The 115,343-nt window shown below is 39.3% G+C and carries 106 protein-coding genes (2 of these 106 running past the window's edge); 51 read left to right on the top strand and 55 right to left on the bottom strand.

All coding sequences use genetic code 11. From position 1 onward, the window contains the following. The 4 genes from ACHWSC_RS02455 to ACHWSC_RS02470 all read right to left on the bottom strand — a co-directional run. Nucleotides 1-845, bottom strand: the 5' portion of a protein-coding gene (locus ACHWSC_RS02455) for a c-type cytochrome domain-containing protein (RefSeq protein WP_394675688.1). The gene continues 568 nt to the left of window position 1, outside the view; 845 of the gene's 1,413 nt are visible here — the first part of the coding sequence; it begins with the start codon at nucleotides 843-845; its stop codon lies off the left edge, out of view. Beyond that, nucleotides 842-1,714, bottom strand: a complete 873-nt coding sequence (locus ACHWSC_RS02460; RefSeq protein ID WP_394675689.1) for a sugar phosphate isomerase/epimerase family protein — start codon at nucleotides 1,712-1,714, stop codon at nucleotides 842-844. The genes ACHWSC_RS02455 and ACHWSC_RS02460 overlap by 4 nt, the downstream gene beginning before the upstream one ends. A 4-nt stretch (nucleotides 1,715-1,718) precedes the next feature. Then, complete coding sequence (locus ACHWSC_RS02465) at nucleotides 1,719-3,218, bottom strand: DUF1501 domain-containing protein (protein WP_394675690.1); 1,500 nt, start codon at nucleotides 3,216-3,218, stop codon at nucleotides 1,719-1,721. A 175-nt stretch (nucleotides 3,219-3,393) separates the two neighbouring features. Continuing rightward, on the bottom strand, nucleotides 3,394-6,150 hold the full coding sequence (locus tag ACHWSC_RS02470; RefSeq protein WP_394675691.1) for a DUF1553 domain-containing protein: 2,757 nt from the start codon (nucleotides 6,148-6,150) through the stop codon (nucleotides 3,394-3,396). 518 nt (nucleotides 6,151-6,668) lie between these two features. On the opposite strand from ACHWSC_RS02470, the gene ACHWSC_RS02475 reads away from it, so the two are divergent. After that, nucleotides 6,669-8,906: a glycosyl hydrolase family 95 catalytic domain-containing protein gene (locus ACHWSC_RS02475; protein WP_394675692.1), complete on the top strand. Its 2,238-nt coding sequence runs from the start codon at nucleotides 6,669-6,671 to the stop codon at nucleotides 8,904-8,906. Nucleotides 8,907-8,993: 87 nt separating this feature from the next. Here ACHWSC_RS02475 and ACHWSC_RS02480 read toward each other — a convergent pair whose 3' ends face one another. Continuing rightward, nucleotides 8,994-9,629: an NAD(P)H-dependent oxidoreductase gene (locus ACHWSC_RS02480; protein WP_394675693.1), complete on the bottom strand. Its 636-nt coding sequence runs from the start codon at nucleotides 9,627-9,629 to the stop codon at nucleotides 8,994-8,996. Between the two features lie 336 nt (nucleotides 9,630-9,965). Here ACHWSC_RS02480 and map point away from each other — a divergent pair, with 336 nt between their 5' ends. Both map and ACHWSC_RS02490 read left to right on the top strand, forming a co-directional pair. Continuing rightward, complete coding sequence (gene map, locus ACHWSC_RS02485) at nucleotides 9,966-10,727, top strand: type I methionyl aminopeptidase (RefSeq protein WP_088162047.1); 762 nt, start codon at nucleotides 9,966-9,968, stop codon at nucleotides 10,725-10,727. A 579-nt stretch (nucleotides 10,728-11,306) separates the two neighbouring features. After that, complete coding sequence (locus ACHWSC_RS02490) at nucleotides 11,307-12,161, top strand: helix-turn-helix domain-containing protein (protein WP_394675694.1); 855 nt, start codon at nucleotides 11,307-11,309, stop codon at nucleotides 12,159-12,161. A gap of 82 nt (nucleotides 12,162-12,243) precedes the next feature. Here the strand turns inward: ACHWSC_RS02490 and ACHWSC_RS02495 are convergent, their stop codons facing one another. Continuing rightward, entirely contained in the window at nucleotides 12,244-12,798 is a 555-nt protein-coding gene (locus ACHWSC_RS02495; RefSeq protein ID WP_120332764.1) for a cysteine hydrolase family protein, read from the bottom strand. A gap of 221 nt (nucleotides 12,799-13,019) precedes the next feature. Between ACHWSC_RS02495 and ACHWSC_RS02500 the strand changes: the two genes are divergently transcribed. Continuing rightward, nucleotides 13,020-13,805, top strand: coding sequence for an alpha/beta fold hydrolase (locus tag ACHWSC_RS02500; RefSeq protein WP_394675695.1), 786 nt, complete (start codon nucleotides 13,020-13,022; stop codon nucleotides 13,803-13,805). Between the two features lie 75 nt (nucleotides 13,806-13,880). Here ACHWSC_RS02500 and ACHWSC_RS02505 read toward each other — a convergent pair whose 3' ends face one another. From ACHWSC_RS02505 to ACHWSC_RS02530, 6 genes are all read right to left on the bottom strand, one after another. Beyond that, on the bottom strand, nucleotides 13,881-15,179 hold the full coding sequence (locus tag ACHWSC_RS02505; protein WP_394675696.1) for a cryptochrome/photolyase family protein: 1,299 nt from the start codon (nucleotides 15,177-15,179) through the stop codon (nucleotides 13,881-13,883). Nucleotides 15,180-15,338: 159 nt separating this feature from the next. Next, nucleotides 15,339-16,394, bottom strand: a complete 1,056-nt coding sequence (locus ACHWSC_RS02510; protein ID WP_394675697.1) for an NAD(P)-dependent alcohol dehydrogenase — start codon at nucleotides 16,392-16,394, stop codon at nucleotides 15,339-15,341. Between the two features lie 242 nt (nucleotides 16,395-16,636). Then, a complete protein-coding gene (locus ACHWSC_RS02515; protein WP_046674596.1) occupies nucleotides 16,637-16,867 on the bottom strand; it encodes a hypothetical protein in 231 nt (76 codons plus the stop codon). 7 nt (nucleotides 16,868-16,874) lie between these two features. Further along, nucleotides 16,875-17,168 (bottom strand): hypothetical protein, encoded by a 294-nt coding sequence (locus ACHWSC_RS02520; RefSeq protein WP_075993199.1) that lies wholly within the window; start codon nucleotides 17,166-17,168, stop codon nucleotides 16,875-16,877. Between the two features lie 153 nt (nucleotides 17,169-17,321). Continuing rightward, the gene (locus ACHWSC_RS02525; protein ID WP_394675698.1) at nucleotides 17,322-17,909 is read right to left on the bottom strand and encodes a TetR/AcrR family transcriptional regulator; all 588 of its coding nucleotides are present in this window, start codon (nucleotides 17,907-17,909) and stop codon (nucleotides 17,322-17,324) included. Nucleotides 17,910-18,157: 248 nt separating this feature from the next. Further along, entirely contained in the window at nucleotides 18,158-18,961 is an 804-nt protein-coding gene (locus ACHWSC_RS02530) for a helix-turn-helix transcriptional regulator (protein WP_394675699.1), read from the bottom strand. 95 nt (nucleotides 18,962-19,056) lie between these two features. Here ACHWSC_RS02530 and ACHWSC_RS02535 point away from each other — a divergent pair, with 95 nt between their 5' ends. Further along, a complete protein-coding gene (locus ACHWSC_RS02535) occupies nucleotides 19,057-20,112 on the top strand; it encodes an SDR family oxidoreductase (protein WP_394675700.1) in 1,056 nt (351 codons plus the stop codon). A gap of 140 nt (nucleotides 20,113-20,252) precedes the next feature. Beyond that, the gene (locus tag ACHWSC_RS02540) at nucleotides 20,253-20,936 is read left to right on the top strand and encodes a dihydrodipicolinate reductase C-terminal domain-containing protein (RefSeq protein WP_394675701.1); all 684 of its coding nucleotides are present in this window, start codon (nucleotides 20,253-20,255) and stop codon (nucleotides 20,934-20,936) included. A gap of 740 nt (nucleotides 20,937-21,676) precedes the next feature. On the opposite strand, the gene ACHWSC_RS02545 is transcribed toward ACHWSC_RS02540, so the two are convergent. Together ACHWSC_RS02545 and ACHWSC_RS02550 are read right to left on the bottom strand one after the other, a co-directional pair. Beyond that, the gene (locus ACHWSC_RS02545) at nucleotides 21,677-22,816 is read right to left on the bottom strand and encodes an acyltransferase (protein WP_088162057.1); all 1,140 of its coding nucleotides are present in this window, start codon (nucleotides 22,814-22,816) and stop codon (nucleotides 21,677-21,679) included. Nucleotides 22,817-22,921: 105 nt separating this feature from the next. Next, a complete protein-coding gene (locus tag ACHWSC_RS02550; RefSeq protein ID WP_394675702.1) occupies nucleotides 22,922-23,719 on the bottom strand; it encodes a hypothetical protein in 798 nt (265 codons plus the stop codon). 328 nt (nucleotides 23,720-24,047) lie between these two features. On the opposite strand from ACHWSC_RS02550, the gene ACHWSC_RS02555 reads away from it, so the two are divergent. After that, nucleotides 24,048-25,247 (top strand): transglutaminase family protein, encoded by a 1,200-nt coding sequence (locus ACHWSC_RS02555; RefSeq protein WP_394675703.1) that lies wholly within the window; start codon nucleotides 24,048-24,050, stop codon nucleotides 25,245-25,247. Nucleotides 25,248-25,322: 75 nt separating this feature from the next. Beyond that, the gene (locus ACHWSC_RS02560; protein WP_394675704.1) at nucleotides 25,323-25,775 is read left to right on the top strand and encodes a DUF1569 domain-containing protein; all 453 of its coding nucleotides are present in this window, start codon (nucleotides 25,323-25,325) and stop codon (nucleotides 25,773-25,775) included. A gap of 60 nt (nucleotides 25,776-25,835) precedes the next feature. Here the strand turns inward: ACHWSC_RS02560 and ACHWSC_RS02565 are convergent, their stop codons facing one another. Further along, the gene (locus ACHWSC_RS02565; protein ID WP_394675705.1) at nucleotides 25,836-26,282 is read right to left on the bottom strand and encodes a GNAT family N-acetyltransferase; all 447 of its coding nucleotides are present in this window, start codon (nucleotides 26,280-26,282) and stop codon (nucleotides 25,836-25,838) included. A 247-nt stretch (nucleotides 26,283-26,529) separates the two neighbouring features. Between ACHWSC_RS02565 and ACHWSC_RS02570 the strand changes: the two genes are divergently transcribed. Further along, complete coding sequence (locus tag ACHWSC_RS02570) at nucleotides 26,530-27,075, top strand: hypothetical protein (protein ID WP_394675706.1); 546 nt, start codon at nucleotides 26,530-26,532, stop codon at nucleotides 27,073-27,075. A gap of 110 nt (nucleotides 27,076-27,185) precedes the next feature. On the opposite strand, the gene ACHWSC_RS02575 is transcribed toward ACHWSC_RS02570, so the two are convergent. Further along, nucleotides 27,186-27,389 (bottom strand): hypothetical protein, encoded by a 204-nt coding sequence (locus ACHWSC_RS02575; RefSeq protein WP_147420839.1) that lies wholly within the window; start codon nucleotides 27,387-27,389, stop codon nucleotides 27,186-27,188. A 287-nt stretch (nucleotides 27,390-27,676) separates the two neighbouring features. Between ACHWSC_RS02575 and ACHWSC_RS02580 the strand changes: the two genes are divergently transcribed. Continuing rightward, nucleotides 27,677-27,877: a YqaE/Pmp3 family membrane protein gene (locus ACHWSC_RS02580; protein ID WP_075994862.1), complete on the top strand. Its 201-nt coding sequence runs from the start codon at nucleotides 27,677-27,679 to the stop codon at nucleotides 27,875-27,877. A gap of 34 nt (nucleotides 27,878-27,911) precedes the next feature. Here the strand turns inward: ACHWSC_RS02580 and ACHWSC_RS02585 are convergent, their stop codons facing one another. Continuing rightward, on the bottom strand, nucleotides 27,912-28,697 hold the full coding sequence (locus ACHWSC_RS02585) for an alpha/beta fold hydrolase (RefSeq protein WP_205400986.1): 786 nt from the start codon (nucleotides 28,695-28,697) through the stop codon (nucleotides 27,912-27,914). Nucleotides 28,698-28,742: 45 nt separating this feature from the next. Continuing rightward, nucleotides 28,743-29,177: an SRPBCC domain-containing protein gene (locus ACHWSC_RS02590; RefSeq protein ID WP_394675707.1), complete on the bottom strand. Its 435-nt coding sequence runs from the start codon at nucleotides 29,175-29,177 to the stop codon at nucleotides 28,743-28,745. Between the two features lie 304 nt (nucleotides 29,178-29,481). Between ACHWSC_RS02590 and ACHWSC_RS02595 the strand changes: the two genes are divergently transcribed. After that, nucleotides 29,482-29,931, top strand: a complete 450-nt coding sequence (locus tag ACHWSC_RS02595) for a hypothetical protein (RefSeq protein WP_145327082.1) — start codon at nucleotides 29,482-29,484, stop codon at nucleotides 29,929-29,931. A gap of 1 nt (nucleotide 29,932) precedes the next feature. Here ACHWSC_RS02595 and ACHWSC_RS02600 read toward each other — a convergent pair whose 3' ends face one another. The 6 genes from ACHWSC_RS02600 to ACHWSC_RS02625 form a co-directional block, all read right to left on the bottom strand. Beyond that, nucleotides 29,933-30,379 (bottom strand): hypothetical protein, encoded by a 447-nt coding sequence (locus ACHWSC_RS02600; RefSeq protein WP_088162066.1) that lies wholly within the window; start codon nucleotides 30,377-30,379, stop codon nucleotides 29,933-29,935. A 114-nt stretch (nucleotides 30,380-30,493) separates the two neighbouring features. Beyond that, complete coding sequence (locus tag ACHWSC_RS02605; protein WP_394675708.1) at nucleotides 30,494-31,696, bottom strand: hypothetical protein; 1,203 nt, start codon at nucleotides 31,694-31,696, stop codon at nucleotides 30,494-30,496. A gap of 210 nt (nucleotides 31,697-31,906) precedes the next feature. Continuing rightward, nucleotides 31,907-32,401, bottom strand: a complete 495-nt coding sequence (locus ACHWSC_RS02610; RefSeq protein WP_088162068.1) for a hypothetical protein — start codon at nucleotides 32,399-32,401, stop codon at nucleotides 31,907-31,909. 21 nt (nucleotides 32,402-32,422) lie between these two features. Beyond that, nucleotides 32,423-32,590, bottom strand: coding sequence for a hypothetical protein (locus tag ACHWSC_RS02615; protein WP_394675709.1), 168 nt, complete (start codon nucleotides 32,588-32,590; stop codon nucleotides 32,423-32,425). 10 nt (nucleotides 32,591-32,600) lie between these two features. Then, nucleotides 32,601-33,359, bottom strand: a complete 759-nt coding sequence (locus ACHWSC_RS02620) for a DUF1266 domain-containing protein (RefSeq protein ID WP_088162069.1) — start codon at nucleotides 33,357-33,359, stop codon at nucleotides 32,601-32,603. A gap of 33 nt (nucleotides 33,360-33,392) precedes the next feature. Beyond that, nucleotides 33,393-34,040, bottom strand: a complete 648-nt coding sequence (locus ACHWSC_RS02625; RefSeq protein ID WP_088162070.1) for a hypothetical protein — start codon at nucleotides 34,038-34,040, stop codon at nucleotides 33,393-33,395. Between the two features lie 224 nt (nucleotides 34,041-34,264). Here ACHWSC_RS02625 and ACHWSC_RS02630 point away from each other — a divergent pair, with 224 nt between their 5' ends. The 4 genes from ACHWSC_RS02630 (at nucleotide 34,265) to ACHWSC_RS02645 (ending at nucleotide 37,142) form a co-directional block, all read left to right on the top strand. Beyond that, a complete protein-coding gene (locus tag ACHWSC_RS02630; protein WP_088162071.1) occupies nucleotides 34,265-34,789 on the top strand; it encodes a Crp/Fnr family transcriptional regulator in 525 nt (174 codons plus the stop codon). A 51-nt stretch (nucleotides 34,790-34,840) separates the two neighbouring features. Continuing rightward, complete coding sequence (locus ACHWSC_RS02635; protein WP_394675710.1) at nucleotides 34,841-35,398, top strand: DinB family protein; 558 nt, start codon at nucleotides 34,841-34,843, stop codon at nucleotides 35,396-35,398. 168 nt (nucleotides 35,399-35,566) lie between these two features. Further along, on the top strand, nucleotides 35,567-36,193 hold the full coding sequence (locus ACHWSC_RS02640; RefSeq protein WP_394675711.1) for a hypothetical protein: 627 nt from the start codon (nucleotides 35,567-35,569) through the stop codon (nucleotides 36,191-36,193). A gap of 40 nt (nucleotides 36,194-36,233) precedes the next feature. Continuing rightward, nucleotides 36,234-37,142: an alpha/beta fold hydrolase gene (locus ACHWSC_RS02645; protein ID WP_201667884.1), complete on the top strand. Its 909-nt coding sequence runs from the start codon at nucleotides 36,234-36,236 to the stop codon at nucleotides 37,140-37,142. 161 nt (nucleotides 37,143-37,303) lie between these two features. Here ACHWSC_RS02645 and arsC read toward each other — a convergent pair whose 3' ends face one another. Then, nucleotides 37,304-37,654, bottom strand: a complete 351-nt coding sequence (arsC, locus tag ACHWSC_RS02650) for an arsenate reductase (glutaredoxin) (protein WP_394675712.1) — start codon at nucleotides 37,652-37,654, stop codon at nucleotides 37,304-37,306. Between the two features lie 183 nt (nucleotides 37,655-37,837). Between arsC and ACHWSC_RS02655 the strand changes: the two genes are divergently transcribed. Beyond that, entirely contained in the window at nucleotides 37,838-38,746 is a 909-nt protein-coding gene (locus ACHWSC_RS02655; RefSeq protein ID WP_394675713.1) for a helix-turn-helix domain-containing protein, read from the top strand. An 82-nt stretch (nucleotides 38,747-38,828) separates the two neighbouring features. Then, nucleotides 38,829-39,830, top strand: a complete 1,002-nt coding sequence (locus ACHWSC_RS02660) for an aldo/keto reductase (protein WP_394675714.1) — start codon at nucleotides 38,829-38,831, stop codon at nucleotides 39,828-39,830. Nucleotides 39,831-39,958: 128 nt separating this feature from the next. On the opposite strand, the gene ACHWSC_RS02665 is transcribed toward ACHWSC_RS02660, so the two are convergent. The 9 genes from ACHWSC_RS02665 to ACHWSC_RS02705 form a co-directional block, all read right to left on the bottom strand. Further along, nucleotides 39,959-41,695: an ATP-binding protein gene (locus ACHWSC_RS02665; protein WP_075993223.1), complete on the bottom strand. Its 1,737-nt coding sequence runs from the start codon at nucleotides 41,693-41,695 to the stop codon at nucleotides 39,959-39,961. Between the two features lie 24 nt (nucleotides 41,696-41,719). Then, the gene (locus ACHWSC_RS02670) at nucleotides 41,720-42,841 is read right to left on the bottom strand and encodes a histidine kinase (protein ID WP_075993224.1); all 1,122 of its coding nucleotides are present in this window, start codon (nucleotides 42,839-42,841) and stop codon (nucleotides 41,720-41,722) included. A 62-nt stretch (nucleotides 42,842-42,903) separates the two neighbouring features. Beyond that, the gene (locus tag ACHWSC_RS02675) at nucleotides 42,904-43,989 is read right to left on the bottom strand and encodes a porin (protein ID WP_394675715.1); all 1,086 of its coding nucleotides are present in this window, start codon (nucleotides 43,987-43,989) and stop codon (nucleotides 42,904-42,906) included. Between the two features lie 47 nt (nucleotides 43,990-44,036). After that, nucleotides 44,037-44,603 carry a K(+)-transporting ATPase subunit C gene (locus tag ACHWSC_RS02680; RefSeq protein WP_201667878.1) on the bottom strand — a complete coding sequence of 189 codons (567 nt, stop codon included), beginning with the start codon at nucleotides 44,601-44,603 and terminating at the stop codon, nucleotides 44,037-44,039. 25 nt (nucleotides 44,604-44,628) lie between these two features. Continuing rightward, nucleotides 44,629-46,638, bottom strand: a complete 2,010-nt coding sequence (gene kdpB / locus ACHWSC_RS02685; protein WP_394675716.1) for a potassium-transporting ATPase subunit KdpB — start codon at nucleotides 46,636-46,638, stop codon at nucleotides 44,629-44,631. A 25-nt stretch (nucleotides 46,639-46,663) separates the two neighbouring features. Then, the gene (gene kdpA, locus ACHWSC_RS02690; RefSeq protein ID WP_394675717.1) at nucleotides 46,664-48,349 is read right to left on the bottom strand and encodes a potassium-transporting ATPase subunit KdpA; all 1,686 of its coding nucleotides are present in this window, start codon (nucleotides 48,347-48,349) and stop codon (nucleotides 46,664-46,666) included. A gap of 141 nt (nucleotides 48,350-48,490) precedes the next feature. Beyond that, nucleotides 48,491-48,568: a potassium-transporting ATPase subunit F gene (locus ACHWSC_RS02695; RefSeq protein ID WP_075994865.1), complete on the bottom strand. Its 78-nt coding sequence runs from the start codon at nucleotides 48,566-48,568 to the stop codon at nucleotides 48,491-48,493. Next, a complete protein-coding gene (locus tag ACHWSC_RS02700; RefSeq protein WP_394675718.1) occupies nucleotides 48,569-48,946 on the bottom strand; it encodes a hypothetical protein in 378 nt (125 codons plus the stop codon). Between the two features lie 27 nt (nucleotides 48,947-48,973). After that, nucleotides 48,974-49,096 carry a hypothetical protein gene (locus ACHWSC_RS02705; protein WP_257786997.1) on the bottom strand — a complete coding sequence of 41 codons (123 nt, stop codon included), beginning with the start codon at nucleotides 49,094-49,096 and terminating at the stop codon, nucleotides 48,974-48,976. Nucleotides 49,097-49,778: 682 nt separating this feature from the next. Between ACHWSC_RS02705 and ACHWSC_RS02710 the strand changes: the two genes are divergently transcribed. From ACHWSC_RS02710 to ACHWSC_RS02720, 3 genes are all read left to right on the top strand, one after another. Continuing rightward, entirely contained in the window at nucleotides 49,779-50,510 is a 732-nt protein-coding gene (locus tag ACHWSC_RS02710; RefSeq protein WP_394675719.1) for a DUF1080 domain-containing protein, read from the top strand. A gap of 382 nt (nucleotides 50,511-50,892) precedes the next feature. Then, complete coding sequence (locus tag ACHWSC_RS02715; RefSeq protein WP_088162082.1) at nucleotides 50,893-51,453, top strand: hypothetical protein; 561 nt, start codon at nucleotides 50,893-50,895, stop codon at nucleotides 51,451-51,453. 54 nt (nucleotides 51,454-51,507) lie between these two features. Beyond that, complete coding sequence (locus ACHWSC_RS02720) at nucleotides 51,508-51,969, top strand: hypothetical protein (RefSeq protein WP_394675720.1); 462 nt, start codon at nucleotides 51,508-51,510, stop codon at nucleotides 51,967-51,969. A gap of 76 nt (nucleotides 51,970-52,045) precedes the next feature. Here ACHWSC_RS02720 and ACHWSC_RS02725 read toward each other — a convergent pair whose 3' ends face one another. The 4 genes from ACHWSC_RS02725 to ACHWSC_RS02740 all read right to left on the bottom strand — a co-directional run bounded on the left by ACHWSC_RS02725 (nucleotide 52,046) and on the right by ACHWSC_RS02740 (nucleotide 54,191). Further along, nucleotides 52,046-52,516 carry a hypothetical protein gene (locus ACHWSC_RS02725; RefSeq protein ID WP_075993232.1) on the bottom strand — a complete coding sequence of 157 codons (471 nt, stop codon included), beginning with the start codon at nucleotides 52,514-52,516 and terminating at the stop codon, nucleotides 52,046-52,048. Between the two features lie 161 nt (nucleotides 52,517-52,677). Beyond that, nucleotides 52,678-52,995 carry a multidrug efflux SMR transporter gene (locus ACHWSC_RS02730; protein ID WP_075993233.1) on the bottom strand — a complete coding sequence of 106 codons (318 nt, stop codon included), beginning with the start codon at nucleotides 52,993-52,995 and terminating at the stop codon, nucleotides 52,678-52,680. A 78-nt stretch (nucleotides 52,996-53,073) separates the two neighbouring features. Continuing rightward, nucleotides 53,074-53,631, bottom strand: coding sequence for a Crp/Fnr family transcriptional regulator (locus ACHWSC_RS02735; protein WP_088162085.1), 558 nt, complete (start codon nucleotides 53,629-53,631; stop codon nucleotides 53,074-53,076). A 17-nt stretch (nucleotides 53,632-53,648) separates the two neighbouring features. Further along, nucleotides 53,649-54,191: a DUF4269 domain-containing protein gene (locus tag ACHWSC_RS02740; protein ID WP_394675721.1), complete on the bottom strand. Its 543-nt coding sequence runs from the start codon at nucleotides 54,189-54,191 to the stop codon at nucleotides 53,649-53,651. A gap of 123 nt (nucleotides 54,192-54,314) precedes the next feature. Between ACHWSC_RS02740 and ACHWSC_RS02745 the strand changes: the two genes are divergently transcribed. The 3 genes from ACHWSC_RS02745 (at nucleotide 54,315) to ACHWSC_RS02755 (ending at nucleotide 59,147) form a co-directional block, all read left to right on the top strand. Then, nucleotides 54,315-54,683 (top strand): DUF1801 domain-containing protein, encoded by a 369-nt coding sequence (locus tag ACHWSC_RS02745; protein ID WP_394675722.1) that lies wholly within the window; start codon nucleotides 54,315-54,317, stop codon nucleotides 54,681-54,683. Nucleotides 54,684-54,872: 189 nt separating this feature from the next. Continuing rightward, nucleotides 54,873-58,139: a carboxypeptidase regulatory-like domain-containing protein gene (locus ACHWSC_RS02750; RefSeq protein ID WP_394675723.1), complete on the top strand. Its 3,267-nt coding sequence runs from the start codon at nucleotides 54,873-54,875 to the stop codon at nucleotides 58,137-58,139. Between the two features lie 63 nt (nucleotides 58,140-58,202). Next, nucleotides 58,203-59,147 carry an MBL fold metallo-hydrolase gene (locus ACHWSC_RS02755; RefSeq protein ID WP_394675724.1) on the top strand — a complete coding sequence of 315 codons (945 nt, stop codon included), beginning with the start codon at nucleotides 58,203-58,205 and terminating at the stop codon, nucleotides 59,145-59,147. Nucleotides 59,148-59,188: 41 nt separating this feature from the next. Here ACHWSC_RS02755 and ACHWSC_RS02760 read toward each other — a convergent pair whose 3' ends face one another. Then, on the bottom strand, nucleotides 59,189-59,788 hold the full coding sequence (locus ACHWSC_RS02760) for a nitroreductase family protein (RefSeq protein ID WP_394675725.1): 600 nt from the start codon (nucleotides 59,786-59,788) through the stop codon (nucleotides 59,189-59,191). Nucleotides 59,789-59,930: 142 nt separating this feature from the next. Here ACHWSC_RS02760 and ACHWSC_RS02765 point away from each other — a divergent pair, with 142 nt between their 5' ends. Together ACHWSC_RS02765 and ACHWSC_RS02770 are read left to right on the top strand one after the other, a co-directional pair. Further along, nucleotides 59,931-60,227 carry a winged helix-turn-helix transcriptional regulator gene (locus tag ACHWSC_RS02765; protein ID WP_394675726.1) on the top strand — a complete coding sequence of 99 codons (297 nt, stop codon included), beginning with the start codon at nucleotides 59,931-59,933 and terminating at the stop codon, nucleotides 60,225-60,227. 34 nt (nucleotides 60,228-60,261) lie between these two features. Further along, the gene (locus ACHWSC_RS02770) at nucleotides 60,262-60,786 is read left to right on the top strand and encodes a Crp/Fnr family transcriptional regulator (RefSeq protein ID WP_394675727.1); all 525 of its coding nucleotides are present in this window, start codon (nucleotides 60,262-60,264) and stop codon (nucleotides 60,784-60,786) included. Between the two features lie 124 nt (nucleotides 60,787-60,910). Here ACHWSC_RS02770 and ACHWSC_RS02775 read toward each other — a convergent pair whose 3' ends face one another. Further along, nucleotides 60,911-61,819: an NAD(P)/FAD-dependent oxidoreductase gene (locus ACHWSC_RS02775; protein WP_394675728.1), complete on the bottom strand. Its 909-nt coding sequence runs from the start codon at nucleotides 61,817-61,819 to the stop codon at nucleotides 60,911-60,913. Nucleotides 61,820-61,829: 10 nt separating this feature from the next. Then, nucleotides 61,830-62,438 (bottom strand): class I SAM-dependent methyltransferase, encoded by a 609-nt coding sequence (locus ACHWSC_RS02780; protein ID WP_394675729.1) that lies wholly within the window; start codon nucleotides 62,436-62,438, stop codon nucleotides 61,830-61,832. 266 nt (nucleotides 62,439-62,704) lie between these two features. Here ACHWSC_RS02780 and ACHWSC_RS02785 point away from each other — a divergent pair, with 266 nt between their 5' ends. Continuing rightward, nucleotides 62,705-63,367, top strand: a complete 663-nt coding sequence (locus tag ACHWSC_RS02785; protein ID WP_075993244.1) for a DUF1349 domain-containing protein — start codon at nucleotides 62,705-62,707, stop codon at nucleotides 63,365-63,367. Nucleotides 63,368-63,418: 51 nt separating this feature from the next. Here ACHWSC_RS02785 and ACHWSC_RS02790 read toward each other — a convergent pair whose 3' ends face one another. From ACHWSC_RS02790 to ACHWSC_RS02805, 4 genes are all read right to left on the bottom strand, one after another. Continuing rightward, complete coding sequence (locus tag ACHWSC_RS02790; RefSeq protein ID WP_088162096.1) at nucleotides 63,419-64,198, bottom strand: helix-turn-helix transcriptional regulator; 780 nt, start codon at nucleotides 64,196-64,198, stop codon at nucleotides 63,419-63,421. 31 nt (nucleotides 64,199-64,229) lie between these two features. Next, the gene (locus ACHWSC_RS02795; protein WP_394675730.1) at nucleotides 64,230-66,785 is read right to left on the bottom strand and encodes a BamA/TamA family outer membrane protein; all 2,556 of its coding nucleotides are present in this window, start codon (nucleotides 66,783-66,785) and stop codon (nucleotides 64,230-64,232) included. 90 nt (nucleotides 66,786-66,875) lie between these two features. Further along, entirely contained in the window at nucleotides 66,876-67,301 is a 426-nt protein-coding gene (locus ACHWSC_RS02800) for a GNAT family N-acetyltransferase (protein ID WP_394675731.1), read from the bottom strand. A 55-nt stretch (nucleotides 67,302-67,356) separates the two neighbouring features. Then, nucleotides 67,357-67,812 (bottom strand): DUF1572 family protein, encoded by a 456-nt coding sequence (locus tag ACHWSC_RS02805; protein ID WP_307185797.1) that lies wholly within the window; start codon nucleotides 67,810-67,812, stop codon nucleotides 67,357-67,359. A 149-nt stretch (nucleotides 67,813-67,961) separates the two neighbouring features. Between ACHWSC_RS02805 and ACHWSC_RS02810 the strand changes: the two genes are divergently transcribed. The 14 genes from ACHWSC_RS02810 (at nucleotide 67,962) to ACHWSC_RS02875 (ending at nucleotide 87,120) form a co-directional block, all read left to right on the top strand. Further along, nucleotides 67,962-68,237 carry a hypothetical protein gene (locus tag ACHWSC_RS02810; RefSeq protein ID WP_313182351.1) on the top strand — a complete coding sequence of 92 codons (276 nt, stop codon included), beginning with the start codon at nucleotides 67,962-67,964 and terminating at the stop codon, nucleotides 68,235-68,237. A 76-nt stretch (nucleotides 68,238-68,313) separates the two neighbouring features. Next, complete coding sequence (locus tag ACHWSC_RS02815; protein WP_394675732.1) at nucleotides 68,314-69,627, top strand: ATP-binding protein; 1,314 nt, start codon at nucleotides 68,314-68,316, stop codon at nucleotides 69,625-69,627. Between the two features lie 90 nt (nucleotides 69,628-69,717). Further along, a complete protein-coding gene (locus ACHWSC_RS02820) occupies nucleotides 69,718-70,317 on the top strand; it encodes a TetR/AcrR family transcriptional regulator (protein ID WP_046674552.1) in 600 nt (199 codons plus the stop codon). Between the two features lie 78 nt (nucleotides 70,318-70,395). Continuing rightward, nucleotides 70,396-71,598 carry an efflux RND transporter periplasmic adaptor subunit gene (locus ACHWSC_RS02825; protein WP_075993251.1) on the top strand — a complete coding sequence of 401 codons (1,203 nt, stop codon included), beginning with the start codon at nucleotides 70,396-70,398 and terminating at the stop codon, nucleotides 71,596-71,598. Between the two features lie 14 nt (nucleotides 71,599-71,612). Continuing rightward, a complete protein-coding gene (locus ACHWSC_RS02830) occupies nucleotides 71,613-74,801 on the top strand; it encodes an efflux RND transporter permease subunit (protein WP_394675733.1) in 3,189 nt (1,062 codons plus the stop codon). Between the two features lie 6 nt (nucleotides 74,802-74,807). Beyond that, nucleotides 74,808-76,253, top strand: a complete 1,446-nt coding sequence (locus ACHWSC_RS02835; RefSeq protein WP_182984105.1) for an efflux transporter outer membrane subunit — start codon at nucleotides 74,808-74,810, stop codon at nucleotides 76,251-76,253. A 288-nt stretch (nucleotides 76,254-76,541) separates the two neighbouring features. After that, a complete protein-coding gene (locus ACHWSC_RS02840) occupies nucleotides 76,542-77,024 on the top strand; it encodes a DUF4822 domain-containing protein (protein ID WP_394675734.1) in 483 nt (160 codons plus the stop codon). Nucleotides 77,025-77,410: 386 nt separating this feature from the next. Then, nucleotides 77,411-78,514: a sensor histidine kinase gene (locus ACHWSC_RS02845; protein ID WP_120332714.1), complete on the top strand. Its 1,104-nt coding sequence runs from the start codon at nucleotides 77,411-77,413 to the stop codon at nucleotides 78,512-78,514. Further along, nucleotides 78,514-79,275: a LytTR family DNA-binding domain-containing protein gene (locus tag ACHWSC_RS02850; RefSeq protein ID WP_120332713.1), complete on the top strand. Its 762-nt coding sequence runs from the start codon at nucleotides 78,514-78,516 to the stop codon at nucleotides 79,273-79,275. The genes ACHWSC_RS02845 and ACHWSC_RS02850 overlap by 1 nt, the downstream gene beginning before the upstream one ends. A gap of 242 nt (nucleotides 79,276-79,517) precedes the next feature. After that, nucleotides 79,518-80,636, top strand: a complete 1,119-nt coding sequence (locus ACHWSC_RS02855; protein WP_120332712.1) for an efflux RND transporter periplasmic adaptor subunit — start codon at nucleotides 79,518-79,520, stop codon at nucleotides 80,634-80,636. A gap of 122 nt (nucleotides 80,637-80,758) precedes the next feature. Further along, nucleotides 80,759-83,920 (top strand): efflux RND transporter permease subunit, encoded by a 3,162-nt coding sequence (locus ACHWSC_RS02860; protein ID WP_088162108.1) that lies wholly within the window; start codon nucleotides 80,759-80,761, stop codon nucleotides 83,918-83,920. A gap of 1 nt (nucleotide 83,921) precedes the next feature. Next, nucleotides 83,922-85,358, top strand: a complete 1,437-nt coding sequence (locus ACHWSC_RS02865; RefSeq protein ID WP_120332711.1) for an efflux transporter outer membrane subunit — start codon at nucleotides 83,922-83,924, stop codon at nucleotides 85,356-85,358. 291 nt (nucleotides 85,359-85,649) lie between these two features. Further along, nucleotides 85,650-86,519 carry a DMT family transporter gene (locus tag ACHWSC_RS02870; RefSeq protein WP_394675735.1) on the top strand — a complete coding sequence of 290 codons (870 nt, stop codon included), beginning with the start codon at nucleotides 85,650-85,652 and terminating at the stop codon, nucleotides 86,517-86,519. A 235-nt stretch (nucleotides 86,520-86,754) separates the two neighbouring features. Continuing rightward, on the top strand, nucleotides 86,755-87,120 hold the full coding sequence (locus ACHWSC_RS02875) for a VOC family protein (RefSeq protein ID WP_120332710.1): 366 nt from the start codon (nucleotides 86,755-86,757) through the stop codon (nucleotides 87,118-87,120). Nucleotides 87,121-87,192: 72 nt separating this feature from the next. Here ACHWSC_RS02875 and ACHWSC_RS02880 read toward each other — a convergent pair whose 3' ends face one another. From ACHWSC_RS02880 to ACHWSC_RS02890, 3 genes are all read right to left on the bottom strand, one after another. Continuing rightward, nucleotides 87,193-88,419: a DEAD/DEAH box helicase gene (locus tag ACHWSC_RS02880; protein WP_046674542.1), complete on the bottom strand. Its 1,227-nt coding sequence runs from the start codon at nucleotides 88,417-88,419 to the stop codon at nucleotides 87,193-87,195. A 201-nt stretch (nucleotides 88,420-88,620) separates the two neighbouring features. Continuing rightward, a complete protein-coding gene (gene nhaA / locus ACHWSC_RS02885; protein WP_394675736.1) occupies nucleotides 88,621-89,808 on the bottom strand; it encodes a Na+/H+ antiporter NhaA in 1,188 nt (395 codons plus the stop codon). Between the two features lie 561 nt (nucleotides 89,809-90,369). Next, nucleotides 90,370-91,350 carry a hypothetical protein gene (locus ACHWSC_RS02890; protein ID WP_394675737.1) on the bottom strand — a complete coding sequence of 327 codons (981 nt, stop codon included), beginning with the start codon at nucleotides 91,348-91,350 and terminating at the stop codon, nucleotides 90,370-90,372. A gap of 272 nt (nucleotides 91,351-91,622) precedes the next feature. Between ACHWSC_RS02890 and ACHWSC_RS02895 the strand changes: the two genes are divergently transcribed. After that, the gene (locus tag ACHWSC_RS02895; RefSeq protein ID WP_394675738.1) at nucleotides 91,623-93,248 is read left to right on the top strand and encodes an ABC-F family ATP-binding cassette domain-containing protein; all 1,626 of its coding nucleotides are present in this window, start codon (nucleotides 91,623-91,625) and stop codon (nucleotides 93,246-93,248) included. 129 nt (nucleotides 93,249-93,377) lie between these two features. Here the strand turns inward: ACHWSC_RS02895 and ACHWSC_RS02900 are convergent, their stop codons facing one another. Further along, nucleotides 93,378-94,364: an endonuclease/exonuclease/phosphatase family protein gene (locus ACHWSC_RS02900; protein ID WP_394675739.1), complete on the bottom strand. Its 987-nt coding sequence runs from the start codon at nucleotides 94,362-94,364 to the stop codon at nucleotides 93,378-93,380. 203 nt (nucleotides 94,365-94,567) lie between these two features. Here ACHWSC_RS02900 and ACHWSC_RS02905 point away from each other — a divergent pair, with 203 nt between their 5' ends. From ACHWSC_RS02905 to ACHWSC_RS02915, 3 genes are read left to right on the top strand one after another with little or no spacing between them, the layout of a single operon-like run. After that, nucleotides 94,568-95,743: a glycosyltransferase family 1 protein gene (locus ACHWSC_RS02905; RefSeq protein ID WP_120332706.1), complete on the top strand. Its 1,176-nt coding sequence runs from the start codon at nucleotides 94,568-94,570 to the stop codon at nucleotides 95,741-95,743. Further along, nucleotides 95,731-96,732, top strand: a complete 1,002-nt coding sequence (locus ACHWSC_RS02910) for a lysylphosphatidylglycerol synthase transmembrane domain-containing protein (RefSeq protein WP_120332705.1) — start codon at nucleotides 95,731-95,733, stop codon at nucleotides 96,730-96,732. The genes ACHWSC_RS02905 and ACHWSC_RS02910 overlap by 13 nt, the downstream gene beginning before the upstream one ends. 49 nt (nucleotides 96,733-96,781) lie before the next feature. Beyond that, complete coding sequence (locus tag ACHWSC_RS02915; RefSeq protein ID WP_394675740.1) at nucleotides 96,782-97,873, top strand: glycosyltransferase family 4 protein; 1,092 nt, start codon at nucleotides 96,782-96,784, stop codon at nucleotides 97,871-97,873. 70 nt (nucleotides 97,874-97,943) lie between these two features. Here the strand turns inward: ACHWSC_RS02915 and ACHWSC_RS02920 are convergent, their stop codons facing one another. From ACHWSC_RS02920 to holA, 6 genes are all read right to left on the bottom strand, one after another. Continuing rightward, on the bottom strand, nucleotides 97,944-99,173 hold the full coding sequence (locus ACHWSC_RS02920) for a sterol desaturase family protein (RefSeq protein ID WP_220699564.1): 1,230 nt from the start codon (nucleotides 99,171-99,173) through the stop codon (nucleotides 97,944-97,946). Nucleotides 99,174-99,513: 340 nt separating this feature from the next. Continuing rightward, nucleotides 99,514-101,097, bottom strand: a complete 1,584-nt coding sequence (locus ACHWSC_RS02925; protein ID WP_120332704.1) for an MDR family MFS transporter — start codon at nucleotides 101,095-101,097, stop codon at nucleotides 99,514-99,516. Between the two features lie 2 nt (nucleotides 101,098-101,099). After that, complete coding sequence (locus tag ACHWSC_RS02930) at nucleotides 101,100-102,203, bottom strand: HlyD family secretion protein (RefSeq protein WP_088162118.1); 1,104 nt, start codon at nucleotides 102,201-102,203, stop codon at nucleotides 101,100-101,102. A gap of 14 nt (nucleotides 102,204-102,217) precedes the next feature. Next, on the bottom strand, nucleotides 102,218-103,528 hold the full coding sequence (locus tag ACHWSC_RS02935) for a TolC family protein (RefSeq protein WP_120332703.1): 1,311 nt from the start codon (nucleotides 103,526-103,528) through the stop codon (nucleotides 102,218-102,220). Continuing rightward, a complete protein-coding gene (locus ACHWSC_RS02940; protein ID WP_075993267.1) occupies nucleotides 103,518-104,135 on the bottom strand; it encodes a TetR/AcrR family transcriptional regulator in 618 nt (205 codons plus the stop codon). Before ACHWSC_RS02940 ends, ACHWSC_RS02935 begins: the two co-directional genes overlap by 11 nt. A gap of 170 nt (nucleotides 104,136-104,305) precedes the next feature. Then, nucleotides 104,306-105,313 (bottom strand): DNA polymerase III subunit delta, encoded by a 1,008-nt coding sequence (gene holA / locus ACHWSC_RS02945; RefSeq protein ID WP_394675741.1) that lies wholly within the window; start codon nucleotides 105,311-105,313, stop codon nucleotides 104,306-104,308. Nucleotides 105,314-105,724: 411 nt separating this feature from the next. On the opposite strand from holA, the gene ACHWSC_RS02950 reads away from it, so the two are divergent. The 7 genes from ACHWSC_RS02950 to ACHWSC_RS02980 all read left to right on the top strand — a co-directional run. After that, nucleotides 105,725-106,186, top strand: coding sequence for a type I restriction enzyme HsdR N-terminal domain-containing protein (locus tag ACHWSC_RS02950; protein ID WP_394675742.1), 462 nt, complete (start codon nucleotides 105,725-105,727; stop codon nucleotides 106,184-106,186). Nucleotides 106,187-106,355: 169 nt separating this feature from the next. Continuing rightward, on the top strand, nucleotides 106,356-107,057 hold the full coding sequence (gene clpP / locus ACHWSC_RS02955; protein WP_046674530.1) for an ATP-dependent Clp endopeptidase proteolytic subunit ClpP: 702 nt from the start codon (nucleotides 106,356-106,358) through the stop codon (nucleotides 107,055-107,057). 2 nt (nucleotides 107,058-107,059) lie between these two features. Then, nucleotides 107,060-108,310, top strand: a complete 1,251-nt coding sequence (gene clpX, locus ACHWSC_RS02960; protein ID WP_070565518.1) for an ATP-dependent Clp protease ATP-binding subunit ClpX — start codon at nucleotides 107,060-107,062, stop codon at nucleotides 108,308-108,310. Nucleotides 108,311-108,434: 124 nt separating this feature from the next. After that, a complete protein-coding gene (locus ACHWSC_RS02965) occupies nucleotides 108,435-109,268 on the top strand; it encodes an AMP nucleosidase (protein ID WP_120332702.1) in 834 nt (277 codons plus the stop codon). A gap of 243 nt (nucleotides 109,269-109,511) precedes the next feature. Next, a complete protein-coding gene (locus tag ACHWSC_RS02970) occupies nucleotides 109,512-110,675 on the top strand; it encodes an efflux RND transporter periplasmic adaptor subunit (RefSeq protein WP_232475553.1) in 1,164 nt (387 codons plus the stop codon). A gap of 77 nt (nucleotides 110,676-110,752) precedes the next feature. Further along, nucleotides 110,753-113,905 carry an efflux RND transporter permease subunit gene (locus tag ACHWSC_RS02975; protein ID WP_394675743.1) on the top strand — a complete coding sequence of 1,051 codons (3,153 nt, stop codon included), beginning with the start codon at nucleotides 110,753-110,755 and terminating at the stop codon, nucleotides 113,903-113,905. After that, on the top strand, nucleotides 113,905-115,343 hold the 5' portion of the coding sequence (locus ACHWSC_RS02980) for an efflux transporter outer membrane subunit (protein ID WP_394675744.1). It continues 28 nt past the right edge of the window; only the first 1,439 of its 1,467 coding nucleotides appear in the window; the start codon lies at nucleotides 113,905-113,907; its stop codon lies beyond the right edge, outside the window. The genes ACHWSC_RS02975 and ACHWSC_RS02980 overlap by 1 nt, the downstream gene beginning before the upstream one ends.

Raw genomic sequence — 115,343 nt, forward strand, 5'->3', positions numbered from 1 at the left:
AACAAATGAGCTATTTCCTCCGTTTGTGGTATTTCATGCACTTTTTTATCAAAATTGGCTCCTTGATCAATCCACCAGGCAATCAGTTTTATCTGATCAGCGGTTATCGGTGTACGACCTTTAGGGGGCATACGTTTCTTATGTCCCTCGGGCAACACCAACCGGGCATATAATTCACTCTTTTTCGAATCATTTGCATTTAGTACTGTGCCGTTCTCTCCTCCTTTTAACAAATTCTCTTTTGTATCCAATGCCAGCCCCCCTTCCTGCTTTCTTTGCCCGTGGCAACTTTGACAACGCTGTTTTAGAATAGGTTGAATAATTCCCTTATAGGTTTCTGCTTCCTGCGCATTTTGAACGATAAGAACCTCCTCTTTATCTTCTTCCGCTTTAAACAGCTTTTTAAGTGCTACTGGCATAGCTTCCACAAAGTAACCCTTTCCATGTGTCAGTGTTCCACCGTAGTGTCCAGTCACCCCAATTAAGAGCACCAGGATGAAAAAAAGCCAAAAGCGAAATGCACCAGGAGATTCTTTACGATAAAGAAACCAAAGCAATAAACTACTGATAGCCACGGCAATTCCCAGCCATTTGTGATAGCTCAGGACATCCTCCTCATAACCTCCATTTCGTGAAAGCAGATAACCCGATAAAGCAGCTACTAGAGCAGCGATAGTCCCTAGGAATAAGGAGAGCTTAATAGCAGGCAAATACATATCACCGCCTTTAAACTGAGTCCTAATTGCCATAACAAAAGCCAACAATAATATGCCGATCGGTAAATGGACCAAAAGCGGGTGAAATCGTCCCAAAAAGCCCAATAATTCATCAAAGAAAACTATCATTCTTTATATCTGTCTTTGAGTAAATGCAACATATAAACATTGATTGACCATTGATCGGCCACCGGTTGTTGTGTAAATGGTAATGTGGGTAAATAACCCGCTGGACCAAACTCGGTCGTTATGGTCAATAACTTCACCCCATTTTCCTTGTGCTTAGCAACAACTTTATCCCACCAGGTCAAATGTTGTGCAACGATACTCTTCCATTCAGGAGCCGCGGGGTCATTGACTTGTGGTCCTTCAGGGTGCCCAATTCGTGCATGAATGTGCTCCGTTCTGGAAAGTGCTTTTGTTACAGCCTCGGGCTGATCAGAAAGCATTGATTCGTGCACATTGCACCAATGCGAGATATCCAATGCAAGTTGTAAGGTCGGAATCTTCTCTAAATATTCTTTTGTCACATGAGCTGCAAAACTAAATCTTCCGCGATGAGTCTCATGATAAACGGGGATGTGGTGCTTATTTTTAGCAGCATCGGCAAGCTCAATCAATGTTTTATTCTGCTCAAACGAGTAATAATCCTTACCTGTATGGCAATTGATATAATCGGGTTTCAGCTGTGCTGCTTCATCCAAATTACGCTTAAAACTTTGTTTATATTCCTCGTAAGTTCCGCCTGATCCGCCTGAAAGCAATCCTAAACTCAATCCATATTTATGTAATGCATCGATCATCTCCTTGCGCTCATTTGGGCTACCGGGTAACCAGGATTCAACACCATCGTAACCAGCATTTTTCACCCGGAGACAGAACGTATCCCAGGAATCGCTATTTCCCCAATTGGTGCAATAATATTTGATGTGTAACTGCTGGGCAGTCATGGATAGAAAACTGCTCATAAATAAAATTAATACTAGAAGTTGTTTCATATTTTTAAATTATAGCTTGAATAAGTTCACCCTCCACATCTGTCAATCGGAATGGCCTTCCTTGAAAATCGTATGTAAATTTCTCATGATCAAAACCCAAAAGGTGGAGCATGGTCGCATGGACATCGTGTACAGAACTGCGCCCTTCTACCCCGGCGAACCCGATATCATCGGTTTGACCGTAACTTATGCCATTACGAACTCCCCCGCCTGCCATCCAGATGGTATAGGCGTCGGTATGATGATCGCGTCCCAGGAATGGCATATCGCTGTTGTCCCTATTTTCCTGCATCGGTGTACGTCCAAATTCCCCTCCCCACACAACTAATGTTTCTTCCAGCAAACCACGTTGTTTTAGATCCATAATCAATGCGGTCATTGGTCGATCAATCTCCCGGCATTTATTTTTAAAGCCAAGATCAATCGAATCTGCGGGATTTGTACCGTGACTGTCCCAACCCCAATCAAATAACTGAACGAATCGTACCCCTTGTTCTACGAGTTTCCGAGCCAAGAGGCAATTATTGGCAAACGATTCTTTACCCGGCTCAGTTCCATACAATTCGTGAATATAAGCAGGTTCATTATTGATGTCCATCACTTCAGGAACTGCAACCTGCATTTTATAAGCCATCTCATATTGTGCAATCCGCGACAAGGTTTCTGGATCTTTAAAGGTATCGTATTCTGTTTTGTTGACGTTATTTATGGCATCAATCAAATCACGCTTCATATCCCTTCCCATCCCTTCAGGATCGGCAATATATAATACGGGATCACCCTTTGAACGACATTGAACGCCCTGGTATACCGATGGCAAAAATCCACTTCCCCAGACACTTTTTCCTGCATCCGGTGTTTTACCTCCCGATGTTAACACAACAAATCCGGGTAAATTGCTATTTTCAGATCCCAGACCATACGTTACCCATGAACCAATGCTTGGCCGGCCGAGACGGGCACTTCCCGTATGCATAAACAATTGCGCTGGACCGTGATTGAACTGATCGGTATGCACGGCCTTCAGAAAACTCACTTCATCAACAACTTTACTAAAGTGAGGCAAATGATCTGATACCCAAGCCCCACTTGCTCCATATTGTTTAAAAGTAGCCTGTGGCCCCAACATTTTTGGAATTCCACGAATAAAGGCAAATTTCTTTCCCGCGAGCAAGGATTCCGGACAAGGTTGATTATGTAATTTCTGCAATGCAGGCTTGTAATCAAATAACTCCAATTGCGACGGAGCGCCGGCCATATGCAGATAAATTACACTTTTAGCCTTACCAGGAAAATGAGGAGGCCTGGGTACCAGCGGATTGAGTGCATTCAGTTCCAACTTTTCTGCTGATTTTGATTGTCCCCATCCATTACAACTCGTCAACAAACTCCCCAAAGCAATACCTCCGATACCTGCCACACAATCCTTTAGAAAATGTCTTCTTGTGACAGCCTGCAATTCAAATTGTTGCGCTTCTTTTATTAGCTTATTTAGATCTTTCATCTGACTATCATTACATATGAACGGGCTGTTTCGCTAATTTTTTAGTCCGCAGCTTTAGCTCATTTCGGTTTATATTCTTATTATTTTATAGGCCTTACCCTTCTTATCAAAAAACTTCGTTTTCATACGAGAGCCCTTATTCAGAAGTTTCAGTCCATATTTATTATTTCATTATTTATGATTTCGTTAAAAACTCGTCCAGATTCAGCACTGCATTGGCAACAAGCATGTAGGCAGCTTTTGAAGGCAGGACCTTTACATTGCTTTTTGCTAAATCTTCATTCAAAAATTTGGCTGCCGAATCAGGCTTTTTGCTGAAATCAATCAACGCTTTTTGATAAAGATGTTCCAGCTCTTTGAGTTTCTTTTCATCGGCATCCTTCAACATTGCACGTTTATAACCGACACGGATACCATTTCTAAGGTTTCCATTTCCCTCCTTTTCCATAATAGCCCCCAGATGTTTAGCCGCTTCGAGGTAAACAGGATCGTTTAATGTAGCGAGCGCTTGCAGCGGTGTATTGGTACGGATACGGTCGACCAAACAAACCTCCCTACTCGAAGCATCAAAAGAAACAAAGGAAGGGTAAGGACTCGTACGCTTTAGAAACGTATATATGCCCCTTCGGTATTGATCTTCTCCAGCACTTTTCACCCAGGACTCACCGCTATATACAGTCATCCATACCCCATCCGGTTGGTATGGCATTACACTTGGTCCATACATTTTATTGCTGAGCAATCCACTTACGGCTAAGGCCTGATCACGAATCTGTTCGGCAGATAATCTAAAGCGAGGTCCCCTTGCCAAATAATAATTCTGTGGATCCTTTTCAAAATTGGAATTGTTCAAGCTAGAGGACTGCTTGTAAGTTCCGGATAATACCATCTCGCGGATCAATTTTTTAACGCTCCACTTTTTGGTATTCATCAGATCTAGGGCAAGATAATCTAGTAATTCTCGGTGAATCGGCGGAATACTCTGTGTGCCCATATCTCCCAATGGTTCAACAAGCCCCCGACCAAATAGTTGAGCCCATACGCGATTAACTAAAGTTCGCGCTGTCAATGGGTTTTCCTTGCTGACAATCCACTGCGCAAACCCCAAACGATTGCGTTGAGCCCCCTTCGGGAAACTATTCAGTGATGCCGGAACTGTAGGCTGCACTTCCGCACCTAGCGACAGGCGGTTACCACGTATAAATACGTTTGTCTTACGATGCATGTCTTTGGGATTTTCAATCATGATTGGTACTCCCTCAGGTTGCATGTTGACCAACTGGAGAAAAGTCTTTTGAAAATTCATATTATCCAGTGACTTTTCATGTGGAAAGTTCTCGCGAAATGCAAACCATTCAATCATGCAGATCGGCTGTCCATGAGCGACAGATGGATTCTTGAAAACCAAATATAAGTCATGTACACCACGAGTCGCACTTATGGGAGACTGAATAACCTGTCTTCCATTCGTACTCGGCAAATCAATAACGGCAAGTATTGGCCCGCTAGGTTTGTCCAAATGAATTTCCAATTTTCCACCTACCGCACCTGTCCAGAAATTCATGAAGAATTGCTGTTTATTATCCAGGTTTATTGCCCTTAATCGAGCCGATCCTCCAGTTCGCACCCCCAACCATTTCGTATCATAAAGCGCACCATCTACTATTCGGTCACTGTAATGGGCATGGACTTTGGGCTCAAGGGTGTGAAGGAATAGATCTGTTGATTTTACCAAGCTTGCATTTCCTGTCGTCGACAACCACCTCTTTATACTGTCAATTCGCTTTTCATCCTGTGCAGTATAAAAACGCAGTTTAGGATGATCACCTTGGGTATCTTCATCTCTGGTGTTGTTAAAAAAAGCTAACGATTTATAATACTCTTCAAATTTAAACGGATCATAAGTATGACTATGACATTGCACGCATTCGAAGGTTGTACTCAACCATACTTGATAAGTTGTATTTAAACGATCCAAAACCGCAGCCATCCGAAATTCCTCGCTATCGGTCCCGCCTTCATCATTATTCATGGTATTGCGATGGAAGGCGGTTGCGATAAGCTGATCCTTGGTTGGCTCCGGCAGCAAATCCCCGGCAAGCTGTTCAATCGTAAATTCATCATAAGGCATGTCCTTGTTTAAGGCCTTGATGACCCAGTCCCGATAAGTCCATATCGTGCGCGAACCATCCTTTTCGTAGCCCTTCGTATCGGCATATCGTGCCATGTCCAACCACCAACTCGCCCACTTTTCGCCATATTTCTGAGAAGCCAGCAGACTGTCTACCCGCCGGGTATAAGCATCATCACGCTGGTCTGCTTCAAAGGCTTGAATCTCTGCCAACGAGGGTGGGATACCAACTAGATCCAAATACACTCTTCGGAGCAACAATGCTTTATCGGCTTCATCTGCAAAGGACAATTTCTTTTCCTTCATCTTGTCCAAAACAAAAAAATCAATCGTATTGTTCACCCCTCTGGGCTTTACACCAAATATACTGAGCAACGAAAAAGGTTTAGGGACCTCCGTTTCCTTAGGTGTTGTATAGGCCCAATGCTCTCCCCACTTAGCTCCTTCATCGATCCATCTTTTGAGTATATCAATTTCATCGTCATTCAGTTTAGGGGCATTGTAAGGCATACGCAATTCAGGATCATCGGAAATCAGTCTCTTTACCAGTTCACTGTGTTCGCCATCGCCACGAATAATTGCTGATTTGCCTGACTCGGCTTTGGCGAATGCCTCATTTTCAAAAAGAAAACTTAAACCACCATTTTTTTTAACCCCGCCATGGCACGTGATACAATGTTTATTCAATATCGGTTTAACATCAGCGCTAAAATCAACTGGCTCTTTTTTTCCAAAAGTCAAAATGCTTGTACCAATAAGCACAAGCGCCAATAATATTAGCACCAAAATCTTTTTTTTCATAGCCTTGGGATATATCTATTCTGTATTATTTTAGGTTTATGCACTAAACGAAATGAATAATGATTGTTTTCTTCGTTAAGTGGAGTCGAAACTATTCCATAAATGTGCTCGTTTCGAGTAGGATAAAATTAGAGAACAACACTGGATTATACTAAAACTAGATTAACAGAAACATAAACAATATTACCCCTTGCCCTTGCGAGATTTTCTGGACACTATAGTTCCACCTGCTCAAAAGGTTGATTTAAGACAACATAACGTACTTTCCTTGGTTAAACTGCAGACAATAAAACAACACTTTTGCGACATATTTATTCGAATCAAAAAGTATAACAATTTCGATACGAATTAACTTCTTTAGTTTTCTGCACTGCATACAATCACCGCTAAATCTGCTGTTAAAGTGGTTTTAACAGGCTCAAGGCCATCGCTTAGATAAAATAGTATGCAAAAAAGTAACAATAGTGTCAGTATCTCCCCTTCCAGAGTTTTAAATTTACAAGCTAACCCTTTCAATTATGAAATATCTTTATTTAATACTATTCTGTTCGTTCACAGTGTTCTCTTTCGGTCAACCGACACCGGGCAACAACCTCCATTTCGATCAGTTGGCTTTGCGGTGGGATGAAGCCATTCCGTTGGGAAATGGTCAATTGGGTGCACTGATTTGGAAAAAAGATAATACGATTCGATTTTCACTTGATCGCGCAGATCTATGGGATGAAAGAAAGGCCTTTGCAATAGAAAACCACAATTTCAATTGGGTCCAACAACAAATAAAAAACAACAGTTATGGCATTGTACAAGAGTGGGGAGACGCTCCTTACGATAGATCCCCCTATCCCACCAAGCTTCCAGCAGCGTCGCTATTTTTTGACTTAGCGAAATTTGGCCCTGTCGTTTCGAACGTACTTGACCTGGAACAGGCCACCAATATTCTTAAATTCAAAGATGGTCGGATATTAAGAACCTTCATACACGCCTATAAACCCTTTGGCTATTTTGAAATTACAGGAAACAATGTGAGTGAACTTGTCCCTCAATTAATTCCCCATCAATATGAAAATAGCGCAAACAAAGATGAAAACAAAAGCGTTGTTGAAGGTCAAGATTTAGCAAGATTAGGATATAAGCAAGGAAATATAACCAGAACCAGCAATTACGAAGTGCTGCACCAAAAAACTTATGACAATCATTTTTTTGAAGTTGTATTAAGATGGGAAAAAATATCAGCTAAAAAACTGATTGGATATTGGACAATCGTCAACGATCAAAGGGCAAGCCCTTCTAAACTTTCCCTCAAAAAATACACCGAAGAAAAAACAAGCCATTTGCACTGGTGGTCAAACTATTGGTCCAAATCAAGTATAACTATTCCTGAAAAAAATCTTGAAAGGCAATATTATCTTGATATGTACAAGCTCGGTGCTGTCGCAAGAGAAGGCGCTCCAGCAATTACGCTCCAGGCCGTCTGGACGGCAGATAATGGTGGCCTCCCCCCTTGGAAAGGAGACTTTCACAATGACCTTAACACCCAATTGAGCTATTGGCCAGCCTATTCGGGGAATAGATTAGCCGAAGCGAAAAGCTATACAGATTGGCTCTGGAAGATCCGCAAAAAAAACCGCGACTTTACAAAGCAATATTTCGGTGTCGATGGGCTGAATGTACCCGGTGTCCTTACTTTAAATGGAGACCCTATGGGTGGATGGATTCAGTATTCTCTTTCTCCTACAATTGGTGCATGGGCGGCCCAACATTTTTATTGGCAATGGAAATATAGTATGGATAAAACCTTTCTAAGAGAACAAGCCTATCCCTATATCATTGCGTCTGCGACTTACCTTAAGAATATAACCACATTAAAAAATGGACTCCGTTACCTGCCTTTGAGCAGCAGTCCCGAATACAACGACAACAGTGTATCAGCATGGTTTGACAATTGGACCAATTTCGACCTTAGCTTAGCGCATTTTCTTTTCCAGGCTGCTACTGAGGTGAGCACAGCCATGGGAAAACCGCAAGAAGCGCAGGCTTGGTTAAAATGTAAGACCCAACTACCTCATTATGCGACGGATGAAACCGGGCTACAAGTTGCTGTAAATCTTCCAATGAAACATTCCCATCGGCATATGTCTCCCTATATGGCAATTTATCCATTGGATTTATTAGACATCAATAATCCGCAGGAAAAAGAGCTCATCGAAAGTTCCCTAGATCATATTGAAAAACTGGGTACCCGTGCGTGGGTCGGTTATTCCTTTGCATGGATGGCTTGTTTGCACGCGCGGGCTAAACAGGGAAAGGAAGCCGTCATCAATCTTCAAAAATTTGCACAGAACTTTTGTTCTACCAATTCCTTTCATCTGAACGGGGACCAAAAAGGTGGGCAATATTCAGACTTTACGTATCGACCATTTACGTTGGAAGGTAACTTTGCTTTTGCACAAGGAATACACGAATTGCTCATTCAGAGCAAGAATAACTATGTAGAAATTTTCCCAGCCTTACCTGCTGAATGGGCAACAGCATCTTTCAAAAATTTAAGAACGATGGGCGGATTTATCGTGAGCGCTGAAAAAAAAGGAGATAAAATCGTTACGCTGAAAATAACTGCGACCGAAGATGGTACCTTTCGAATTTTTGAACCCAATACGCTCATGTATGTCAGTACGAAAAAGACCTTACAGAAAGATAACACCATACAATATGTCAAACTAAAAAAGGGGCAAACAGTAAACTTATGTAGTCTATAAAGGCGGTCCCTGGGTAAGTTGGAGGCAACTATAAAAAAAGCGTTTCAACCAAGTGTTGAAACGCTCTTTTTAATACTGTTCTGCAATTTATGCGAGTTCAATCAAAAATTCCTCTTTCGGAAGTCTAAATTTTTTCAGCTTCAGCAACCAATCTTGTTCTTCCATCCGATAGCCTAAAGGAAGCATAATTGCACTCTTCAATCCCAGTTTATCTAAACCAAGAAGTTCATCCAATTCGGCATTTGAAAAACCCTCCATAGGAGTTGCATCAACGCCTAATTCTGCAGCCTGAGCAATTGCCAGACCAAAAGCAATATAGGCTTGTTTAGCCGCATGGGCTGCTTGTTGCTCACCGGATAGGCTCGATAACTGTGCTTTCAATCTATTTTTATACTCGTCAGTGGTGTCTAAAGGTAAACCTCTCAACGCATTCATCTTGTCGAAGGTATTATCAATACGTTCGTCCGTATAGCTATCCCATCCTGCGAAGACCAATAAATGTGAGCTATCAGCAACAATTTGTTGCCCCCAAGCCACAGGTACAATTTTTTCTTTTAATTCCTGATTCGTAATCACAATCACACGGAACTGTTGAAGTCCAGACGAGCTCGGAGCCATACGTGCTGCCTCCAAAATCTTATCCAAATCTTCCTGAGCGACCTTTTTTGTAGGGTCGTATTTTTTTGTAGCATAACGCCATGCTAGGGTATCTAATAAAGCCATTTTATTTTAATTTAAATGATCAATAGCAACATCATAAAGTTATGTAAAGATACATAAAAAAATAAATGTCTAAACATCAAAACAACGGACTAAAACAATAAAAACTAGGACAAAAACACATTGCTTTTCGGCATTTGTTACTAGACTTTTAACGCCCAAATACAGTATATTTACTTGTAATCGCAAGCAAATGTCTATTTTATTCAATTTTATTAAGACCTTTGTACTGGTTTATATCCGATTAAAACAAAATGACCTTCAATCATTTGTTCCCGGTAGTTATAAATAACAAAATAAAAAACAGAGCTCACCTGCTCCACAATAAAAACATCAGCGATGTCTATAACGAATGAAACAGAGCTAACAGGCATACAAAAAGCGAGCGATGCCGTTGCCATCACCTTAAAAGCTATGATAGCACATGCTCAAGTGGGTATGTCCACGAAAGAGCTTGACGAATATGGAGCCGAAATATTAAAAAGCATGGGTGCGAATTCTGCTCCCGCTCTTACCTATGGTTTCCCGGGCTACACCTGTATTAGTATAAACAACGAGTTTTGCCATGGAATACCTACTGCAGAAAGACTATTGCAAGAAGGTGATTTGATCAATATCGATGTATCTGCCGAACTGGATGGGTATTGGGCCGATAATGGTTGTTCCTTTGTCATAGGAAAGGACATATTTCAACACGAAAAATTAGTAAAAGCATCAAAAGAAATTCTTCAAAAAGCAATCAATAATATTCGTGGTGGTGTGAAAATAGCCGATATTGGGCATCTAATAGAAACTGAAGCGAAAAAAAGAGGCTATAAAGTCATCAAGAATCTTGGCGGACATGGTGTAGGAAAAAGTCTGCACGAGGAACCCGATGAATTGCTTAACTATAAAAATCGCTTCGACCAACGAAGATTTCGAAAGAATACCGTCGTTGCTATTGAAACCTTTATTTCAACAACCTCCACATACGCAACCGAACTCAACGACGGCTGGACAATGGTTGGGGACAAAGGTGGATTCATGGCCCAACATGAACATACAATTCTCATTACCGATGGTGCTCCTGTTATATTAACGGCACAGAATGCAATTTACTAAGCAGGAATAAGAAGACACCTATAGGTCTTTTCGAACAAGCTATTGAAAGCTATCGAAAAGACCTATTTTCTTTAAAACAAGACCTCAAGCTTGCGGTGGCGTACATAGTCCCTTCATCTCAAAACTAGAGGTTGCTTAAAAAATTAAGGGGCCTCTCATAACGAGAAAACCCCCAAATAATATATTTTTATGGCTAAATAATTTTTGTCAATACCAAAGACTAATCTTACTGGATAAATGGCTACAGCAGTAAAAGTAGCGTATTCTTCCCAACAAAAAAGTGATGAAAATCACTTTTACCAAAAATTTTATTCCCATTTTCAAAATTCAGCTTCTCTCATAACATCCCCTCCCACTCATCTATTCTCCATGAACTGTTTTGATTACTGTTTTGATTACTGTTTTGAAAAATACCAAATAACAGAAAACCTTTTTACCATTCAAACACTTCGCCTCCAATCTTTATTCCCTGCTTAGTTGCGGCAATGAACATGAGGCTAAAACGGTACGATAATATTTGTATTTAGGCTGGTGTAACGTATAAAGTTTAGTATTTTTGGTTCATTAAAGTAATCTAGATTGAGAACAATAAAATTCCATAAGGGTGAATGCGGCGTTGAATTTTTGTTGAATGTCCTCAATGAAAAAGAAACGGATTATACACATCAAGATACTTACCATAAAGATTTTTTTGAAATTCTATTTTTCAAAAAAGCCAAAGGCAGATTGATATTGGGGCAAGAGATCCTCTCCTTGTCCGACAATTCAATCATCTTTATTTCGGCTTTTCAAAAACATACCTGGGAACTGGATCCAGAACACCTTGAATTTACAACATTGATTTTTCAGGAAGACTTTTTGAATGATTTCTTTTCAGATAAACTATTCACATATAAACTATTATATTTCTACCAGCTTAGTTATGTTCCCCAAATTATAGCAGATGACACACATATGTCAAAATTCTGTGGTCTTCTTGCCGAAATTAAACTTGAACTTATCGAAACCCAAGCAGATAGTGTCCATATTATTCGTTCTTTACTTTATTACCTATTGCAGACTTTAAACCGAAAATATGCCCGCTTGAATAAGCTGCCGAACCAAAAAGCGGAAAATAACTTCGCCTATCAATTTAAAGAACTTATGGAACAGTTCATTCGGGAAAAACAACGGGTAAACGAATATGCGACACTCATGGGAATAAGTAGGATTACGTTAAATCAGGCCGTTAAAGCACAGTTTAATACCACAGCGACACACCTACTTCGGCAGCGTTTACTATTCGAGATTCAGGACCTTCTTATCCATTCTGACCATTCTGTTAATCAAATTGCTTTTGACCTTAACTTTTCAGAACCCAATCATTTAATGCGGTTTTTCAAAACTCAAACTGGAAAAACCATTGGTGCATTTATTCAGGAATTCAAAAAATAGATGTTGAATTACATATACAAATTGACGTTATGAAAATCGGGCTATGCAGACCGGCATCCACATGGCCCAACTTCCATTGAAATCAATGGAGTTTCAAGTACGTCTCAGTATCCTGAATCTGCGCATAAAAGAATGCCAATGCTGCAAGAAATGCGTGCTGAACCTCCAGTGCACCAACTACTGAGCCATTGATCTCAAGATCGCGCGTCGCACAGGCATCATCAATTACCGTACATGGAAAGCCCAAATCGACAGCAGCACGTACCGTGGCATCAATACACATATGGGTCATCATGCCTACGACAACAAGTTCCTCGATCTTATTTTTGCGAAGGTAATCCAATAATTCTGTCTCTCTAAAGCTGTTGGGAAAATGTTTACGTATGACAAGCTCATTTGGCATTGGACTTACGCTTTCATGAATTTCGGCAGCTCTTCTACCATCAATAAAGAATGGCATTGCTTTGGGATCTGAAGAAATATGTTGGATATGAACCACTGGCAATTTTCTTCGCCTAAATTGGTCGATCACTCTTCTTGCATTCTTACCTGCTTTCAACGGATCGACAAGTTCCATTCCGCCATCTTCAAAATACTCATTTTGAATATCAATGACTATTAACGCGCTATTGCTCATCTATTTTATGAATTAAGTTTACACAAAATTAAGGTGGATATAGCAGCGATGAACTACCAATAAATCACCAAATACTACCATTTTGATAAGAGCGACAAGATGGGATCAAGTAGGAAGTTATGTAAATGTTTTACATAATTTCGATCAAAAAATCACCAACAAAAGCTAACTTCGCTGCATATACTCGTCACAGAGAGGTTATAATTGCAATAATAGATAGCATGACATTGAAAGAATTACAACACAGCAAAATATATGGCGCAGATAACGGTGGCACTCCATTAATTGTCCTGCATGGGCTTTTTGGCATGGCAGACAACTGGGGATCCTTTGGTCGTAGTTTCGGAGAGAAAAGACAGGTACATTTACTCGATCTTCGTAATCACGGACGAAGTTTCCATAGTGAAGATATGTCGGTGGAAGTTATGGTAGACGATCTGCTGGCCTATATAACATCCATTGGAGCAGATAAAGTGCTCCTATTGGGCCATTCTTTGGGCGGAAAAGTAGCGATGCAATTTGCTATTGATCATCCCGGAAAAATTGAAAAACTGATCATCGCTGATATAGCCCCCAAAGCTTATCCACCACATCACGAGGATATCTTCGATGCGCTAACTGCTGTGGATATCACAACACTGGATAACAGGAAAGATGTACAAGTAAAGATTGAACACTATTTGAGTGATCCGGGTGTTATCCAATTTTTATTGAAAAATGTATATATCAGAGAAGATCGGAAATTAGATTGGCGCTTTAATCTGGATATTTTAAAAAATAAATATACGGAGTTCATCACTGTCGGGGTAAAATCAGGAATATTCAACGGTCCCACATTATTTCTACCTGGAGAGAAATCAAGATATATATTACCTGAAGATAAAATTAAGATCAGGGAACAATTTCCTAATGCCGTGTTTAAAACAATTCCCAATGCCGGTCACTGGGTTCAAGCCGAAAATCCACAGGCATTTGACGCATTTGTTGCCGAGTTTTTAGATCAATAAAATTAGATAGATTGAATGTCCGCTCCTACTTGTTGGTCCTTAAAACCGCTCGTAAGGAGTAGACATTCAATACCATTATTTCAACGCCTTTGCGTAGGTCTTTATCGCACGATCACGGGCAAACTGATGGTCAACAATAGGCTTACAATAGTCTAAAGTGTTTAATTCAGGAACCCATTGTTTTATATATTCCTGATTTTTATCGAACTTCTCAGCCTGGAGCGTCGGATTAAAAACCCTAAAATACGGGGCTGCGTCACAACCACTGCCTGCGGCCCACTGCCAGTTACCATTGTTGGCAGACAGGTCATAATCATTTAATTTTTGTGCAAAGTAGGCCTCCCCCCATCTCCAGTCGATCAAAAGGTGCTTACAAAGAAAACTGGCTACGACCATTCGTACGCGATTGTGCATATACCCCGAACTATTCAATTGGCGCATACCCGCATCGACCATAGGATATCCGGTCTCTCCGTTGCACCATTGCTGGAATTCAACTTCGTCGTTTCGCCATTGTATGGCATCGTATTGCTTTCTAAAGGACTCCGTAACAACATGCGGATAGTGGTAGAGTATCTGCATAAAAAATTCACGCCAGATCAATTCAGACAACCAGGTCGCATTGTGTTTTAAAGCAAAAGTAACGCATTGACGAACACTGATTGTTCCAAAACGAAGTGCGATCCCCAATTTGGTTGTGCCCATTAATGCCGGATAATCGCGGGTGGTATCATAATGGTCAATAATCGTCGCATTCAGCTCTGGTTCTTCAAAAATAAGGTCAGTCTCCAGAAATCCTAAATTCGCCAAAGAAATAATCTGCTGATGGTTCTGCTGAAAGAAAAATCCCGTTGTGTAGGTATTGGAAAGATGGTCCTCAGGACGTAATTTCTCCCGCCATTTTTTTGCATACGGCGTATAAACCGTATAGGGTGTTCCATCATTCTTTAAAATATCTCCTTTATCGAAAATAACCTGATCTTTCACAGCTTTGAAAGGAATTCCCATAGCTGTACAAAGCTCGAAAATCTCTTTGTCCCGACGAATTGCTTTCGGTTCATAATCCCGATTACAATAGATTCCCTGCACATCGAATTTTTCAATCAACTCCCCGTAGATAGCGATAGGTTTACCATAGAACGTATTCAAAGTTGCGCCACTTTCTCTGAGTAGGGTATTGATACGGGTTAAAGCCTGATGGATGTAATGAAGACGTCGATCCCTCCTATCCTCCAATTGCATTAGAATATCCTCGTCAAATATGAATATAGGCAATACAGGATAGCCCGAAGCTAAGGCGCGAGTAAGCCCAGCATTATCATCCAGACGTAGATCCCGACGAAACCAAAATACAATAATTTTATCTTTTTCCATAAAAACGATCAATAGTTGAATTCACTACCCCATATTAACAATTTTAAAGGGTAAAAGGTTAGCTCAATAATTAGGTGAAAATACCTATATAAACAAACTGAACCATCAAAGGTACTCGAAATTCCCCTTGATGGTTCAGCATTGAATAATTTTCTTGTGCTAGTTTTTCAAACTCGCCATGTCAATAACAAACCTGTATTTAACATCGCTTTTCAATAGTCTATCATAGGCATGATTGATATCCTGCATTTTAATCAGCTCTATATCGGATATAATATTGTGTTTACCACAAAAATCAAGCATCTCCTGTGTTTCGGCTATCCCTCCAATCATAGAACCTGAAAAACTCTTACGTGTTGGAATCAGACTAAAAGGAGCCACAGGAAGTGGATGCTCCGGAGCACCAACGAGAGTCAAAGAACCATCTCGTTTCAATAAACTTAAATAGGCATTGATATCATGTTGTGCCGAAACACAGTCCAAAATGAAATGTAATGTTCCTGCATGTTCCTTCATTTGTTCTACATCAGTTGACAAGATCACTTCGTCAGCACCCAAACGTTTGGCGTCATCAACTTTAGAAGCAGACGTTGTAATAACAACGACGTGCGCTCCCATTGCTTTCGCGATTTTGACTCCCATGTGTCCCAAGCCACCGATACCCACTATACCAACTTTTTTTCCTGGTCCCACATTCCAATGCCTCAAAGGCGAATAAGTGGTAATTCCAGCACATAATAAAGGTGCTGTCGCTGCGAGGTCCAAATTTTCAGGAATGTGGAGCACAAAATCCTGATCTACTACAACACGTTCAGAATAACCACCAAATGTCTGTTTATTAAGGTGCTTATCGTGTCCGTTGTATGTTTGGATATTTCCATTTTCACAATACTGTTCCAATCCTTCCTTACAACTTTCACATTCGCGACAACTATCTACCATACAGCCTACACCGGCCAAATCACCAACTTTAAACTTGGTTACAGCGGATCCAACTTTAGTAATTCGACCCACAATTTCATGACCGGGTACATTCGGATAAACGGTTCCGCCCCATTCATTTCGCGCTGTATGTAAATCCGAATGACAAACTCCACAAAATAAGATATCAATCTCGACATCTTTCTCCGTCACTTCACGGCGTTCGATATCCATCTGTTTTAGATCAGCCGTTGGTTCGCTTGTTCCAAAAGCTCTAATTGAAAATGTACTCATACTTGATAAAATTGTTGTTTTCTGTTTTAAATAAATGCATAAAATTCCTATGATGCAACACAGATTCCATCCGCACGATAAAATTAACCAATGGATGTAAAAAATGTTTTGAAGGAACGATAGCAAAAGTAAAAAGTAACTTTCAGAATGATTTTGCTACAAAGCTCAAATTCACATTTCTTTACGGCTCATTGCACCTTACTTCAACAGCTGTAACAAGCTAGCTTTGTAAATCGGACAGCCTAATCAGTATCCTCGACCTGTACAAATTGCATTGCCAAGCCCTGCTTCTGGCATATATTCAGAATAGAAAATTCCAATCGGGTACTAATCCGCAGGACAAGCAAAAATTGCTGGTCATCCAACAATAAATCAATATTTTTTATCTCCGGGAAACTTTGATAGAGAAAATGATAAATCTCGCTGGCTTTCCACTTCAGCTTACGAGATAAAGAATAAACAACTTTATACATATTTAGATTATTTCAAAATTTTAACGGCAATTTGTTGTAATTGGTGGTTCAAAAAACGCATCTGTTTCAGTTCCTCAAAATCTCGGGCTAGTCGAACCTTTTTATTTTCATTTTCCAGCGCAAGAGCTAGGCTATCCAAGCGCTCCACATCGTTGTGTATTAATAAATAACAATCAATATCTGGATCCAACAACCCCATCATTTCAGGGCGGATTGTTTCCTCTGTCTCCACCATAACCAAAACGCATCTTTCTGATGCAAAGCTATCCACCGACTTTCCTACTTTCGCATTTAACACCATAGTTGTAATCCTGTTTATTGTCTGTATAAAAAGAATCGACCAATCAAAATAGACATATTTTGTATTTTTGTCGAAACAAGCTTCAAAAAAAAGAACAATAAATCTACATCCTTACTGTTCAAAATAATTACTTCGCGCTACACTGCCTAATTGTTAGCGCAACCCCTTAACACATATACTTGTCAACCAGGAAAGCCTAGCTTCAAAATCTGGAAAACGATCAAAAAGTAAAACTTCCTGCTCAAAACAACGTGATGTTGTCACTAACATTTCGGATAAAAACAGGATATCCTTTTCCTCTAAGGCCTGAATTTCTTTTTTCCTAACGGCTAATTCAATCATTTCACGAATCAACTTAATCTCGTCATCCAGCATATAACGTGTTTTCGAAACCATCAAGGCTGGATCGGATTTCATATCTTCGAATGCGAGATGAAAACGTTTCGTAATTAAATTAATCTGACGTAGTTTTGCTTGTAAAAAACCGACTAAATTATCTTCCAGTGAAGCGTCCCTGTTATAAGTTCTACTCGCGACCTCAAACACTTGCTGACATAGATACTCCGCAATTGCATCAAAGACATCCATTTTACTGGTAAAATAGTAATATAAGGTGCTCCGCCCCTTTCCACAAGCTTTTGAAATATCCTGCATAGAAACCCTTGCAAATCCATATGTTTCAAACACTTTCATGGATGATAAGATAATTTCCTCTTTAATATTTTCCTGTTGATCTGTCATTACTCGACAAATCTACAAAAAATGTCGAAAAATCAACTACCCCAGCCAAATTTTTTCGCTAGGCGTTATAGGCGCCATTTTCCTGATCCAGCAAAGGAATTTGCTCCACAGGTTCAATTTTATTCATTTCTGCCGGGTTAAGTGATAAATGCTTCATACCATTTCTCCATCTGTTTATTGCATTGCTCTCTTCTTCGGGATAAATATTATAGATTAAATTTGATTTGAATACTTTTCGATGCAATAGACTACGTTTTATGTATGATCTTAGTCAGGTGACTTACATCGGTCAGCCCAAATTCAGCAGCAATTTCCTTTAAGGTAACTCTTCCTACTGCTATTCGTTGACGTATTAATGTACTGCGGTAATTTTGAATATAGTCCCGTAAGGTAATCCCTGCCTGACGTTTAAAATAAATACCAAGATAATCGTTGGCAATATTAAAGTGCTTCGCCATCATTTGTATCCGCAGACAGTTGGGATCGTAAATATTTTTATGAATATAGCAAAACATAGCCTGCAGATCGCGACTTTTGGTACTACTACTACGCAATTCAGGCATATTTCGCTGCAGAACATGTGCAATGCTGAATAATTGCAACCAAATAAGTTCCTGATTTCCGATTTGATCTTTCTTAAATAAAAGGAGTATATCAAAGATCTGTTCTATCACCAGCTTATCTTCCCCCGCTAATTGAAACCCCATCTGATGGGTTTCTCTACTTTTTATGATATATTCCAGCTGTTGTATTGCGGGCGTAGCACCCGAAGTGTCACGACCAAGATAGGCGTCGGTAAATTTAAGATAAAGAAAATGTGTGAGTTGTTCGATTTCAAAATAATGCTGATCATCTGGCCCAAGTAGAAAGATCGTCCCTGCCTCGTAGGGAAATGAATGTCCATTAACGATATGTCGTCCGACACCCTCCCGAATAAAAATAAACTCGTAATGATTGTGATTGTGTTCAGGATGGTTCCATTCGAGCATCTTAAATCCTGAAATAAGCACCGGTTCAAACTGACGATAACGTTTCATTTCAGAAATATACATAATTATGTTGGATTTTTACATTAAACCCCACCAGGCTTCCAACTAACTTTGGCCTTATAAATAATAGATAAAGATGAAATAAATAATAGATAAAGATGAAGACTAGAAAAAACACCGCTTTAGTTGTGGGCGCCAATGGCGTCGTAGGCAACAATCTCATAGACTACCTTGAAAAGAAGGAAGAATGGGAAATTATAGGTTTGTCAAGACGAACAAATGCCGATCGGAATAAGGTTCGTTTTATCGCTGTAGATTTATTAGATAGAGCCGATTGTATCAAAAAACTAGGCAACTTGGATTCAGTGACTCATATTTACTATGTTGCATATCAGGATAGACCGACCTGGGCTGAGCTGGTAGAGCCCAATATGAGAATGCTAAGCAATGTTTTGACTGTGGTGGAACCAATAGCAAGTAATCTTCAACACATCAGCTTAATGCAAGGTTATAAAGTATACGGTGCTCATTTGGGCCCTTTCAAGACACCGGCCAAAGAATCAGATGGCGGACATATGCCGCCTGAATTCAATACCAGTCAACAGCAATACCTCGAACAACTGCAAAAAGGTAAGAAATGGACTTGGTCGGCGATCCGTCCGTCCGTTGTTGGTGGAACGGCTCCCAATAATCCGATGAATCTAGCGCTACTCATTGCTGTATATGCATCTATCTCAAAAGAACTCGGTATTCCGCTTCGGTTTCCAGGAAAAATTGGCGCTTTTCAGACATTGATGGAAATGACCGATTCAACACTATTAGCCAAAGCAACGGTATGGGCCTCGACCAATCCACAAGCGGCCAATCAAGCCTTTAACATTAACAATGGCGATCTCTTCCGCTGGAAGGAACTATGGCCCAAATTAGCAGCCTATTTTGATATGCAAAGTGCTGACCCGATCCCGCTATCACTCGAAACAATGATGGCAGATAAGGAACCTGTATGGCGAAAATTAAAAGAAAAGCATGCATTAAGCTATAACTATGCACAGGTTTCAGCTTGGCCTTTTGGCGATTTTGTCTTTTCTTGGGATTATGATTTTTTTGCCGACGGCACAAAGGCGAGACGACTCGGTTTCCATGAATTTATCGATACTGAACAAATGTTTTATCAACTCTTTGACGAAATGCGTGAAAAAAGAATAATTCCATAATAGCAAAGATTAAATTTTACCGTCTATTTTTGTAACTTACCTCACTCAAGCACAACCTTTACTTCTTTACAAATTCATCCGGTATCTTTTTATCGATTCACAGTTAAAAGGATAGCGGATGATGTGATAAAACAAGCAATATGAATACAAAAAAAGCCTTTGTAGTAGGATCAGGAAAACTGGCAAACGCAATATTGGAAGCCGATTATTCGATTCCCAGTGTAGAAATTTCACCCTGGCGACCATCCATTACAACGACGTCTCCATCTATTGTTATACATGCCGGATCGGGCCGGGAGTTACAAGATTGTCTTGATTTTTGCGCACGTACGGGTTCGGTATTAATTGAACTTTCGACGGGCCTAGAGACCGAAAAGCTCGCGACTGCTTTTCCACTTATCATTTGCCCGAATACCTCCATACTTTTGCTAAAAACGCTCCATATGCTTCAACAATTTGGTCATAATTTCAAAGACTATGAAATATCTATTATGGAGTCTCATCAGGCCTCCAAGAATACTGAACCAGGTACAGCTTATCATATCGCCAACTCTTTACAGGTCGCTCATGAGCGTGTTGTCTCTATTCGCGATGCGAAAACACAAGCTTATAAAATAAATATTCCCGTTGCCTACTTAGAGAAACATGCCTACCATCAGATTGTGATCAAAGATAAAAATGATGAAATTAAAATTGAGACCAAGGTCCTCGGACATGATTCTTATTCAAATGGTGTCAAAAAAATTCTTGAAGCATGTGTCAAGAATAAATTGGACAATAGAAGGCATACTGTGTTGGATTTGGTAGCTATGGGGCTACTTTAGTTAAAACTTTCAATTTAGAAAGTAGGTTTCTATAAGAGGAGTAAAAGAAAATCCATTTGGTTTTCTTCGAAGCCACAACAACTTATAAAATGGGATTTGGGGCCAATTTTTTCATTATATTTATTTTTCTACCACTGCTGGTAATTTTAATGTTATGCGGAATTTTCACAGAAAGACGCTTCTTTCGTTACGCAATTTTATCTCTCATCGGTGGCGCAATTCTACTTTTTTCTTTGTCTCAACTTTTTCAATGGATCGCTAGCCCAAAAATCTTAAAAAAAGAAGATTATTATGGGACTTATCATATAAAACGCGACCTATTCCCAGGAAAACAAACTGACTGGCAATATGATAGCCATAATTTTATCATAAAGGATAACGATTCGATTTATTTCAACGTCGTAAGCGCAGGTAAAATATCCAAAGTTTACAAAGGCAAGATCGAAACAGTAAGTCCTTATGAATCCGCACGCTTAAAGCTGTGTATGGACTCTCCCACTCATCATATTCTTACGTCAGATCCAACGGTGTACCGAAGTCCTTTAGGCTTCTATTTGGTATTTTATTCGTCGAAATATAACAATGTTTTTTTTGAAAAAGACTGACATTCAAGCGTTATTTAACATGACAAGATATTTTCTCTATGTACAGGTCACTGTCCTACGTAATATGCATAAAAAAACACCAATTTATGGTGTTTTTTTTATTTTATAATAAATATAGGATTAGTTTGCCGGCCGCTATTTCCCTTTTGATCTTAGAAATCGTTTTGACAAATATCGCCGTACGGGTATATCGTATAACTTCAAACAGCCGTATGCAAGCACAATACTTCCGATCACAACAGCTGCTGCTCCCGGCAGAGATTCTTCAAAACTCAGATTTTCATTCTTGACCCAAGCATAGTATAGATAAATAAAGGGATAATGTACCATATACAAAGGATAGGATATATCGCCTAAAAACTTGCAAAGCCAACTTGTAATACCGCTTTCTCCCTTGCCAGATGCTCCTAAAACAACAAGCAAAGGGAAAACAACAACACAACATAACGTGTCGTACAGACCATTCATCCATAAATGCTCAGCCCCGCCAATGCGCGGCATAGCCAAAAGAGGTACTAAGATCAAACTACAAATCCAAAATGCCCCCTTGATCTGTAAAGATTTAAATATCCTCGATAGAAATAGGCCCGCTGTAAAAGAAAATAAAAGACGAAGTGAACCTGCCGTAAATTCTGTTCCTGTGAGTGAAAAACCAGCACATATATCTCCCAAGGGTCCCAATATCGCAAATGCAGCCAAACCTATTCCGAATAAAATAACGAGTCCGGCTAATGCTTTGGTCGAAAATCTTCGAATAACCAATGCATACAGGATATTACCGATGTATTCAAAAAACAACGACCAGCTTGGTCCATTTAATGGAAACATCTCCCCAAGCCCTCTCACCTCATGCCCCGGAATCGCAGGAATTAACAAAGCATTCAATAGGGTTGCGATTGCCAGCGAAGAAAATGTCACTTTTGTCACATCCCAAACAGAACAACCCTGAAAATAGAACATAACTGCTCCAATGATCGCTCCCATAACAACCATCGGATGTAAACGTATTATTCTTCGTTTTATAAATTCTTTTGTTGTCATCGTCTTCCAGCGATCATCATAAGCATAGCCCACGACAAACCCTGAAAGCATAAAGAAAAAGTCGACCGCCAAATAACCATGATTAATTCGCTGATCTAAATGGCTCGTTGCAAAGGCTTCAAAAATATGAAAGCAAACGACGGTAATAGCTGCGACCCCTCGTAACCCATCAAGTACAGCATAATGTGGTTTGGTATCTGCATAAGCGGAAGTCGGTATTTGAGTATCTGACATAAAAATAAAACGATTTGATTGATTTTTTTACAAGGAAGTAAATATAAACAAATTCGCTTATGCAGGTTTGTAACAAGTTTGACGGTTACCCATTATCTACATCTGTCATTTGATAATGGGGATATAATCCGGTAAATAAACCTGCTCTTTTTGCATATTTTGGATGTAAATTTTAGAATAAATTTCCAAACGGATATCGGTGATGTCTGTAGTCGTCGGCTTGTCGTCTTCATCTTCTCCAAATGAAAAAATCTGTTCTTCCCTTCTATTTTTTTTATGCAAAAAATAGTAAAAGTCTTTATTTTCCCAACCTTTTATACCACTTCCCGCATCATCTTGAAGCTTCAATTTTGTAAACGTCTTCTGTAGATAGTTGTAGATATTTTGAAAATCATCTTTATTTTTTGAAGTCTTCAGTGCATATAGATAAGCAAATTCACCATTTTCATCCTCTGCCACAGTCAAGGCTGGAAAAGAAATTCCGTTTAATATCGCTACGGTATCCTTTTCTTCATTATAAGAAACAGTTGTATAACGATAACCGAAATCTTTAACTGGCTTTAATTTCCGTGTTCCCCAAGCTGCAGTAGATTCGATATAAAATAACGTTGGCAGACTCCCTTCTGAATTAAAAATAGCAAGCGTATCCTTTTTAAATATGGCGGTTTCAAAGACTTCTTTCAACTCTTTCTTATCCATACTTTTAACGTCCGCATGCAGCAACTCTTCGCTCCTTTTTATTTTGGGGCCATAAAATTTGGATGCATTAAAGGTTTTATCCAATTTTTCAAGTATCACCCGATCCGGATTTTGCGATTGACAGGAATACAGCATACCAGATAAAAGGATCAGACAGCATACACTATAATATAGAAAATGAAACGGCTTCATCGGAATTGTCATTCAAATTATTTTTTGGGTTATGATCTTTACTTTGCCGTAAAGATCTTCAAACTAAAATAAATTTGTATTCATTTGCAAATGAAATTGTGCGGGATTAACACCTTTTGACTTTTTAGAAGTGCAGCGCAATGAAAAAGTACATCGTTCGTGGTCCCTTGCTATTTGGGAGTCCATCTGCTCAAATTCAGCAATGCGTCGCAACAAATTGGGCTTCTAAGTTACGAGCCAGACTATAAAACGTATTTTGCATATAAAAATCAATTTATCTATGTTTGAAATATACAAATCGTATTAATTTAAATAGATAAAGAACAAGCAAGCGTATATTATGTTTAAAAAGGTATTTTCTTTAGTTTTCTGCTGTTTATCTACAGCCATTTTTTTCAAAGCATCTGCACAAGATTTCAAGCTTTCCTCTTTACCAAGTCAGTATCAAAAACCGGTCAAAAACGCACTAAAAGCTGCCGGCATGAATCGTAATGAATTGGAGAAAGTACTAGAGAAACTGCCCAAAGAAATGCGTGAAGGCGCGGCTTTTCTGATAGCTTATATGCCTAAGAATGATTTAACGACGATTAAGAGTGATCATCTTATCCATAATATTGAAAAGGCTTACCAGGCAAAATCAACATTTTCCTGGGCTAAGGAAATTCCAGATTCTATTTTTCTAAATGAGGTATTGCCCTATCGTGTATTTTCTGAAGATCTAGACGACTGGCGTGGTGATTTCTACGATCGTTTCTCAAAATATGTAACAAATAGCAAAACGATAAAAGATGCCATTGTAGCCATAAATAAGAATATCAGAGATGAAGTAAAAGTCGATTACAATACCCAACGAAAAAAAGCAGATCAAAATCCATCTGAATCGATAAGCCAAGGAATGGCATCTTGTACCGGATTATCCATTTTACTGATCGATGCATTGCGATCAGTAGGTATACCGGCCCGGATTGCAGGTACACCAAACTGGCATGACAATCGTGGTAACCACAGTTGGGTCGAGGTATGGATTAATGGTAAATGGTATTTTACTGAATATTATCCGGACAAAGACCTAAATTATAGCTGGTTTTTGGCCGACGCAGGGAAAGCCGATCCGAATAGCAAGGAACATTCTATCTATGCGGCTTCATACAAACCGGCAAGCACCTCATTTCCAGCATGGAGCGAAACAGAAGTATATGCAGATAACGTTTCCCAGCGCTATATTGATCTATTCAATCAGCAATATAGTCAGCAATTGAACGACAAATCTTACACCCGTCTAAACGTAACCATGTATCTCAGTAACGATCAATGTCAACCGGAAGGCAGAACAAAATGCAATGTAGATATCTTTCAAGGAAATGATCAAATTGGCGGTGGTTCGACCGCAACTAAACTGCAGGATGCGAATGACTATTTAACATTTATCGTGAAAAAAAATCAGTCTTATACCTTGAGGTACAGCAATAAAAATGGGCCTACCGAAAAGAAAGTAACTGTAAAAGATGAGCCTTTAAATGTCATACTATACTTCAATTAATGTAAATTATTATTTCGTACGTTATCATCCCCAACCAAAGTTCCAGCAACCTGAAAACCAATTAGTATTTAAATTATGAAAAATATTTTTGACAAAACAGTGAGTGATGAAGTGATAGCACGGATTCAAAATCTTAATCCAGACAGCAGTGTCCAATGGGGTAAAATGACGGTCGATCAAATGTTAGCCCACTGCAATGTGACCTATGAATTGATCTATGAAGACAAGCATCCTAAGCCTACTGGATTAAAGAAACTACTACTAAAATGGTTTGTAAAGAATCTGGTGGTCAATGAAAAACCTTATAAGAGAAATAACCCTACAGCTACAGAGTTTCTGGTAACATCCAGACGTGATTTCGAGATCGAGCAACGTAGGTTAATCGATTACATTAGAAAAACGCTGGAATTGGGCGAAAACTATTTTGATGGGAAAGAGTCCCATTCTTTCGGCAAGCTGAAAAGCTGGGAGTGGAACAACATGTTTTATAAACACCTGGATCATCATTTGACACAATTTGCCGTCTAATTAATCTCAGTTGCCAACTGGATCGCCAGGCGCAGAAGTGCCCTGACGATCCAGTTAAGGTTATCGCCACCAATGATAATAGTTATGCATGCCGTCGTATTCAAATCCACACCTCGGATAAAGACTATTACCGATAACATTTGTTTTCTCGGTCTCAAGCATCAGACCACAAGCTCCAGTCTCGTCACACCAGACTTTACTACGATCTATAAGCCGAACCGAAAGACCTTTACTCCGATGATCAGGATGCACAAATAGATCACTCAACAACCACTGTCGCTGCAATTTAGTATAATGAAACAATTTATAAAGCTGAACAAAACCAACAGCTTGTTCGCCCTGAATTGCCAAAAAGATTTCTGACTCTCCGTACAAAAATCGCTCCCTCAAAAATTCTTTGGCCTTTTCCAAATCCGATTCCTGTCTGTAGAAAATCCGATAAAGATTGAATAACGCTGCTGCTTGATCAAGATCCTCAAGACTTGCCTTTCTAATGTTATAATTCATTTCATTAAATAGTTTGATTTATAGTGCAAATGTATCGCAACTCTTTCGTGTCGACCTCATCCAGATAGCAGATGTACAGTGGTCCAATCTTCCGTAACATGGATTTCGATGCGACCAATAAACAAGTTCATAATAATTTCAAAAACAGACTTCATGCCTTTATAACAATAGTTGTCGAATTATAAATGCTTTTGAACGAATTGTAAGTCTTCTATACGGTCAATTTATAAGGTCCCTATATTTAGATATGAAAAGGAGAAAATTAGCAGCCACAGACAATGAAACCTTTATCAATTATTACCTACCCAATTGGCGATCCATTATCATCGGTAGTATCTTGATTTTAATGGGGTTATCTACATGTTTCATCGGTTATCATCCGAATGATTCATTTAAAGAGAATTTCAGTGCCATGGTACTTGACTTTAAAGATGTATTTCGCTTTTTAGTCTCATTATTTATGCTGTTGTTCCACTTATCTTTTATTATCGGCGGCTTCCTTCTTCTAAAGAGCAGCAGGAAGGTCATCCGAGCCCGGACAGATAAAAAAGGATTGTATTTTAAACGGATCGAAAAAAAGACCGGGAGTATGTGGGCTTTGGCAGATTTGGATGCGCTGGTATTCGTGCCCTACATTCAAATCGTTAATATCCGCATTATTGAAAGCAATTGGTTGGGTCCTAGACTTGAGCTTGAGACTTTTCAAGGTAAAGAAATCCTTACCATGTTGAACGTATTGAGCCGAAAACAAAAAGAGCAAATTTGCCAAACTGTGAAAGAATATGGCATTTAATGGAGATGTGGTCTACCCTCTCCTATTTAAACAAGTAAAGTTTACTAAAATCGGAAAAACCTGATTCTAGTAAACTTTTACTTTGAACGATTTGCTGGTATAATTTATAATCAATCGTTGTGCAACAACTGATCGACATAGTCTCTGATCTCTTGTGGTAGCATAAGATAAACCGATGTTTTCAGATTTGCTTTACTTGGTTCCCCATCGATGAAAATATTCTTAAATCCATCATTGAGCCATTTCCCCTCATCTTCTAGATATCCATGATATTTGCTGTCTAAATTCTCAATAATATTGTTATTGTTTCCCATGTTTTCCGTCATTTATTCTATGTAATCTGCATCTAAAATATTCGACAGGGAAACATCAACTTTGGTGCCACACCTCCTTAAAATTCTAAAATTCATCTGTCAGAAAGCATATTTTAAGTTTTCTTAACATTTACCTATTCTAGCAACGCAAAAACATTAAACATTAAATATCAACACATTACATACAAACAAAAAAAATAACTTAATTTGCTTTAGTTGATATTATTCGTGATTTTTAATGGTGAATACCGTACTTTTGTATTTTAACGTTTATAACCCTATTCTTTATGATATTAATAGCAGTCTTACTTCCTTGGTTATCATTTTTCTTACGCGGTAAGATTCTAAGTGGCATTCTCTGTTTGATCCTACAGATGACCATACTGGGTTGGATACCCGCAGCCATTTGGGCGGTTGCATCTCGTGTTGACGGAAAAAACGAACAGCGCATACGTAAGATGGAACGTAATATGCGTAATTATCGATAAACCTTTGCCGCGAACTTATTCGATTGAACAGGTATCAATTAGGTGCCAAAAAATGCTGTATTTGTCCTAGTGTAAAATCGATCAGTTGGTCATTGACATCGCCATTAAAATCAGCCATCATATAGTTCCCATGATTAGCCGGTAAAATAAGCAGTCGAGCATGAGGAATCTGCTGTTGCATGGCCGCTAGATGTATCGTTTTCACAACATCTTGGTCTCCCCCTATCAAAAATACCGGGCAGGTCAAAAGCCTTAAGGATTCCGTTTCGAAGTCTTTAAAGTTTATCATGCGCTGGCTATCTTTTTCATACATATTTCGAAATTTCTCCGGATCTGGATTCAGCTTCATAAAGTTCTCTTTGAGAAAAGGTGGTATATCGTTAATTGTTGAAGCTTCCATACTTTCAAAAAAACCATCTAAAAGTCCCTCTCTTTTGGTATTTCCCGATGCTGCAATCAGCTTTTCCACCTTGTCCGGATACATCGTCGCAAATTTCAAAACTGTTGTCGCTCCATTACTAAAGCCAAAAAATGATGCTTTTGCGATAGAAAAGAAGTCAAGAACAGCCGAAATATCTTTCGCATCCTGCTCGAAGGTTTCGGGGGTGGTTCTGTGTTCGGATCTTCCATGATTTTGCAGGTCTATCACAATCAACTGGTACTGATCATGCAATCTTTTTATTGTCTCTTCAAAATCAGAGAATCCAGAGGAACCTCCGCCATGAATCAATACTAAAGGCCTTCCTGTGCCGAATATTTCGTAGTAAAGTTTTATTCCATTAGCAGGTGCATAACCGCTTTTCGATTCTATTTCACGCATAATTTATTCTATAATGTCTATATTTCTGTCAGTAGCAACACGCTTCTACAACGATTTGTTTTCTATAAATTTTTTAAAACTTAGCAAGACCCCATCGGTAAAAGACTGTTGTAGGTCCAAAGGTGTAAATGTATCAGGTTCGAAAGTTTCACGGATAATCGTATTGTCATCAATCGCCTGAAATTCAACAATACACTTTCTACCTCCACTGGTACTTTCAATATACTCCATCCAAATAATCTCATCGTATACTCCTACATAATCAAATCCCTCGCGGCTATTTTTTTGTTCCATTCTAAAATTAAACATCCCGCCCTCTCTAAAATCAATATGAACAGCAGGACAGTGCCAATCGTCAAATGGAATATTCCATTGCATAATTGCATCAGTATCATTCCAGTATTTCCAAACATCGGCTAGTTGTTTTTCAACTAAAATAACCGAAACCAAATTTTTGACAGGACGATCTTTATGTTTCATAGGATGTTTTAAATGATAAGAATACTTTTGTCTATCTACATTGGTTTAAAATCATTCCGTTCAATGTTCTGATACAAAAGATCACATTGCGCGGCACCACAATATTAATAAACTATACAGAAATTCGACTTGTCCTATGACAATATTGACTTACGCTGCACACATTTTTCTGCGATACCGCGAAGATGCACCTATAGCTAAGGAAAGGATGAAAGCCTACCGTAAAAGGTCGATTAAAGAATAAACAGACGACTGTGGTATATTTATTGTGTGAATATCATGAAATATATAAAAACCGATTCAAATGAGAAAACTAGCATTTATAGTCATGAGCCTTGTTACTTTTACATCTTGTAACAATGCCCCCAAGAACAGCGAATCCAAAGAAACAGCTGGCCAAGGTAAGGAAGAAGCAACTCCATCGATCGGCGGCAGCAAGGATGAGCACGGTTGTTTAGTCGCGGCAGGACAAACTTGGAGTGAGATCAAACAAGGATGTATCCAGGTATTCAATGTTGGCTTACGCCTAAATCCAACGGAGAAAGAAGAAGGAAAAGCTGTCATTAGTGCCTTTGTTGTCCTTAGCGAGGATAAATCAAAGCTCGAATTATTTTTACCTGATGACAGTAAAAAAACCATTATCCTGGATAAAGTCGAAAACGACATTTACCAAAAGGATAACTATAAATATGATGCTAAAAAATCAGCGCTTTACGTGAATAATACGATCAAGTACACAGGTGATGTTGAGTAGCCTAGAAAGATTGAACTATTGGCACAATTTGTACTACATAAGGCCCTGAGTAATGATTCCCTATCATTTTATTCTCATTCACCGTAATATGATATTGGCCAACATCTTTAAATCTATAGGCAAGCTCTTGGCCAAAGGGGCCATCAGCCGAACCATCGGGCATAAAAAGCTGACTAATTCGTACATTGGCTGTATCCGTGGGAGTTTTTATTTTGATAAGAACCGAATCCGCCTGATGGACTGAAATGAAAATAGTATCCGTTTTCCCTGATACCATACTCATTTCCTTAGATCTGCCACCACCAAAAAAGGTTACGTTAGAAGGTAAATCCTGTGCCTTGTGCTTAGATTCATTTGTACTGGACTGTGGCGGGCGCTGAGGTAATTGACAAGCTCCATACAGAAAAACTACCAACACATTCATGATCAATAATTGTAATTTACCCATAACGTTTTACTTAGGATAACAAAAGCTATTAAAATACAGTTTTAGTTACGCCAACTTTTTCTATACAAATCAAACGTTGATACTGGATTCTTTATACCCCTACCACTTTATCGGTTATCTCGTTTTATGAACTTCCTCCAGCATTTCAGTAATACACTGCATGAATAATTCATGGCCTTTCACGGGGTCATAAATGAACCCATGGCCACCAGCCTTCAGTGTCCGAAGATGCCAAGCCGGTGATTTTCGGCTAGCGTAGACAGCACTGATCTTCGCTATTGGATAGATGGTATCGTCAGCCGTGTGAAAAGAATATATTGGTCTATCGCAGTGTAGCCGTTCCCAATCGATCGGCTCAATAACGAGTTCACAATCGGCAGATAATGTGAAGAAGGCACTAAATGGTGTATTACTTTGAGCGGCAAACCAATAAACGGCTGTACCACCATTAGACATTCCACCAAGGTAAATTTCGTTGCTATTCAGTAAATAGTTTAGTTTGACTTCTTCAGTAATTGCTAACACCTGTTGAAAGGCAGAACGTTGTCGTACCCAACCGTACGATTTTTTTCCAAATGGATAAATTACAACAAATCCCAAATGATCTGCCAATTTAAAAATCGGCTCATCCGCTACACTTGGGTCCTCGAACTGGAACTCAGTGACACTTGAGACACCACCATGTAAGTAGACGATAGCTCTTACGTTGTTTTTATCTTTAAGCTCCGCAGGTAGATAGACCAAATATGGTACAAGACTATCGCCCATTTGATTCCAATATAAAACAAAGCCTGATTTGACCACCTCACCTGCCCCCCTTGAACTATTATGTTGAATCTTTTTTAACCACTCACGTTTAGCCTCAGCTTGTCGCTTTTTCAACTGCGCTACCTGTGTTGATAGCCGATCCAATTGATTTTGATAGGCAATTTGTTTTTTTAAATTTTGAAATTCCTCGGCCGATGAAAAATACCGGTACTCATCATCAGTTATTCCAAGTCCCAGCTTAATTCCTTCCTCAAACCACGCTATTGCCAAGTCCACACTGTCTACATTCGCCGCTGCCACCATCGCGTTGGCGTAATCATATTTTCCTATCGAATCTTTCTGTATAAAAGCAGCTTTAAAATCGTTCAGAGCAGCTTGGTAGCGCTTGTCCTTCAAATTTTTCCCCGCACTTTCCATTAATAATGAATAGGATGACATATTAGCCAAACGCATCTTCGCTTGTGGAATCTGAGACTGAGACCTCCCAATTGCAATTACGAAACAAAACACAAACACAAGAGAACCAGCATTAATTAACGTACTCATCATCTGAAAGTCTTTATAAAATCTCAATCATAAAAATTAAATGTCGAACCAAAGTAATCTAATTAGATCTCGAACACGAATTGTTCAAACGTCTTAAATATAGATGGCAATAGGGACTTCTCTTAATCTATTTCGGTGAAACAAAGAAAATCATCGGTGAATAATCATCTGATGGGGATAAGCGAAGGCACACCTAATTTCCTAATTCATAAGTTACATCGTCCACAAACTCCATTTTGATTTAATTGCATGTGGATTTAGTTCCCGTATTTTTTGATAAAAAACATAGAAATTTCTATTCCAGAGGGAATAGTTATGCGTAAAACTGAAAATGGACTGTCCCTTACTATCCAATTGAACGACAACTTGCCAGATATAGTGATTATTAATTTGAGTCGATGTCCTACGAAGTTCAATGATATCCACTAACCTAAAGGATCTACCTGCCCCGCCTCTTCGACCGACAGCGTAGAAATAATTTTCATCAAAAAAATAATCTTCGTCACTTAACAGATTATCTTCTATACCAAATAGAAAGGGTCGTGACGACAGTTTTCTTAATTTATCTGTTTCAAAATGATCATTCATCTCATAGCTTTTTTTAACACCGTATATATAATTTTTAGTTACATTTTTCTTATAGACTTGTGTCAACACGACAACGATCAACACACAACTGATAACCAAAACAATGCCTTTAAAATTCATTTATTCCAATAAAAAAGGAAATTAACTGACACAAATTACATAGAACGTAGGAATTCCCCCTTCATCTTTCTCGATAGCATCTAATCTTTCGAGATAGCTATGGGAGCGGATTTCTTTCTGAGCGATTTGTTGTTCCAATTGATAGCGCAAATCCAAAGCCGTAAAATGTAGTGGATGTGAAGGCCACATGAGACAACACTCAGACGGAATGATTACCATTCCACCATGCGACATTATTCCAGGGACTTCCTTTCTTTTCTTTAAGATACCCAATATACCTTTTCAAGTAAGATTTCCCAATTTTACTGTTTAACCCAACTTGATCTTCTCCTTCCATAAAATGGTCGGAAAATAGCAACCAATCACTAAAATGCTTTTTCGCATATACTGACAACTTTTTGAGAACATCTAATGCCACAGGTTTTGATAGATATCCAACGTCCGTTGCGGATGTCGTAATATGACTTGCTACAGCAACAACAAAGGCATTCACCCCTACTTTGGAGATATCCCAAACGGCTGTATCGATTTTGCCGTTTTTTTCTTCCAATGCGGTCCCTGTCTTTTCTATTCCAAGTAAGGTAAAATATGAGCTCAACATTTCAAGACAGCTGTCTGTATCTGTTATACCAAAATCTCTTTTTAATAATTTGATAAAATCACTTCTATATTGATCAATTTTGGGATAATTTCCAAATTGATATAAGTGAATCGGATAATTTCCATCATCTCCTGTACTTCCGAATACCGTAAACCAGTCCCCAAAAACAATGACTCTAAATGCGGCTCCTAATGCATTACCAAACTGTTCTTCATAAGGAATATCCAGAAGTATATTGTTATCAATTGCTAAACTATCCTCCCTTTTTTTCTCTTCGGCTTTCAAAGTCAGTTCATCTTTGGCTTCATGCACACCTTCCTTTGCCGCATTCAATAATTCTCTTAAAAATTTAAACATAACGGTATTGATATTAACTACTTAAAAGAAATCTTACTTACTATATTTTGCTACAAGCGCATAATCATAGGGGATTCTCATGGACAAGTCGCGTGCTTGCCAAATATCTCCTTCAGACGCCTGGTAAAAATCATAGGCATTTTTCAAGAAATTTTCACCGTTTGGAGCCTCCACCCAACTTTTCTTCTCTCGATTGTAAAGTAAAATCATACAACTCACGCAACGATAATTACCTGCTGTTTTTGGGTTTTCAAAACAAGTTCCAACTTTAATATTAATCTTCTGATTGATTATCACATCGGTCAATTTACGATCCGTGAGATGAATTAATGCGATTTGTGCATCCTCATGATCCGGTGGTAACTTCGCTATTACTAATCGTCCAAAATCTGTCTTTCTAATTTTTTCGATTTCTAAGGCCCTAAATTCTGGCGATATGCGATTTGTATCAATCGGGTATAGATCATCTTCTACAGCTGCCACTTCAGTCGTCGTTACTTCGGTAGCCCCAGCGGCAAGTAGCTGTTTATTGTTTTCATAATTTTCCCAATCTGCTGTATCGTAGGTAACCCACTGCTGTATCTTATAGAGCAAGGTTTCCCTCTTATTGACTTTGATAAAAAACGCCGCTATTAAAAATGAAACCAGCAAAATGAACAGGATAACAAGGACTCTTTTCAAACTAAAATTATTTAATGAAGTATTTAAATCTGTAAAATCGTGAAAACATATTCCATGTTTTCATTTAATACCGTAAATCTGCACATAATTATTCAACCGGTAAATCTGGAACCCATATTAGGTCAAAACTTGGCGATATTTGTAGCTCAATAATCAATATTTGAAAACAGCAATACAATCGCTAATTTCGAAGACCTTTAATGATTCAATTAAATCCAACGTGTATGCATAAGCTGTTAGATCTCATATCACCTCGAATCTTTAAAAAAGAAATTTCTTTTAGGAGGAACGAATACATTAAAATGAATGGTTCGATTGATTCAAAGATTTATTTCATAAAAAAAGGCAGCATCAAAATCTCTATTTTTCAGGAAGATCATGAACAGATTATTCGCTTTGGATATGATGGAGATCTCATTGTAGCTATGGATTCTTTTATTCATGGTAGCTACTCGGATTATGCAATTCAGGCAATAAAGAAAACAGATATGCTAATCGCCGAGAAGGAAGATTTTATGAATTTTATCTATTCCACTTCAGAAAACACAAATTTATATATAACTATCTTGGAACAGTTGGTGTTACAGCAGCTTGAAAGAGAACGAGATCTATTGCTGGACTCCCCAAAAAACAGGTATGAAAGACTCATTAAACGAAATCCTAGATTATTTCAACTAATTCCTAATAAGCATATCGCCAATTATCTTAGAATGAGTCCCGAAACTTTATCAAGAATCAGTAAATCTTGAGTTAAATCAATTTTTTTCCAATTTATTTTCGAGTATTTTATCAAAAAAAAGATGAAATATAAATCATTAGAACTACTTGATCAACTGGAAAAGCAAGTACAAGAACATATGTCATTTGTCAATTCCCTAGAAGCCCTTTCTCAGGAGACATTACGTAAAAGACCTCATGAAGGGTCCTGGAATATCCTCGAATGCATACAGCACCTGAATCTGTACGGAAGTTTCTATTTACCTGAAATCACAAAAAAAATATCCGAAAGCAATCTTGGCCACAATGTTGATTTCAAAAGCGGTTTTTTAGGAAACTATTTTGCTAATTCTATTTTACCAAATGATAAGGAAAAAAAGATCAAAACTTTTCGAAAAATGGATCCCAGAAATCTTATGCAGAGCGCCGAACCGATTCCAGTTTTTTTAGAAAAGCAAAATAGACTACTTCATCTACTCGATAAGGCAAGGTCAAAAGATTTAACTAAAATTCGCATTAGGCTATCTTTCAGCAACTGGATACAGCTCCGTTTAGGAGATATATTTCGCTTTATTATTCATCACAATACCAGGCATATTGTACAAATAAAGAATATCTTATCGTTAACTACAACACATTAAAATAGGGTCCTAAAGAAGCCCACGCCATATACACCAAAAGCATGTGGGCTTACCGACAAATAATATTGACTAACCGAGGTAAACCCTATATTGACCGAATAGCACTATCATGATACATGATTATGTATTTATTTTAGACAGGATCAGATAACCAATAAAATAAAAACAATGCATAGAATTATAGGAATATGGATCGTCTTCTTGATTTGCTTTTCTCAAAATAGTATTGGACAAGTAAAAGATTCAAACTATTTTCTCGAAAAAGATAATACTAAGGTACCGCCGCAGGCCAACATTTTACCGCTACAAAATTTCAACTTCCACGTCAAACCCTATCAGGCTTTAGGAACCAAAGTGATCGTAGATTCATTATCGCTCGGAGCAGATAATTATATCATTTATACATTTAGCGTAACCAAATCTCCTCATGACAAGGAATATTATTCTTTCTGCAATATTGTCGTTAAATTAACCCCGCAGGAGTCTATGATGACTTTAGCTCAAACGAATAAAATTTACGCTGGAAATGTCTCAAGAAACCACCCCGACTATTTTGGTCAGGGCACTTTAATACGGGATGATTATCGTATTGATTTTATAGCATTTACGCAAGAAAACCATGATATTAGCGTAATTAACACTAAAATTTACAACCTTTCAAAAGGTAGAACCATATTGTTGGAACAAGATACCTTCCACCAATTTATGCTAAATGATTACCAATTTTCGGACATTGGACTGCAATCAAGCAATGACCTTAAAGAACATATTGCAGGACTAATAAATAAACGGTAAACGCGAAAATTCATCCTTTCATTTGAACTTTAAAATAAATATGAAAACCTGGACAATCATGCTATTCTTCGTTTCCATTGGGGTCATACAAACGTATGCGCAGGAAACGGCTAATATTAAAGGTATACGAACATCCTATTGGGTAAAGGGGTTGGAAAAAAGAAAAGCCAACGAGCCAATCGTCATTTTTGAAAGTGGTATCGGCATGAGCGGGAACAATTTTTCCGTCCTTTTTCCCAAATTAATGAGTAATATACCGTATTTCAGTTATGACAGAAATGGCTTAGGAAATTCGGATCCTGATCCATCCTTAAAATCTGACCAAGATGTCGTGGACAAATTACATTTAATCCTATCCGCTTTAGAAATTAAACCGCCCTATTTACTCGTCGGGCATTCGCTGGGCGGAGCTTTTGTTAGGCTCTTTACAGCTAAATATCCGGATGAAATTGCCGGCTTAGTCCTCATCGATCCTACCGATTTTATGTTAACAGAAACAGAAGACGCAATTGCTACTGAAACATCAAATAGCCAGATAGGTTACCAACAACTCTGGGTAAAAATGCTTTCAGATATGATAAACGACAAAAACCTTGGTGAGGGTGTAAAATTGGAAATGAAAAGAGAGCTGGCAGTCAGCGAAAAACATTTTTTTAAAGAATATGCCGATTTACCGCTTCTAAAAAATATCCCTGTTACCGTATTCATCGCCTACAATCGACCTATCGAGCGATATGAAAAAGAAATGAACAGTAAATTGGGAATAAATGATAGATTTTGGTTTGATGCCTATGACCAGCTTCGAATCAAACACTATGCAAATCTAATCAAACAAAATAACAATTGTGAACTGATTCTTTTACCAGGATACAGCCATGGGATACACCAGCAAGACCCTGATAAAGTCGGTGTAAGCATAAATAGCCTCTTTAAAAAAATAACCCACTAAATCATGTCGATTAAAATAATATCATAGGAGATATCTTTAACCGTTCAAAAAAAAGCCAAAATTAGTGATTAGAAAAAAAATTTAAGTACATCCAACACGGCTGCAGCTATATTCAAAAAATGTTTCATACAACGGAAAACACAACAATCAAGCCAGCATCATCACTTAGCACCAATGAGTGCTAAAACTTTTTCGATAGGTCGACCAATTACTGCTACACCGTCCTTTACAACGATAGGGCGCTCAATCAAGATCGGATACGCCAGCATCACATCGATCCATTGCTCATCTGTCAAGTGAAGATTTTGGAATTTTTCCTGAAAGACCGGTTCTCCTTTTCTGATAAGTTCCAAAGGTTTTAAAGCAAGTTGACCCAATAATTCAATCAATTGGCCTCTCGTCGGAACATCGTTTAAGTACTCCTGTACTTCTATATCCACAGCTTGATGCTGTAGCAGCTCCAATGCATTACAACTCTTACTACAATTTTTATTATGATAAATTTTAATCATGGTCGCAATATGTAAAGGATATCCTTGTGATAAAAAATCAATTATTGGATACCCTCAAAAATAGTAACAAAATCACAAACAGTTCAAATAAAATGCCATTGGCTAACCAAATATTCGAATTCATTTTCGAGAAACTGATCCGTTTATGACGTAGGATTGTTTCTCTTTTTTTAATTTAGTAATATGAAATCAGCCGAAAGTGTAACAGATTTTTACAAAAGGCAACCAGGTTTAACTCATCTGGATTTGCCACTAAATAATACGGGAATTGGGCATTTCAATGTTTTCAGCAGGGAATCCTGTACTGTCGTCTCTCCGTACAATCGCCGCGATTTTTATAAAACCTCCCTTATCATAGGGCGTGGAAAACTATATTACGCAGATAAGTGGATACAAATCGATAGACCTGCCATGTTATTTGCGAATCCGGTTGTTCCATATGCTTGGGAACCCGAATCCTCAGAACAATCCGGATGGTATTGTGTATTTACAGAGGAATTTATACAGCATAGTGAACGGATAGAAAGTCTAAAAGACTCTCCCCTGTTCAAGATAGGTAGCAATCCGATTTATTTTCCGGATGAAACACAATTAGCAGAAATTTCTACAATCTTCCAAAAGATGATGGTTGAAATGAACTCGAGCTATATCCATAAAGATGATATGTTGCGAAGTTATCTACATCTTCTAATTCATGAAACGATGAAATCGAGTCCCGCAGCGAGTTTTGGATCATATACCAATGCATCGACCAGGGTATCGGGACTATTTCTTGAGCTGTTAGAAAGACAATTTCCAATCAATACCTTTCAACTTAGCCTGCAATTGAAAAGCCCTGCAGATTATGCGCATGCGCTTTCGGTTCATATCAATCACCTCAATAGGTCGGTAAAAGAAACCACAGGTAAAACCACCAGTACACATATAGCAAACCGTGTGGTCCAAGAAGCCAAAGCTTTGTTGCTGCATACCAATTGGAATGTATCGGATATTGCCTACAGCCTAGGATTTGAATATCCATCCTATTTTACCAATTTCTTCAAAAAGCAAACCGGGATGTCTCCAAACCAAGTCCGAAGCAATACTGTTTGAATTGTATAACAATCTGTTTGATTGTCTTAACTCGCTTCGTTTGTTCCATATGTACTTTTGTATTGAACAAAATGTAATCATTATGAAATATAGAAATCTTGGAACAACAAATGAAAAACTCTCTGCGATTGGATTAGGTTGTATGGGAATGAGCTTTGCTTACGGACCTACGGACGAAAAAGAGAGCATTGCAACATTGGAAAGAGCATTGGACCTCGGCATTAATTTTTGGGATACCGCGGATATGTACGGCAACGGTGCCAATGAGGAACTTATTTCAAAAGTGCTTGTTCCCAACCGTGACAAAGTTTTTATTGCAACAAAATTTGGATTTCGCTTTAAAGATGAAATAGCAGGTCCAAGTGGTACGGCAAACACCTATTTCGATGGCTCGCCTGAATGGATAAAATTAGCGGTAGAAAAAAGTTTAAAACGCCTTGGAATCGATACCATAGATCTTTATTATGCGCACCGCGTAGACCCCAATATTCCTATCGAAGAGACCGTAGGCGCTATGGCAGAATTGGTTAAAGAAGGAAAAGTGAGGTATTTGGGTTTAAGCGAAGCATCTCCCGCATCAATCATTAAAGCAAATACCGTACACCCTATAGCTGCTTTACAGAGCGAATATTCGCTCCTTACACGTGATGTAGAAAAAGAAATCTTACACACCGTAAGGCAATTGGGGATAAGTTTAATTCCTTATGCGCCTCTAGCGCGTGGATTATTTTCCAATTCTTTAAATTTAGAAGATCTTGCTTCGGACGACTTTAGAAGAACCTTACCTCGAAATCAAGGTGAACATGCATTGAACAATGCACATTTAGTCGCCAACTTCTCCCTAGTGGCAAAAGATAAAAACTGTAGTCCAATACAACTCGCTTTAGCCTGGGTACTGGCACAGGGAAATGACATCATTCCTATTCCAGGAACTAAAAAAAGAAAATACCTAGAGGAAAATGTTGGTGCCCTTGATGTACAATTATCGAATGATGATTTAAAAAAAATAGATGAAATACTTCTTAAATACCCCAATATCGGAGCACGATACAGTGAAGGTGCTATGGCTTTAGTCAACCATTAATCCATTTTTGAGATTATAAGTGGCTTGCCGGCGCCACTTATAATCTCAAAAATTGTTCTCCTCTCATCCGTCCTTATTATGTTGTCATAATGTGCTGTATGAACAGATACGAATCGTTTAATATGGTATTAATTATCGGAAATCGCAGTACGCAATGAAAAATAGAAAGAACTTCCTGCGCCATAATCACTTTCAACACCAATTTCGCCACCTTGCGCTTCTATAAACTCCTTACTAATACTTAAACCAAGTCCTGTTCCACCTTTTTTGGACCCTGGCACACGAAAGTAACGCGCAAATATTTTATCCAGATATTTCGGCTCGATCCCTTGCCCACTGTCGGTAACGATAAATTTTGTTTTAAGTTCGCTGTTTTCTACTGCTATACGAATAAGCGAATCCTCATGGGAGTAACGTATTGCATTGGAAAGAAAATTTGTAAGAACCCAGGCCGTTTTCTCATTGTCAGCAAATATAGCTTTCACATTAGGTCCTACCTCGATAACAAAGTGGATATTTTTTTGATTCGCAGCAAATTGATTTGCCATGATAGCATATTCAATAATAGGCTGTATTTCTGTCGTATGTAAGTTAATTTGAATAGAACCACTTTCAACCTGCGTCATATTTAACAGTTCACCGGTTATTTGAAGCAAGCGGTTAGAATCATCTTTTATTCCATTTAACAACGTGAGCTGCTCGGTATTCAGATGACCTATTTGCTCGTTTTCCAACAATTGAACCCCCATCTGAATCGCCGCAATAGGTGTTTTGAACTCGTGCGAAACAGTACCGATGAAGTTTGTTTTTGCAAGATCAAGTTCCTTAAATGGCGTAATATTCTTTAGGATAACCACCTGCCCGATAAACTTTGGCTCAAGTTCACCCGTAGGCAAAACATTGATATCGATAACATCTTTTTCAAAATAGCTTTCTCTATCATCTGCATAAATTTTAACAGCATTTTTTTCACGTTTTTCTACAGGAAGAAAAAGATCTTTAAAAATATCCTTAGCAAGATCATTTTCATCTGAAACCGCTAAAGCAGATCTTCCGAGAAGTTGATCTTTATGTAGATTTGTGATGCGAAGTGCTTCCTCGTTGACAAAAATGACACGTCGCTCTTCGTCAAAGCCTATCACCGGATCATGCATATGATCAACAAGAGACTCAATTCGTCTTTTTTCCTTTAAAATTTTTTCAAGTTTACTTTCAGCGTATTCTTCAAGTTTCTCTGCCATGGAATTAAATGAAGCGACGAGTTCGGCAAACTCACCTCCGCTCTGCACCTGAATACGCTCTTTGTAGTTCTGTCCTGCAATCTGTCGAATACTCGCTGTCAATTTTGCAATGGGGTCAGCTATATTGGACGGCAAATTGACCAGCAATATAAAAGCAATGATAAAACAGAGCGCCCCGGCAAATGAAATGACCAAAATTGCATGTTCGGCGGTGCGATCCGCAATAATACTCTTCCGAGAAATTGCCGTCATATTTTGTTCCATTAACAAGGCAATATCCTTTCTGATAGACGAGACAATAGTAACATCTAAGGGCTTATCTCGCAGTTTTAAAAAATGTTTGGCAATTGCGTTTGTTGTTTGCTGCTCTCCGACTTCGGTAACATTTTTCCGTTGTTTGTCAAGATTAATCTGGAAATTGTTAAAAGCAGCTTTTTCAACAGGAATTTCCTCCAATGCCAATAACATATTCTTGGCGTACAGCAGCGTATTGTAGTTCGCTGTCAGTATATTTGCGGTATCCTTTTTTAACCGGTTTACATACCAACCACTTAATGCGGCAAGTAGAAAGATCATGAGAAAAAGTGATCCTACACCAAAGGTAAGTTTCGTTTTTATTTTCATCTTATTCACAATTTGTCTTTATCATTAAGACAATATAATCAGGTCGATGTCTTCTGTCGACAGTTGTGCCAGCAGTTTGCTAAATGTATCCTTAGCAAGTAACATCCTTAAAAGAGATAATCGTGGTTTTCCAATGCAAACTGTGGTGATCTTGCGGAGCTCGCACAAAGCGATGATCTCTTTTGCCACACTGTGACTTTCTACTTTGATAATTTCTCCACCAAGTTCTGTCGCCAGTTTAAAGTTATTGATCAGGTGTCGTTGTTTGTTTAAGGCTATCCGATCTCCGCGCTCTTTTGGCAACTGTACATAGAGCAAAAACCAACTGCTATTATAATATCCTGCTAAACGTGCTGTTTTTCGGATGACGTTTTTTGCTTTTATTTCATTAGAACTTATACAAGCCAGGAAACGCTCCTTTCGCACCCATCGTTGGGGTTGAACTTCAATCTCTACTTTGCGTTGAACCTGGGAGGCAACTTCCTTCAAAGCCATTTCACGCAATTGTAAGATATGTTCGCTTTTAAAGAAGTTTTGAAGCGCTGCCTGAATTTTTGACGCGTCATAGATCTTGCCCTCTTTTAGGCGAATGATAAGCTCTTCTGCAGTAAGGTCAATATTAACGACTTCATCTGCGGAATCAATAACACTATCGGGAACACGTTCTTGTACTTCAACACCTGTAATCGCTTTGACCTCTTCGTTTAAACTCTCAATATGCTGGATATTAACAGCGCTGATCACATTAATCCCCGCTTCAAGAATCTCCATAACATCCTGCCACCTTTTGGTATTTTTACTGCCTTCAATATTTGTATGTGCCAACTCATCGATAATAACAACCTCGGGATGTGAATTCAAGACAGCATAAAGGTCCAGTTCCTCCAACTGTTTGCCTTTGTAAAAAAGATGGCGTCGGGCGATAAGGGGTAGACCGTCGAGCAATTGATGTGTTTCCTTCCGATTATGTGTCTCAATATAGCCAATACGCACATCGATTCCTCCCTGTAAAAGGGTATGTGCATCCTGTAACATACGGTATGTTTTTCCTACGCCTGCACTCATACCGATATAAAGTTTGAAGCGACCTCTTCTCGATTTCCGAATAAGGTCCAAAAAGTGTTCAGCGCTTTTCCTCTCTTCCATTTTTATTGCCTTTCATTTCAGAAGGTTCCTGCCGATCCAACACACGGCAGGAACGATTGTTTTTAAAAACTAACGGTAAGTGCTGTTACAGCCGTTACACTATTTTTCACCAACTTATTTGTCCGATCAAGGAAAATAGCATCTTTATTCGTGAGATTACGTAGTTCCGTGCGCCAAAGAACATTGGGAAGAATGGCATAATCTGCATTTAAAGAATAGCCAAACGTTTGAAAACCTTGATCTGTAGTCGTAGAAACGATCACACCATGCTTATCGTTGTAATATTCTCCTCTTGCTGTTAAGCTAAATTTTTCGGTCGTCGCGTATCGTGCAATTAACACTGGGGTGTACCATACATTGTACTTCAAACTACCTTTTGCTTTTTGTTCCGCTCCAATATCAAATCCGAATGTGATTCCCAGCTTTTCGTTCATTTGATAAATTGCATATAGGTTATGAAAATAGCGCATCTGTCTGACGCTATCCGCTTTGTCACTGCCTATAAAAGAACCACTATTGATGGTCCATTTATCTGTCGGTTTATAGACCAATTGATGCCCAAATGCTGGTAAACTGCTACCATCTACACGTTGAATCCGCTGCCATCCGTTTAAAATCAGCCCACTTAAAAATAGTTTTCCCGATTTGGATGTATAGGATATTTTTGCTCCTGTTTCAAAATAAGGTGAATTATCCGCAAAAATACTCCTTGTTACAGTCCAATTATCCTTTCCTATAGCGCTTTCAAAGCCCAAATGGGAAGAAAATATACCAGCATCGATCCATAAATTATGTTTTTTCGAGATACGTATACCAGCGTTCGCTTCGTAAATATTTTTTAAGACTCCGGGTTCCGCACCGTAGTTGGCATTCATATATGTACCAACACCTAAAGCAAGATTTGCACGGGTATTTGTTGTTTCGTATGCAGCTTTTAAAAGTGCCAAGTTTATGTTTACTTCATTCGTCCTATTGTGACTATATACAAAGCCTGGACGTGTATTTCCAAGAGGATTGTTAAAGTCCCGAAGGTAATATGCTTCAAGGTAACCACTGATAGACAATCGGGTATTTTGAGTCGTATCTTGCTGTGCAAATAATTGTGTTGCCCCTGCGAGTAAACAGGCCAACATCGCTAGTTTTTTCATGTAAATTGTTCTTATAAAATGTATATCGATGACCCTTTAGGTCAATTTTATTTTTCAACCATCTTGTCCAAAGCAATATTTAGTTCAAGGACATTGATTTTGCGAGGTCCAAACATATTCCATAAAGGCGTCTGAACATGGGCGTCAACAAGAGACTGTAGGCTATTTACCGATACACCTCTCGCTTTCGCAACACGATCAATTTGTATTTTTGCGGCCTCGATGGAGATATCTGGATCCAAACCACTACCACTGGCTGTAACAATGTCTACCGGTACCTGTTCGCGTTTTACAGTAGGATTGTGAACTAAGAAAGTATCGATACGGGCCCTAACTTCCGAAAGATATTCCCCATTAGAGGGTCCTTTGTTACTTCCACCCGATCCAGCAGCATTATAACCAACAGCTGAAGGACGCGACGAGAAGTAATCATCACGCGTAAAGGCCTGTCCAATATTTCTGTAATACTTTTGCCCATTGTACTCAAGCATTTCCCCTTTTCCATGATTGGGTGCTATTTGAGCTATTGCCCATACGAGGGCTGGATATACCACTGAGAGCAGGAGCAATAAAACAATTGTAATCTTTATTGCCGGATATATATGTGTTTTCATCTTTGCTTTTATTATTAAAAATGTATTAGATAAATAGGGAAACCAGTAGGTCTATGACCTTGATACCAATAAATGGAACGAGTACTCCGCCAAGTCCAAAAACGAGCAGATTTCTCCGTAACAGTGCGCTTGCACCTATAGGTTTGTATGCGACTCCTTTCAATGCCAAAGGAATCAGTAATGGGATAATAATTGCGTTAAAGATGACAGCTGATAGTATGGCACTTTGTGGACTACTGAGCTGCATAATGTTTAAACCTTGAAGTGCGGGTATTGCTGCAATAAACAAGGCCGGAATGATAGCAAAATATTTGGCGACATCGTTTGCAATACTAAACGTCGTTAGCGTACCTCTGGTCATCAACAATTGTTTGCCTATCTCCACAACCTCTATCAATTTGGTTGGATCATTGTCGAGATCCACCATATTTCCGGCCTCTTTTGCAGCCTGTGTACCGCTGTTCATCGCTACACCAACATCGGCTTGTGCAAGTGCCGGAGCATCGTTTGTACCATCCCCCATCATGGCGACCAATCGTCCATCAAGCTGTTCTTTTTTGATATAGTTCATCTTGTCTTCAGGTTTCGCTTCGGCTATGAAATCATCCACTCCAGCTTTTTCCGCAATATATTTGGCCGTCAACGGATTGTCTCCCGTCACCATAACAGTCTTTATACCCATTTTTCGCAACCTTTCAAAGCGTTCATGAATTCCGGGTTTTATCACATCCTGCAATTCTATGACACCGAGAACCTGTTCATTCTCTGCAACGACCAATGGGGTTCCCCCATTTTGAGAGATAAGCTTTACGCGTTCATCTATTTCCTGAGGAAACAGATTTCCAGCCTTTACAATGATATTCCGAATAGCATCTGTTGCACCTTTACGAATACGTGTCTGTGCAAAGTCTATTCCTGAGCTACGGGTCTCAGCGGTAAACTTAATGAATACAGGGTTTTCGATCTTATAGCTCGATGGGTTGACACCAGCCAATTCGACAATTGATTTCCCTTCCGGTGTTTCATCCGCCATGGAGCTCAATGTGGCTGCACGTACCAGAGCTTCCTTCAGGATGCCATCTGCGGGGTAAAAATTTGTCGCCTTACGATTTCCGATCGTAATAGTTCCAGTTTTATCAAGCAACAAGACATCAATATCTCCTGCCGTTTCAACTGCCTTGCCACTTTTTGTTATGACATTTGCACGAAGTGCACGATCCATTCCCGCAATACCAATTGCCGATAAAAGACCTCCTATTGTTGTTGGAATCAGACAGACAAAAAGTGAAATAAACGAAGCAATGGTGATACCAACATTGGCATAATCCGCAAATGGTTTTAAGGTCACCGTTACGATAATAAATACAAGTGTAAAACCTGCCAGAAGGATTGTTAATGCAATCTCATTAGGTGTTTTTTGGCGGCTTGCCCCTTCTACCAATGCGATCATCTTATCCAAAAAGCTTTCACCCGGTTCTGTCGTTACCTGCACGACAATTCGATCGGACAAAACCTTGGTACCACCGGTAACTGAACTTTTATCACCTCCAGCCTCGCGGATCACCGGTGCTGATTCTCCGGTAATTGCACTCTCATCTATGGTTGCCAATCCCTCAATAATCTCCCCATCCAATGGAATTACATCTCCCGCCTGGCAAACAAAAACATCATCTTTTTTCAGTTGAGCGGACGAAACTACCCGACCATCACGCAGGGTTGCTGGAGTTTCCTCCCGAGTTTTCCGAAGACTATCTGCTTGCGCCTTACCGCGGGCTTCGGCAATTGCCTCAGCAAAATTTCCAAACAATAAGGTTAAAAATAGAATAAGAAATACCGTAAAATTATAACCAAGTGTACCTTGTAATTTTTCCCCAGTCATTATCCAAAGACAAACGACGGCCATAATCAGCGTCCCGATTTCCACGGTAAACATCACTGGATTACGGAACATTATTTTAGGATTTAGCTTCACGAAAGATTGCTTTAAAGCTTGTTGTACAAGTTCTTTCTGAAACAATGTTTGTTGATTGCTCATTTTTAGAATTCTTTAATTTTAAGTACTACATGGAAAAATATTCCGCAATTGGACCCAATGCCAACGCAGGGAAGAAAGAGAGTGCTGCAATAATCACGATCACAGCGAATACCATTAAACCGAATGTACTTGTATCTGTTTTTAGCGTTCCCTCACCCTCAGGTATAAATTTTTTCTCAGCCAATAATCCCGCAATAGCAATTGGGCCTATAATCGGTATAAAGCGGCCGAGTAACAATACGATACCTGTCGAAATGTTCCACCAAATTGTATTATCTCCAAGACCTTCAAACCCACTACCATTGTTAGCTGCGGATGAAGTATATTCGTATAATATTTCACTAAAACCGTGAAATCCAGGGTTATTCAATGTAGAAGCACCTTGGGCTGGAAACGCTGTAGCAAGTGCTGTACCGACAAGGATTAGAAAAGGATGGGCAAGAGCAACAATCATAGCGATTTTCATTTCCCGCGCTTCAACTTTCTTACCCATAAACTCTGGTGTGCGCCCCACCATCAAGCCACTAATGAAAACGGCGAGTATAATAAAAATGAAGAAATTGAGTATCCCCGCGCCTACACCGCCATAAAAAGCATTCACCATCATCGCTATAAGTTCGTTCATACCAGATAAGGGCATGTAACTATCATGCATAGAATTGACAGAACCCGTCGAAATCATCGTTGTAACAATACTCCAAAACCCCGATGCCGCTGCACCAATACGTATTTCCTTTCCCTCCATGGCGCCCATAGACGTGTCAATACCCATCTGTGCGATCGCTGGATTTCCAGCCATCTCCATTTTTATATTTGGTATTGTCAGGATGATAAACCCAATGGTCATCACACCAAACATCATCCATGAAAATTTACGCTTGCGAATAAAAAAGCCGAATGCAAATATCATCGCCATCGGGATAATAAACTGGGCAATCATTTCCACCATATTGGTCAAATAATTGGGATTTTCAAATGGATGCGCACTGTTCGCACCGAAAAAACCACCTCCATTTGTACCAAGATGTTTAATTGGGACAAAGGCAGCTACCGGTCCTCGGCTTACCTGTACGGTATCTCCAGCGACAGTAATCATGCTGTCCTTACCTTCGAAAGTCATCGGCATGCCTTGGAATACGAAGATGGCAGCAACCAAGACAGAGATAGGCAGTAAAATCCGGGTGCAAGACTTCACAAAGAAATCGTAAAAATTGCCCAATTGTGTTGTTGTCTTATCCCTAAAAGCTTTAAAAATAACAACTGCAGCAGCCATTCCCACGCCTGCGGTCACGAATTGAAGAAACATGAGCCAAATTTGTCCTAGATAGCTCACTCCTGATTCACCGGAATAGTGCTGGAGATTACAGTTGACCAAAAAAGATATACTGGTATTAAAGGCCAAATCAGCAGACATTCCAGGATTCCCATCTGGATTTAAAGGCAAATGTCCCATATTCATCAGGATAGCCATGCTCAACAGTAACCACAGTAGATTAATTGTCAAAAGAGCAACGAGGTGCTGTTTCCAAGTCATCTGGAGGCTAGTATTAATTCCTGTCACCCGATAAAAAAATTGTTCCAATGGTTGAAACAATGGATCTAACCAGGTTTTTTCATTGCCATATACCTTAGCTATATATTTCCCAAGGGGAAGTCCGAGTAGTAATGTTACGATGAACATCACTATGATTCCAAGAATCTCTGTATTCATTTCTTTAGTTGATTTGTATAAAAAGTGTATCATGACCGATCGTCATCTAACCTCAAGCTCTTCTTTTCGCTATATAACACGAAAAGAACTGACTGAAAGCGGGATTTCATCGCCGACGATAGAGAATGAGTAATCTTGTTATTAAAATTTTTCTGGCTTTAGAAGTACATAACAGATATATGCAAAAACCAGTAGTGCTACAATAAATAAAGCTGTCATTTACTTTGATATTAATAGATTATGAATTTGTTGTCCTTTAAGGACCTCTAAAAATGGTGTTGGCAGCTGAGCTTCGATTACCGCCCATGCATTGACCGAACTGATGCGCCGAAGACCTCCTAAAGATCTTACAAAGAGATTTTCCAGAATGTATTTGACATAATGGTTTCCTCGCCCATAAATCATTCCGAGGAAATGAATATGCTGGCAAATTTTGTCCGTACTTTGCAATATAATTAAGCTCCGAAGGTGATTAATAACTGCCTGTAGGGCTCCTGCAAAATTGTGCTTCCGCAATAAGAAATTAATCTCTGATCGGATTTCCTTATAATGGAGCGCCATATACAAACCTGCACCGTATTGATTTAATTTTTTCATGTTGTGCGTAAAACTATACTTCAAAATCTAACCGATATAGAGTTGAAAAATCATTGCAATAATCAATACCACTACTATGATCTTCGCTATACGGTCTCCCGATAAATTATGCGCGGAACTTCTGCCTTTATTTTCTTGCTTCTCTTTCATATTATTTCTTTCATATTTTGCCGAAAAAATCGACCATTTTATAGAATAACCAGAAGAACAAAATTCCAGTTATGACGAGTATGATTGTTATTACCATTGTTAAATTTTATTAGTGAATCGCGATTTCATTTTGTTAAACTCAATTACATACCAGCAGCTTTGCCGATCCTCCCCCTCGGAGGGCTCTTGCCACATACTTTTCTTTTCCGTCCTGTTTTCATATTTACATTCATTTGTCCCAATAAGCCAAACAGCGTTCCACTATGCCAAAAAACACCATAACACACTATTAATCAGGTGTTATAAAAAAATAAACCACAAAATAACATTGGAGAATCCTATCATTTTGATAAGGTTATTTTATCAAAATGAGAATGACTATGCTGAAAATGTGATCAAATCATTATAATGTGTAACTTGTCATTTATACGTGAAAGGTGACCAAAAAACATAGAGGGTTTGAACCGGTCTATTCTATAAAATGACGGAAAAGAATATTTTAAAAATTCATAAATGAATAGGAGAATAGGTGAACCTCCGGATGAATATTAGCAGAAGTACTCTGTAACAAATTTGCAAAGGAACATGAAATTATCGCCAAAAGTTCATATTAAAAATTATTTTAGGGGATACATATTAAATGGGAAAACTTATTAAAGAGACACTTATACAAATAAAAACAATGATAAACTTAAACCTTTTCAAAAAAATCATCTTATCGGTCTTTATGGGCTGTATTTTACTCTCCTGTCAAAATGAAAAAAGCAGTCCGAATACATTGACAGAAGAAGAGCAAAGTAACGGCTGGCAACTTCTATTTGATGGTACCACGCTTAACAATTGGCATACCTACAATAATAGTAAAAATGCTCCTACAGCCTGGGTCGTTAAAAATGGAGCTATTTACTGCAATCCAAACAGTGAAAGCCAAAAATATGACTTAGTATCGGACAAAGAGTATAAAAATTATGAGTTTAAGTTTGAATGGAAGCTCGAAAAAGAGGGAAATAGCGGTGTTTTTGTCAATGTACAGGAAAGACCGGATATCAATGCGACCTACCATTCAGGACCAGAATATCAATTGTTAGCAGATTCCCATCCTGATTTTGATAAGCCACTAAAGCGTTCCGGCTGTCTTTATACATTTCTACCGCAGCAAAACTTTGTCAATATTAAAGCACAGGATGATTGGAATGAATCCAGTATTATTCAGAAAGACGGAAAGGTAACATTCTACTTGAATGGTAAAATCACTGCTGAAATGGATTTTAATTCCGCTAAATGGAAAGATTTGGTAAAACATAGTAATTTCAAAGATTATCCAGAGTTTGGTAAACACATCAGTGGGAAATTAGCACTACAGGATTGGTCCAGAGGTGTTTCATTTAGAAACCTAAAAATAAAAACCTTATAATAAAAAAGTCCTTAGCAAATGCTAAGGACTTTTTTATGCAATAGCCTCAGCCCCATCATCCCGCTTTAACCCTCCTATTATCTTCCTGTTCCGCTTTCAATCCCCGCCTTTTGTCCACTGTCTTTGCCAATGAAATACGTCAGGAGTTAAGCTCTCCCATCGCTAGACATTCAGTCCTTAATAAAGGATCTGCACCTTGATTTGAAAAAGATGCCTTATACACCCAAAAAACTTCACAAGCCTTTAGTAAGCTAAAAAGAATTTAAAATCAAAATATTGATTAAATAAGAAATAAAATACTATGCAAAATAAATTGTAGCGAATTAAATTTCAAAAACGTTACCTAAAGTAAGTCACATAAAATCCTGACTTAACTATATTAATGAAGAAAATTATATTCATCGTCCTAGTCTCCTTGATTTCGTTGGAAGGATATGGGCAAGAAAACATGCAAAAAAAATCAGAAATTAGGGTGGGTTATGGCCTTATTCCAGTCCAAGAGATCGGTACAATGCTCGGTGAGGGAATATTTATGGGTTTACTCGGAAGAGAAGTAGAACATTCCAGCGGAACTGGCACATTTACTGCCGGGTATTCACGTAATTTAAACAAAAGACTGTCTATAGGCATCGACGGATTTTATGGTAAAAATACGGTTTCTTACAAAGATGATCTTGGGGATTCAAAATGGAATGTTTTTGGGGGACTTTTGAATATGCAATATAGCTATTTGAATAAAACTAAACTTAAACTATATGGAAAAGGAGGTTTGGGCTATGCAAAATTTAACAATAGACAAAAAGAAGATAGAGAAAGCTTCGGTGCGCTATCCTATCAATTCACACCGATAGCCATTCGTTATGGCAATAAACTAGGTGTCTATGGCGAATTTGGATTTGGTTACCTTGGGATTGCAAATGTCGGGATATCCTTCAAATTGTAAATTATCCAATTTTGGTGTTTCATTAACAGTTAAAACAAAACAAACAAAAAAAATATGATGTTAAAACTTACAATATCAGTAATTGCTGTCGCACTCGCTGCAAGCAGTTGTTCAACAACATTGAATACGAAAAAAATGAATACGGATACAACTGGTCTTTCCGTAAAAATTCAATCAACAAATGCTATTGCAGTTAAAAATCCAACGGGCAAGATTAGTCTGTATGCAGTTTCGGCCCAGATAGCAGATGTACCAGCTACAATGATTCTGGAAAAGAGTTTTACAGCGAACCAAATACCTTTTGATCTCAAACTCGATTTACCTAAAAATCACCTTAAGCTCATCCAGCCTAAAGTCAGTGACGCTGAGCCCATAAAATACTACGTAACATTAGATTGGGATTCCAACGGAGACGGCGAAAAGGGAAAAGGAGATATTGCGATTGACTTCAACAAAAAGTTTCCTACGGTGGTCATTGGACAAGAAAATGAAATTTTTGTCGCAGAATCCAAATAATAAAAAAAGTTTCCCAAGAGGTATTCGTCGGAGAACGAGATAGCTCTTGGGAAACCACACTTCAATTAGCAGTAAACTACCGCCAGTCAATTCTTGTATCTATCCAGAAACAATCTCTATTCCGCCGAAATAAGTCGTCCGGTCTTTGGTGATTGTAGATAAGTTCTTCCAAGGCGTTAAAATTATAGCGAAACATGTCTTCATCTTTTGATTGAATGGGGCGCAGAATTGAATCTTCATCATCGATAAAAATGTCGGATTCAAAAATATTGATTCGATGCGCATTCACCCATGCAATAGCCGTCTCCTTACTCATGCGCTCCAATGCTTTGGTCGCTTCCTGAAATTGTTTCATTTCCCAGGGAAGATCTTCGGGATAATGTGAGGCAATATAGTCTTGATAAGCTTTTATATCACCTTCACGGAGACATTCGTTGCGAAGCAACAGCCTTGTTGTATCCCGAGCAAAGCTAATATACTCCGGTCGCATAAATAGGCCGTACCTTTTACTATACAATTCTATTTTTTCAGCTAGTTCTTGCCTCATAATTTAATTGCGCAGCAAAAATCATCCCAACCTACTTTCTTCTAATGAGTTTAGACTAAAAAAAAATAGATTTTATATATTTTTAACAATCCAATTGAAGAAAATTGAGCGCACATTCTATTTTTTTTCGTACACTGAAATAAATAACATTTCCAATATTTTTAAAAAATCTTTAAGCCAATAATTCCTGCGACGATCAATGTTGCAGACAGGAGTCTAAATACATTGGCCGAATCTCCGAAAAAAAAGATTCCGACCATTAATGTTCCCACTGCCCCTAAACCTGTCCATACGGCATATGCTGTACCTATAGGAATAGTTTTTTGAGCATAAAATAATAATCCGCCACTAATGCTCATGGAGACAATAGCTAATAGAATCCAACCAAATTTATTGGAATCTGGCTGTTGAGCCATTTTTAATCCGAGCGGCCAGCCAATTTCAAAAACGCCAGCAATAATCAATGCAATCCAATTCATTTTCAATAGTTTAAATTTCTAAAGCAAAGATAATCGCTATATAAGGGGCATTTTTTGACTTATATCAAAATCGTGTACTTATCGCCGTATCCGGCTAAGCGTCTCCTGTGTAATTCCTAAATATGATGCAATATGGCCAAGATTAATTCTATTTAACAAATTTGGCTGTAGGCGGATGAGAGATTGATATCGTTCTACTGCAGATTCGGTATGCAGGGACATAATCCGTTCTTCAAGAATAATACAAACCTCCTCAGCAATCTTTCGGCCTATAAGATTTAGTTCAGGATAAATCCTATACAATTCATTCAAATCGTCCACAGAAATTGCATAGATCTCGGAGTCTTCCAGAAACTGAATATTTTCAAAAGAGGGCTTTTCAGTATAAACGGGCAAAATAGATCCAAAAATCTGGTTTTCTTCACCAAACCAACTGTTCATTTCACGTCCATTTTTTAAGAAATAAGCACGAATCAGTCCTGTACGCAAAACAAAATAGCTTGATAAATGCTGCCCTTCCCTCAAAAAATGCTCACCCTTTTTCTTAAAAAAATAACGAGTTCTATTTTCTACCGCTTTCTCAAGTGCTTCATTGAGATAGCCATATTTTTTAAATTGTTCAATTAGGGGATTCATACTATTTTAGATTAAAATCATTCATAGTTTATCGAATTATCTGCTGGATTATACTTTAGAAGTTCTGTATATGCATCGCCTTCAATTCCCAATAGCTGACAAAATGCCGGCTCAGTTTTTACCCCGCTCCTTTTGAGCTGTCTGACCTGCTCAGCGAATTCTTCCCCCCTCAATTGAATGATTTCATGCTCTTTAAGCATATGTAAATATCCATTTTGAATTTCAGTTGCTTTATCCGTTGCATAAATTTCAAAAAGCTGTTCCTCAATCGAGAAGCTGCACACGATTACATGACCGGTAGCCCGCTGTAACCGAAAATGTGCATGCTGCGAAAAATTAAGAGACAGCTTTTCTTCAAGAGCATCAAAATCATCTACACACAGAATAATGTCTATATCGCTCCCATCAATATCTATCTGAATCGGTATCGTACCAACTACAATCGGACTGTAGCCCTCAAGACGGTTAATAATCTGATAATCCCTCAGTAACCGATAGGCTTTTTTTTGCACTTTATTTCCACTCTTCAAATACTCTATATTTCTAAAATTTATGGTCATAAGCAAATCGATAATTCGATCACACAAAATAGGTCAGAATATACTAAACAACAAAAGAAAATTGTAACTAAATCATATAAAAAAGGATAAGTCTTGTATCTTTATTTGCAACACATCATTCATATGCAGGAGATCCAACATTTCTATCTGAACCAGAAAGAACCAAATAAAAGCTGTCTTTTAGCATTAAGACATATTATTCTTCAACAGGATACGGATGTGAGTGAGACCATAAAGTACGGTATGCCTTGCTTTTCCTATAGAAAAAAAGCATTCTGTTACCTTTGGACCGACAAGCGGACTACATTTCCGTACCTACTGATGGTTGAAGGTAAACATTTGGACCAGGTACAACTGGAAGCAGGTCAGCGTCTTCGGATGAAAACATTGCCTATTGATCCACAGGAAGATCTTCCGATAGACACAATCGAAAGTATTCTGACGGCCGCCTTAAACCTCTATCGCAATGGCACAATTAAAATTAAAAAATAGCCATCAACCAGTGAAATAACCTATCATCAACCATTAAACGATAACCTATATAACTACCAAATTAAGGTTTCATATAGCAGCGATTGTGGAAATATTTAAATAATATTTACTTAACACAAAATCAATAATACTCTCCTACCTTTATCGCGGTTTAAAAATCACCTAGTCATTTAAACAGCTACAAAACAAATGAGAAAACATTTGATTACCAGCATTTTGCTAAGCACAATTGGTACATCACTTACCTATGCGCAAAATGAAACCACCTCTGCTCTGAATGGAACCGTCAGAGAGGGAAATTCGCCAATCAATGGGGCGACAATTGAAGCCATACATTTACCTTCTGGGACAAAGTACGTTACTTCATCGCGAAGTGACGGTCGCTACAATCTCCCCAATATGAGAATTGGTGGCCCTTATCAAATCACCGTAACTTATCTGGGTCATTCACCCAATATCAAACAGATCGAGAAACTAGCTTTGGGACAAAGCTCAACATTAGATATTCAGATGCAGTCCGCATCGCAAGTGCTGGATGAAGCTGTCGTTGTAGGAACGAGACAGGGAAAAGTCTTCAACTCCGGCCGAACAGGTGCAGCACAAAACATTTCCCGAACAGCGATTCAAAATCTACCTACACTCAATCGAAGCTTTACAGATTTTGTCAAACTGACCCCTCAATTTTCGATGCAGTACGGTAATCCTTCTTTTGCAGGAAGAAGCAACCTTGCAAATAACTTTACGATCGACGGAGCGCTATTTAATAATGCTTTTGGATTACAGGGAACTATCGGAAGTCAAACAAACTCGCAACCCATCAATATGGACGCCTTTGAGGAGATTTCAGTAAACATCGCTCCTTATGACGTCAGACAAAATGGTTTTACCGGCGCTGCAATCAATGCTGTAACAAGAAGTGGTACAAACGAAGTACAGGGTTCGTTAAATTATTATTTCAGAAATCAAAATTTAGTCAACAAATACAATTCGGCCGGGTTAAGAGCACCGGTCAACAACTTCAGCTTGAAAGGCTATGGTTTTACCGTAGGGGGGCCAATTATCAAAAACAAGCTATTCTTTTTTGCAAGCGGTGAGCTTGAGCGAAGAACAGACCCAGGAACAAATTTTATAGCTTCACGTGGAGGAAATACGGGGCCGAATATTTCAACCGTATCTGCGGAGAAACTTGATGATCTAGCCAACTACCTAAAATCGATCGGCTATAATCCTGGATCTTATCAAGATTATCCTTTAGATACACGCAGTGACAAATTTTCCGTTAAATTAGATTACAATATCGATCAAAAAAATACTTTAAGCGCCAAATATTTCTACTTTCGTTCCTATCGCGACATCCTACCATCCAATAGTGGTGCGCCAAAAAATAATCGGCAACCGTCCAACCTTGGCCTACCTTTCAGCTCAGCAGGCTACGGTATAAACAACAACATGGACAATGTGAATTTAGAATTACGCACACGTATTAGTAGCAAATATTCAAACTCATTGACCGTAGGTTACAATGTCATGAACGATTTTAGGGAATCCAAAGGCGGTCAGCCATTTCCTTTGGTAGACATCATGAACCCCGACGGTAGTAGCATGACAGCATTTGGTTACGAACCATTTACAGCATTTAATAGTTTAAAGACAAAGGTATTTCAAGCTACAAACAACTTTAATATTTACGCCGGAAAACATGAGATTACATTGGGAGCCAATTTTGAAAACTACAAAACCACCAATGGATTTGCACCGAACTATTATGGAGCCTATACATTTGCCAGTTTAGATGATTTCTACAACTCTGCAAAAAATAATGTTTCTAACGCAACCAAATACCAAATCCAATATTCTGTTTTACCTGATGGGTCATTTCCTTATGCAGAGATTTCAGCACGTATGTTTGGCCTATATGCACAGGATGCCTATGCTGTAAATGATCATTTTAAATTGACTGCTGGATTGAGAGCCGATTTGACCAACATATCATCCCCCAATGAACTGAAAAATGATAATGTAACCAAGTTGAATTTTGATCAAGGTGAAAAGATCGATGTATCAAAATATCCAAAGAGTGCAATTCTTTGGTCGCCGCGAATTGGATTTAATTGGAATGTCAATGGAACAAATCAAACGCAGGTACGTGGTGGATCGGGAATTTTTACAGGTCGTCCGCCATTAGTATGGATTTCCAATCAGGCCGGCAATAATGGTGTTATGTTTGGTTCTGAATCCATCAATAATCCAACAAATAGACCGTTTACACCTGATGTGGATGCTTATCGCAATGTGAACCACCAAACTGCAGCCAACAACTCTAGTTATAACTTGGCGGTAACGGATAATAACTTCAAATTTATGCAGCTTTGGAGAACGAACCTTGCCGTTGACCAAAAATTACCGGGCGGTGTTATTGGTACTTTTGAAGCCATGTATTCGAAAGATATCAATTCGGTTTATTTCCGTAACGTCAATCTAAATACGACGGACGGAAAAGCTTTAGCTGGTGCCGATAACCGTATGCGCTATACAACACCACGTATCTATGGCGCCGCACAACCGACTCCTGAAAATCCTAACATTTCCGACGCTATTGTGATGTCCAATACATCAAAAGGCTATAGCTACACCCTGACAGGAACATTATCGAAAGAATTCAAAGGTGGTTTCTTTGCAAATATCGGTTATACCTATACAGATTCAAGATCTGTGAACGATGGAGGATCTATTGCGCAGTCAATGTGGCGTGATCGTTATGTTTCGGGCAATCCAAATAGTGCCGATCTTTCATATTCAACTTATCTGGTTAAAAACAGATTTATTGCCAACTTCTCTTACCGTAAAGAATACCTGGATCATTTAGGAACGACATTCTCTTTATTTTATCAACTGCAGGACGGACCTCGTTACTCTTATACCTACGGCGGTGACCTGAATAATGATGGTTTGTCGGGCAATGACTTGATCTATATCCCGAATAGTAAAGCTGAAATTGCTCTTGTTGGCGACAATGCGCAAGACACTCGGACAGCTGATCAACTATGGTCTCAATTGAACGGCTACATTAATCAGGACAATTACCTGAATGCACACAGAGGCCAATACGCGAAACGTAACGCATTGGTAGGAAAAATGATCGGAACACTGGATATTCGTATCGCGCAAGATGTGTTTTTAAATACCAGCGGAAAGAAACATCAATTGCAGATTACTTTTGATGTATTTAATTTCGGTAATATGATCAACAAAAGTTGGGGAGTTGCCCAATTTGCCAACAAAGCAAACGGTATCTTAAATTACAAAGGATTGAATGCTCAGGGGCAACCAACATTCTCATTCCCGTATTTAGATGCAACAAATCAGATTCCTTTAACCAACACTTTCTCGAACAGTGTGGATGAAACTTCACGCTGGAGAATTCAGCTGGGTGTACGTTACCGATTCAACCAATAAACAAAAAATAGTGTAAATTTGAACCCATCCTATAACAAAGGATGGGTTTTTAGTTTAATAATCATGAAAAAACTAGCGCTTTCCATTTTTACATTTCTTGTGACCATGACCTGTCAGGCACAGCATTTTGACCTTGTCCCGCTGGGAATATATGGTGGCGAACGAGAAGACAATCTTTCTGCTTATTTAGTAGGAACTCCAAAAGACACGGCCTTCCTTTGCCTCGATGCCGGAACCATAAATACAGGCATCAGAAAAGCCGTTGCATTGAAAAGTCTAAATGGTTCGGTCGAAACAATTTTACATAACCAAATAAAGGGATATTTCATTTCCCATGGACATCTCGATCATTTATCGGGTCTTATTATTAATTCTCCTGCCGATAGCAAAAAGAACATTTTTGCTATCGATCCGGTCCTTCAAATTCTACAAAATCACTATTTTATCACGGATACCTGGATCAATTTTGGGGATCAGGGCCAAAAACCCATACTGGGAAAGTATCATTACAACAGTTTACAAGAGGGGCTGGAAACGCAAGTACCAAATACGACATTATCTTTGACGGCATACGAGCTGAGCCATGTAAATCCATATAAAAGTAGTGCTGCCCTCGTCCATTACGACAACCACTATCTCCTTTACCTTGGTGATACCGGTGCCGATCGGGTGGAAAAATCCAATCAGCTAGATAAGCTCTGGAATACCATTGCCCCACTGATCAAAAACAAACAATTAAACAGTATATTGATTGAAGTCTCCTTTCCAAATAATCAACCGGAAAATTTACTCTTTGGTCACCTAACCCCCAATTTATTGCTAGAAGAACTGCTAAAGCTCAAAGAAAAAACGGGACTGAAAAACTTGGAAGGGCTAAGCATAGTGGTCACACACCGAAAACCAACTGGTAACAACCCTGAAATCATTAAAAACGAATTGCTCAAGAATAATCCACTTAAAATAAATTATATTTTCCCCGAACAGGGCAAAAAGATAAGTTTAAACTAATTTAAAAAAGATGAAACCGATAGTGGTTTCATCTTTTTTACCTAGAACTCTTCAATTATATCTGCAATTGTCAAGCGTGATTTTGCGGTAATTGCAGGCTGATTTGCATCCTCCACATGTCGATAGCCAATAGCAACTGCAAACAGCGTCTGATAGCCATCGAGTTCCAGTATTTCATCGTAGACGGAATTTTCAATTCCTTCCATCGGGGTTGCGTCAATATGATTTGCAGCACAGGCTGCAAGGAAAAATCCCAAAGAAAGATACACCTGTTGCTTCATCCAGGATTGAACATGGACCTCCCCTTTCGACTGCAAAAATTGCTTATAGTAATTAATCGATCCCTCTGGAAGCGTGTTTGCGATCTGCTCTTCAAAGCGATCTACATCGGTAAGTGCACTAAAGACAACCAGATGACTTGCCTCATTTATCTTCTGTGCGTTCCAATAGGATGCGGCAGCGAGTTTTTGCTTCATGTCCCCAGAAGAAACAAAGAAAAACTTCCATGGCTGGCTATTGATGGAAGATGGACTCAATCGGATTATTTCCTTTAATTCAGCGATTTTCTCCTCCGGAATTAGCGCTTCTGAATTATACTTTTTCGTTGTGTAACGTTGCTTTGCAATTTCTAAAAAAGCCATAACATACAAGATTAAATTAACTATATTTTTTATAGTTGCAAACTTAAATATAGTGTTATATATTTGCAATAACGGTCAAACTTGATAGTAACAGATGTATTTGATAGACAACAAACAATATCCATGCAGTACCAGCCTGACTATGAAATACATAGGCGGCAAGTGGAAGGCAGTAATTTTGATTCATTTAATTGAAAAAAAACGCTATAATGAACTGAGAAAAGAATGCGTCTTAATTACAGAGCGTACATTAAGCTTACAATTAAAGGAACTTGAGGCTGATGGTTTAGTAAAACGTACAGTACATACCGACAAAGCTCCTTTGAAAGTAGATTACGAACTGACAGAGTTCGGAAAAACACTTGTTCCACTACTTGAGTCGATCGCAGAATGGGGAAGAGAAACAGCCGGTCGGACCGAACGGATTCAACAAATGTAAAATCAGCAACTTTCGATCACTCAAATCAGCCAAAATGAATGAGCATCTAAAAAAAATCAATACTTTAATTGACGGTTTTGATGCGGAAACAGACTCAGCATTACAGGCCATTTCCAAAACCAAAAAATACAAAAAGGGCGAATTTCTTTTATATCAAGGTGAGGCCTGTAAGTCTAGTTTTTGGATAGAGGAAGGGATTACGAGGAAATACTATATGAATGAGAAAAAAGAAGTAACGACTGAGCTACTTTTTAAACATGATCTCGCAGTCGCCTTTAGCAGTTATGTTTCGAATCAGCCTAGCAGGGAGTTTATTCAGGCAATTACAGACGTTACTATCTCGTGTATGGATAAAAACGCCTTTCAGTATCTCAAAATAAATCATCCTCAACTCATTCAACTCGATCTTTTAATGACAGAATACTATACAATGTGGTTAGAAAAACGTCTGTTCGAATTTCACACTCTCAGCGCCATGGAAAAGTATAAGCTACTCCTTAAGGAGCAACCAGATTTCATACGCCATATACCGCTTACCTATATTGCTTCTTATCTTTAAGACAAGCATCGAACTAGAGACGCGCTTAAAGACTGCTTTTACGCATCAGGAAGTTTTTGTGATATAAACTTCCTGATGAATTAACAAATTGCGATCACAGCCGGAAAACCGATCAATGCGGCCACTAAAAAACCTCGTCGACAAGTTCTTTATTAACCATTGCTCCAGCTAGGTTTCCTGTAGCAACAGCATTCGCCACCGAACGCATCATACTAGAATTATCTCCACAGGCAAAAACTCCTGCAATTGAAGTTTTTTGAAAATTATCTATTTTGATATGTCCCTGTTCCGTTATTTCACAACCTAAGGCGGCAGGAATAGCCGAATGTTGCCTAAAAGGAATGGCAGCATAAACAGCATCGAAGGCAAGTTCACAACCGTCTTTTAATTGTACCTGCTGGACCCATCCATTCTTGTGCTGGATTTTACTTATTTCTTCTTCAATAATCGAAATACCGTGTAACTTCAGTTTTGCTTTCTGCTTAACATCAAAACTAGCCTTACCCGAAGTCAATAGCGTTAAGTCGTTCGAGAGATTATTGACCAATCCCGCTACATGAAGTGCACGCTCTCCATTGGCCATAATAGCAGTTTTTCCTTTTCGAAATTCATAACCGTGACAATATGGGCAATGGATAACCGAAATTCCCCAACAGGCTGAAAATCCTTGTATACTAGGCATGATATCTTCCACACCAGTCGCAAAAATGAGCTTTTTAGCCTGAAAGACATCCCCATTTTCGGTGGTTATTTCATACCCTGTAGCTGTCTTCGTGCCGCTCACAGCAAGCCCTTTCTGGAACTTGACACTCGGGTAGTTCAGGACTTCTTCCCTTGCTTTTTTCGCTATACTGAGCGGCTTTTCACCATCATGCGTGATGAAATTATGGGAGTGCGGCGTCTGTCGATTACAAGGTAGCCCACTATCGATAATCAACACATTCCGCAAGGAACGTCCCAATGCCATCGCTGCAGAAAGCCCCGCATAACTTCCCCCAACAATAATTACCTCATAGCTTCTATCATCTTTCATATATACATTATTAAATATTAATCCTTTTCTGACAAATGATGAAGTAGAATGGAAAATTTTCCTCCACTTCCCTAATTTCCATTAATCCATAGGGATCGAATTCGGCATGAATGGAATCAACATCGTAAAAGAACATATGTACTCCACCAAACATTGCAAATCGATCAGTGCCTATGGCCTCCCCCTTTCTATAGATGCTTGCTAGCTTTGATACGGTCGTAAAAATCATATAACCTCCTTCAGCTAATTGGTCAAAACAATGCTGGATTAACGCATTACGTTCTTCAGCATCCAATAAATGAATAAGCCCGTAACAAAATACACCGTCATATATATCCTGATCAAAAGGCATTTCATTAACTGAACCATGATGGATAACCGTATCTGGCCCAAAGGATTTCCGAGCGAGCTCTATTGCCGTTTTCGAGATCTCAATGCCTGTAATTTTTATTCCATTTTCCAAAAAAGGGCGACCGTTGCGACCGTAGCCGAACCCAGGAATCAGTATATTTTTGATGTTATGTTCCAAAAAAAAGCCCACTGCAAACGTTGTAGACTTTGCGGCTTCATCCCCCCACATTTCTTGCTTCTCTATAAAATTACGTTCCCAAAATTCCATGCTACTGTTGCTTATAATGTTTAAAATTGAAATCGATCCTGTTTGCTATACCAATTCGGTACTACAATGGATTAAAAGTCAACTCAGCGAAGATAGTATTTTTCACTATTGCAACTATGTAGCAAAAACAATAAATGCAATTAAATTGCAAATAAATTACAATAGGATGAATTATTGAAATCATGGTTATTTATCAGTATTGAAAACCTGTGCTATGCTTAAATATCTTTGCTGATGAAAATGAATATCATCACAAAAACAAAAACATGAAAACTATAAAGACATTTTTAGCAGCTTCATTATTTCCATTGCTTACGATACAGGCCAGCGCACAAAAATTGGATAAGATGCTTTGGTTTAACGAACCAACAGAATGGAACATCAAAGACAATTCACTGTCGATGTTCGTTACGCCTAAAAGCGATTATTGGCGTATCTCTCATTATGGATTTACAGTAGATGACGCGCCCTTTTTCTATACGCTACGCGGGGGAGAGTTTGAAGTCAAGGCGAAGATCTCGGCGAACTATCAAACCCGGTTCGATCAAGCAGGTATTATGCTGCGCATTGATCATGAAAACTATATAAAAGCAGGAATCGAATTTGTTGACGGAAAATACAATTTAAGTACGGTAGTTACACATAAAACAAGTGATTGGAGCATTGTTCCGATCGATAAGGAAATCCCCTACATCTGGATCAAAGCGATACGTCGATTAGATGCTGTCGAATTTTTCTATTCCTTTGATGACAAGGAGTATATCATGATGAGAAATGCCTGGCTACAGGATAATCACCCTGTTATGGTCGGTCTAATGGCAGCTTCACCAGACGGCAATGGCTTTCAGGCCAAATTTGATTATTTTACGATCAAACACCTTGCAGACCAACGTCGAAGCAAATGGCTGAAAGAGAATAATTCAAACTAAAAATACCGACGCCCATCTATAAGGTTGCCTCAGGTGGGCGTTGTCTTAAATCTAGTCAGTATGATCCCGCTGCATCTTGTTAAACACACTCACTGCTTCATATGAATTTCGTACACGAAGCTTTTGGAGTATATTTTGCCGATGCCGATTAACTGTATTTATACTCAGACCTAGTTTTTCGGCAATTCGCTTGCTAATCATTCCCTCCTTGATACAGCTTAAAATTTCTTTCTCGCGTGTGCTAATCGAAGTTTTTGCGCCATAACCATCCAGGTGATGAACCACGCCCGTTACCTGATTGAGAATATAATTTCGGAGATTGACTGATGTTTCAGTTTCTGGTAATAGGGTATAACAGCATAAAGCCAACTGTGGAAATTCCGGTCCCGGGGTGTCCAAGTAAAAAATTTGATGGGACAGCTGCATGATTTGCCCCTCTCGCCCCTCGACTCGCAGGACACTGTTTGCTTGATAATTGAATCGCTCCGCCAGATCCATTTTTTTGACCAAGTCAAGAAATTGAAGCTCCAAAGCATGCTTGATGGCCAAATCGTCGGGGTAAACACGTTCGAGAAGAAAATCCTCCCAAATACCGTTTATTTCCATTTTCTTTTCACCTGCAGGAAGATAAAGTCGCTCTGCAATTGTTCCGATATAAGTATAACTCCAGTTCGCTGTCAGGTCACTCAATACGGCTATACCATTATGAATGTCGGCAAAAGTTTTTGCGTAACTCTTATAGTGTTTTAGCACAGATAAATCGATGCTGCTATTTCTTAGCCTACGTTCCGCAAAATTTTTATCTAATTTTTTTTTGATCTCCGATTTCATTTCATACTTAAAAAAGCTTCATTTTAGGTCTTTAAAAAGAAAGTCCAACGCGAAGATAAGGCAATGTTGCTTCTTTACTAAAACCAATTACCCCCTGAATAGTGAGCAGGTCTCCAGGCATAAAATAAATTCCACCGCCGTACCCCATATGCCAGTCATTGGAATTTTCATGACTCATCCATACCCTTCCGACATCATAAAAACCAATTGCCCCGACTGTTCCAGGGACGATATAAGAAGAGTAGCTAAATAATTTTAATCGCATGTCAAAATTATTATAAAGCGCTGTTTTCCCAGTGAACCGTCGGGAATTATACCCTCTTAAGCTCATTTCCCCTCCAATTTGCGCATGCTGATAAAAATAGGGATCTCCCCATACCGCATCAAATCCCACACGATTTGCGAAAGTAATATAGTTGTCTGCAACCGTTTTATAAAAACTCATGGAATGCTGCAATTTTGTATAGTTGCGGCCCTCCCCTCCAATTTCAGCATTCCAGCCCAGCCTGGTATGTACGTGTACTCCAGATTTAGGATTGGCCATATTATCACGTGTATCATAATCTATCCCGCCAGTAAGCCCAGTGAAGAAATTACTTCCATAGATAGGTTCCGATGGATATTTTTGATGGAATTCCTCAAAATAACGTCCAACATTATTCGATTCTTTACTCGTATAATATTCGGAAGAAGATCCATAGAACACCTTGAATTTAGGTTCTAGGTACTTTTCCAGAAAAATGTCACCGTTCACAAGATCAAATCGATTTCGGTAATACGAAATGCGCTTTGAATCCGATTTATCGAAAATAGTATTGTTTCCATATCCAAAGAAATTACTCAGGTTTTTGGGACCAAGGGACGAAAGATGAATATAAAGATCATGTCCTGCAACGAGATCTTTGTAATTACCTTTGTAATCAAACATAAATGATTCGCGGCCGGTCAAATAACTGCCTAGAAACTGATGCCGATAGTCATAAGGCTTCTTTCTGAACCCCTGATTCTCGATCATATACCCCAGTCCAAAAATAAGTCCACGATCAACCCCATAATCTAGGTTAAAAACGACCCCTTTACGATCATAGATAAAATTTTCATAGTCAAACTTATGGACAGCGCTGTCTTTGCTCAACTTCAGATGAATAGCATCATCAACCTGCATAGCACCCGGCACCTGATTTTTACCATCATAGATATAAACTTTGCTGCCATTGGCAAATTTATCAGTTGTACGATATAGATTCTGTCCATCCCCCCCGATTAGCCGGATCTTTATGGGCGATTTGCCCGATCCATGTAACTTATATTCATCAGTGCCCGATATGCCATATATACGAACTTCTTTGGTCTGATCAGGTACAAAGGTGCGTTTTAGCAATTTTCGCCCTTCGGTACCATCTTTTTTCTTGTTGTGGATATTGACAGTGACCGAGCCATCCTTATTGTAATCGACATCCACAAATTCAGATTTGGCGGACAATGGTAGTTCAACGACACGCGCAAGAAATCGATAGTAGGTCAGTCCGCTTTCCATCAGCTCGTCCCTTCTTGAACGAATATTTGTTTCCAATTCATTCGCACTCATTTTCACAATTGTATCAGGCATCGTTAACATCGCTTGATGAATCAACGAATCCGTCAATGTTTTCTGAACAAACTGTATTTCGTCAATCCATTCATCCTCTGTAAGATGAGTGAGAAAAAAATGATCAAAAGTACTCGCATTAAAATTCCAATGGGGCACATTTCGGATATGAGGACTAAAGGGTTGCAAATGAGCCTTCAGCCATTGATAGGAAAGTAATGTGGGAAATACACCCGAAGTTTTATAATATACCTTATCCCGATCCCTTGGGACGGGAGTGTAGATCTTTTTACCTTTTTCCTTTTCGGGATCCCAACGCCAATTATCCTGATGACGATCCCAGTCCCCAAGCGTAAAGTCGAGCATCCGCGCACGTAGTGTGAGCTTCTGATCAATTTGCGTATCGTTGTCTTCCAACACTTTACGCATTACTTTTGCGCTATTATCTGTTTTTTGATCCTCAAAAGGGGTGCGCGCCTCAAACATATAGGCCCTATTTTTAAATACCTCACGATACTCGCCAAACCTAGGATCATCTCCTACAAAAACCAGTTCTGGCGAAGCTGAAGGAATGCCTAAGGCTTTATTAAATGGCGGAACGGTCAATGCACCAAATGGATGATGTATCGAAATCTGATCTTGTACTATATCTTTTGCAAATGTCTTTCGAAGGCTTTCCGGTAGGCTACGTTCAGGGTATTTCTGAATAGACCTAAGAACCCACTCCCTACCCATAGAATCTACCAGTCGAAGTGACTGTGTCTGCATGCCACCACCCAACTTAACAATCTGAAGCCCGCCCCGCTCTGTAGCGAGATCCATCACACGCATCCTAACAGGAGTATTATATAATTTACGGTAACTATCTCCAAGCCAAAATCGATGCAGTAAACCCACTCGGTCATATTCAGGTGCGATCACCGTGGTAATACTGTCCATACGTTGTGCATGCGAATTAAAAACACAGCAACAGGCAATTAATGTAAAGATTCTTCTCATTTTATCTAAGTCGGGTCTTCGAGAAATCAACAGTCGATACAGGTAGAATGTTTGATGGTCTCGATATCTAATTGGGCTAAAGTTCACCTTTTAAAGCAAAGAATCAAAAACTTTCTGCTCCTTTTTTAGTATAAAACCACTATTTTGATAAAACGTATGGCTCTCGGTCCGAATGCTATTGCATCTTACACGCAAACGGTAACAATCGATAGACCTAGACCAATCGGATGCCGCATGCAATAATAATCGGCCTAGCCCCCGACCTCGATATTCTTCATCGACAACCAAGCCAATGATTTCTACATAAACACCAGTCTCCATACTGATGACCTGATGAAGTTGAATCCAGCCAACTGTTTTATTATCAATAATCCCCACAAATAAAGCATACTCCTGCTTCCGCAACAGATCCTCCAAAATAGTTTTCGTTCCTTCAATATCGGCTGGATAACCCAGCTGTTCGGTCAAGGTTGCAAGCTCCGGAGCATCAGATAATACCGCTTTTCTTATGTCCATACTATAAATTTGTTTCCCATGTTTTAGAACAAGAATAGGTTTACCAATACATTAACTATACCTCAGGTTGATCCAGCAGTCGCCGGTGATAGTTTATTTGGCCAAGGTGATAAGTTAGATGGGTGGTCAGATGAACAAGCAAATACTGCGTTGTTGTTTTTTCCTCAAACACGAGTATGGGATATATCTCAAGAAGGTTCTCCTCCGACAACAGATCCAGAGAACGTGTAACCACATCAATCGTATCATCTATCTGATCTAATAATCGTGTTCGAGGAATGTCTTTTAACGAAAACTCAGCCGCTCGATCTCTGATATACCCAGTCTTGCCTATTTCAGCACCAATATATGTTTGAAGATTTCCAATCAGGTGTAAACATAAGTTGCCAGCTGAATTGGAAATATCACGTTCAATAAGCCATATATTTCCTTCCTGTTTGTACAAAGAAATTTCATCACGCAGCCTGTTTAAGTCCCGTCGGAAAAGGTTTTTTAAAGTTTCTATAAGCATAGACTAAATTTAGGTATATTTTCTACCAAAAAAGCAACTTCTATATCAACACATCAACTTTAGTCGTCAATGGCGATATGTATACGAATGAAAAGTATACATCTCCACATGATATTGTGTAATTTTAAGCTACTTAAAGCCCAGTAACCATGAAGATAGTTTCAAATTTCCCAAAGAAAACCTGGGTAATTTTTAGTGTAATAACAGTTGCGGCCACCATTCTCTTCGCTAAATGCGATAGTCCATCCGATGGAAATGACAGATTGGGCTTTCCATTTCCTTTTTATGAATATATTGGCGGCAAACGCTCAATTGAACCTGAGATTCGAAGTAGTTTCAATTTTATTTATCTTCTTTTCGATCTTATTATCTATTTTGGACTTGCTTATTTTTTCACATTTTTAATCAAGAGATCTAAAAAATAGTGTACATTGAAATAGAATTAATCGACCAAATTATTTCCATCTTTTTTTACAAGTTTTAAGCTAAACCGCCTTTACGATGAAGAGGAGCACAAAAATAACCAACCAAAGTATCGAATCTGCAGGACTTCCCAAAGACCCTAAACATGCCATTGCTGAATATATCTGGAATGGATTTGATGCAAAAGCCACACAGATCGAACTCTCCATAGACAGTAATGAATTAGGCTACATTAATCGTATAAGCATACAGGACAATGGTGAAGGCATTCCCCTAGAGACGCTTTCTTCCTCATTTGGAAACTTTTTGGATTCTATAAAAAAGAACAGCCTCAAACGCAGCTCCTATACAAGAGGAAAAAAGGGAAAGGGCCGATTTTCGTTCTCGCTTTTTGCAACACGTGCAATTTGGAATACTGTTTTTCAGAAGGATGAATATTTCTCAAACTACCGAATTCAAATCGATCGCGAAAGTAAAGAGCAATATGATATCAGTGAAAGCACGCCAGTAGTACATAACAATACAGGAACACAAGTTACTTTTGAAGGCATTTTTGGACTTAATGCTACATTTTTTGAAAGCGATGACTTTAACAATTTCCTCGCACAAGAATTCGGTTGGTTTCTCTACTTGAATAAAGAAAGGAATTATGCCATACGCGTCAATGGAAGGCTGTTGGTTTATGATCATTTAATCCAGGAGACAGACCACCTTTCGTGGACAGGCTATAGCCCGGATCGTGATACCTCTTATCATTTTACCATCAATTACATTCGCTGGAACCAGCAAATTGGTGATCGATATTATTATTATTTTCTTAATAGTGATAAAAAGGAAATTGCCAAAGTACTTAGCAGTTTCAATAATAACGCGATCAATTTCCACCACTCTGTCTATGTGGAATCTAACTTCTTTGATCATTTCGAACAACAAGATATCCTCCTATCTACAGAAGATAATCTTTTCTCGGGGAAAGCCAAACAAGTTATTTATCGAAATTTACTTGCCGAGTTACGTGATTTACTCGATAGAAAACAAAAAAAATATGTACTTGAGCACGCTGTCGCGGTAAAATTAACAGATCTTGAAAGAAAGGGCCTACTACCCGCCTACAACAACTCGGAAAAGGATAAAAAAAGAAAAACCCTATTGTTAGCATTAGTACAGGAATTATATATTGTAGATCCACGCATTTTCTTCGGCATTAAAACAGACCTTATCCGCACCTATCTTGGTTTCATCGACCTGTTATTGCAATCGGAAAAAAGTACGGAAATTCTCCCTATCATCGAACAGGCACTTCCCCTAACTGAGAAAGAAAAGAATCGCATAAAACAGATTGTAACCCTTGCTGCAAGCCCTGAAAACGCTTCTTCCGAACCGAAAAAATAAGACCTTTTTATTTAATGACTTTTAGATGTCAATAAATAAAATTAAAAGTATCACTTTTGCCTAACACTGTTAAATTATTTACGCATTAGCATGGGTAGTAAAGAACGCATACAACGGCTCAAAGATGAGAATAGAACCAATATTCTAGATGCTGCGCTCCAAATCGTCAAAGAAGAAGGATGGCAGGCCCTGAGTATGCGCAAAATTGCAGATATTATTGAATATACTGCCCCCATGATATACGAGTATTTCGCCAATAAAGATGCCATCTTGATGGAACTTGCCAACCAAGGCTATCTCCTGCTTGCCAAAAAAGTAAAGCAAGCCAAATCAACTGAAACCGATCTGGAGAAACAATTGGAAGCAATGTGGTTTAGCTATTGGGATTTCGCCTTCGAAGAACGTGAATTGTACCAATTAATGTTCGGTGTGGGAACAGCCTGTTGTGGTTTTGAAAAAACGTATAAATGTGCTGAATCCCATGGAAAATTGATAAGTGATGTCATCCGTGAAATCATGAAAGAGAAAAATCCATCCGAAGAATTGATCTGTAGAAAGTATTTTACGTACTGGTCTATTATACATGGATTGATTTCGATCAATCTGGTAAACCAAGGCAATGGCGATAATACCAATCAAGAAGTATTAAAGGATGCTATTTATGGCATTACACGCTCCCTGACTGACTAAATTTTTTTACAGCAAAAAATACAACGTTAAAAAATCTAACACCGTTAAATACACCAAAACTTCAATTTTTAATATCACATGAAAACAAATTTATCACCAAGTCTTAAAAAGATTTACGTTCCAACACTTAACAGTGTTAAACGAATTAATATCGTAAAGACTGCATATGTGTTGAGTGCAATCTTTCTATACAGTTGCTCAACCGGAACAAGTAAACCCATTGATCCACCACCAGTTAACCTTCCGGTCGTTACCATCGAGAACGGTAACGAGACAGTTTACCAGGAATATCCAGCGACTATTGAAGCTTCCGCCAATATTGAGATCAGACCTCAGGTAGAGGGAATTTTGGAAAACATCTATGTTGATGAAGGAGCCAAAGTAACTAAAGGTCAAGCACTTTTCAAGATCAACGACCGCCCCTATCAGGAACAATTAAACCAAGCGAAGGCAAATTTACTGGCAGCAAAAGCTAGTCTGGAAAATGCGGAGTTAGAAGTCGAAAAGAAAACAAAGCTGGTGAATACCAAAGTACTGACAGACTTCCAGCTAAAAACAGCTATTAGCGCACGTAATGCCGCTAAAGCAAACGTACAATTGGCACTATCGGCCGTTGAAACTGCGAAAATCAATGTCGGATATACGCTAATACGGGCTTCAGCCGAAGGATACATCGGTAGATTACAGCGCAAACAAGGGAGTTTGGTTGGTCCCACAGACGCACAACCACTTACCGCATTGTCAAATGTAAGAGATCTTCATGTTTATTTCTCACTGGGAGAAAATGACTTTATCGCATTCAAAAACAATACGGAAGGGAGTAATTTACAACAAAAGCTTCACAACCTCCCTCCGATCAGCTTAGTTCTTTCGGATCAGACAATTTATGATCAGAAAGGAAAAATAGATATGGTGGACGGGCAGTTTGATAAAAATACCGGTGCGATTACACTTCGTGCAACATTTAACAATCCGGAGGGAGTTTTGCGCAACGGAAACACCGGTCGTGTAAGACTACAAAAGAAGTATGCACAAGCATTATTGGTACCGCAGCTTGCTACCCTTGAAATGCAGGATAAAATCTTCGTTTATACCGTTGGTAAAGAAAATAAAGTTGTTCAACAACCTATTACTGTCATTGGAAAAAGTGGTGCAAATTACCTGGTAAGTAAAGGGCTGAATGCGGGAGACCGAATTGTCTACAAAGGCATTGACTTGCTTCAGGATGGTCAGAAAATTACACCACAAGCCTTATCAAGAGATAGCATCAATTCATTATAATATTAGAAAATCACATGCTTAAGAAATTTATAGAAAGACCTGTACTTGCTACCGTTATCTCCATATTACTTGTCATATTGGGGGTGATCGGTATCCTAAAACTGCCTTTGCAGCAGTTTCCCGATATTGCACCGCCAGCGGTGCAAGTAACGGCTTTATATCCCGGGGCAAATGCCGAAACGGTCCTTCGTGCCGTAGCCCCCTCACTCGAAGAGTCAATTAACGGTGTTGAAAATATGAGCTACATGAGCTCTACCGCCAGCAACGACGGTTCGTTAATGATTACGGTATATTTTAAACTTGGTACAGACCCTGACCAAGCTGCTGTAAACGTCCAAAATCGTGTGGCTCAAGCAACCAGCCAATTGCCCGCTGAAGTTGTACAAGCCGGGATCACCACCGCAAAACAGCAAAACAGCTTGATCATGGTATTGGACCTTTATACGGAAGATCAGAGTAAATACGATCAGACTTTTATTACCAATTATGCGCAGATCAATATCATTCCTGAACTGAAACGGATACCCGGCGTCGGACAAGCATTGGCATTTGGTGGTAGCAAAGACTACTCCATGCGTGTATGGCTCAATCCAAATCAAATGGCGACCTATAAATTAACGCCTGAGGAAGTAATGGCTGCCATCCAAGATAAAAACGTCGAAGCTGCTCCGGGTAAATTCGGAGAGAGCAGCCGTGAAGCTTTTGAATTTGTAATCAAATATAAAGGTAAACTCAACCAGCCAAGTGATTACGAAAATATTATTATCCGTTCCAATACAGACGGCTCTGTACTAAAACTCAAAGACGTCGCTCGTGTCGAATTGGGATCCTATACCTATGCGAGTCACACCCGTATCAATGGAAAAGCAGGATTGAATATTGGGGTCATGCAGTTAGCAGGTTCGAATGCAAATGAAATTCAGATTGCCATTCAAAAATTCATGGAGAAAGCCTCTTTAAGCTTTCCAAAAGGTGTCAAATATCTCGTTTTATACAACACAAAAGATGCACTTGATCAATCTATTGACCAAGTAAAACATACACTAGTTGAAGCATTTATACTGGTATTTTTAGTTGTCTTTCTATTCCTTCAAGATTTTAGATCGACATTGATACCAGCGATTGCGGTACCGGTAGCCATCGTGGGAACATTCTTCTTCATGCAGCTCTTCGGTTTTTCAATCAACCTACTGACTTTGTTTGCTTTGGTGCTAGCCATTGGGATTGTCGTCGATGACGCGATTGTGGTCGTGGAGGCTGTTCATGCCAAGATGGAGCATGAAAATCTCCCGCCTAAGCTCGCTACGACATCTGCCATGAGTGAAATCACAGGCGCCATCATCTCGATTACATTGGTGATGTCTGCCGTATTTCTTCCCATCGGCTTTATGGAAGGCTCTACCGGGGTGTTTTATAGACAATTTGCTTTCACTTTGGCGATTGCAATCGTTATTTCAGCAATTAATGCCTTGACACTAAGTCCTGCGTTATGTGCGCTTTTCTTAAAACCAACGCATCATGGTCATGCTGATGCCAAGAAACTTAATTTCAAAGAGCGTTTCTTCGCTGGATTCAATGTCGGATTTGATCGGTTGACGAAGAATTATTTAGGTAGTTTACGCTTCTTGATCCGTTATAAGTGGGTTGCATTTGCAGGATTGGGAATTACCCTACTTTTGACTGTATTTATGATCCGTAAAACACCTACTGGATTCATCCCATCAGAGGATCAAGGATTCATTGCTGTATCCTTATCTATGCCAGCAGGTGCTTCTTTGGATCGTACCTCTGGTGCATTAGCCGAAGCAGAGAAGCAACTTCAACATGCTGATTTTACCAAAACTTTAAATGTACTTGCTGGTTTCAATATTTTGACACAATCCACAAGTCCATCAGCAGGTGTTGCATTTATCCTCCTCAAACCACATGAAGAACGTGGTAAGATAAAAGACATCAATGCTATTATGGCCGATGTCAATCAGCGATTGGCAAATATCAAAGGCGCAAATTTCTTTGTCTTTACCTTCCCTACTGTCCCAGGATTCAGTAACGTGGATGGTCTGGATATGGTACTGCAGGATCGGACCGGTGGACAACTCGGAAAATTCAGTGGCATAGGCCAAAAATTTATTGGCGAATTGATGAAACGTCCAGAAATTATGATGGCTTTCACAACCTTTAAAGCGGATTATCCACAATATGAACTCCAGGTAGATGATATCAAAGCAGAACAACTTGGCGTAAGCACAAAAAGCATCTTACAGACTATGCAAGCCTATTTTGGTAGTGCCCAAGCCTCAGATTTTAATCGTTTTGGAAAGTATTATCGTGTGATGGTCCAAGCTGATGCCAAGGATAGAAGTGAACCAACTTCAATGGACGGTATTTTTGTAAAAAACAGATTGGGAGACATGGTTCCCATCAATACATTAGTCAAATTAGAACGTGTATATGGTCCGGAAACAGCATCTCGTTACAACTTATTCAATTCGATTGGAATAAATGCGATACCAAAACCAGGATATAGTTCCGGAGATGCTATCCGTGCGGTTGAAGAAGTTGCAAAACAACAATTGCCGACTGGATTTACTTATGAGTTCTCAGGTATGACCAAAGAAGAAATTGTCTCCGGAGGCCAATCCACATTGATTTTTATTCTCTGTCTGATATTCGTTTATTTTCTGCTTGCAGCACAATATGAAAGCTATATCATTCCATTGGCGGTTATTCTCTCTATTCCTACAGGTATATTTGGGGTCTTCGCAGCAATTAGCTTCACTGATATTGCCAACAACATCTATGTACAAGTCGCACTCGTTATGTTGATTGGTTTATTGGCCAAAAATGCCATTTTGATCGTAGAATTTGCCATCCAAGGGCGTAAACAGGGACTATCAATTCCTAGTGCCGCACTTAAAGCAGCAAGATTACGTTTGAGACCTATTATCATGACTTCCTTAGCTTTTATCGTTGGTATGATTCCAATGATGACAGCGGTAGGTCCATCAGCGCAAGGAAATCACTCAATCAGTATCGCCGCTGCGGGTGGGATGTTCACTGGAGTAGTTTTAGGACTCTTTATCATCCCTATTCTTTTTATTTTCTTCCAATTTATCCAAGAGAAAATCGGAGGTACTCCACGGCAAAAACAACATGAAAGCGATGTCGTTTCATTGGAAATACCCGTGCATACAAACAATTAGTATATCATGACAGCATTTAAATATATCAATAGTAAATCAAAATTACTGACGGTTTTCATTTTATCTTTTGTCGCATGGTCTTGCAAAACAGATAAGTTGGTCAGCAATCAACATCTTGCCCCCAACTTACCCGAGCAGTACCGCGACCAAGCTAAAGCTCCACAGGAAACTAGCATAGGTTCTATTCCATGGCGCGATTTTTTTAAGGATCAAGTCTTACAAACCTTGATCGATAGTGCTATACAACATAACTTAGATATGCAACTGGCACTAAAAAATATAGAAGCGTCTCAACTGAGCCTGAAACAGGCAAAAGCTAACTATCTTCCCACGGCCCAACTACAGATCCGCGGAAATAGCACCAACCCATCCAATAACAGTATGAATGGATTGAGCCTGGGGCAGTTTTTAGGCCAACACCATGTAGAAGATTATACGGCATCCTTAGGTTTATCCTGGGAGGCCGACATATGGGGTAAAATCAAAAATCAAAATATAGCTGCTTTAGCTTCCTATTTACAGACAGAAGAAGCGAAAAAAGTAATTCAAACCCAATTAATTGCACAAGTTGCACAAGGTTATTATCAACTACTTATGCTTTATCAATTGCGTGATATCGCCAAACAAAACTTGCAATTAAGCGATACAACTTTACGTATTGTCCAGCAACAATATGAAGTTGGTGACATTACGCTGCTTGCATTGGAACAGGTCGATGCGCAACGATTGTCTGCAGCTGCCTTGATCCCAGACTTTGAACAACAGATCCGTATTCAGGAAAATGCCATTCAGATTCTTAGCGGAAAACTCCCGCAGGAAATTAAAATAGCGGAGAAATTGTCGAATATTCAATTCCCCGAAGAATTAGCAACTGGCGTCCCAGCCGATTTGTTAAGTCATCGTCCGGATGTAAAACAAGCTGAACTGGCTATTACAGCTTCACAAGCTTATCAACAATACGCAAAGGCACGCATGTATCCTTCCTTGGTTATTAGCGCCGAAGCAGGAGTAAATGCATTCAAGGCAAGCAATTGGTTCAACTTACCGGCTTCATTATTTGGGGCAATTACAGGAAGTATTACGCAGCCAATTTTACAGCGGAAGGAATTGAAAACTCAATATGAACTGGCACGTGTCGAACAAGAAAAGAACGTACTGATCTTCAAGCAAAAAGTAATCTCAGCAGCTGGAGAAGTTTCCGATGCTTTAATTTCAATTCAAAAATTGAAAGAAAAACAAAAGATTACTTCGGATAGAACGACGCGTCTAAAGGAAGCAACGAAGCACGCCAATCTTTTATTTGAAACAGGAATGGCCACTTACTTGGAAGTAATTACAGCACAAAGCAATATCTTGCAAAGTGAGCTCGAACTTGCTCAGGTAAAAAAAGCGGAGCTTTCTGCAGTTGTTGACCTGTATCGTTCATTAGGTGGTGGATGGAGCAACAACTAATGCTATAAAAAAAGCAATTTTCTAATTTTATTATACATATCTGGTAGATGGGGGGCTTTAGGGTCCCCTGTTTTATTTTTATCCGAAGCGCATTCTTCCATCACCTTTAATTTGTTTCCATGTAAAGCATACTTCAAAGCAAATTAAAAGCAAGCTTTTTCTTTTGTTTAACCTTCTTCTACAACGCGATCTCATTCAATTTATAAATCCTTCAAACCTTGGAATAAAAGAGACAAACGCAGCTGAAACAATGCGATTATTTTTGTGACATCATATAAATTTTATAAAATGAGAGATTTAAAAAAAATTGCATTAGCGGTATGTATCGCCTTAAGCACATTAGTAGCGATGAGCTGCAGTAAAGATGACGAAACTGTTGTTGAACCACAGCTTAAACCAAGCGAAATATTGGCCAGTACACCCTGGGAAACAACAAACGCAAAGAATAATAAAGGAGAAAGTGTAGTGTTAACAGATGCTAATGTGTCAAATTTTGTAGGATTTGCTTATTTCAAATCTGACGGTACATTTACAATGTTCAATCTTGACAATTCTCCCAAAATGCACGGCGACTGGACCATATCTGCAGATGGTAAAACGAGAACAATTGTTGCTAAAAATGCTGCTGGTGAAACATTGTTTACTCGTGTGGTTGATATTACTGTATTAACGAAGAAAGAATTCACATATAGAGTTTATCCAAACGCGAATGACAAAACAATCTATTTCGATATTATCCATACACCAACAACGCATCAAGAGCCAAAATAATTTACACGATAACACATCGAAAAAATAGTTACTTCAGTAAAACAGAAAGGCTTGACGAAACGATGTCAAGCCTTTCTGTTTATAGCTAAAAACGAGCCCCTTAACCAGAGTCATTCTTTTACACTGTTATATCAACAGATCACAAAAAAACAATAACAACAAGATTTACAATCCATTAAAAAAAACAGAACATCCGAATTTCATAAAAAATTATATTCTGATATGCCAAGGCAAGATAATCTATCGGCCTTCGTCAATATACGTCTGAGTACATCAAATTGATATTTCAGTCGGGGCTTTATACGCTTCAGCAGAAATTTGTCGTCCAATACTAAAAGGAATTACGAAATTTGCATAGATTTCACCGATACATATAAGTTAAAAGAATGCAGGATATAGCGATCTATAAAAACGATAAGACTCTAATTAGTACAAATAAAAAAAGGCTGATATTTACCTTTCTGTCCTTTCTGCTTATTTATCTCGTCGCCTATATTATTGATCCTTTTTCGAGTTGCTGGGATGGCTATTTTAAACGGAATATGTTCGAAATAATCGGTGAATGGACATTTACGATCATTTACAGCTTTATCATTTCCGAATTTAGTATCATTGTCCATGACAAGCTTAATAAGTTCTTAACCTGGAAAGATAGTCCGACAGAGCGACTTCTACTTGAAACCGTCATCAACCTTTTTGCAGTACTCTTTATCAATTTACTGCTGGAGTACCTGATTTCAAAATATTATTTTGGACCTCAAAATGTTACTATAGCCCCATCTTTGGAGGAAAAAAGAGGGATGATACAAAATATTACAATCAGTGTATTGATTGCGTTGATGATAATGGGGATCAATATTGGTAGTCATTTGATCACTAACTGGAAGAATGAATCCATGCGCGCAGCAAAGCTTGATCAGGTCATTCTTGAAACAGAACTTCAATCGTTAAAATTACAGATCGACCCCCATTTTGTCTTTAATAACCTGAGCGTGCTCTCAGAAATCATCCTCGAAGACCAACAATTAGGCTATGAATATGCAGAAAACTTCTCCAAAATATATCGCTACCTTCTTGTCAATTCCAAAAAGGACATTATCTCACTCGAAGAAGAACTCAACTTTCTAAATTCATACATATTTCTCATCAAAAACCGATTTGGCGATGGGGTAAACTTCGAAATAAACGTCAATCCCGCCAAACGCAATTGCCAATTACCTCCCCTTACCTTACAATTATTGGTAGAAAATGCATTAAAGCATAATCAGACAAATAAGAGAAAACCGCTGAAAATAAAGGTATACACCAACTCCCAGAATCAACTTGTTGTTGAAAATATATTAATCCCTATTGAGAATGTATCCGAATCATCGGGAATCGGGATTTCAAACATCATTAAAAGATACGATTTGCTATCCAACTTAAAACTGCAAATAAAGAATGATGGCAAAACATTTAACGTTATCCTCCCACTTTTAGCGCAAGCATAATGAATATAACCAAAGTATTAATCATCGAGGACGAAAAACTCAATGCCGATCGTTTAAAACGACTTTTGAAGGAAATAAAGCCATCCATCGTTATTTTAGATGTCCTTGATAATATCGCTGATAGCATCAACTGGTTCAATAGCAATGAACTTCCCGACCTCGTGATGATGGATATTCGTCTATCCGATGGTTTAAGCTTTGAAATATTAGAGACTATAAAAATAGACTGCCCAATCATATTTACAACGGCATTTGACGAATACGCTGTGAGGGCCTTTAAATTCAATAGCATAGATTATTTGCTTAAGCCTGTAGAAAAAACAGAGCTGGAAAATGCCATCCAAAAACTTGATTATCAAAAAGATCTCCAGATCAACCAACAACCGCTTCAAGGTTTATTGGATTTTATCTATCCGAAAGATTTTCGCTCACGCTTTTTAATTCCATTCAAAGACGGCTATAAAACCGTTCTCGTTGAAGAGATATTATACTTCTACTCCGAATTTAAACTTACCCATGCGCAACTCAAATGTGGCACTGTCGAAATTGTCCCTCAAACAATGGAAGAACTCGAACAGCAACTAAATCCAAAAGTATTTTTTCGCGCCAACAGGCAATTCATTGTGCATATAGATGCGATCAAAAGATTACATAACCACTTCAACGGAAAACTAAAAATAGAAATTAAAAATAACGATCAAGTGGAAATCCTTGTGAGCAGAGAAAAGGCTCAATTGCTAAAAAATTGGTTAGACTATTAATGTTAAAACTGATCCGCTTGCTCCTTTTTTCGTCAGAAAGGTAAAGTAAGTTTTTCGCGATAAAGAAGGGAATGTCAATCGGTAAGACCAATATTTCCAACACAATCGGATCGGACCATTTAATATCGTAAAATTCAGATCATCACTGATACGTTTCAGTAAGCAATTGTAACGTCTCGGTAGATTTCTTTGCCTTATGGCTTAAAAGAATTCTTTTCTTTGTTTCATTATAAAATGATAAAATGGCACAAAGAACGATGACTTTAAAACCTTTCCTTACACTTATTACAGCAGCAGCATTATTATCGTCCTGTGGAGGCAACCAAGAACAACCGCAAGAGCAGGCAGTTACTGTTGACTTTATCGAATTATCTCCTACCCACGCGGAGACCGAAAAAAAATATCCTGGTACATTAGAGGGGACCGTCAACGTCGATGTCAAAGCGCAGGTAACGGGTTATCTCGAGCAGATTTATGTCAAAGAAGGAGACTATGTATCCCAGGGTCAACCCCTTTTCAAAATAAAAGCTGATGTCTACAACGAACAAGTAAACAACAGCAAGGCAGCTTACCAAGCTGCTTTATCGGCAGAACAAAACGCGAAATTGGAGATTGAAAAAATCAAACCACTTGTTGAAGGTAAAGTGTATACCGAATTACAGTTAAAAACTGCAGAGGCCAATTATGCCGCAGCTAAAGCGCAGGTAGCGCAAGCACAAGCTGCACTCGGTTCATCTCAAATAAATGCCAAATTTACGTTGATCAATGCGCCAGTGAGTGGTTATATCGGCCGTATTCCTAATCGGATCGGAAATTTAATTACCGCAGCAGATGCGACACCTTTAACAACGCTATCTGAAATCAATACCGTAAATGTGTATTTTTCATTGAGTGAGGCCGATTTTATAGCCTTTGTCAAAGATCAGAATAACAAAACATCCAATCAACAAGCAACGCTATTACTGGCTGATGGAACAGCATACAACCATTCGGGGAAAGTAGAGTTAGCCAGTGGTAACATCGACAGAACAACAGGAAGCATGGCACTTAAAGCAAGTTTCATCAATCCCGAAAAAATTCTCCGTTCGGGTGGCTCAGCAAAAGTAATCTTGAAAAAAGCGCATGAAAACGTATTGTTGGTACCTATGGCCGCTGTAAAGGATATTCAAGACCGCTATTTCGTTTATGTTATTGGTGAGAAAAATAAAATTTCCATGAAACAGATTGAAATTGCAGGAAATACCGCTAACGCCTATTTACTAAAATCGGGACTCACAGCTGGTGAAAAAATCGTTATGAATAGAATTGACATGCTTAATGATGGAATGCAAGTTCAACCGACTAAAAAATCCACCATGTAACAAGAATAGCAGGTATAGCAAAAGCTGAACTGCTCAAAGAAAGGCAAGGCAACAAGCCTATACATTCAGTATTCACTTTTGGAAAAAAACGGTACTAAAAGCTTTATAAAATTTAAACTAAAATGTTAAAGAAATTTATTGACAGGCCAGTTTTGGCAACTGTTATATCTATCATATTTGTCATACTGGGGGTCATCGGTCTTTTTAGGCTGCCTCAAACGCGATTCCCGGATATCGCCCCGCCCACGGTTCAAGTTACCGGAAGCTATCCCGGAGGAAATAGCGAAACAGTATTGAGATCAGTTGTTACACCCCTTGAAGAGCAAATCAATGGTGTGGAGGACATGGAATACATTACATCTACTGCAAGTAATGACGGTACATTCTCTGTACGAATTGTCTTTAAAGCAGGTGTAAATCCAGATCAGGCAGCCGTTAATGTGCAAAACAGAGTACAACAGGCTACTCCTATCCTGCCACAGGAAGTTGTCCGAATGGGATTAACGACCTCCAAGCAACAAAATAGTATGATCATGATATTTAATATCTATACAGAAGATAATAAAAAATATGATGAACTATTTTTACAGAATTATGTGAACATCAACTTGATCCCACAGATCAAGCGTGTACCTGGCGTTGGTCAGGCCATGGTATTCGGTTCCAAAGACTATTCGATGCGTGTATGGTTGAATCCGCAAAAAATGGCGAGTTATGGACTTGTGCCACAAGAAGTCATTGCTGCAATTTCCAAACAAAGTTTGGAATCTGCACCTGGAAAATTAGGGGAAGAATCAAAAGCACCACTGGAATATGTCATACGCTATAAAGGGAAAAAGAACCTTCCTGAACAGTATGAAAACATTATCGTCAAAAACAATAACGTTCAGATCGTACGCTTAAAGGATGTGGCACGTATCGAGTTTGGCTCGATCAGTTATAGTGGTAATTCGCAAAATAACGGCCTCAATACCGTTACCATTGGTATATTCCAGACATCAGGCTCCAACGCCAATGAAATTGAAATCGGAATCGATAAACAGATTGAAATAGCGCAACGCTCTTTCCCTCCTGGGATCAAGATTTTTAAATTGATCAGTACCAAAGAACGCTTGGATGAAAGTACGGCACAAGTACGTTCGACATTGATTGAAGCCTTCATTTTGGTTTTCCTCGTTGTATTTTTGTTCCTGCAGGATATACGGTCGACTATTATTCCAGCAATCGCAGTTCCAGTAGCCATCGTAGGTACTTTTTTCTTCCTGCTGGTGTTTGGCTTTACCATCAATATATTGACGTTATTTGCCTTAGTACTCGCCATTGGTATCGTTGTCGATGATGCAATTGTCGTTGTCGAAGCAGTACATGGAAAGATGGAGACTTCCAACTTAACCGGCAAGCAGGCTACCCATAGTGCCATGAGTGAAATCACAGGGGCTGTAATCTCCATTACCTTGGTTATGTGTGCAGTTTTTATTCCCATTGGATTTATGACAGGTTCATCGGGCATGTTTTATAAACAGTTTGCCTATACCCTTGTTATCGCCATTGTGATCTCCGCGATCAATGCCTTGACTTTAACACCAGCACTCTGCGCATTATTGCTTAAAAATACGCACGCCGAAAATCACGATGGGCAGACCCCAAAAACAGGATTTTCTCAACGTTTTTTCAAAGCGTTTAATGCTGGCTTCGAAAACATGACCAACCGATACGTTGGTTCATTAAAATTCCTGGCAAAGAAAAAATGGATTTCGGCACTTTTGATCCTGGCTACAATTGGCGTTGCTGGATACCTCATGACAAGCACTTCCAAAAGTTTTGTACCAATGGAGGATGATAACTTTGTTGTATACAGTTTGGAAATGCCCCCGGGAACGGGACTTGATCGAACCACAAAAGCAGTAGAAAAAATCGAAAAACTACTTGCCGATATCCCTTCTATTGAAAGCCATACAAGTATTACTGGATTCAATATGATCGGTAACAACTCCAGCGCAGCCTATGCAACAGGATTTATACGCCTGAAAGATAAAAAGAAACGTGGTGAGATGAACGATATCGATCAGATTCACCAAGTGATCTCGCAAAAATTATCCAGTGTCAAAGAAGGTAACGCAATGGCCTTTCGCTCCCCTCCTGTTGATGGTTATGGTATGATGAATGGTGCGGAACTCGTTTTGCAGGACAGAGCTGGTAAATCGCCGGTCGAGCTCAAAGCAATGTCCGACTCCGTTATTGCGCAGATTATGAAACAACCAGGGGTGCAGTTTGCTTATACCATGTTCAGAGCAGATTATCCACAGATGGAGTTAGAAGTAGATGAAGACAAAGCTGCCCAACTTGGCGTAGATGTCAGTGAAATGCTTTCGTCCGTTCAAACTTACTTTGCGGGTGACCAATCATTGAATTTCAATCGTTTCGGTAAATTCTATCGGATAGCAGTTAAAGCGGATGGCATCTATAGAACCGATAAAGAAGCCTTCAACGAAATATTTGTCAAGAATAATCTTGGCCAAATGGTTCCGGTGAACACTTTGGTTACACTTCGTAAAGTTTATGGTCCTGAGTCGGTAACACGTTATAATTTATACAATTCACTCACGATAAACGTGGTTAGTACACCTGGTATCAGTAATGGTGCGATCATGGAAACATTGGAGAAAAATGTATTGACCAAGTTACCGGGAGACTATAGCTACGAATGGACGGGACTTAGCTTGGAAGAGAAGTCATCAGGCAATCAGACCGTACTTATCCTAGCATTAAGCTTGCTATTTGTATACTTTTTACTATCAGCACAGTACGAAAGTTACTTATTGCCCCTTGCCGTCCTGTTATCAATCCCAACAGGTATGATAGGTTCTTTCTTAGGAACACGTGCCATTGGATTGGACAACAATATCTACGTCCAGGTCGGCTTGATCATGCTCATCGGTCTTTTGGCAAAAAATGCCATTTTGATTGTTGAATTTGCTTTACAGCGGAGAAGAGCAGGCTCCTCACTCATTGATTCGGCTTTAGAAGGCGCAAGAGCTCGTCTACGCCCAATCTTGATGACTTCATTGGCTTTCATTGCGGGTATGGTCCCCTTGATGTTTGCGACCGGCGGAACGGCTACAGGTAACCATTCCATCAGTACCGGAGCGGCAATGGGTATGTTAAGCGGTGTTATCCTTGGGGTAATCATCATACCGTTGCTATACCTGGTGTTCCAATATTTGCAAGAAAAAGTTTCGGGTAAAAAGCTTACGGACAATACAGTACACAATACAAACGATTAAAATGAAAAAATTTCATCACTATATAACAATTTTCGCAAGCAGCACCCTGTTATTGTCCGCATGCAGTGTGGGAAAAAAATACACACGCCAGGAGATAGCCATGCCCGAAAATTTTAAAAACAGCGAGGTTGTCCTGACGTCTGATACGCTACAACTATCCTGGCGTAAATTTGTACAGGATCCCTTGTTGACCTCACTCATTGAAAAGGCATTATCCAACAATACAGACGTCAATGTTGCACTCCTCAACATGCAACAATTGGAACTCGCGTACAAGCAGTCTAAGAAAGGGTTACTGCCAACAGCCGATTTAAGCATTGGAGCGAATAGAACCTGGTTATCGAGCAATTCCTTGAATGGCTCGCTGAGTGACCAATTTATTGGGACACCTTATATGGACGATTATAGTGCCACGCTCAGATTATCTTGGGAAGCCGATATCTGGGGAAAGGTAAAAATGCAAAAAGAGGAATCTATGGCCAATTTTTTTGGCCAAAAGGAAAATTTATCGGCTCTGAAAACCCGGGTTATTGTACAGGTCATCCAGTCCTATTATAATCTGATTGCTTTGGATGAGCAGCTTAAGATTGCACAAAGAAATGTTCAATTGAGCGACAGCACACTGAATATGATACGTTTGCAATACAACTCATCACTGGTCAGTTCGCTTGCCGTGGAGCAAGCCGAAGCTCAGAAGAAAACTGCTGAATTGTTGATTCCCCTAGCCCATCAAAACATGGCTGTAGAAGAAAATGCACTGAGCATTCTTTGCGGAGGTTTCCCTCAGGGCATTCAACGTACAGCAAGTTTAGATGATACGATTGTTGGAGACGGACTTGCTACAGGGGTGCCGGCCGAACTCTTGAGCCGCAGACCAGATGTCAGAGCAGCTGAATACGCGGTTGTGGCTGCCACAAGCAGAATGGGACTTGCCAAAGCAGCGATGTACCCTTCCCTAAGCTTGACACCATCCATTGGTACAAACTCCATTCAATTTAACAAATGGTTTGATCTACCAGGTTCGATTGTGAAAACAATAGCGGGGAATATTGCACAGCCAATTTTTCAGAAAGGTGCTTTAAAAACAAACTATGAGATATCGGTCATCGAACGCGAAAAGATAGCATTGCAGTTTAAACAGTCGGTTATGGTTGCAGTTTCAGAAGTTTCGGATGCCTTGGCAAAAATCAAACATACGGAACAGCGCCTGCAACTTATCCATGCCAAATCAAATGCCCTCGCCAAAGCCACCGCTGATGCAGCCTTACTTTATAAAAGTGGGATGGCAAACTATTTGGAAGTGATAACTGCCCAAAACAATGCGCTCCAAAATGATTTGGAACGTATTACAGTAAAACGGGAAAAGCTCAACGCAGCCATAGATCTTTACCGTGCACTGGGTGGCGGAACAGATACTTTACCGCCAAATACGCCATAGAATCACAAAATAAAGGCAACTGACTAAATATATGCCCCTAGAACCAAAGATTTTCTAGGGGCTTTTTCATTCCTTTTTTGCAGCTGCGCCCAAAATTCCCTATCTTCGGGTAAATAAAAATATGATGAATAGAACGAGTTGTCTTCCTCCTCCAAGAGCGTAATATTTTTTCTCTATATTACTGAAGCCCAATACCAGAAATGGACCGATTTTCTGTGCTTCCTATTTACAATCAATTTTATTATTTAAAACCTTTCGTCCTTCATGGACGGAACTGGAAGACAATTTCTTATGAAACATTCATATTTCATGCTGCACCTTGCTGTGCTGTGCCTGGGACTATCTGGCGTATTTGGAAAAGTGATTTCACTCAACGAGGGGATACTCACATGGTACCGTGTATTTTTAGCTGCCGTTATCCTATTTTTTATTCTAAAATGGTATAAAATACCTACAGATTTTACGTTCAAAGAGAAACTGCATATAGCAAAAAATGGGCTACTATTGACAGCATCCTGGCTATTATTCTATGCTAGCATCAAATATTCAAACATTTCCATCGGTGTGATCTGCTACTGTATGGCAAGTTTTTTCACCGCTATTTTTGCACCGATGATCAATAAAACGAAATTCAGATTGTCTGAACTTCTGTTGAGTGGACTTACGTTGTGTGGGATAGCACTGATATTTCACTTCGATACCTCACACCAGCTTGGCATAGTCTTAGGGATAATTTCTCCGGCTTTTGCCTCACTCTATGCGGTTCACAATGAAAAATTGACCAAAAAGTACAATGCAATATGCATCAACTATTATCAAATGATCGGTGGAACAATAGGGCTGGCATGTCTACTTCCTTTTTACATTCAGCACTATCCAATCAGCACTTTCATTCCCAATGCCCTGGATATTTTCTATCTGATCATCCTATCTTTATGTTGCACTGTGGGAGTCTATCTCGCATTTACAGAAATCTTAAAGAAGATAACAGCATTTACATTGAACTTAAGCTTAAATCTTGAGCCAGTATATGCTATTTTGATTGCATTTTTACTTCTTAATGAAGCAAGAGAATTAAACCTATCCTTCTATGTTGGACTGTTTTTGGTTGTTTCATCTGTGTTATTGCAGTATTGGATCAGTAGTAAAAAGAGCGCTTAACAACCTCCATTCATTTCCCAGTCCAACTAAGATTGGGAAATGAATATTGTTTCCTCCTTGTGCCAAGCAGGTAGCCCCGATAAACAGGTAGCCCCGAAAAAAACATGTTGAAAAGAAAAATGTGTGTCATTTTCAACAAAGCCTTATATTTATGAAACGGTTCGGGTTTTAATTCCAAAACCGGCACAACCGGTCAAGCAATTTATTATATATACATTAAATAGATAGTTCCGTTATGAGCAATAGCAGTACAGAAAACAAATTTGTCAACCAGCAGATCCAATACCTTGAGTTTGTATCAAGCGACCTTGAAAGTGCCAAAGCATTCTACTCAACGAGTTTCGGTTGGGAGTTTACGGATTACGGACCAGCATATACGGCTTTTGGCGGAAAATATGTTGATGGTGGTTTTACACTTGGTGACCCCAGAAATGGCAGTATTCTCGTCGTTATCTATGCCGACGATCTGCAGGCTACGCGTGATCAGGTTATCCGTGCTGGCGGGACTATATTAAAAGATATTTTTAGCTTTCCCGGAGGAAAAAGATTTCAGTTCCAGGATCCTGACGGATATGAATTGGCCGTATGGACTGTTGAATAAAAGTTGAATACAGTATATACTCAAATACAAAGCCCCCATATTTTTCTCATATGGGGGCTTTGTATTTTAAGATCAGGCTCTTTTAGCTTTCTGATAGTTTTTATTTTTATTCCTATTGAAACGCTTCTTCTTATGCTGTGGATTCTTTTTGGCAGGATTGTAAGTAGGTCCCGCTTCAAACCCCTCTGGCAATGGAAGTTGTTCAATCGGATAACCTATTAAATTCTCGATCTGAGCGAAACGGTTTTGGTCTTTCTCATTGACAAAGGTAATGGCTGTTCCTGTAGTTGCTGCCCGCGCAGTACGTCCAATACGGTGTACGTAGTCTTCCGGATCCGGTGGAACATCGTAATTAACGACCAAACTTATCCCCACCACATCGATACCGCGAGATATCACATCTGTCCCTACCAGTACCCGTACCTGACGAGACCGGAATCTAGCCATGATATCTTCCCGTTTCGATTGCTCGAGATCCGAATGGAAACCCTCCGCATCAATCCCCTGCTTCTGTAATTCCTGAGCGAGAAGTTTGACTGTAGTTTTTTGGGATGCAAAAATAATAACAGATACATAGTTGGGATCCTTCAGTATATTCTTCAGAAGCTCCATTTTCTGTTGATCATAGGCAAGATATACACGTTGATCTATCCCTTCCGAAGGTTTAGAAATGGCAATATTGACTTCCACAGGCTCTTGCAAAATTTTTCGGGCAAAAGACCTGATCTTCATCGGCATCGTCGCCGAAAACAAAAGCATCTGCTTTTTCTTCGGTAGATAACTTACAATACGTAAAATATCGTCTTGAAATCCCATATCCAGCATACTATCGGCTTCATCCAAAACAAAGTGCTTTAAATGAGAGAGATCAATCTTCATGGAGGTAAGATGGCTTATCAACCTTCCCGGCGTAGCAACAATAATATTTACCCCCTCTCGTATGGCCCGTTTTTGCTGTTCATACCCCATACCATCACCACCACCATAAATGGCTATGGATGTTGCACCCGTATAATAAGACATGCCCATAATCTGCTGGTCAATTTGCATAGCAAGTTCCCGGGTCGGAACAAGGATAATAGCGAGGATAGATTCCCTTGAATTCCGTGCTATTGCATCGAGGATCGGCAACATATAAGCTGCTGTTTTACCTGTACCTGTCTGTGCACAGGCAATCATATCTTTTCCCTCTTTAATAATCGGGATGGTCTGTTCTTGGATCGGCGTAGCCTCCTCAAACATCATACTTTCTAAACCTTCTTCCAAAGCTGGAACAAAGCCAAATTCATCAAATCTCAACGTATTGTTTTTATTGTTGTGCCCTAAATTACTAAATCTAATTCATAAAAGTCTAAAATTAATACCTATAGCTCGTTATCCGCTTTCAAATAGATGTCCAGATAGGATTAATCCATGAGGGAATCAGAAATGAATTTGAACAAAAACAATTGTCCGACACATTCCTGTAAGCCAAGCATACGACTGCTATCTATTCAAAATCTAATCAACAACCTCTGTTTTCTTTGCGGCTGACACTGCGCTCAAAACAACATAGCCTAGCAAGCCAGCGCATAAAGAAGCGATCAGAACCGCGAACTTTGCTTCTTCAATCAGCATGCTATCATCAAAAGATAGTATCGAGATGAAGATCGACATCGTGAAACCGATTCCCCCCAACAAACCTACACCAAAAATCTGTTTCCAGCCAGCCCCTTCCGGTAATTGCGCAATCTTCAATTTTTTAGCAATAAAACAGATCAAAAATATCCCAATTGATTTACCAGCGATTAGGCCAAGGATAATACCGATCCCCAATTTTGAAGTCAAACCACCAATCATTTCCCCATGGATTGGAATAAGCGTATTCGCAAATGCAAACAAAGGAATGATAATAAAATTGACAGGTTTGGTCAATAGATGCTCAAGTTTTTCCAAGGGAGATTCTTCCGCATCCGGTGTTGTCGGCAGCGTCATGGCCACCAGCACGCCAGCTATTGTTGCATGAATACCCGAGTGGTGAACAAAGTACCAAATAAATAGTCCCGGAATCAGGTAAGCCCATATCGCTTTAACGCCCAATTTATTTAACACGATCAAAAACAGAAATATACCTAAAGCAATAAATAAATAGGTCGCATGAATACCATTGCTATAAAAGATCGCAATAACCAATATGGCAAGTAGGTCGTCAACAATCGCTAGCGCAGCCAAAAAGATCTTAAGACTGGCAGGTACCTTATTTCCCAGAAGCGTGATAACAGCTAAAGCAAATGCAATATCCGTTGCCATAGGGATTCCCCAGCCGTTTGCAGTATCGGTTCCCTGATTTAATGCAAAATAAATGATGGCAGGCAAAAGTGCCCCACCAACCGCAGCCAAAATGGGCAGAATTGCTTTACTTGGCGATGAGAGTTCACCCGCTACAATTTCACGTTTTATCTCGAGGCCCACCAGTAAAAAGAAAATCGCCATCAAACCATCGTTGAGCCACAACAACCACGAATATTTTAAATGAATATGATCGCTCTCAAAGCCTACTTCCCGGTTCAGAAATTCCATTACACTGGCATACAATGATGTATTTGCTACGATCAATGCCAGAATAACACAGGAAAAAAGTATAATTCCGCCTGCAAAGCTGGATTTTAAGAACTCTCTAAAGACAGTTAAATTGATAAGTTTTGACATGATTTGAATATCTAAAAACGCTTACAAAGGTTCACAAGATACGATTTTTAGGACCATTTACCGAATTCCCTAAACAATATCCGGAGCTATATCCAATGTAAAAAAGCTGAATTAGCTGTGTTCTATCAGTGGTAAAGCTCCTCTCCTATCCTTTTATTTTTCGAACCTAACGAATCAAATGTGAGAAACAGACATTATACCTTAAAATTTCATAAAAATCTAACTTATTTTTTACCGAATTAATTTGACTTTGTTGCAAAAAATACTTAGCTTGCTACTATAGTTAATAAACCGTTTATTATGTGCAAGAAGTGGATTTTCATGGTGCTTCTTTTCGTAGCAAATTTTACATATGCGCAGACGACAGAGGATAAAACCCAACATTCAGGTTCCCATTACATTATTTTAGCAATCATCGCTATCATTGTCATTGTTTATATATTATACAGGAGGCAAAAGAGGAAATTTAATGAATAAGGGAGATCAGTAGATCTCCCTTATTCATTAAATTTCCTTCCACATCCCCTTCACTTCCCATCAAACTTTCAATGACTCAACATATTAATCACGAATCGGTTCATTCGTTTGTGCTAATCGTTGCGACCCCGTATTTGCCGGACAGGCAATATCATCTGTTGCATCGTATACAAGCTTCTTACCATTCAACTTTGTAATCAGTTCTTGAGGGACATACACCTGAACTTTAGTAACCGCATAACCACTTGGATAATAACGAACATAATAACCATCAGGATGAAGCGTCCAAATACCACTTGGCACGTCCGTACGAGGCTCAGCCATACCAGCTAAGATCGCATATTGTTCAAAATCAGCGTACGAATAGTTTCCTGAGGAAACGAGCTGCCGAATATTATTTTCTGCTTCAAAGATTATCTGTACTGCCGGTGGCATCTGGTCTTTTGCCTTTTGGACAACGTCAAATGGCAAAACGCCGAGTGCACCACCTTCCAAATGTAAAATTTGTTCAGCTGTAAGCAATTTTAAAGCTGTTTCTTTCACCGGACCCGAATAATCAATAAATTTTGTCTTCGCAATGATCGTCCACAAAAGCATCTGTATGTCTGATTGTGCAACTTCAGGGTGCTTTTCAGCGCTTTTCAAAATTGCAATGACCACGTCTCTCTTCTTGCCCAATGTAGGTGCATACATATATCCATCACCTTTCGAAGGCGCATAAGTACCCGCTTTCAAGCAATAGCTCTTGTTGCTCATTTCAAAATGTCCAGCCTCCAATAAGTAACCATCATTGCCATTCTTTTGCAAATTTTGTAAAGGTTTATAAACAGCCGTATTTTGAAAATCGGGCATTTGCTCCCCCTTCCTATTTACATCTTCAAAACTTGTACTAATCGCTTCGGGCTCTTTTAAAAGTTTATCCAGCCCAAGTACCTTGCTTCCCTTGGAAGCAACGGCTTTGCTTGCCTTATCCAATAGCCCTCCAAATTGAGCCGAGGCTCCTTGGATATTAAATAAAAAAGCAACTGCAAGTATAACGACACCCGTTATTCTATTTCTTTTCATAATTGATTTCATTTCAGCTCTTGTCCACAAAAAAGAAGCCAATTTAAATCACCAGCACAATATTTATAATTTATTAATTCATTATTTGCACACATTGCTAGATTTCACGCTTCATTTCAAAGATCCTCTCCATCCATTGAAATTTCAGCGCATACAGGTTTGCCAAAGAAGCTAAAAACAGTGGATTTCCCCAACACTACTCTCTTCAATTTCTCCTGAAACTGATCACCGTAAATAGTTAAAAATACAATATTAAAACGTATCTTTGCAGCATGATTAATGTGTCAAATCTCTCCCTTCGTTTTGGTAAACGTGTACTATTCGAAGATGTCAATCTAAAATTCACACCTGGAAACTGTTACGGTATTATTGGCGCTAATGGAGCAGGTAAATCTACTTTCTTAAAAATTATCTCAGGGGAAGTTGATCCTTCGACAGGTTCAGTGGCATTCACGCCAGGCGAACGCATGTCTGTTTTAAGTCAGGATCACTATGCTTTCGATGAGTTTACTGTTCTTGAAACTGTCATGATGGGTAACCAAGAGCTTTACAAAATCATGAAAGAGAAAGATGCCATTTACATGAAAGAGGATTTCTCTGATGCCGACGGCGAACGTGCTGGCGAACTGGAAAGTCTTTTTGCTGAAATGGATGGATGGAATGCCGAATCTAATGCCGCAACTTTATTGAGCAGTTTGGGCATTAAAGAAGAACTACATTATAAGTTAGTTTCTGAAATTGACGGTAACCAAAAAGTCCGCGTACTCTTAGCGCAAGCATTATTTGGCAAACCAGATATTTTGATTCTCGATGAGCCTACCAATGATTTGGATATTAATACCATCGCATGGTTAGAGGATTTTTTAGCGAGTTACGAGGCAATCGTCTTAGTTGTATCCCACGACCGTCACTTCTTGGATGCTGTATGTACGCATACGGTGGATATTGATTTTGGTAAGATGACAATCTATACGGGTAACTACTCGTTTTGGTACGAATCTTCTCAATTAGCGTTAAAGCAACGTTCTGATCAAAGCAAGAAAATGGAAGATAAAGTGAAAGAACTTCAGGAATTTATCCGTCGCTTCTCTGCCAACGCTTCCAAATCCAAACAAGCTACTTCTCGTAAGAAAGCATTGGATAAAATTAATATTGACGAGATTAAACCGTCCAACCGTAAATATCCTGCTATCATGTTCAATACCATGAATCGTGAACCAGGAGATCAAACGCTGCAAGTCGAAGGATTAAGCAAAACGGTCAATGGTGAGGTATTCTTCAAGGATATTACCTTTATGATTAATAAAGGCGATAAAATCGCTGTTCTAGGTCCAAATTCATTGGTTACCACAGCATTTTATGATATTATAACTGGTAGAGACACCGATTTCAGTGGCGAATTCAAATGGGGCGTTACCATCACTCCTGCCGATATGCCGATTGAAAATGCCGCATTCTTCGAAGGAAAAAGTGATAATTTGGTCGATTGGTTGAGAGACTATACAACTAACCCAGAGGCAGACGAACAATTTATACGCGGATTTTTAGGGAAAATGTTGTTCTCTGGAGAAGAAGTTATGAAGAAAGTATCTGTACTTTCAGGGGGAGAAAAAATGCGTTGTATGTTTTCTCGCATGATGCTTCAAGGTGCCAACTTCCTAATCTTTGATGAACCAACCAACCACTTGGATTTGGAATCTATCACTGCATTGAACAATGGAATGTCTGATTTTAAAGGATCAATGTTGTTCACATCCCGTGACCACGAATTGACTGAAACTGTTGCAAATAGAATCATCGAATTGACGCCGAAAGGTATCATCGACAAATTGATGACTTACGATGAATACATTAATAGCGATGTGGTGAAAGCACAACGTGAAGAAATGTATAAATAAGATAATTTATCCCAATTTAATAAAGGCTCCATAATTCATTTTATGGGGCTTTTTTGATGCGCAATAAAAAAGCACTGAGGGGTTCAGTGCTAATCGCGATTGATATGAAAGAATTGAGAAAGTTTTACTTTACTGAACCGAAGGCTTGACAACACGCCAACCTAATTGTAAGGACACCGCACAATGGTCGGATAAATCCTGTCCCTTTTCGTTTTGAAAAAGCTCTTTTTGAACCTGATAATTCTTTGCCTCAAATAGCAAATGATGGTTATTGCGATAGTAAATTTTATCAATACCTTCGCAATCCTCTGTCAACTCCAATGCTGTTTTCGCTTCAAAATTCACTTGATGCCCAGGAATATTACCTTTATTGCGTAAACTTACCCATGCATCTACCAAACCTAAGTCCTTCTGAAAAGAACCGATGTTATCCAGCTCATAAGCATAATGTGCATTAAAGTCGCCCATAATCAAAAGTGGTCTGTCAGCCGAATACTTTTTAATATAGGCCTTTAGCTGATTTATATTCTTCTGCCGGGCAATCGTTGCATTCGGATCATCCTGAGCAGTCGCATGTACATTATAAACATCAATAAATACGTCTTTGGCCAATTGAATTCGAGCATAAGAAAAGCCTTTAGGAGTCAGACAATCTGCACCATTGCAATCAGTCCAGCCTACCCGCTCAAACTCAACAATAGGATATTTTGAAAGTGTACTCAGTCCGTCCCCAAAAGGTACCCCACCCATATTTGCCGTTCGGTAGCTATGCTTATTTTCGCTGTAGAGGAACTTGTTGTAGTTAAAATCTTCCTGCACATTGACAATATCAAACCCATTGATCCGATTGCCGATCGACGTAATACTGGAAGACCGCTCGGTTACAGCACTGGAAATCAATTCAGGAAGGCCAGCTATATTGTACGTTAACAAATTTAGCTTTCCGTAAGTCGCTTCCGGCATAGCTGCATACACAGCATTACTGAGCTTTGGCTGTTGTTTTGGCTTCAACTTAAAACCCAACATAACACCGGCAGACGCACAAATAAATAAGATGACAATCTTTCGAAAACCCTTAGGTCTAATTTTTTTTTCGAACAATAGATCTAATAGCATGGATTGAATATTTCGTTCACTCCAAAGCTACTGCGCCAACATTAGCTCTATTATCATATTCAATTAATTCTATTTTTAATAATTATGCACAAATTATTAAAAACTAATAATTTATAAACACTATAATGACAAAAGGTTAATACCTGCATAGCATAGGAGTTACAGCTTTCAGATATTTTTATACAACCCCTAATAAGAATAACATGAGAAAGGTAGCCTTCTTTACAGAGATACTCGTCGAGGATTTCGACGGTGCATCACGGACAATGTTTCAGCTAATAAACCGTATAGACCAGCAGAAATTCAACTATTTTTTTATTTATGGTGGCGGCCCTACGCAATTTCGCAATTTTCATTCTTACAAGGTACCCACATTCAAAATACCGGTCAACGACGACTATTGTCTCGCTATTCCACAGCTTATTAAAAAGAAACTTGAGCTCGCCTTAGATAAATTTGCTCCCGACATGATCCATATTGCAACGCCTTCGCTTTTAGGTTTTTTTGCATTAAATTATGCCAAACGGAAAGGTATTCCTGTCCTTACGATCTATCATACACACTTCATTTCATACATTGCCTATTATTTCAAAAACATACTCCCCTTGGTCAAGCCAACTGAACAATGGATGAAAAAAGCAATGAATAACTTTTATAACAAATGTGATATTGTCTATGTACCCACCAAATCTATTCTAAACGAATTACAGCAGATTGGCTTACAACAAGAAGGATTAAAGCTGTGGCAAAGAGGAATAGACACAGCCTTGTTTAATCCCAATAAAAAGAATCTATCTCAGCTGCAGACTATCACAAAGAATAACAAACCAACAATCCTCTTTGTCAGTCGTATCGTCTGGGAAAAAAATATTAAAACGCTTATTGAAATCTATCAACAGATACAAGCTCAGAATCTTGACTATAATTTCATTGTTGTCGGTGAAGGAACAGCCAAAATAATTGCAATGCAGGAGATGCCTAATGCCATTTTCTTAGGAAAGAAAAGCCATGATGAGCTTGCAATTCTATACGCTTCGGCAGATGCCTTTGTTTTTCCGTCGGTCTCAGAAACGTACGGAAATGTCGTTGTCGAAGCATTGGCATCCGGACTTCCTTGTGTTATCGCCGATGGTGGGGGTTCGGCTTCCTTGATTCAGCACGGAAAAAATGGATTTAAGTGTCAACCTGAAAATGCAGCTGGATATGTTTACTACCTCAAAAAAATTCTCTCTGACATGAGCTTAAAAAAGAATCTCATCAATGAAGGTCTATCCTATGTCGGACAACTGGATTGGAATAGATTATCTGGGTGCTATTTTAATGACATTGAACTATTGATTGACAAAACACAGGAAGTCGATTTGGCATGGGCAAACTAACAAACCCAAGCCAACTCATCAAAGGTATTTTTCTATTTTTGATTCTGGCGTCCATAACTGTCTTTTTAGCGAAAAGCGACTTAAATGCCTTGAAAAAAGAGCTCTCCTCAGTTGGTTATCGCTTTATAATTATATTGTTTACGACTTTTGCGGCCTATTTTGTAGGCACATTAGCTTGGTGGATATGCTTGGGCTCCGCAAAAAAGAAGGTCAATCTGATCGAACTCTTTGCCATCCGTCAAATCGGGGAAACCGTTGGACTATTCAACCCTACAAGCATTATAGGTGGTGATTTATTAAAGGCACAATTGATAACCCGTTATGACATTCCCTTAAAAGAAGGATTGAATTCAGTTGCAATATCCCGTATTACCGCCGTACTGTCTCAATTGACACTCTTTTTGATTGCTATGCTTTGGTTGGTATTTTCTCCCTTAAAAAATGAAATTATACGCTACGCAGGCCCGGTAATATATATTATCTGTCTATTTTTGTTCCTTTTGATGATCCTGATACTTTATTGGTTAATGGTTGCAAAAAGTCCTTCGCAAACCAAAGCTTCAACAGCAACACTTTTTGGAAAAGCAAAAGCGCATTTTCAATCACTACTTTGGAACGTAAAAGACTTTTATCGGCATCAAAATAAGGTTTTTTGGTATTCTTACTTACTTTTTGCACTACATTGGATTATTGGCAGCCTTGAATTCTATTATATTCTAAAATTTTTGGGTGTTGCAGTACAACCAATACATGGTTTAATAGTAGATATGAGTGTCATTGTGCTGAAAAGCATCGGTGCTTTTATTCCAGGGCAACTGGGTATTGAAGAAATCGCCAATAAGCTCCTACTCCATATGATCGGTATTACTGGGGGTAGTATTTGGCTCAGTGCTTCATTATTACGTCGCGGCCGACAGCTCACCTGGGTAGCGTTGGGTTTTATATTTTATCTATGCATCAAAAGGAAACCAGTACATGTATCCATCTGAAATAGAAATACTATTTGTCAGCCACAAATATCCCCCAAGTGTTGGCGGTATGGAAAAACAAAGCTTTGAACTGATCAATACTGCGGCTCTTTACTTGAAGGTACACACCTTAGTCTATGACAACCGGGAACCTCTTTTAGCTTTCTTCTTCCAGCTGAATCGCCGAATTCTAGCCAAAATTAACGATAACCCCGGCATCAAGCTTATTCACTTTAATGATGGTTTAATTGCGTCTTTAGCCTCTTTTCACAAAGGATATTCCCATTTAAAACGAGTTGCCACGCTTCACGGACTGGATATTGTATTTCCCTTTCGCTATTTTCAACGTAAGGTCATACCGCGGTTTAATACATTTGATCAGCTTATTGCGGTTAGCCAAGCTACCGCCGCCGCCGCCCAGTTACGTGGTATCGATCCATCCAAAATTATTGTTATACCCAACGGTGTAGATCCGATACACCACTCCACTGCAAACAATGAATCAGCCTGCCAAAGCAAGCCCTATTTTATCACTTTGGGACGCCCTGTTAAACGGAAGGGCTTCTCGTGGTTGATGAAACATGTCATTCCCGCTATTCAGGGTGATTTCAAATTACTGATGGTGGGTCCATTCGATCACGAGCCTACATGGAAAGAACGCCTATTGCAGCTTATACCCAAAAAGATAAATCATTTAATCACCTTATTCCTCGGATTTCCGACCGATCAGGGGGAGATCAGAAAATTACTGAAAGCATACCCCGAAAAAATTGAACATCTTGGAAAAGTCCCATTCGAACAACTGCAAAGCCTCTTGACCAACGCACAGGCCTTCTTGATGCCCAATATTGAAGTGCCCGGAGATATGGAAGGCTTTGGGCTCGTCTGTTTGGAGGCTTCTACAGCAGGCACCATTGTTGTGGCCGCCGAATTAGAAGGAATTACAAGCGCCGTGATACATAATTGCAATGGCCTGCTCCTGGCAAGCAAAAACCAAAATGCATGGATCGAACAACTTCAAGCCATTTTAGCAAATCCAGTCCATTATAAAAGCCTGAGCCTACAATTTAAACAAAATACCCTTAAACAATATAGCTGGGATATTATGGCCAGATCTTATTGTCAATCATTTGCGGACTTAGTTACAGCAGCAGACCAATAATTGACAGTAACACTTCATAGATTTGACCGCATCTACCATTCAGAGGGAATGGCTTTTCAGAAAGCACTTTTCAACATCTTTCAAGACGCAAAACTTTTTTATAGTGACCTGCTAACGTTTTATAAAAAATCAATTGAATCAAAGCGAAACATCCTACCAAAACAAGCCCCAATGGTGAATAAAAAGTTAGACTGATATACAGTAGTAATAAGAATAGCCGAAGCATCTCAAGTGGAAAAACCCAGTCTTCATGTTCTAGAAGCCCCCCAATACAAATGACGCTACAGAGAATAAATCCTCCGCCAATAAGGAGTTGTATGAGTTGCTGATAATTACCATAAAGCAAAAAAAAGAAAAGCAGGAGCATCGTCAGCATGGACTGAAAAAAGATATAGCGGCTTAATACCTGTGCATGAACTTGTGGCCTAGCTCCTGCAAATATGCGCTCCTCTAGTTCTTCTCGAATTTCAGGCTGTATATCGTCAGGCCTACCAAATATAGTCCGCATTTTATTTTTAAATCCTTCGGCCCGCTTAAATGATAGACCAATTTCAAATAAATAATGAAAATGCTGCCATAGAAAAGTGTAGCGATGAATGGGCTTTGTGAGTCCATAGACACAAGGTTCTTCTTTTTGTTCCGGGATAAATGTTCCGAATAGCTTGTCCCAAATAATCAGGATATCTCCATAATTTTTATCCAAATAGATTTCATTGCTGCTATGATGCACCCGGTGGTGAGATGGCGTTACAAATACACGCTCCAAAATCCCCAAATTTCCTACGGTCTGCGTATGGGAGAAAAATGGATATACGCCATGAATCAACAAAATAGTGGTCATCATAAAGGGAGGGAATCCCAAAAGGGGAATAAAAGCCCAAAATAACGAACGGAAAACGGCTTGAAATATGGTGATCCGGGCTGCTACGGTAAAGTTATAATCTTCACTTTGGTGATGTACAACATGAGCTGCCCACAACAAGTTTATTTCATGGCTATAGCGATGATACCAATACCAGAGAAAATCTGTAAATAGAAAAAGTATAACCCAGGTCCAAACATTCGCTTCAATGTGAAATATCGCAAAGTTTTGATACACCCAAACGAAAAAAAAGTAAAATAAACTAACAGAAAACATATCACACATACGTTCGACGATACCAACATTGAGATTTGAGATCGATTCATCAAAAGAATAAAAACGTTTCTGTTTTTTGAGGCTATACCAATATTCCAACACCATCAAGATTAAAAATAAGGGAATGATAAACGCCAAAAAATTAAGTTTTTCTGTATACATGCAGTCGCTATTTTGAAGACAAAAAATCTACCTTAATCGCAATTCAACAAGAACCATCTTTTCTGATGCCAAAAGATCAATTCTTCCAAACTCTTTATTATTAAACAATCAATTTTAAATCAGGTTTTTCAATGGACAAAAATGTATGCTTTCTAACGCCCCTACAATAACAAAAGCCAACTCAAAAAGAAATGCCAACTCAACGTGATTTTCTACCACAAAAGAACGTGCACAAAAAAAGTCCTCAAAAGTTAAACACTTTTGAGGACTTCTGATTGAACGATAAATTGTTCTTCACTGATGGTGCACTATGATAACAGCGCAGCAGACGAATCCAATATTAATGTACACTGGACATATCGATCTGTGTTTTCCCCTGTTTGATCATCAATACAAAAGGGACACAAATCAGAAAGACAACCCCGAGGTACAGGAACACATCCATGTAAGATAGCACTGTTGCTTGTTTCATCACACTCAAGTCTAATATTTGATGCGCTTTGGCCAAAGCCTCATTAGGTGAAAAACCTTTCGCCTGAAAGCTCATCTGCAATTGCTGCACCCGTTGTTGAACATCAAACTTACTTGGATCTAAATTAGCTACTAGATCAACACGGTGTTTTTGGCTATCACGGGCGATAAATGTCGTAATCAAAGCAATTCCAAATGAACCACCCAATTGACGCATCATCCCTGTAAAAGCAGCTCCTTCACCGATTGACTTACCATGTAATGTTGATAAAGACAGTGTCATAACAGGCACAAACAACAATCCTAGGCCAACTCCGCGGAGAATCAATGGCCAAAACATATGCTCCGAACCTGTATCGTTTGTCATGAGGCTATACATCCAAAAACAAAAGCCAAAAAAGATACATAGCCCTAAAGCAACCATATACTTCTGAGGAACACCATTTTGAATCATCTTACCGATAAAAGGCATCATGATACCGGTCATAATCGAACTCGGTAACAAGAGCAAACCAGCATCTGTTGCGGTCCATCCCAATATCGACTGCGTATAGATTGGAATAATAAAGGTCGATCCGAACAAGCCAAAACCAAGAATAAAGCTCATCACCACACCCACCTGTAAATTCTTATCCTTCAATACACGCAGGTTAACAATCGGTTTATCGTACACCAACTCCCGCCATATAAAAAACAGTAATCCAAAGACAGACAAAATCGATAAGCCTAAAATCAAAGGATCGTCAAACCAATCATCCTGTTGTCCATGTTCCAATACAAACTGAAGTGAACCAATAAACATGATCAAAAATATCATACCAAACCAATCCACTTCCCTAGCAGACTGCTTCTGACTGTATTTAGGACTGCGTACAAAAGATAAGGTCAACAAGGTCGCAATAATGCCAAGCGGCACATTGATATAAAAGATATAAGGCCAAGAGAAGTTATCGATGATGTACCCACCCAACGGCGGACCTAATGTAGGACCAACAATGACGCCCATCCCGTAGATAGCTTGGGCCATACTACGTTTTTCTTTGGGATAACTTTCCGTGATAATAGTCTGGGCTGTAACCAGTAAGGCTCCCCCACCCATCCCTTGTATAAAGCGAAATGCAACAAGCTCCCACATATTGGTTGCATTACCGCACAAAAATGAAGATACTGTGAATATGATAATAGAAGCCGCAAAGTAATTTCTACGCCCAAACTGTTGGGACAACCAGCTGGTCATCGGAATCACAATTACATTGGCAATTGCGTAAGCTGTGATAACCCATGCGACATCCGTCAGCGTCGCCCCCAATGAACCTTTCATATCGTTCAGGGCCACATTGACAATCGTTGTATCCACAATTTCCAACAGCGCACAAAGCACCGCTGTAATCGTGATTACAACACGACGAAAACCATATTCAACCAGACTATCTTGTTGATTTAAATTTTCCATAGTTATTTAACATGCACATCTACGTCAGCATTCATGCCCGGTCTGAGCAAAGCCACATTTTCTGCTTTATTGTCTTTTGTCAATTTGATCTTTACGGGTAAACGCTGAACAGTCTTTACAAAGTTACCCGTTGCATTATCTGGAGGCAATAAAGAGAAACGTGAACCAGTGGCTGGAGAGAAAGAGTTTACCTCTCCTTCAAACTCAATAGCAGGATAAGCATCCACTTTAATACCGACTTTTTGTCCAGGTTTTATTTTTTCCAATTGCGTCTCCTTAAAATTAGCAACGACCCAAGTTTCAATATTATCTACAATGTAGAACAAAGATTGACCTGGATTGACCATCTGCCCCGGTTGTACCTTGATATTCGATACCTGGCCATCCACAGAAGCAAGTACTGCAGTATAAGAAAGGTTTAATTTAGCCGCTTCAAGTTGCGCATTCGCTCTTTTTATATTTGCCTCAGCAACAGAAGTTTGCTTTGAAGCTACTGTAGTCTTACTCACGACTGCATTACGTTGTGAAGCACTGGCGTTACGTTGTTGTTGCAAAATTTCAACCTGCTTGTCAGCTTCCAATTTCGCTGTTAATGCCTGCTCATACTGTTGTTTCGTAATTGACTGATTGTTGTATAAGTTTTGGTAGCGGATATAATCATTATTCGCTTGCTTAGCACGAATACGTGCTGCATCGATGCTGCCCAAATTAGATTGGATCGTTGCATCCGAGATGGCTACATTCGCCGAAGATGCAGATACATCTGCCTTTGAAACATCAAAGCTACTTTGAGCCGCTGCCAAGGCTGCTAGCGCTTCATCCACACGAACCTGATAATCTTGGCTCTCAATGGTGAACAACGTATCCCCTTTTTTAACCAAATCATTATCTTTTACGTACACTTTCGAGATAAACCCACCAACACGTGGAATGATCGGACTCATGTTTTTCTCTACCTGCGCATCGTCTGTCGTTTCATGCGCCTGACCATGCATATATTTATAAGCACCGTAGGCTCCGCCGAAGATGACCAATGCAGCCAAAATAATTGTGAATTTTTTATTTGTACCTTTCTTTTCAGGTGCGTTTTCTACTGTATTTTCCATGTCTAGATTAATTGCTATTTAATGTTTAAAGACCCATTTGCTAACAGCAGGTCGTAATATTTTTCAATGGTATTTGCTTTGCTGATCGCAAGATTGATCTTGCTTTGAAGCTGCTGTACGTCGGCCGTTAACAAATCGTCCGTATCCGCGATACCATTATCGTACTTATCTTTTGTAATACGATAATTTTCAACTGCCTGATCCACCGCCTGATGGTAAACCACATCCTGCTTTTGTGCCAGCATATAGTTTTCATTGGCCTGTTGAACCTGCACTTTCACCTTATCGTTTAATAATTCAATGTGCTCATCAATTTCCCTGATATGATTTTTCGCAACATTCACTTCTCTTTTGTTTTTATAAAGTGAACCGATGTCGTAGGATACACCTACACCGACCATGGCCGCATTTGTTACGGTAACCACTTTTTGCAAACCAAAAGCATTGTAACCTGCAGTTGCAGAAACCTGTGGCAATGTAGATGCTTTTGTTACCTTCAACTGGTCCTCTGCAACCAACCGTTGTGACTCCAAAGATTTCACATCAGAACGCGAGGTTTTCGCAGCGTCATAAGATGCTTTTAAACCCAAATCAACACCGTTCACCTCAGCCAGATTGATCTGATCCAACTGCGTATCCTCATCAATTTTCAAAAAATTAGCCAATTGATAATTCAGCACCTTGATATTTTTCTGTGCTTCCTGAAGCGAAACCTGATAATTTGAAAGCTGCAGTTCTGCTTTTAACAGGTCGTTACGTGCGATCAAACCATTGTCAAGCATCGCTTTAAAATCCGAGACACGCTGCTCAGACTGCTTGATGTTTTCAGCAATCAACAAGTTGGTTTGCTGAGCCTTATAAAGACTTAAATAAAGATTCACTGCACGTATAGCCAGTTGTTCTTTACTTGCTACAGCGTTGTATTCCTCGGCTTTTAATACATCTTTTGCAATATTAATTCCCCCTTTAATACGTCCACCTGTATAGATTGGCATGCTCACCGAAGCCTGTCCTAACCACAATTGGTTTGCAGCAATATCCGGAGCAGATCCCCCCTCACCTAAAGCCAACTTTAAATTCACATTTGGAGTAGTCATAGCCATGTATTGTCCACTCAATTTTGCATCAGGAAGCTGTTTCGATTTGGCAGTTTCGACTTCGAGCTGTCTCCCCAATATCTTCGTATCGGTAGACTTTGCTTCCACGCTTTGATTTGCGGCCAAGTGAATTATCTCTTCCAAAGTCATGTGTTTGTTGTCTTGCGCCAACAGACCCATAGGACTTAAAAGCAATAAAGCACTCAAATTGGCCAACTTATTTTTCATATGTCAATAAAGCTTTAATTGTTTTCTGTATAAATTCTGTTAAAGTTGTTTCTATATAATTTGCATAGTCCTCATCGTTATCGATATGCAACTGATCCTGTAAAAAACAATGATTCATCTGAAAATTCATAAATACGCCCATCATCATGGAGTGGATCAAGATGGGATCATAACCCGCTTTGAATACCCCCTGTTCTACCCCCGCATTGATAACAGACGATATCACTTCAAGATTGTGCAGCTTGAGTTTGCGAAAAGCCTCCGAGATCAGCATGCGTTGTTTTAACGAACTTTCAATGGTGATGATATGATACAGTTTACGATGCGAGTTCATGGACTTAAACGATTTATCCACCATAGCGTCAATTTTATCCAACGCATTATCGACAAGCGCCAACTCATCCACATTGATCATAAAATCAGGAACACGCCATTCAAAAAACGTATCCAGTAGCTTGTCCTTTGATCCAAAATAATAGTTGATCATCGCAACATTCACATTCGCCTCATTGGCGATATCACGAACGGAAGTCCCATCAAATCCTTTTGTTGCAAAAAGACGCTCTGCTGCAAGCAAAATATCAATCTGTTTCTCGTTAAATTCCATTTTAAACCTCGATCTTTTAAAGATACAATCGCATATTCATAGCGATTATTAAATACGTTCTCGCTAAATGCGCGACAAAGTTAAACAAACGTTTAATTTAAACAAGTGTTTAATTATTAAATTTGTGTAAAAAAAAACACCATTTCTGGTGTTCTTGCTGTTGGATGGGATTAGTTAAGTATCCGATAGATCATTTCTTTTAAAATCTCTTCACTATTGAAATTGCTCGGCACATTGACACCTTTGGATTTTAAATCAGTCTCCTTCAACACATTGAGCACATCGAAAGTTTTCCGTCGGTTGTAATTTCTTGCAGCAAGCTCGTATTCTTTCAGAAAGAAAGGATGTACCCCCAATTCTTTTGCTGCGACCGATTTGTCGATCAGATAATGGTATTTGAGAATCTTCGTGAAGTAGGTGGCAATTTGTCCAATGACCATTACCAGCGGATTATTTTTGGGGTTGGCCACAAAATAATCAACGATCTGATAAGCTTTTAGGGCATTACGTTTAGCCAATGCAGTATTTAATTCAAAAACATTATAATCTTTGGAGATACCAATATTTCGTTCAACATCTTCTATGCTGATCTCTTGACTCTTTGGAACATTAAGCATCAGCTTGTCAAGTTCATTAGACACTTTGGACAGATCATTACCGAGATAGTCCGCAATCATCATCGTCGCTTGCGGATGAATGCGCCAGCCGGCATCTTTCACATAAGCTCCGATCCAAGGGCCCATCTTATCGTCGTATAGTTTGGCCGCATCAACAACTAGTCCTTTTTTTTCAAATACCTTATAGACCTTTTTGCGTTTGTCAAATTTCCCATGTTTAAAACAAAACACAAGAATGGTTGTCGGTGTAAGATGTTCCAGGTATTTAGTCAACAGTTCTTCCGTATCCGATTTCCATTTTAGCTCCTGTGCCTCCTTGATAATAATCACCTGATAGTCACTTAGCATAGGATACCTCTTTGCTGCATTGACAATCGTAGAGATATCGATATCTTTTCCGTAAAAAATCGATTGATCAAAGCCTTTCTGCGCATCATTCAATACTGTTGCTTCCAAAGCGTCGGCAATGGTATCAATGAAATAACTCTCCTCCCCTTGCAATAAATACACTGGTTTAAAAGACCTGTTCTTAATATCGGATAAGATCGGATTTATGTTCATATATATAGTCTATTTATTCGTACGCAATAGATCAGTTGCCCAGATTTTTTTTCGGTATCCAAGCCATCTGCGAAGGCTAAAATACCCCCATGTCACCACATATCAAAATGTCTTTCGAGTTCGACCATGGGCATTTTATGCGAAGCAAAATTACGATTTTAATGGCAATTCAACCGAGTAACTCCGTAAAATTACGCTTTTATAATTGACACATGTATCGTGATTACATTAAACTATTGATTTAATGCCATGAACATTCAGCAACATGACTTTCACCAACTCGTTAAGTAATCGTATCATAAATACAGACCTCGGGTTTCCCCCTGCCTAAGAAATCAGACCAGTCAAAAAACACCATACTTAGGACTTAACGAATTTATTTCTTTTGCTAAAATTTTAGTATATTTGTGTATGTTTTCACCAACTCGACTGAACTTACCGCCATTTAAAGCTAAAATATCCAAAAAGAACAATGCGATTTACATCTTTGATGAGCTCAGAAAAAAGGACTTGGTATTAACACCGGAGGAATGGGTTAGACAACATTGGATCAATTATTTGTCGCTCATGAAAAATTACCCCAAATCACTGATGCATATTGAAGGCGGATTGAAATTAAATAACCTTCAGAAACGAAGTGATTTATTGATTTACAACAGTAGCGGGCATAAGGTCGTGTTAGCCGAGTTTAAAGCGCCACATATAAAAATCACCCAACAGGTATTTGAGCAAATTGCAAATTATAATACGGTTCACCGTATCCCATACCTCTTAGTGAGCAATGGCATGAATCATTATTATTGTAAAATTGATTTTATCAACGCTTCTTACGAATTTTTGGAAGACCTCCCCAACTACAACGAAATTGACTAAGGAGCTATGCATGAAATAGATAAAGAATTAATCCGGAGATACAGTGTCCCCCAGGTCTTGAAAGGGGATCACCGAAAAAATGTAAAGTAGATGTAAAACATCTTTTCAATTTATTTGATTTTTAAAATATAGTTTTATATTAGTCCTACAGAATAGAAAAAATAAAAAGATGAATATAGATAAAAACGAATTCAGAAAATATGCAGTAAAGCATCACCGTATTGGAAGCCAACATGTTGATAGCTTCATTGCTCGTACAGAGACAAGCATTCCGACAAACCTTACACCTTACATCGTTGAAGAACGTCAATTGAACGTTGCTCAGATGGATGTGTTTTCGCGTTTGATGATGGACCGTATCATATTTTTAGGCAGCGGTATTGATGATCAGGTAGCCAACATTATTCAGGCACAGCTCTTGTTCCTACAATCTACCGATGCACAACGTGATATCCAAATCTACATCAATTCACCAGGTGGAAGCGTATACGCTGGACTAGGAATTTATGATACCATGCAATATATCACGCCAGATGTAGCGACGATCTGTACAGGTATTGCTGCTTCTATGGGAGCTGTTCTTTTAGTTGCTGGTGCAAAAGGCAAACGTGCAGCCTTACGTCACTCACGTGTCATGATTCACCAACCTTCCGGTGGTGCACAAGGAGTTGCTGCCGATATGGAAATCAACTTACGTGAGATGATGAAATTGAAAGAAGAATTATACACCATTATTTCAGATCATTCTGGACAAACTTACGAATGGGTAGAAAAATCTTCAGATCGCGATTACTGGATGAGAGCCAATGAGGCCAAAGAATTCGGTATGATTGACGAGATTTTACTTCCTAAGAAGGAGATTATTAAATAACAATGGCAAAGAATAACGATAGAGACATTCACTGTTCGTTTTGTGGCATAAGCAAAAATGAAGCCCAGATGCTTATTGCAGGCAACGGAGCACACATCTGTGACAGATGTATCCAGCAGGCAGGCGAAATCTTGGCAGAAGAATTAAAACAACGAAAAAGTAAAACTTTACAGACTGCTTTAAAGTTGATCCGTCCTTTGGAGATTAAAACTCACCTGGATCAATATGTAATCGGTCAGGATGATGCGAAAAAAGTAATTTCAGTAGCAGTTTATAATCACTATAAACGTTTAAATCAGAAAGTGGATAAAGACGAGATTGAAATCGAAAAATCCAATTTGATTATCGTTGGTGAAACAGGTACAGGTAAAACCTTGCTGGCAAAAACTGTTGCCAAGATACTCAACGTCCCCTTCTGTATTGTGGATGCAACTGTATTGACAGAAGCAGGGTATGTAGGGGAAGATGTAGAAAGTATATTAACACGTTTATTGCAAGCAGCAGATTATGATGTAGCTTCTGCAGAACGTGGTATTATCTATATCGATGAGATTGATAAAATCGCACGTAAAAGCGACAATCCGTCTATCACAAGAGATGTATCGGGTGAAGGTGTGCAGCAAGCTTTATTGAAGATTCTGGAAGGTACGGTTGTAAACGTTCCACCTCAAGGCGGCCGTAAACACCCGGATCAAAAAATGATCGCAGTCAATACAAGTAATATTCTATTTATCTGTGGTGGTGCATTCGACGGTATTCAAAAGAAAATTGCAAACCGTCTGCGCACACAAACAGTAGGTTATAAAATGAACGAAGACGAAGAGGAAATTGACTTGAACAATCTATACAAGTATATTACACCTCAAGACTTAAAGAACTTTGGTTTAATTCCAGAGTTAATTGGCCGTCTTCCTGTATTGACTTACTTAAATCCATTGGATAAGGAAACTTTACTGAGCATTTTGACTGAACCAAAAAATGCATTGGTAAAACAATATAAGAAGTTGTTTGAATACGAAGGTATCGAACTAAAATTTGATCCTGACGTATATACGTTTATTGTTGATAAAGCTGACGAATTTAAACTTGGAGCCCGTGGCCTCCGCAGTATCTGCGAAGCCATTATGCTGGATGCCATGTTTGAGATTCCGTCAACAAAAGAGCAAACGGGACAGAAAGCATTAGAAATTACCTTGGACTATGCGAAGAAAAAATTCGAAAAGTCCGATTTAAAAAAGCTTAAAGTCGCTTAAAAAAAATCCCGTTCGCTGAACGGGATTTTTTTTTAGAAAAGAATTAAAAATCTTATATTACAATAATAACATAGCCATAACGGAATGTTGACAGGAAGATAAGAGATTCAAGAAATTAAATTTAATGACTATGACAACAAAGAAAAGTGCAAAGAATACCGTAAATAGTCCGATCACACCAGGTTTAAAAACCAAAGAAGAAATCGTGAACAACTGGCTTCCCCGTTATACGGGAAGGCCTTTGGAAGAGTTTGGGGAGTATATCCTTTTAACGAACTTTTCAAAATATATCCACCTGTTTTCTGAAATGCATGATAATGCTCCTATTTATGGGGAAGACAAACCGATGCAATCCGTCACTGCCGGAGGCATCACCATTATCAATTTCGGAATGGGAAGTCCAATGGCCGCAACCATTATGGATCTATTATCAGCAATTGCACCAAAAGCCGTTCTATTCTTGGGTAAGACCGGGGGTATCAAGAAAAAAATTCCTGTAGGTGAATTGATTCTTCCAATTGCCGCTATCCGCGGTGAGGGAACATCGAATGACTACTTTCCACCCGAAGTACCTTCATTACCTGCCTTCGCCATGCAAAAGGCCATATCCACTACAATTCGGGATCACCAACGCGATTACTGGACTGGAACGGTATACACCACCAATAGACGGGTTTGGGAACATGACAAAGCTTTCAAAAAATATTTAAAATCAATCCGTGCCATGTGCGTTGATATGGAAACCGCAACGATATTCAGCGTCGGATTTGCCAACAAGATTCCAACAGGCGCTTTACTGCTAGTTTCGGATCAACCGATGGTGCCAGAAGGAGTCAAAACTTCTGTCAGTGATGTAACAGTCACAGCAAAATATGTGGAAGAACATATCGGTATAGGTATTGATGCTTTAAAACAGCTTATCAATAACGGATTGACCGTGAAGCACCTCAAATTCTAAGCTACAATACAAGCAACATCATATTTTCCTTTTGGGAAAATATGATGTACCCCTCTCCATAAAACCATAACTATCAAATTCTTAAAACTATTAAACATTATTATTGATTAATAATTGAACAGTTGTTAACTAAAATTTGAGATGTTAACAAATGTTAATCTTCACAATAATTAAACTATTTGACGTTTATATTGTAATATTCATATTACACAAAACATATATCGTAAAAATTAATCAAGCATTGTGAAGAAAAAAACATTATCTATTTTTAAAGTATCCCTATTGATTTGTTCAGCCTTAGCCACACAGGTAAGTTGTTCTTCAAGTTCTTCAAAAGAAAATAAAACCAAAGAAAAAAACGTAGCATTGCCCGTCTATACCGTCACTAAATCAGATGCAACCACCATCAAGGATTATTTGGGCACCATAGAAGGTAAAGTTAACGTTGAGGTCCGCCCACAGGTCGAAGGACTGCTTCAGGAAATTTATATCGATGAAGGTTCTTTTGTTCAAAAAGGCCAGAAACTTTTCAAAGTAGATCCCTCTACTTATCAGGAAAACCTCAATAACATGGTTGCTACAGAGCAGGTCGCCAGAGCCAAACTTAAAAATGCACAGCTCGAAGTCGACCGATTGAAACCGCTAGTTCAAAACGACGTTATCTCCGATGTCAGACTGGCATCAGCCAAATCAGATTATCAGGTAGCCAAGGCGACACTGGATCAAGCCATCGCAGCCGTACGTTCAGCTCAGATCAGTAAGGATTTTACGGTTATCACCGCTCCGGTAGGCGGTTATATTGGTCGGATCCCAAAACGTATCGGGAATCTGGTCTCAAAAGGTGATAAAGAACCCCTCACCTACCTTTCAGATATCCAGGAAGTCTATGTATATTTCTCCATGAATGAATCTGACTTTCTTTATTTTTCCAAAGCACAGGCAAAAAAAGATAGCCTAGAAGGGAAAAAATACAACCAGAATCAGAAGCTTGTATTCCCTGAAGTTACGCTAGTCCTTGCAGATGGTGAAGAATACGCAAAAAAAGGTATAGTCGATGCCGTCAATGGTCAGATTAACCGTACCACGGGAGCAATCTCCTTGCGTGCGACATTTCAAAATCACGACAATATACTTCGGTCCGGAAGTAGTGGTACGCTTAAAATTGCAGAGGTTAAAAAAGACGTTCTTCAAATCCCCCAGATTGCAGTCAATGAATTGCAGGATAAAACCTTCGTGTATATACTGGACCAAAACAACAAAGCACAAAAACGAAATATCCAACTGACAGGCAAAAGTAAAAACAATTATATCGTCTACTCAGGACTACAGGAAAACGATCGCGTTATTACCAGTGGATTTGACAAATTGACCGACGGTTCACCAGTAACCCCGATTTTACAGAAATAATTATCTATCATTTTTACATGCTACAAGGTGTCAGGCATACTGTACACTTCATGTAGTGTGTTTAAAATTCCATATATATGCTAAAAACATTTATAAATAGGCCTGTATTAGCCACGGTGGTTTCCATTATCCTGGTAATCTTGGGCTTAGTTGGGCTAAAACTTCTGCCTGTTTCGCGCTTTCCAGAAATTGCACCACCAAGTGTGCTTGTTTCACTAAGTTATCCGGGAGCTAATGCTGAGACTGTAGCAAAAAGCGTTTTACTACCTATCGAAGAAGCCATCAATGGTGTAGAGGATATGACCTATATCAAATCGTCGGCCTCCAATTCAGGATCGGGAAGTGTGTCGGTCTATTTTAAGACCGGTACCAATCCTGATATTGCCTCGGTCAACGTACAGACACGGATTTCCAAAGCAATCAGTTCCATTCCCGCAGAAGTAAATGAGGCCGGAATCACGGTCATGCCACGGCAAACGGGTGTCATTATGACCATCAATCTCTACTCTGATCATCAGGATAGTGCCTACGACGAAACCTTTCTCCAGGCTTATGCACAGATTAACCTGATGCGGCCTTTGCTGCGTGTTGATGGTGTAGCCCAGGTTTCCCGTTTGGGAGCACGGGATTATGCGATGCGACTTTGGTTGAATCCCGAAAAACTAGCCCTGTATAACCTCGTCCCACAAGATGTTACCAACGCCATAAAAGATCAAAACTTTGAGATTGCCCCCGGTAAATTTGGAGAAACCTCAGATGAAGCTTTCGAAACAGTGATCCGTCATAAAGGGCGTTTCACCACACCGGAGGAATTCCAGAGTATTGTGATCAAAACCAACACCGACGGTTCCGTGCTCTATTTAAAAGATGTAGCACGCGTCGAATTCGGTGCTACAAATCTAAGCAGCGACAATAAAGTAAATGGACATCCCGGTCTTACACTCAACTTAACACAAACCAGTGGTTCCAACGCCCATGATATTGATATTGCCGTCAGAAAGGTTCTCGAGGAACAATCAAAAACATTTCCAAAAGGCATACACTATGAGGTGACCTACTCTGTACGTGACCAGATCGATGAATCGATCAACCAGGTTGAGCACACCCTTTTTGAAGCCTTTATCCTGGTATTTATTATTGTCTTTATCTTCCTGCAAGATTTTAGATCCACCTTGATCCCTGCAATTGCAATCCCCGTTTCATTGGTGGGAACTTTCTTTTTTCTGCAGCTTTTTGGATTTTCGCTCAATGTCCTCACGATGTTTGCCCTGGTGTTAGCCATTGGAATCGTAGTGGATGACGCCATTGTCGTCGTTGAGGCCATCCACGAAAAAATGCACAGCACAGGAATGAAACCCAGAGCCGCTACATTATCGACGATGTCCGAAATTACGGGAGCGATCCTGTCCATAACCATGGTCATGGCTGCTGTATTTTTGCCTGTAGGATTTATGGAAGGGCCAGCAGGTATCTTTTATCGCCAGTTTGCTTACACCCTTGCAACAGCAATTCTGATTTCAGCACTCAATGCATTGACTTTAAGTCCAGCCCTATGTGCGCTACTCCTGAAAGCCCCGCAACAGCATACCAATCAAAAAAACGGTAAAATCAATCAATTTAAAGATCGCTTCTTTAAAGCATTCAATACCTCTTTTGATCGACTGACCGCCCGTTATGTCTCGATTGTAGAAATACTGATCAAGAATAAGAAAATAGCCTGGGCAGGCTTAATTTTAATTACAGCACTTGGCATTGTGTTTATGATTAAAACACCCAAAAGTTTTATTCCGACAGAGGATGATGGATTTATCACATACAACATTGCCCTCCCTCCCGGCGCTTCATTGAGCCGAACAACTGAGGTTCTTCATCGTGCCGATAGTATTTTAAAGAAAAGACAGGACATCAACGGAATGACAACAGTTTCTGGTTTTAATGCCCTGGACGGAAGCTCAAGCCCGGCATTTGCCGCTGGTTACATCACCTTAAAACCGCATGCCAAACGCGAGCACATCAAAAATATCAATGCATTTATGGATACCATCAGGCATGATCTATCCCAGATCAATGAAGCAACGTTTACAGTATTCCCCCGGCCTACCGTACAGGGCTTTGGAGACTTTGCCGGAATTGAAATGGTTCTTCAGGATCGAATGGGTGGTGACATTCGGGATTTTAACATCATTGCAGATACCTTTATTAACCAACTCAATACCTTACCGGAAATACGAAGTGCTTATACAAGTTTTAAATCAAACTTCCCTCAGTATGAAGTAAATATCGATGCCGTAAAGGCAAAATCCCTGGGAGTTGAGATCAAAGACCTCATGTCCACAATCCGATCCTATTTTGCGCGTGTACAGGCGAGCGATTTTAATCGGTTTGGTCGCCAATACCGGGTTTATGTCCAATCAGATTTCGACTTCCGCAAAGATCCCGAATCCTTCAATTCAATTTTTGTGCGCAACAGTAAAGGCGAAATGGTGCCTATTAACACCATATTGACCTTAGAAAAGACGGTGGGGCCAGAAACCATCACGCGTTACAATCTATACAATGCAATTGCAGTAAATATTACACCCGCGGAAGGCTATAGTACAGATGACGCGATGCAGGCTATCCAAAAGTTGGCCGACAACAAACTTCCGGGTAATTACGGTTTTGAATGGACGGGCATGAGCTATGAAGAAAGTCAATCCGGCTCACAGACGATATTGATTTTTGCGCTTAGTATCCTATTCGTCTACTTCCTGCTTTCCGCTCAATATGAAAGCTACATTCTTCCTTGGGCAGTATTACTGTCTATACCTGTGGGACTGATCGGCGTATTTTCCGTGATCAACCTTGTGGGACTTCAAAACAACATTTATGTGCAAGTAGGACTCATCATGCTCATTGGTCTTTTGGCCAAAAATGCTATTCTGATCGTCGAATTTGCCGTTCAGGAGCGTAAAAATGGCAAAAGTATCGTCGAAGCTGCCATTAACGGCTCAAAACTTAGGTTACGGCCAATCTTGATGACCAGTTTGGCATTTGTTGCTGGCCTGGTACCCTTGATGTGGACGGTTGGTCCCTCGGCGATCGGTAACCATTCGATCAGTTTCAGCGCCGCCGGCGGCATGCTCTTTGGCGTAGCATTCGGCATCTTTATCATCCCTGTACTCTTTGTCGTATTCAAAAGCCTGGATGAAAAACTACATGATAAACTAGCTAAAGAAGAGGAAGAATAATGAAAAACATAAAAAAATACCTTTCGGGAATATCGATCATCATTGGTCTCTTAGGCCTGATGAATGCCTGTAAGATCCGCAAAGATTATGTGCAGCCCAAACTCAAACTTCCCGAAAACTTTCGTGGCGATACGCTGGATTATTTCGGAGACACCTCCAGTATGGGACTGATCCATTGGAAATCCTTCTTTCACGATCCCACATTGAAACTATTGATTGATTCTGCCTTAGCGAATAATTTTGAAATGAAGACAGCATTGCTCAACCTGCAGATTTCAACCCGAGTTTTGGCGCAGAACAAAGCCAATTATCTGCCGAGTGTAAATGCGACAATTGCCAATGGAAACCGTACCTGGCGATCGAAAGACTTTGGTAGTGGTCCCCTGACCAAATATTATGATCACAAAGGTGAAGCAGCACCGCAAAATATGTTCGTGTATCAATCTATGTTTGGTTCCGATATTAATTTTAGCTGGGAAATAGATATCTGGAAGAAAATAGGTAGCAAACAGGAGCAGCTGTTAGCCGAGTATCTGGATACACAGGAGGCAAAAAATGCGATACAAACCTCTATCATAACTGCTGTCGCAAAAGGTTACTTCAATCTCTTGATGCTCGATGCCAAGATCGAGGTTGCTAAACGTAACGTCCAATTGAACGATAGTACGCTGCGTATGATCAAGCTCCAATATGAAGCGGGTGAGATCACCGCCTTGGCGATCCAACAAACACAATCACAGCGCCTATTGGCGGCATCCCTTGTTCCCGAAATCGAAAAGGAAATTGTCATCCAGGAAAATGCGCTTCAGACACTTACCGGAAAATTACCCGATAGCATCAAAAGAGGCACTTCCTACGAGCATCTCTTCGCTGAAAGCAAAGACATCTCACTCGGTTCTCCGATCGAAATTGTGCGCAATAGACCAGATATCCGATCATCTGAATTTCAATTGATGGCAGCCAATGCGAATGCCAATATCCAACAGGCCATGCGTTACCCTTCATTGACCGTGGGCGGCGTATTGGGGGTAAATAGTATGCTCCCTAAAAATTGGTTCAATATACCAGGGGCATTGCTCGGTGGAATAACCGGGAATCTGACCACACCTATTTTCAAAAACAAAACCTTGAAAACACAGTATGAGGTCGCTAAATTGGAACGTGATAAAGCCGAAATCCAGTTGCAACAAAAGGTCGTGGAAGCCGTAGCCGAAGTCTCTAATGCAGTGGTCACGGTCGACAAGCAGCGGGAGCAATTGTCTTTGGCCAAAGAAAGAGTCGATAATGCACATCTTGCCGTCAAAAATGCGGGTTTACTCTTTAAAAGTGGCTACGCCACATATTTAGAGGTGATTACAGCGCAAAGCAATGCCCTAAACAGTGACCTCGATCTGGTCGAGTTAAGGCAACAGCATTTAGATGCATTTGTGGATCTGTA

Origin of the sequence: uncultured Sphingobacterium sp. (genome assembly GCF_964277905.1) — a bacterium.
GTDB lineage: Bacteria > Bacteroidota > Bacteroidia > Sphingobacteriales > Sphingobacteriaceae > Sphingobacterium > Sphingobacterium siyangense.

Excerpts from the sequence above, each read along its gene's own strand:
- ACHWSC_RS02460 (WP_394675689.1), bottom strand. The coding sequence starts at position 1,714 with ATGAAACAACTTCTAGTATTAATTTTATTTATGAGCAGTTTTCTATCC.
- ACHWSC_RS02465 (WP_394675690.1), bottom strand. The coding sequence starts at position 3,218 with ATGAAAGATCTAAATAAGCTAATAAAAGAAGCGCAACAATTTGAATTG.
- ACHWSC_RS02470 (WP_394675691.1), bottom strand. The coding sequence starts at position 6,150 with ATGAAAAAAAAGATTTTGGTGCTAATATTATTGGCGCTTGTGCTTATT.
- ACHWSC_RS02475 (WP_394675692.1), top strand. The coding sequence starts at position 6,669 with ATGAAATATCTTTATTTAATACTATTCTGTTCGTTCACAGTGTTCTCT.
- ACHWSC_RS02480 (WP_394675693.1), bottom strand. The coding sequence starts at position 9,629 with ATGGCTTTATTAGATACCCTAGCATGGCGTTATGCTACAAAAAAATAC.
- map (WP_088162047.1), top strand. The coding sequence starts at position 9,966 with ATGTCTATAACGAATGAAACAGAGCTAACAGGCATACAAAAAGCGAGC.
- ACHWSC_RS02495 (WP_120332764.1), bottom strand. The coding sequence starts at position 12,798 with ATGAGCAATAGCGCGTTAATAGTCATTGATATTCAAAATGAGTATTTT.
- ACHWSC_RS02500 (WP_394675695.1), top strand. The coding sequence starts at position 13,020 with ATGACATTGAAAGAATTACAACACAGCAAAATATATGGCGCAGATAAC.
- ACHWSC_RS02505 (WP_394675696.1), bottom strand. The coding sequence starts at position 15,179 with ATGGAAAAAGATAAAATTATTGTATTTTGGTTTCGTCGGGATCTACGT.
- ACHWSC_RS02510 (WP_394675697.1), bottom strand. The coding sequence starts at position 16,394 with ATGAGTACATTTTCAATTAGAGCTTTTGGAACAAGCGAACCAACGGCT.
- ACHWSC_RS02515 (WP_046674596.1), bottom strand. The coding sequence starts at position 16,867 with ATGTATAAAGTTGTTTATTCTTTATCTCGTAAGCTGAAGTGGAAAGCC.
- ACHWSC_RS02520 (WP_075993199.1), bottom strand. The coding sequence starts at position 17,168 with ATGGTGTTAAATGCGAAAGTAGGAAAGTCGGTGGATAGCTTTGCATCA.
- ACHWSC_RS02525 (WP_394675698.1), bottom strand. The coding sequence starts at position 17,909 with ATGACAGATCAACAGGAAAATATTAAAGAGGAAATTATCTTATCATCC.
- ACHWSC_RS02530 (WP_394675699.1), bottom strand. The coding sequence starts at position 18,961 with ATGTATATTTCTGAAATGAAACGTTATCGTCAGTTTGAACCGGTGCTT.
- ACHWSC_RS02535 (WP_394675700.1), top strand. The coding sequence starts at position 19,057 with ATGAAGACTAGAAAAAACACCGCTTTAGTTGTGGGCGCCAATGGCGTC.
- ACHWSC_RS02540 (WP_394675701.1), top strand. The coding sequence starts at position 20,253 with ATGAATACAAAAAAAGCCTTTGTAGTAGGATCAGGAAAACTGGCAAAC.
- ACHWSC_RS02545 (WP_088162057.1), bottom strand. The coding sequence starts at position 22,816 with ATGTCAGATACTCAAATACCGACTTCCGCTTATGCAGATACCAAACCA.
- ACHWSC_RS02550 (WP_394675702.1), bottom strand. The coding sequence starts at position 23,719 with ATGACAATTCCGATGAAGCCGTTTCATTTTCTATATTATAGTGTATGC.
- ACHWSC_RS02555 (WP_394675703.1), top strand. The coding sequence starts at position 24,048 with ATGTTTAAAAAGGTATTTTCTTTAGTTTTCTGCTGTTTATCTACAGCC.
- ACHWSC_RS02560 (WP_394675704.1), top strand. The coding sequence starts at position 25,323 with ATGAAAAATATTTTTGACAAAACAGTGAGTGATGAAGTGATAGCACGG.
- ACHWSC_RS02565 (WP_394675705.1), bottom strand. The coding sequence starts at position 26,282 with ATGAATTATAACATTAGAAAGGCAAGTCTTGAGGATCTTGATCAAGCA.
- ACHWSC_RS02570 (WP_394675706.1), top strand. The coding sequence starts at position 26,530 with ATGAAAAGGAGAAAATTAGCAGCCACAGACAATGAAACCTTTATCAAT.
- ACHWSC_RS02575 (WP_147420839.1), bottom strand. The coding sequence starts at position 27,389 with ATGGGAAACAATAACAATATTATTGAGAATTTAGACAGCAAATATCAT.
- ACHWSC_RS02580 (WP_075994862.1), top strand. The coding sequence starts at position 27,677 with ATGATATTAATAGCAGTCTTACTTCCTTGGTTATCATTTTTCTTACGC.
- ACHWSC_RS02585 (WP_205400986.1), bottom strand. The coding sequence starts at position 28,697 with ATGCGTGAAATAGAATCGAAAAGCGGTTATGCACCTGCTAATGGAATA.
- ACHWSC_RS02590 (WP_394675707.1), bottom strand. The coding sequence starts at position 29,177 with ATGAAACATAAAGATCGTCCTGTCAAAAATTTGGTTTCGGTTATTTTA.
- ACHWSC_RS02595 (WP_145327082.1), top strand. The coding sequence starts at position 29,482 with ATGAGAAAACTAGCATTTATAGTCATGAGCCTTGTTACTTTTACATCT.
- ACHWSC_RS02600 (WP_088162066.1), bottom strand. The coding sequence starts at position 30,379 with ATGGGTAAATTACAATTATTGATCATGAATGTGTTGGTAGTTTTTCTG.
- ACHWSC_RS02605 (WP_394675708.1), bottom strand. The coding sequence starts at position 31,696 with ATGATGAGTACGTTAATTAATGCTGGTTCTCTTGTGTTTGTGTTTTGT.
- ACHWSC_RS02610 (WP_088162068.1), bottom strand. The coding sequence starts at position 32,401 with ATGAATTTTAAAGGCATTGTTTTGGTTATCAGTTGTGTGTTGATCGTT.
- ACHWSC_RS02615 (WP_394675709.1), bottom strand. The coding sequence starts at position 32,590 with ATGTGGCCTTCACATCCACTACATTTTACGGCTTTGGATTTGCGCTAT.
- ACHWSC_RS02620 (WP_088162069.1), bottom strand. The coding sequence starts at position 33,359 with ATGTTTAAATTTTTAAGAGAATTATTGAATGCGGCAAAGGAAGGTGTG.
- ACHWSC_RS02630 (WP_088162071.1), top strand. The coding sequence starts at position 34,265 with ATGCATAAGCTGTTAGATCTCATATCACCTCGAATCTTTAAAAAAGAA.
- ACHWSC_RS02635 (WP_394675710.1), top strand. The coding sequence starts at position 34,841 with ATGAAATATAAATCATTAGAACTACTTGATCAACTGGAAAAGCAAGTA.
- ACHWSC_RS02640 (WP_394675711.1), top strand. The coding sequence starts at position 35,567 with ATGCATAGAATTATAGGAATATGGATCGTCTTCTTGATTTGCTTTTCT.
- ACHWSC_RS02645 (WP_201667884.1), top strand. The coding sequence starts at position 36,234 with ATGAAAACCTGGACAATCATGCTATTCTTCGTTTCCATTGGGGTCATA.
- arsC (WP_394675712.1), bottom strand. The coding sequence starts at position 37,654 with ATGATTAAAATTTATCATAATAAAAATTGTAGTAAGAGTTGTAATGCA.
- ACHWSC_RS02655 (WP_394675713.1), top strand. The coding sequence starts at position 37,838 with ATGAAATCAGCCGAAAGTGTAACAGATTTTTACAAAAGGCAACCAGGT.
- ACHWSC_RS02660 (WP_394675714.1), top strand. The coding sequence starts at position 38,829 with ATGAAATATAGAAATCTTGGAACAACAAATGAAAAACTCTCTGCGATT.
- ACHWSC_RS02665 (WP_075993223.1), bottom strand. The coding sequence starts at position 41,695 with ATGAAAATAAAAACGAAACTTACCTTTGGTGTAGGATCACTTTTTCTC.
- ACHWSC_RS02670 (WP_075993224.1), bottom strand. The coding sequence starts at position 42,841 with ATGGAAGAGAGGAAAAGCGCTGAACACTTTTTGGACCTTATTCGGAAA.
- ACHWSC_RS02675 (WP_394675715.1), bottom strand. The coding sequence starts at position 43,989 with ATGAAAAAACTAGCGATGTTGGCCTGTTTACTCGCAGGGGCAACACAA.
- ACHWSC_RS02680 (WP_201667878.1), bottom strand. The coding sequence starts at position 44,603 with ATGAAAACACATATATATCCGGCAATAAAGATTACAATTGTTTTATTG.
- kdpB (WP_394675716.1), bottom strand. The coding sequence starts at position 46,638 with ATGAGCAATCAACAAACATTGTTTCAGAAAGAACTTGTACAACAAGCT.
- kdpA (WP_394675717.1), bottom strand. The coding sequence starts at position 48,349 with ATGAATACAGAGATTCTTGGAATCATAGTGATGTTCATCGTAACATTA.
- ACHWSC_RS02695 (WP_075994865.1), bottom strand. The coding sequence starts at position 48,568 with ATGACAGCTTTATTTATTGTAGCACTACTGGTTTTTGCATATATCTGT.
- ACHWSC_RS02700 (WP_394675718.1), bottom strand. The coding sequence starts at position 48,946 with ATGAAAAAATTAAATCAATACGGTGCAGGTTTGTATATGGCGCTCCAT.
- ACHWSC_RS02705 (WP_257786997.1), bottom strand. The coding sequence starts at position 49,096 with ATGAAAGAGAAGCAAGAAAATAAAGGCAGAAGTTCCGCGCATAATTTA.
- ACHWSC_RS02710 (WP_394675719.1), top strand. The coding sequence starts at position 49,779 with ATGATAAACTTAAACCTTTTCAAAAAAATCATCTTATCGGTCTTTATG.
- ACHWSC_RS02715 (WP_088162082.1), top strand. The coding sequence starts at position 50,893 with ATGAAGAAAATTATATTCATCGTCCTAGTCTCCTTGATTTCGTTGGAA.
- ACHWSC_RS02720 (WP_394675720.1), top strand. The coding sequence starts at position 51,508 with ATGATGTTAAAACTTACAATATCAGTAATTGCTGTCGCACTCGCTGCA.
- ACHWSC_RS02725 (WP_075993232.1), bottom strand. The coding sequence starts at position 52,516 with ATGAGGCAAGAACTAGCTGAAAAAATAGAATTGTATAGTAAAAGGTAC.
- ACHWSC_RS02730 (WP_075993233.1), bottom strand. The coding sequence starts at position 52,995 with ATGAATTGGATTGCATTGATTATTGCTGGCGTTTTTGAAATTGGCTGG.
- ACHWSC_RS02735 (WP_088162085.1), bottom strand. The coding sequence starts at position 53,631 with ATGAATCCCCTAATTGAACAATTTAAAAAATATGGCTATCTCAATGAA.
- ACHWSC_RS02740 (WP_394675721.1), bottom strand. The coding sequence starts at position 54,191 with ATGACCATAAATTTTAGAAATATAGAGTATTTGAAGAGTGGAAATAAA.
- ACHWSC_RS02745 (WP_394675722.1), top strand. The coding sequence starts at position 54,315 with ATGCAGGAGATCCAACATTTCTATCTGAACCAGAAAGAACCAAATAAA.
- ACHWSC_RS02750 (WP_394675723.1), top strand. The coding sequence starts at position 54,873 with ATGAGAAAACATTTGATTACCAGCATTTTGCTAAGCACAATTGGTACA.
- ACHWSC_RS02755 (WP_394675724.1), top strand. The coding sequence starts at position 58,203 with ATGAAAAAACTAGCGCTTTCCATTTTTACATTTCTTGTGACCATGACC.
- ACHWSC_RS02760 (WP_394675725.1), bottom strand. The coding sequence starts at position 59,788 with ATGGCTTTTTTAGAAATTGCAAAGCAACGTTACACAACGAAAAAGTAT.
- ACHWSC_RS02765 (WP_394675726.1), top strand. The coding sequence starts at position 59,931 with ATGAAATACATAGGCGGCAAGTGGAAGGCAGTAATTTTGATTCATTTA.
- ACHWSC_RS02770 (WP_394675727.1), top strand. The coding sequence starts at position 60,262 with ATGAATGAGCATCTAAAAAAAATCAATACTTTAATTGACGGTTTTGAT.
- ACHWSC_RS02775 (WP_394675728.1), bottom strand. The coding sequence starts at position 61,819 with ATGAAAGATGATAGAAGCTATGAGGTAATTATTGTTGGGGGAAGTTAT.
- ACHWSC_RS02780 (WP_394675729.1), bottom strand. The coding sequence starts at position 62,438 with ATGGAATTTTGGGAACGTAATTTTATAGAGAAGCAAGAAATGTGGGGG.
- ACHWSC_RS02785 (WP_075993244.1), top strand. The coding sequence starts at position 62,705 with ATGAAAACTATAAAGACATTTTTAGCAGCTTCATTATTTCCATTGCTT.
- ACHWSC_RS02790 (WP_088162096.1), bottom strand. The coding sequence starts at position 64,198 with ATGAAATCGGAGATCAAAAAAAAATTAGATAAAAATTTTGCGGAACGT.
- ACHWSC_RS02795 (WP_394675730.1), bottom strand. The coding sequence starts at position 66,785 with ATGAGAAGAATCTTTACATTAATTGCCTGTTGCTGTGTTTTTAATTCG.
- ACHWSC_RS02800 (WP_394675731.1), bottom strand. The coding sequence starts at position 67,301 with ATGGACATAAGAAAAGCGGTATTATCTGATGCTCCGGAGCTTGCAACC.
- ACHWSC_RS02805 (WP_307185797.1), bottom strand. The coding sequence starts at position 67,812 with ATGCTTATAGAAACTTTAAAAAACCTTTTCCGACGGGACTTAAACAGG.
- ACHWSC_RS02810 (WP_313182351.1), top strand. The coding sequence starts at position 67,962 with ATGAAGATAGTTTCAAATTTCCCAAAGAAAACCTGGGTAATTTTTAGT.
- ACHWSC_RS02815 (WP_394675732.1), top strand. The coding sequence starts at position 68,314 with ATGAAGAGGAGCACAAAAATAACCAACCAAAGTATCGAATCTGCAGGA.
- ACHWSC_RS02820 (WP_046674552.1), top strand. The coding sequence starts at position 69,718 with ATGGGTAGTAAAGAACGCATACAACGGCTCAAAGATGAGAATAGAACC.
- ACHWSC_RS02825 (WP_075993251.1), top strand. The coding sequence starts at position 70,396 with ATGAAAACAAATTTATCACCAAGTCTTAAAAAGATTTACGTTCCAACA.
- ACHWSC_RS02830 (WP_394675733.1), top strand. The coding sequence starts at position 71,613 with ATGCTTAAGAAATTTATAGAAAGACCTGTACTTGCTACCGTTATCTCC.
- ACHWSC_RS02835 (WP_182984105.1), top strand. The coding sequence starts at position 74,808 with ATGACAGCATTTAAATATATCAATAGTAAATCAAAATTACTGACGGTT.
- ACHWSC_RS02840 (WP_394675734.1), top strand. The coding sequence starts at position 76,542 with ATGAGAGATTTAAAAAAAATTGCATTAGCGGTATGTATCGCCTTAAGC.
- ACHWSC_RS02845 (WP_120332714.1), top strand. The coding sequence starts at position 77,411 with ATGCAGGATATAGCGATCTATAAAAACGATAAGACTCTAATTAGTACA.
- ACHWSC_RS02850 (WP_120332713.1), top strand. The coding sequence starts at position 78,514 with ATGAATATAACCAAAGTATTAATCATCGAGGACGAAAAACTCAATGCC.
- ACHWSC_RS02855 (WP_120332712.1), top strand. The coding sequence starts at position 79,518 with ATGGCACAAAGAACGATGACTTTAAAACCTTTCCTTACACTTATTACA.
- ACHWSC_RS02860 (WP_088162108.1), top strand. The coding sequence starts at position 80,759 with ATGTTAAAGAAATTTATTGACAGGCCAGTTTTGGCAACTGTTATATCT.
- ACHWSC_RS02865 (WP_120332711.1), top strand. The coding sequence starts at position 83,922 with ATGAAAAAATTTCATCACTATATAACAATTTTCGCAAGCAGCACCCTG.
- ACHWSC_RS02870 (WP_394675735.1), top strand. The coding sequence starts at position 85,650 with ATGAAACATTCATATTTCATGCTGCACCTTGCTGTGCTGTGCCTGGGA.
- ACHWSC_RS02875 (WP_120332710.1), top strand. The coding sequence starts at position 86,755 with ATGAGCAATAGCAGTACAGAAAACAAATTTGTCAACCAGCAGATCCAA.
- nhaA (WP_394675736.1), bottom strand. The coding sequence starts at position 89,808 with ATGTCAAAACTTATCAATTTAACTGTCTTTAGAGAGTTCTTAAAATCC.
- ACHWSC_RS02890 (WP_394675737.1), bottom strand. The coding sequence starts at position 91,350 with ATGAAAAGAAATAGAATAACGGGTGTCGTTATACTTGCAGTTGCTTTT.
- ACHWSC_RS02895 (WP_394675738.1), top strand. The coding sequence starts at position 91,623 with ATGATTAATGTGTCAAATCTCTCCCTTCGTTTTGGTAAACGTGTACTA.
- ACHWSC_RS02900 (WP_394675739.1), bottom strand. The coding sequence starts at position 94,364 with ATGCTATTAGATCTATTGTTCGAAAAAAAAATTAGACCTAAGGGTTTT.
- ACHWSC_RS02905 (WP_120332706.1), top strand. The coding sequence starts at position 94,568 with ATGAGAAAGGTAGCCTTCTTTACAGAGATACTCGTCGAGGATTTCGAC.
- ACHWSC_RS02910 (WP_120332705.1), top strand. The coding sequence starts at position 95,731 with ATGGGCAAACTAACAAACCCAAGCCAACTCATCAAAGGTATTTTTCTA.
- ACHWSC_RS02915 (WP_394675740.1), top strand. The coding sequence starts at position 96,782 with ATGGAAAAACAAAGCTTTGAACTGATCAATACTGCGGCTCTTTACTTG.
- ACHWSC_RS02920 (WP_220699564.1), bottom strand. The coding sequence starts at position 99,173 with ATGTATACAGAAAAACTTAATTTTTTGGCGTTTATCATTCCCTTATTT.
- ACHWSC_RS02925 (WP_120332704.1), bottom strand. The coding sequence starts at position 101,097 with ATGGAAAATTTAAATCAACAAGATAGTCTGGTTGAATATGGTTTTCGT.
- ACHWSC_RS02930 (WP_088162118.1), bottom strand. The coding sequence starts at position 102,203 with ATGGAAAATACAGTAGAAAACGCACCTGAAAAGAAAGGTACAAATAAA.
- ACHWSC_RS02935 (WP_120332703.1), bottom strand. The coding sequence starts at position 103,528 with ATGAAAAATAAGTTGGCCAATTTGAGTGCTTTATTGCTTTTAAGTCCT.
- ACHWSC_RS02940 (WP_075993267.1), bottom strand. The coding sequence starts at position 104,135 with ATGGAATTTAACGAGAAACAGATTGATATTTTGCTTGCAGCAGAGCGT.
- holA (WP_394675741.1), bottom strand. The coding sequence starts at position 105,313 with ATGAACATAAATCCGATCTTATCCGATATTAAGAACAGGTCTTTTAAA.
- ACHWSC_RS02950 (WP_394675742.1), top strand. The coding sequence starts at position 105,725 with ATGTTTTCACCAACTCGACTGAACTTACCGCCATTTAAAGCTAAAATA.
- clpP (WP_046674530.1), top strand. The coding sequence starts at position 106,356 with ATGAATATAGATAAAAACGAATTCAGAAAATATGCAGTAAAGCATCAC.
- clpX (WP_070565518.1), top strand. The coding sequence starts at position 107,060 with ATGGCAAAGAATAACGATAGAGACATTCACTGTTCGTTTTGTGGCATA.
- ACHWSC_RS02965 (WP_120332702.1), top strand. The coding sequence starts at position 108,435 with ATGACTATGACAACAAAGAAAAGTGCAAAGAATACCGTAAATAGTCCG.
- ACHWSC_RS02975 (WP_394675743.1), top strand. The coding sequence starts at position 110,753 with ATGCTAAAAACATTTATAAATAGGCCTGTATTAGCCACGGTGGTTTCC.